Annotated in this window: 110 protein-coding genes, 3 tRNA genes and 1 other RNA gene (2 of these 114 running past the window's edge); 66 read left to right on the plus strand and 48 right to left on the minus strand. The window is 65.3% G+C overall.

Features of this window, described 5'->3' with window-relative positions; translation table 11 throughout:
• The 15 genes from ftsA to rnpB form a co-directional block, all read right to left on the minus strand.
• On the minus strand, positions 1–686 hold the 5' portion of the coding sequence (gene ftsA / locus NMQ16_RS05270; RefSeq protein WP_257079467.1) for a cell division protein FtsA. 544 nt of this gene lie to the left of the window's left edge; 686 of the gene's 1,230 nt are visible here — the first part of the coding sequence; it begins with the start codon at positions 684–686; the stop codon falls past the left edge of the window.
• Entirely contained in the window at positions 683–1,483 is an 801-nt protein-coding gene (locus NMQ16_RS05275; protein ID WP_257079468.1) for a cell division protein FtsQ/DivIB, read from the minus strand. The genes ftsA and NMQ16_RS05275 overlap by 4 nt, the downstream gene beginning before the upstream one ends.
• Complete coding sequence (locus NMQ16_RS05280) at positions 1,476–2,402, minus strand: D-alanine--D-alanine ligase (protein WP_257079469.1); 927 nt, start codon at positions 2,400–2,402, stop codon at positions 1,476–1,478. Before NMQ16_RS05280 ends, NMQ16_RS05275 begins: the two co-directional genes overlap by 8 nt.
• On the minus strand, positions 2,399–3,799 hold the full coding sequence (murC, locus tag NMQ16_RS05285; RefSeq protein WP_257079470.1) for a UDP-N-acetylmuramate--L-alanine ligase: 1,401 nt from the start codon (positions 3,797–3,799) through the stop codon (positions 2,399–2,401). The genes NMQ16_RS05280 and murC overlap by 4 nt, the downstream gene beginning before the upstream one ends.
• Entirely contained in the window at positions 3,796–4,869 is a 1,074-nt protein-coding gene (gene murG, locus NMQ16_RS05290) for an undecaprenyldiphospho-muramoylpentapeptide beta-N-acetylglucosaminyltransferase (protein WP_257079471.1), read from the minus strand. The genes murC and murG overlap by 4 nt, the downstream gene beginning before the upstream one ends.
• A complete protein-coding gene (ftsW, locus tag NMQ16_RS05295; RefSeq protein ID WP_257079472.1) occupies positions 4,866–6,029 on the minus strand; it encodes a putative lipid II flippase FtsW in 1,164 nt (387 codons plus the stop codon). The genes murG and ftsW overlap by 4 nt, the downstream gene beginning before the upstream one ends.
• Positions 6,026–7,420 carry a UDP-N-acetylmuramoyl-L-alanine--D-glutamate ligase gene (gene murD, locus NMQ16_RS05300; protein WP_257079473.1) on the minus strand — a complete coding sequence of 465 codons (1,395 nt, stop codon included), beginning with the start codon at positions 7,418–7,420 and terminating at the stop codon, positions 6,026–6,028. Before murD ends, ftsW begins: the two co-directional genes overlap by 4 nt.
• Positions 7,420–8,508 (minus strand): phospho-N-acetylmuramoyl-pentapeptide-transferase, encoded by a 1,089-nt coding sequence (mraY, locus tag NMQ16_RS05305; RefSeq protein ID WP_257079474.1) that lies wholly within the window; start codon positions 8,506–8,508, stop codon positions 7,420–7,422. The genes murD and mraY overlap by 1 nt, the downstream gene beginning before the upstream one ends.
• A complete protein-coding gene (murF, locus tag NMQ16_RS05310; protein ID WP_257079475.1) occupies positions 8,498–9,892 on the minus strand; it encodes a UDP-N-acetylmuramoyl-tripeptide--D-alanyl-D-alanine ligase in 1,395 nt (464 codons plus the stop codon). The genes mraY and murF overlap by 11 nt, the downstream gene beginning before the upstream one ends.
• Positions 9,889–11,385: a UDP-N-acetylmuramoyl-L-alanyl-D-glutamate--2,6-diaminopimelate ligase gene (locus tag NMQ16_RS05315; RefSeq protein ID WP_373566759.1), complete on the minus strand. Its 1,497-nt coding sequence runs from the start codon at positions 11,383–11,385 to the stop codon at positions 9,889–9,891. Before NMQ16_RS05315 ends, murF begins: the two co-directional genes overlap by 4 nt.
• Positions 11,382–13,154, minus strand: a complete 1,773-nt coding sequence (locus NMQ16_RS05320; RefSeq protein WP_257079477.1) for a penicillin-binding protein 2 — start codon at positions 13,152–13,154, stop codon at positions 11,382–11,384. The genes NMQ16_RS05315 and NMQ16_RS05320 overlap by 4 nt, the downstream gene beginning before the upstream one ends.
• Positions 13,151–13,426 (minus strand): cell division protein FtsL, encoded by a 276-nt coding sequence (gene ftsL, locus NMQ16_RS05325; protein WP_257079478.1) that lies wholly within the window; start codon positions 13,424–13,426, stop codon positions 13,151–13,153. Before ftsL ends, NMQ16_RS05320 begins: the two co-directional genes overlap by 4 nt.
• A 1-nt stretch (position 13,427) precedes the next feature.
• A complete protein-coding gene (rsmH, locus tag NMQ16_RS05330) occupies positions 13,428–14,342 on the minus strand; it encodes a 16S rRNA (cytosine(1402)-N(4))-methyltransferase RsmH (protein WP_257079479.1) in 915 nt (304 codons plus the stop codon).
• 1 nt (position 14,343) lies between these two features.
• Positions 14,344–14,796 carry a division/cell wall cluster transcriptional repressor MraZ gene (gene mraZ, locus NMQ16_RS05335; protein WP_257079480.1) on the minus strand — a complete coding sequence of 151 codons (453 nt, stop codon included), beginning with the start codon at positions 14,794–14,796 and terminating at the stop codon, positions 14,344–14,346.
• 455 nt (positions 14,797–15,251) lie between these two features.
• Positions 15,252–15,654, minus strand: an RNA gene (gene rnpB / locus NMQ16_RS05340) — RNase P RNA component class A.
• A 102-nt stretch (positions 15,655–15,756) separates the two neighbouring features.
• On the opposite strand from rnpB, the gene NMQ16_RS05345 reads away from it, so the two are divergent.
• From NMQ16_RS05345 to NMQ16_RS05355, 3 genes are all read left to right on the plus strand, one after another.
• A complete protein-coding gene (locus NMQ16_RS05345) occupies positions 15,757–18,096 on the plus strand; it encodes an ATP-binding protein (RefSeq protein WP_257079481.1) in 2,340 nt (779 codons plus the stop codon).
• Between the two features lie 90 nt (positions 18,097–18,186).
• Positions 18,187–19,206, plus strand: a complete 1,020-nt coding sequence (locus NMQ16_RS05350) for an SPFH domain-containing protein (RefSeq protein WP_257079482.1) — start codon at positions 18,187–18,189, stop codon at positions 19,204–19,206.
• Positions 19,207–19,349: 143 nt separating this feature from the next.
• Positions 19,350–20,996 carry an NAD(P)/FAD-dependent oxidoreductase gene (locus NMQ16_RS05355; RefSeq protein ID WP_257079483.1) on the plus strand — a complete coding sequence of 549 codons (1,647 nt, stop codon included), beginning with the start codon at positions 19,350–19,352 and terminating at the stop codon, positions 20,994–20,996.
• Between the two features lie 34 nt (positions 20,997–21,030).
• Here the strand turns inward: NMQ16_RS05355 and NMQ16_RS05360 are convergent, their stop codons facing one another.
• The 4 genes from NMQ16_RS05360 to NMQ16_RS05375 are packed head-to-tail and all read right to left on the minus strand — an operon-like array spanning position 21,031 to position 23,635.
• Complete coding sequence (locus NMQ16_RS05360; RefSeq protein ID WP_257079484.1) at positions 21,031–21,990, minus strand: hydrolase; 960 nt, start codon at positions 21,988–21,990, stop codon at positions 21,031–21,033.
• 50 nt (positions 21,991–22,040) lie between these two features.
• A complete protein-coding gene (locus NMQ16_RS05365) occupies positions 22,041–22,472 on the minus strand; it encodes a nuclear transport factor 2 family protein (protein ID WP_257079485.1) in 432 nt (143 codons plus the stop codon).
• Positions 22,473–22,483: 11 nt separating this feature from the next.
• Positions 22,484–22,696 (minus strand): zinc-finger domain-containing protein, encoded by a 213-nt coding sequence (locus NMQ16_RS05370; protein ID WP_257079486.1) that lies wholly within the window; start codon positions 22,694–22,696, stop codon positions 22,484–22,486.
• A gap of 18 nt (positions 22,697–22,714) precedes the next feature.
• Entirely contained in the window at positions 22,715–23,635 is a 921-nt protein-coding gene (locus NMQ16_RS05375; RefSeq protein ID WP_257079487.1) for a branched-chain amino acid transaminase, read from the minus strand.
• Positions 23,636–23,731: 96 nt separating this feature from the next.
• Between NMQ16_RS05375 and NMQ16_RS05380 the strand changes: the two genes are divergently transcribed.
• Genes NMQ16_RS05380 through mnmA form a run of 3 tightly spaced genes read left to right on the plus strand, consistent with a single transcriptional unit; the run spans position 23,732 to position 25,888 of the window.
• Positions 23,732–24,187 (plus strand): NUDIX hydrolase, encoded by a 456-nt coding sequence (locus NMQ16_RS05380; RefSeq protein WP_257079488.1) that lies wholly within the window; start codon positions 23,732–23,734, stop codon positions 24,185–24,187.
• A complete protein-coding gene (locus NMQ16_RS05385; RefSeq protein WP_257079489.1) occupies positions 24,187–24,765 on the plus strand; it encodes a hypothetical protein in 579 nt (192 codons plus the stop codon). The genes NMQ16_RS05380 and NMQ16_RS05385 overlap by 1 nt, the downstream gene beginning before the upstream one ends.
• Complete coding sequence (mnmA, locus tag NMQ16_RS05390) at positions 24,752–25,888, plus strand: tRNA 2-thiouridine(34) synthase MnmA (protein ID WP_257079490.1); 1,137 nt, start codon at positions 24,752–24,754, stop codon at positions 25,886–25,888. Before NMQ16_RS05385 ends, mnmA begins: the two co-directional genes overlap by 14 nt.
• A gap of 43 nt (positions 25,889–25,931) precedes the next feature.
• Here the strand turns inward: mnmA and NMQ16_RS05395 are convergent, their stop codons facing one another.
• On the minus strand, positions 25,932–26,540 hold the full coding sequence (locus NMQ16_RS05395) for a glutathione S-transferase (protein WP_257079491.1): 609 nt from the start codon (positions 26,538–26,540) through the stop codon (positions 25,932–25,934).
• Positions 26,541–26,691: 151 nt separating this feature from the next.
• Here NMQ16_RS05395 and purB point away from each other — a divergent pair, with 151 nt between their 5' ends.
• Both purB and NMQ16_RS05405 read left to right on the plus strand, forming a co-directional pair.
• On the plus strand, positions 26,692–28,059 hold the full coding sequence (gene purB, locus NMQ16_RS05400) for an adenylosuccinate lyase (protein WP_257079492.1): 1,368 nt from the start codon (positions 26,692–26,694) through the stop codon (positions 28,057–28,059).
• 9 nt (positions 28,060–28,068) lie between these two features.
• A complete protein-coding gene (locus tag NMQ16_RS05405; RefSeq protein ID WP_257079493.1) occupies positions 28,069–28,389 on the plus strand; it encodes a DUF2322 family protein in 321 nt (106 codons plus the stop codon).
• Between the two features lie 339 nt (positions 28,390–28,728).
• Here NMQ16_RS05405 and secF read toward each other — a convergent pair whose 3' ends face one another.
• From secF to queA, 5 genes are all read right to left on the minus strand, one after another.
• Complete coding sequence (gene secF / locus NMQ16_RS05410; RefSeq protein ID WP_257079494.1) at positions 28,729–29,667, minus strand: protein translocase subunit SecF; 939 nt, start codon at positions 29,665–29,667, stop codon at positions 28,729–28,731.
• Positions 29,668–29,694: 27 nt separating this feature from the next.
• Positions 29,695–31,545: a protein translocase subunit SecD gene (gene secD / locus NMQ16_RS05415; protein ID WP_257079495.1), complete on the minus strand. Its 1,851-nt coding sequence runs from the start codon at positions 31,543–31,545 to the stop codon at positions 29,695–29,697.
• 72 nt (positions 31,546–31,617) lie between these two features.
• Entirely contained in the window at positions 31,618–31,944 is a 327-nt protein-coding gene (yajC, locus tag NMQ16_RS05420; RefSeq protein ID WP_257079496.1) for a preprotein translocase subunit YajC, read from the minus strand.
• 79 nt (positions 31,945–32,023) lie between these two features.
• Positions 32,024–33,133 carry a tRNA guanosine(34) transglycosylase Tgt gene (gene tgt / locus NMQ16_RS05425; protein WP_257079497.1) on the minus strand — a complete coding sequence of 370 codons (1,110 nt, stop codon included), beginning with the start codon at positions 33,131–33,133 and terminating at the stop codon, positions 32,024–32,026.
• The gene (gene queA / locus NMQ16_RS05430) at positions 33,123–34,175 is read right to left on the minus strand and encodes a tRNA preQ1(34) S-adenosylmethionine ribosyltransferase-isomerase QueA (protein ID WP_257079498.1); all 1,053 of its coding nucleotides are present in this window, start codon (positions 34,173–34,175) and stop codon (positions 33,123–33,125) included. The genes tgt and queA overlap by 11 nt, the downstream gene beginning before the upstream one ends.
• A 104-nt stretch (positions 34,176–34,279) precedes the next feature.
• Between queA and NMQ16_RS05435 the strand changes: the two genes are divergently transcribed.
• The 8 genes from NMQ16_RS05435 (at position 34,280) to NMQ16_RS05470 (ending at position 40,708) form a co-directional block, all read left to right on the plus strand.
• Positions 34,280–34,364 (plus strand) — tRNA-Leu (locus tag NMQ16_RS05435).
• 48 nt (positions 34,365–34,412) lie between these two features.
• Complete coding sequence (locus NMQ16_RS05440) at positions 34,413–35,345, plus strand: bifunctional riboflavin kinase/FAD synthetase (RefSeq protein WP_257079499.1); 933 nt, start codon at positions 34,413–34,415, stop codon at positions 35,343–35,345.
• 9 nt (positions 35,346–35,354) lie between these two features.
• Positions 35,355–38,192, plus strand: coding sequence for an isoleucine--tRNA ligase (gene ileS / locus NMQ16_RS05445; protein WP_257079500.1), 2,838 nt, complete (start codon positions 35,355–35,357; stop codon positions 38,190–38,192).
• A 5-nt stretch (positions 38,193–38,197) separates the two neighbouring features.
• Positions 38,198–38,692 carry a signal peptidase II gene (gene lspA, locus NMQ16_RS05450; RefSeq protein WP_257079501.1) on the plus strand — a complete coding sequence of 165 codons (495 nt, stop codon included), beginning with the start codon at positions 38,198–38,200 and terminating at the stop codon, positions 38,690–38,692.
• Positions 38,689–39,129 (plus strand): peptidylprolyl isomerase, encoded by a 441-nt coding sequence (locus NMQ16_RS05455; protein WP_257079502.1) that lies wholly within the window; start codon positions 38,689–38,691, stop codon positions 39,127–39,129. Before lspA ends, NMQ16_RS05455 begins: the two co-directional genes overlap by 4 nt.
• Before the next feature lie 11 nt (positions 39,130–39,140).
• Positions 39,141–40,067 carry a 4-hydroxy-3-methylbut-2-enyl diphosphate reductase gene (gene ispH / locus NMQ16_RS05460; RefSeq protein WP_257079503.1) on the plus strand — a complete coding sequence of 309 codons (927 nt, stop codon included), beginning with the start codon at positions 39,141–39,143 and terminating at the stop codon, positions 40,065–40,067.
• 49 nt (positions 40,068–40,116) lie between these two features.
• A complete protein-coding gene (locus NMQ16_RS05465; RefSeq protein WP_069038081.1) occupies positions 40,117–40,542 on the plus strand; it encodes a Fur family transcriptional regulator in 426 nt (141 codons plus the stop codon).
• Positions 40,543–40,632: 90 nt separating this feature from the next.
• A tRNA-Thr gene (locus NMQ16_RS05470) sits at positions 40,633–40,708 on the plus strand.
• Between the two features lie 207 nt (positions 40,709–40,915).
• On the opposite strand, the gene NMQ16_RS05475 is transcribed toward NMQ16_RS05470, so the two are convergent.
• Positions 40,916–41,302, minus strand: coding sequence for a hypothetical protein (locus tag NMQ16_RS05475; protein WP_257079504.1), 387 nt, complete (start codon positions 41,300–41,302; stop codon positions 40,916–40,918).
• A gap of 456 nt (positions 41,303–41,758) precedes the next feature.
• On the opposite strand from NMQ16_RS05475, the gene pepN reads away from it, so the two are divergent.
• Positions 41,759–44,407: an aminopeptidase N gene (pepN, locus tag NMQ16_RS05480; protein WP_257079505.1), complete on the plus strand. Its 2,649-nt coding sequence runs from the start codon at positions 41,759–41,761 to the stop codon at positions 44,405–44,407.
• A 94-nt stretch (positions 44,408–44,501) separates the two neighbouring features.
• Here the strand turns inward: pepN and NMQ16_RS05485 are convergent, their stop codons facing one another.
• From NMQ16_RS05485 to pcnB, 7 genes are all read right to left on the minus strand, one after another.
• A complete protein-coding gene (locus NMQ16_RS05485; RefSeq protein WP_257079506.1) occupies positions 44,502–45,380 on the minus strand; it encodes a LysR family transcriptional regulator in 879 nt (292 codons plus the stop codon).
• A 102-nt stretch (positions 45,381–45,482) separates the two neighbouring features.
• Positions 45,483–45,866 carry an aspartate 1-decarboxylase gene (gene panD, locus NMQ16_RS05490; protein ID WP_257079507.1) on the minus strand — a complete coding sequence of 128 codons (384 nt, stop codon included), beginning with the start codon at positions 45,864–45,866 and terminating at the stop codon, positions 45,483–45,485.
• A 103-nt stretch (positions 45,867–45,969) separates the two neighbouring features.
• The gene (panC, locus tag NMQ16_RS05495; RefSeq protein WP_257079508.1) at positions 45,970–46,809 is read right to left on the minus strand and encodes a pantoate--beta-alanine ligase; all 840 of its coding nucleotides are present in this window, start codon (positions 46,807–46,809) and stop codon (positions 45,970–45,972) included.
• A gap of 66 nt (positions 46,810–46,875) precedes the next feature.
• A complete protein-coding gene (gene panB, locus NMQ16_RS05500) occupies positions 46,876–47,712 on the minus strand; it encodes a 3-methyl-2-oxobutanoate hydroxymethyltransferase (protein ID WP_257079509.1) in 837 nt (278 codons plus the stop codon).
• Positions 47,709–48,347 (minus strand): deoxynucleoside kinase, encoded by a 639-nt coding sequence (locus NMQ16_RS05505; RefSeq protein WP_257079510.1) that lies wholly within the window; start codon positions 48,345–48,347, stop codon positions 47,709–47,711. Before NMQ16_RS05505 ends, panB begins: the two co-directional genes overlap by 4 nt.
• Before the next feature lie 29 nt (positions 48,348–48,376).
• Positions 48,377–48,730: a DMT family protein gene (locus NMQ16_RS05510; RefSeq protein WP_257079511.1), complete on the minus strand. Its 354-nt coding sequence runs from the start codon at positions 48,728–48,730 to the stop codon at positions 48,377–48,379.
• The gene (gene pcnB, locus NMQ16_RS05515) at positions 48,727–50,070 is read right to left on the minus strand and encodes a polynucleotide adenylyltransferase PcnB (RefSeq protein WP_257079512.1); all 1,344 of its coding nucleotides are present in this window, start codon (positions 50,068–50,070) and stop codon (positions 48,727–48,729) included. The genes NMQ16_RS05510 and pcnB overlap by 4 nt, the downstream gene beginning before the upstream one ends.
• Before the next feature lie 131 nt (positions 50,071–50,201).
• Between pcnB and NMQ16_RS05520 the strand changes: the two genes are divergently transcribed.
• From NMQ16_RS05520 to NMQ16_RS05575, 12 genes are all read left to right on the plus strand, one after another.
• Positions 50,202–50,564 (plus strand): DUF2946 family protein, encoded by a 363-nt coding sequence (locus NMQ16_RS05520; protein ID WP_257079513.1) that lies wholly within the window; start codon positions 50,202–50,204, stop codon positions 50,562–50,564.
• A 101-nt stretch (positions 50,565–50,665) separates the two neighbouring features.
• Positions 50,666–52,765 (plus strand): TonB-dependent receptor, encoded by a 2,100-nt coding sequence (locus NMQ16_RS05525; protein WP_257079514.1) that lies wholly within the window; start codon positions 50,666–50,668, stop codon positions 52,763–52,765.
• 1 nt (position 52,766) lies between these two features.
• The gene (locus tag NMQ16_RS05530) at positions 52,767–53,291 is read left to right on the plus strand and encodes a YcnI family protein (protein WP_257079515.1); all 525 of its coding nucleotides are present in this window, start codon (positions 52,767–52,769) and stop codon (positions 53,289–53,291) included.
• 4 nt (positions 53,292–53,295) lie between these two features.
• Entirely contained in the window at positions 53,296–53,670 is a 375-nt protein-coding gene (locus tag NMQ16_RS05535) for a DUF2946 family protein (protein WP_257079516.1), read from the plus strand.
• Between the two features lie 123 nt (positions 53,671–53,793).
• The gene (locus NMQ16_RS05540) at positions 53,794–54,651 is read left to right on the plus strand and encodes an FxDxF family PEP-CTERM protein (protein ID WP_257079517.1); all 858 of its coding nucleotides are present in this window, start codon (positions 53,794–53,796) and stop codon (positions 54,649–54,651) included.
• Between the two features lie 81 nt (positions 54,652–54,732).
• Positions 54,733–55,401: a PEP-CTERM sorting domain-containing protein gene (locus NMQ16_RS05545; RefSeq protein WP_257079518.1), complete on the plus strand. Its 669-nt coding sequence runs from the start codon at positions 54,733–54,735 to the stop codon at positions 55,399–55,401.
• A gap of 55 nt (positions 55,402–55,456) precedes the next feature.
• Positions 55,457–57,472, plus strand: coding sequence for a TonB-dependent receptor domain-containing protein (locus tag NMQ16_RS05550; RefSeq protein ID WP_257079519.1), 2,016 nt, complete (start codon positions 55,457–55,459; stop codon positions 57,470–57,472).
• 475 nt (positions 57,473–57,947) lie between these two features.
• The gene (locus tag NMQ16_RS05555; RefSeq protein ID WP_257079520.1) at positions 57,948–58,667 is read left to right on the plus strand and encodes a Crp/Fnr family transcriptional regulator; all 720 of its coding nucleotides are present in this window, start codon (positions 57,948–57,950) and stop codon (positions 58,665–58,667) included.
• A 185-nt stretch (positions 58,668–58,852) separates the two neighbouring features.
• Positions 58,853–59,017: a hypothetical protein gene (locus NMQ16_RS05560; protein ID WP_306441692.1), complete on the plus strand. Its 165-nt coding sequence runs from the start codon at positions 58,853–58,855 to the stop codon at positions 59,015–59,017.
• Between the two features lie 333 nt (positions 59,018–59,350).
• Positions 59,351–59,497, plus strand: coding sequence for a hypothetical protein (locus NMQ16_RS05565; protein ID WP_257079521.1), 147 nt, complete (start codon positions 59,351–59,353; stop codon positions 59,495–59,497).
• An 88-nt stretch (positions 59,498–59,585) separates the two neighbouring features.
• On the plus strand, positions 59,586–60,803 hold the full coding sequence (locus NMQ16_RS05570) for a phosphatidylserine/phosphatidylglycerophosphate/cardiolipin synthase family protein (protein ID WP_257079522.1): 1,218 nt from the start codon (positions 59,586–59,588) through the stop codon (positions 60,801–60,803).
• Positions 60,804–61,064: 261 nt separating this feature from the next.
• Entirely contained in the window at positions 61,065–61,304 is a 240-nt protein-coding gene (locus NMQ16_RS05575; RefSeq protein ID WP_257079523.1) for a hypothetical protein, read from the plus strand.
• 383 nt (positions 61,305–61,687) lie between these two features.
• Here the strand turns inward: NMQ16_RS05575 and NMQ16_RS05580 are convergent, their stop codons facing one another.
• The 3 genes from NMQ16_RS05580 to NMQ16_RS05590 form a co-directional block, all read right to left on the minus strand.
• Complete coding sequence (locus NMQ16_RS05580) at positions 61,688–62,089, minus strand: response regulator (RefSeq protein ID WP_257079524.1); 402 nt, start codon at positions 62,087–62,089, stop codon at positions 61,688–61,690.
• A 91-nt stretch (positions 62,090–62,180) separates the two neighbouring features.
• A complete protein-coding gene (locus NMQ16_RS05585) occupies positions 62,181–62,819 on the minus strand; it encodes a response regulator transcription factor (protein WP_257079525.1) in 639 nt (212 codons plus the stop codon).
• Positions 62,820–62,858: 39 nt separating this feature from the next.
• Positions 62,859–63,020, minus strand: a complete 162-nt coding sequence (locus tag NMQ16_RS05590; RefSeq protein ID WP_083223920.1) for a DUF1328 domain-containing protein — start codon at positions 63,018–63,020, stop codon at positions 62,859–62,861.
• A gap of 122 nt (positions 63,021–63,142) precedes the next feature.
• On the opposite strand from NMQ16_RS05590, the gene NMQ16_RS05595 reads away from it, so the two are divergent.
• Positions 63,143–64,612, plus strand: a complete 1,470-nt coding sequence (locus NMQ16_RS05595) for a sensor histidine kinase (protein ID WP_257079526.1) — start codon at positions 63,143–63,145, stop codon at positions 64,610–64,612.
• 21 nt (positions 64,613–64,633) lie between these two features.
• Here NMQ16_RS05595 and proB read toward each other — a convergent pair whose 3' ends face one another.
• The 4 genes from proB to rplU form a co-directional block, all read right to left on the minus strand.
• Positions 64,634–65,749, minus strand: a complete 1,116-nt coding sequence (proB, locus tag NMQ16_RS05600) for a glutamate 5-kinase (protein ID WP_257079527.1) — start codon at positions 65,747–65,749, stop codon at positions 64,634–64,636.
• Positions 65,733–66,824 (minus strand): Obg family GTPase CgtA, encoded by a 1,092-nt coding sequence (gene cgtA, locus NMQ16_RS05605; protein WP_257079528.1) that lies wholly within the window; start codon positions 66,822–66,824, stop codon positions 65,733–65,735. The genes proB and cgtA overlap by 17 nt, the downstream gene beginning before the upstream one ends.
• Before the next feature lie 132 nt (positions 66,825–66,956).
• Positions 66,957–67,220 carry a 50S ribosomal protein L27 gene (gene rpmA, locus NMQ16_RS05610; RefSeq protein WP_257079529.1) on the minus strand — a complete coding sequence of 88 codons (264 nt, stop codon included), beginning with the start codon at positions 67,218–67,220 and terminating at the stop codon, positions 66,957–66,959.
• A 50-nt stretch (positions 67,221–67,270) separates the two neighbouring features.
• Entirely contained in the window at positions 67,271–67,582 is a 312-nt protein-coding gene (rplU, locus tag NMQ16_RS05615; RefSeq protein WP_069038061.1) for a 50S ribosomal protein L21, read from the minus strand.
• A gap of 181 nt (positions 67,583–67,763) precedes the next feature.
• Here rplU and NMQ16_RS05620 point away from each other — a divergent pair, with 181 nt between their 5' ends.
• The 8 genes from NMQ16_RS05620 (at position 67,764) to NMQ16_RS05655 (ending at position 77,526) form a co-directional block, all read left to right on the plus strand.
• A complete protein-coding gene (locus tag NMQ16_RS05620; protein WP_257079632.1) occupies positions 67,764–68,693 on the plus strand; it encodes a polyprenyl synthetase family protein in 930 nt (309 codons plus the stop codon).
• A gap of 69 nt (positions 68,694–68,762) precedes the next feature.
• Positions 68,763–68,839 (plus strand) — tRNA-Pro (locus tag NMQ16_RS05625).
• A gap of 240 nt (positions 68,840–69,079) precedes the next feature.
• Positions 69,080–69,322 carry a PP0621 family protein gene (locus NMQ16_RS05630; protein ID WP_257079530.1) on the plus strand — a complete coding sequence of 81 codons (243 nt, stop codon included), beginning with the start codon at positions 69,080–69,082 and terminating at the stop codon, positions 69,320–69,322.
• A complete protein-coding gene (locus NMQ16_RS05635; RefSeq protein ID WP_257079531.1) occupies positions 69,300–70,931 on the plus strand; it encodes a PAS domain-containing sensor histidine kinase in 1,632 nt (543 codons plus the stop codon). Before NMQ16_RS05630 ends, NMQ16_RS05635 begins: the two co-directional genes overlap by 23 nt.
• Positions 70,901–72,250: a sigma-54 dependent transcriptional regulator gene (locus NMQ16_RS05640; protein ID WP_257079532.1), complete on the plus strand. Its 1,350-nt coding sequence runs from the start codon at positions 70,901–70,903 to the stop codon at positions 72,248–72,250. Before NMQ16_RS05635 ends, NMQ16_RS05640 begins: the two co-directional genes overlap by 31 nt.
• Positions 72,251–72,553: 303 nt before the next feature.
• Positions 72,554–73,099, plus strand: a complete 546-nt coding sequence (ampD, locus tag NMQ16_RS05645) for a 1,6-anhydro-N-acetylmuramyl-L-alanine amidase AmpD (RefSeq protein ID WP_257079533.1) — start codon at positions 72,554–72,556, stop codon at positions 73,097–73,099.
• A gap of 179 nt (positions 73,100–73,278) precedes the next feature.
• Positions 73,279–76,131 carry a ribonucleoside-diphosphate reductase subunit alpha gene (locus NMQ16_RS05650; RefSeq protein ID WP_257079534.1) on the plus strand — a complete coding sequence of 951 codons (2,853 nt, stop codon included), beginning with the start codon at positions 73,279–73,281 and terminating at the stop codon, positions 76,129–76,131.
• Positions 76,132–76,275: 144 nt separating this feature from the next.
• Positions 76,276–77,526 (plus strand): ribonucleotide-diphosphate reductase subunit beta, encoded by a 1,251-nt coding sequence (locus NMQ16_RS05655; protein WP_373566760.1) that lies wholly within the window; start codon positions 76,276–76,278, stop codon positions 77,524–77,526.
• A 79-nt stretch (positions 77,527–77,605) separates the two neighbouring features.
• Here the strand turns inward: NMQ16_RS05655 and NMQ16_RS05660 are convergent, their stop codons facing one another.
• Together NMQ16_RS05660 and NMQ16_RS05665 are read right to left on the minus strand one after the other, a co-directional pair.
• Positions 77,606–78,004 (minus strand): type II toxin-antitoxin system VapC family toxin, encoded by a 399-nt coding sequence (locus tag NMQ16_RS05660; RefSeq protein ID WP_257079535.1) that lies wholly within the window; start codon positions 78,002–78,004, stop codon positions 77,606–77,608.
• Positions 78,001–78,234 (minus strand): type II toxin-antitoxin system Phd/YefM family antitoxin, encoded by a 234-nt coding sequence (locus NMQ16_RS05665; RefSeq protein ID WP_257079536.1) that lies wholly within the window; start codon positions 78,232–78,234, stop codon positions 78,001–78,003. The genes NMQ16_RS05660 and NMQ16_RS05665 overlap by 4 nt, the downstream gene beginning before the upstream one ends.
• Before the next feature lie 171 nt (positions 78,235–78,405).
• Here NMQ16_RS05665 and NMQ16_RS05670 point away from each other — a divergent pair, with 171 nt between their 5' ends.
• From NMQ16_RS05670 to NMQ16_RS05680, 3 genes are all read left to right on the plus strand, one after another.
• Positions 78,406–78,687 carry a CopG family ribbon-helix-helix protein gene (locus NMQ16_RS05670; protein ID WP_257079537.1) on the plus strand — a complete coding sequence of 94 codons (282 nt, stop codon included), beginning with the start codon at positions 78,406–78,408 and terminating at the stop codon, positions 78,685–78,687.
• Between the two features lie 13 nt (positions 78,688–78,700).
• Positions 78,701–79,000, plus strand: a complete 300-nt coding sequence (locus NMQ16_RS05675) for a type II toxin-antitoxin system RelE/ParE family toxin (RefSeq protein ID WP_257079538.1) — start codon at positions 78,701–78,703, stop codon at positions 78,998–79,000.
• A 328-nt stretch (positions 79,001–79,328) separates the two neighbouring features.
• On the plus strand, positions 79,329–79,904 hold the full coding sequence (locus NMQ16_RS05680; protein ID WP_257079539.1) for a hypothetical protein: 576 nt from the start codon (positions 79,329–79,331) through the stop codon (positions 79,902–79,904).
• A gap of 19 nt (positions 79,905–79,923) precedes the next feature.
• Here the strand turns inward: NMQ16_RS05680 and NMQ16_RS05685 are convergent, their stop codons facing one another.
• Complete coding sequence (locus tag NMQ16_RS05685) at positions 79,924–80,169, minus strand: hypothetical protein (protein ID WP_257079540.1); 246 nt, start codon at positions 80,167–80,169, stop codon at positions 79,924–79,926.
• Between the two features lie 166 nt (positions 80,170–80,335).
• Here NMQ16_RS05685 and NMQ16_RS05690 point away from each other — a divergent pair, with 166 nt between their 5' ends.
• The 3 genes from NMQ16_RS05690 to NMQ16_RS05700 all read left to right on the plus strand — a co-directional run bounded on the left by NMQ16_RS05690 (position 80,336) and on the right by NMQ16_RS05700 (position 82,799).
• The gene (locus NMQ16_RS05690; protein ID WP_257079541.1) at positions 80,336–81,367 is read left to right on the plus strand and encodes an alpha/beta hydrolase; all 1,032 of its coding nucleotides are present in this window, start codon (positions 80,336–80,338) and stop codon (positions 81,365–81,367) included.
• A gap of 74 nt (positions 81,368–81,441) precedes the next feature.
• Positions 81,442–82,005 (plus strand): L,D-transpeptidase family protein, encoded by a 564-nt coding sequence (locus NMQ16_RS05695; protein ID WP_257079542.1) that lies wholly within the window; start codon positions 81,442–81,444, stop codon positions 82,003–82,005.
• 179 nt (positions 82,006–82,184) lie between these two features.
• Entirely contained in the window at positions 82,185–82,799 is a 615-nt protein-coding gene (locus tag NMQ16_RS05700) for a glutathione S-transferase family protein (protein WP_257079543.1), read from the plus strand.
• 139 nt (positions 82,800–82,938) lie between these two features.
• On the opposite strand, the gene NMQ16_RS05705 is transcribed toward NMQ16_RS05700, so the two are convergent.
• Both NMQ16_RS05705 and NMQ16_RS05710 read right to left on the minus strand, forming a co-directional pair.
• A complete protein-coding gene (locus NMQ16_RS05705) occupies positions 82,939–83,844 on the minus strand; it encodes a PEP-CTERM sorting domain-containing protein (RefSeq protein WP_257079544.1) in 906 nt (301 codons plus the stop codon).
• Positions 83,845–84,036: 192 nt separating this feature from the next.
• Positions 84,037–84,804 carry a nuclear transport factor 2 family protein gene (locus NMQ16_RS05710; protein ID WP_257079545.1) on the minus strand — a complete coding sequence of 256 codons (768 nt, stop codon included), beginning with the start codon at positions 84,802–84,804 and terminating at the stop codon, positions 84,037–84,039.
• Between NMQ16_RS05710 and NMQ16_RS05715 the strand changes: the two genes are divergently transcribed.
• Positions 84,803–85,027: a hypothetical protein gene (locus tag NMQ16_RS05715; protein ID WP_257079546.1), complete on the plus strand. Its 225-nt coding sequence runs from the start codon at positions 84,803–84,805 to the stop codon at positions 85,025–85,027. The two genes, NMQ16_RS05710 and NMQ16_RS05715, sit on opposite strands and share 2 nt — an antisense overlap.
• Positions 85,024–85,908: an AraC family transcriptional regulator gene (locus NMQ16_RS05720; protein ID WP_257079547.1), complete on the plus strand. Its 885-nt coding sequence runs from the start codon at positions 85,024–85,026 to the stop codon at positions 85,906–85,908. The genes NMQ16_RS05715 and NMQ16_RS05720 overlap by 4 nt, the downstream gene beginning before the upstream one ends.
• 15 nt (positions 85,909–85,923) lie before the next feature.
• On the opposite strand, the gene NMQ16_RS05725 is transcribed toward NMQ16_RS05720, so the two are convergent.
• Entirely contained in the window at positions 85,924–87,000 is a 1,077-nt protein-coding gene (locus NMQ16_RS05725; protein WP_257079548.1) for a GlxA family transcriptional regulator, read from the minus strand.
• Positions 87,001–87,242: 242 nt separating this feature from the next.
• On the opposite strand from NMQ16_RS05725, the gene NMQ16_RS05730 reads away from it, so the two are divergent.
• The 6 genes from NMQ16_RS05730 (at position 87,243) to NMQ16_RS05755 (ending at position 90,817) form a co-directional block, all read left to right on the plus strand.
• A complete protein-coding gene (locus NMQ16_RS05730; RefSeq protein ID WP_257079549.1) occupies positions 87,243–88,100 on the plus strand; it encodes a CmcJ/NvfI family oxidoreductase in 858 nt (285 codons plus the stop codon).
• A 10-nt stretch (positions 88,101–88,110) separates the two neighbouring features.
• Positions 88,111–88,713 carry a 2-hydroxychromene-2-carboxylate isomerase gene (locus NMQ16_RS05735; protein WP_257079550.1) on the plus strand — a complete coding sequence of 201 codons (603 nt, stop codon included), beginning with the start codon at positions 88,111–88,113 and terminating at the stop codon, positions 88,711–88,713.
• The gene (locus tag NMQ16_RS05740; RefSeq protein WP_257079551.1) at positions 88,691–89,152 is read left to right on the plus strand and encodes a PaaI family thioesterase; all 462 of its coding nucleotides are present in this window, start codon (positions 88,691–88,693) and stop codon (positions 89,150–89,152) included. Before NMQ16_RS05735 ends, NMQ16_RS05740 begins: the two co-directional genes overlap by 23 nt.
• A 34-nt stretch (positions 89,153–89,186) precedes the next feature.
• Positions 89,187–89,666 carry a cupin domain-containing protein gene (locus NMQ16_RS05745; RefSeq protein ID WP_257079552.1) on the plus strand — a complete coding sequence of 160 codons (480 nt, stop codon included), beginning with the start codon at positions 89,187–89,189 and terminating at the stop codon, positions 89,664–89,666.
• A 344-nt stretch (positions 89,667–90,010) separates the two neighbouring features.
• Positions 90,011–90,202 carry a YjfB family protein gene (locus NMQ16_RS05750; RefSeq protein ID WP_257079553.1) on the plus strand — a complete coding sequence of 64 codons (192 nt, stop codon included), beginning with the start codon at positions 90,011–90,013 and terminating at the stop codon, positions 90,200–90,202.
• A gap of 153 nt (positions 90,203–90,355) precedes the next feature.
• Positions 90,356–90,817: a hypothetical protein gene (locus NMQ16_RS05755; RefSeq protein ID WP_257079554.1), complete on the plus strand. Its 462-nt coding sequence runs from the start codon at positions 90,356–90,358 to the stop codon at positions 90,815–90,817.
• 144 nt (positions 90,818–90,961) lie between these two features.
• Here the strand turns inward: NMQ16_RS05755 and trxC are convergent, their stop codons facing one another.
• Positions 90,962–91,381 (minus strand): thioredoxin TrxC, encoded by a 420-nt coding sequence (gene trxC / locus NMQ16_RS05760; RefSeq protein ID WP_257079555.1) that lies wholly within the window; start codon positions 91,379–91,381, stop codon positions 90,962–90,964.
• Between the two features lie 379 nt (positions 91,382–91,760).
• Between trxC and NMQ16_RS05765 the strand changes: the two genes are divergently transcribed.
• The 5 genes from NMQ16_RS05765 to NMQ16_RS05785 all read left to right on the plus strand — a co-directional run bounded on the left by NMQ16_RS05765 (position 91,761) and on the right by NMQ16_RS05785 (position 97,589).
• A complete protein-coding gene (locus tag NMQ16_RS05765; protein WP_257079556.1) occupies positions 91,761–92,819 on the plus strand; it encodes a PHB depolymerase family esterase in 1,059 nt (352 codons plus the stop codon).
• 149 nt (positions 92,820–92,968) lie between these two features.
• The gene (locus NMQ16_RS05770) at positions 92,969–94,138 is read left to right on the plus strand and encodes a glycosyl hydrolase (protein WP_257079557.1); all 1,170 of its coding nucleotides are present in this window, start codon (positions 92,969–92,971) and stop codon (positions 94,136–94,138) included.
• A gap of 22 nt (positions 94,139–94,160) precedes the next feature.
• Complete coding sequence (locus NMQ16_RS05775) at positions 94,161–94,418, plus strand: MoaD/ThiS family protein (RefSeq protein WP_257079558.1); 258 nt, start codon at positions 94,161–94,163, stop codon at positions 94,416–94,418.
• A gap of 294 nt (positions 94,419–94,712) precedes the next feature.
• Entirely contained in the window at positions 94,713–95,588 is an 876-nt protein-coding gene (gene asd / locus NMQ16_RS05780) for an archaetidylserine decarboxylase (protein WP_257079559.1), read from the plus strand.
• Between the two features lie 303 nt (positions 95,589–95,891).
• Entirely contained in the window at positions 95,892–97,589 is a 1,698-nt protein-coding gene (locus NMQ16_RS05785; RefSeq protein WP_257079560.1) for a mechanosensitive ion channel family protein, read from the plus strand.
• Between the two features lie 844 nt (positions 97,590–98,433).
• On the opposite strand, the gene NMQ16_RS05790 is transcribed toward NMQ16_RS05785, so the two are convergent.
• Complete coding sequence (locus NMQ16_RS05790) at positions 98,434–99,348, minus strand: hypothetical protein (protein WP_257079561.1); 915 nt, start codon at positions 99,346–99,348, stop codon at positions 98,434–98,436.
• A gap of 853 nt (positions 99,349–100,201) precedes the next feature.
• Here NMQ16_RS05790 and NMQ16_RS05795 point away from each other — a divergent pair.
• The 9 genes from NMQ16_RS05795 to NMQ16_RS05835 form a co-directional block, all read left to right on the plus strand.
• Complete coding sequence (locus tag NMQ16_RS05795; protein WP_257079562.1) at positions 100,202–100,930, plus strand: transglycosylase SLT domain-containing protein; 729 nt, start codon at positions 100,202–100,204, stop codon at positions 100,928–100,930.
• A 180-nt stretch (positions 100,931–101,110) separates the two neighbouring features.
• Positions 101,111–103,384: an NADP-dependent malic enzyme gene (locus tag NMQ16_RS05800; protein WP_257079563.1), complete on the plus strand. Its 2,274-nt coding sequence runs from the start codon at positions 101,111–101,113 to the stop codon at positions 103,382–103,384.
• A gap of 97 nt (positions 103,385–103,481) precedes the next feature.
• Positions 103,482–104,609, plus strand: a complete 1,128-nt coding sequence (locus NMQ16_RS05805; protein ID WP_257079634.1) for a patatin-like phospholipase family protein — start codon at positions 103,482–103,484, stop codon at positions 104,607–104,609.
• Between the two features lie 123 nt (positions 104,610–104,732).
• Positions 104,733–105,725 carry a D-alanyl-D-alanine endopeptidase gene (gene pbpG / locus NMQ16_RS05810; RefSeq protein ID WP_257079564.1) on the plus strand — a complete coding sequence of 331 codons (993 nt, stop codon included), beginning with the start codon at positions 104,733–104,735 and terminating at the stop codon, positions 105,723–105,725.
• Between the two features lie 5 nt (positions 105,726–105,730).
• Entirely contained in the window at positions 105,731–106,492 is a 762-nt protein-coding gene (locus NMQ16_RS05815) for a (Fe-S)-binding protein (protein WP_257079565.1), read from the plus strand.
• A 7-nt stretch (positions 106,493–106,499) separates the two neighbouring features.
• Positions 106,500–107,918, plus strand: a complete 1,419-nt coding sequence (locus NMQ16_RS05820; protein WP_257079566.1) for a LutB/LldF family L-lactate oxidation iron-sulfur protein — start codon at positions 106,500–106,502, stop codon at positions 107,916–107,918.
• The gene (locus NMQ16_RS05825; protein WP_257079567.1) at positions 107,915–108,565 is read left to right on the plus strand and encodes a lactate utilization protein C; all 651 of its coding nucleotides are present in this window, start codon (positions 107,915–107,917) and stop codon (positions 108,563–108,565) included. The genes NMQ16_RS05820 and NMQ16_RS05825 overlap by 4 nt, the downstream gene beginning before the upstream one ends.
• 137 nt (positions 108,566–108,702) lie before the next feature.
• Positions 108,703–110,835, plus strand: a complete 2,133-nt coding sequence (locus NMQ16_RS05830; RefSeq protein WP_257079568.1) for a TonB-dependent siderophore receptor — start codon at positions 108,703–108,705, stop codon at positions 110,833–110,835.
• A 76-nt stretch (positions 110,836–110,911) separates the two neighbouring features.
• On the plus strand, positions 110,912–112,173 hold the 5' portion of the coding sequence (locus NMQ16_RS05835; RefSeq protein ID WP_257079569.1) for an ATP-binding protein. It continues 685 nt past the right edge of the window; only the first 1,262 of its 1,947 coding nucleotides appear in the window; it begins with the start codon at positions 110,912–110,914; the stop codon falls past the right edge of the window.

Here is a 112,173-nt window from a genome sequence, read left to right on the forward strand (position 1 = left end):
GCCGTGTGGCGGATCGCACCCTGCGTGAAGATGGCGATATCCGTGGTGCCGCCGCCGATGTCGACCAGACAGACACCCAGATCCTTTTCGTCCTCGGACAGCGTGGCCTGGCTCGAAGCGAGTGGCTGCAGCACCAGATCGACGACTTCGAGGCCGCAGCGGCGCACGCACTTGATGATGTTCTGCGCCGCCGACACCGCACCGGTCACGATGTGCACGCGCACTTCGAGTCGCTTGCCGCTCATGCCTATCGGCTCGCGTACGCCGTCCTGACCGTCGATGATGAATTCCTGGGTCAGCGTATGCAGGATTTCCTGATCGGCCGGTATCGGCATGGCGCGCGCGGTTTCGACCACCCGCTCCAGGTCCAGCCGGGTCACTTCCTTGTCCTTGATCGCGACGACGCCGTTCGAATTGAAGCTGCGGATGTGGCTGCCGGCGATGCCCGTGAACACTTCGCGCACCTTGCATTCGGCCATCAGTTCGACTTCCTGGATGACGCGCGAAATCGAATCCACGGTGGCTTCGATATTGACCACTACACCCTTTTTCAGGCCCTGCGATTCCTGCGAGGCAAGGCCGAGTATGTCGAGTCGGCCATCGGCGCCCAGCTGGGCGATGACGGCCGTGATCTTCGACGTGCCGATGTCGAGTCCGACGATGAGGTCCTTGCTGTCTCGTGTCATGGTCTTTCCTGGGTGGCTGTGCTGCCGGTACGTATTGCGTAGCCGTTGGGGTAACGCAGGTCGGCGTATAGGATCTTCTGGGCGCCTTCGCGCGACACGGCTGGCTGGGTCGTGACGTAGCGCGTGAGGCGTGTGGCGATCGGCGTCTTGTCGTCATCGCGACCCAGTTCGATGCGCGAGCCGTCATCGAGCAACAACTGCCAGGCTTCGCGGCGGGTCAGGGCCATCTTGTCGATCCGGCGCTGCAGCGGTGACAGCGTTGCGCTCCATTCGAGGTGCCGTTGCAACATCGTCGATGCCTGTTCGTCCGGGCCGATGAACAGTGGCAGCGTGCGGTCGTGATCAGCCGCGAACAGTTCGCCCTGCGTATTCACCATGCGCGCTGGCGTGTTGTCCGGCACCCACCAGCGTGCGACCGCCCGGTGCTCTTCGAGCTCGACCTCGATGAAGCCGGGCCAGACGCGTCGCACCGCTGCGTTGCGCACCCAGGGCAGCTGTTCGAACACCTCGCGCGCGCGCTCGATGTCGGTGGTCAGGAAATTGCCGTTCACCGCGCGCCGTGCTGCATCCTCGATCTGGGCAGTGGTCAGGTGAGCGGGCGCACGGTCCAGCGTGACGGCCTGCAGCGGCAGCAGCGGCAGTCGGGTGACACCGAGCACCAGCGCGTAGATCAGCGCCGCTCCGGCCAGCAGGAGTATGCAGTCGGCAATCATCGTGAGCGCGCGCGGACTGTCCCACAGCCCGCCCTCGTCGGCCGGAGCGCCGGGTTTGCGTCGCGCGGGGGCTCCTCTAGCCAAGACGTGCCGACTCCAGGATGCGCAGGCACAGTTCACCGAACTCGATGCCGACGGCCCGCGCAGCCATCGGCACCAGCGAATGCGATGTCATGCCGGGCGAGGTGTTGATTTCGAGCAGCCAGGGCTTGCCGTCCTGTCCCAGCATCAGATCCGCACGGCCCCAGCCGCGGCAGTCGATGAGGCGCGCTGCGCGCATCACCAGCGCCTGTATGTCCTGTTCGAGCTCCTCGCCCAGTCCGCTCGGGCAGTGGTACTTCACTTCATCGGTGAAGTACTTGTTCTGGTAGTCGTAGTTGCCGCGCGGCGCTTCGATGCGGATCAGCGGCAGCGCCAGTTCGCCGAGAAAGGGTGCGGTCAGCTCCTGGCCGGAGATGAACTGCTCGGCCAGCACCAGCGGGTCGCAGCGGGCGGCGGTTTCATAGGCGGCGGGCAGTTCCGCCAGCGTGTTCACGCGGGTCGCTCCGACACTCGATCCTTCGCGCGCCGGCTTGACGAACAGCGGCAGCCCGAGCTCGGCCGCGACGGCTGCAAAGTCGCTGCCGGCGTGCAGCAGCTTGTAGCGCGGTGTCGGCAAACCGGCCGACAGCCACACCATCTTGGTGCGCCACTTGTCCATGCCGATGGCGGACGCCATCACGCCGCTGCCGGTGTATGGAATGCCGAGGCATTCGAGCGCGCCCTGGATCGTGCCGTCCTCGCCGCCGCGGCCGTGCAGCGCGATGAATGCGCGTTGGAAGCCATCGCGCTTCAGTTCCCACAGATCGCGTTCGGCCGGGTCGAAGGCGTGCGCATCCACGCCCTGCTCGCACAGCGCCGCGAGCACTGCACTGCCGGACATGATGGAAATGTCGCGTTCGGCGGAACGTCCGCCGAACAGCACGGCGACCTTGCCGAGCGACTGTGGAGTGGGGGTACTCATGTGCGGTTCTGATCCTGTGCAAATTTGGAGGGCAATTGCCCGATTGAGCCGGCGCCCATGCCGACCACGACATCGCCGTCGCGCACCGTGTCGAGCAGCGTCTGCGGCAGTTCGGCGATGTCCTCGACGAACACCGGCTCGACCTTGCCGGCGACGCGCAGCGCGCGCGCCAGCGCACGGCCGTCGGCAGCGACGATGGGAGATTCACCTGCGGCGTACACCTCCGTCAGCACCACCGCGTCGGCACCCGACAGCACGCGCACGAAGTCCTCGAAGCAGTCGCGGGTGCGTGTATAGCGGTGCGGCTGGAAGGCCAGCACGATGCGCCGGCCGGGATAGGCGCCGCGCGCGGCGTCCAGTGTTGCGGCCATCTCGACCGGGTGATGGCCGTAGTCGTCCACCAGCGTGAAGTGACCACCGGCAGGCAATGCGATTTCGCCATGACGCGTGAAGCGACGGCCAACGCCCTTGAATTCCGACAGTGCGCGTGCGATGTCTTCATCCGGCACGCCGACTTCGTTTGCCACGGCGATTGCCGCGAGGGCGTTGCGCACGTTGTGCAGGCCGGGCAGGTTCAGTTCGACCGGAATGCGCGTCGTCGTGCCATTGATGCGCACCGCGTCGAACAGCATCCGCGTGCCGTCGGCGCGCACGTTTTCGGCGCGCACCTGGGCGGCCGGATCGAGGCCGTAGCGGATGATCTGCTTGGGCACCTGCGGCATGATTTCGCGCACATTCGCGTCGTCCACGCAGAGCACGGCCACGCCGTAGAAGGGCAGCCGGTTGAGAAAATCGACGAAGGCCTGCTTCAGTTTCGAGAAGTCGTGGCCATAGGTGTCCATGTGATCGGCATCGATATTGGTGACCACCGACACCACCGGCGAAAGGAACAGGAAGGACGCATCCGATTCGTCGGCTTCGGCGACCAGGAATTCGCCGGTGCCGAGCCGGGCGTTGGCACCGGCCGAATTCAGGCGGCCGCCGATGACGAAGGTCGGGTCCAGTCCGCCTTCTGCCAGACAGCTTGCGATCAGCGATGTGGTGGTGGTCTTGCCGTGCGTGCCGGCCACCGCAACGCCCTGCTTGATGCGCATCAGCTCGGCCAGCATCTGCGCGCGCGGCACCACCGGAATGCGCCGTTCGCGCGCGCTGACCACCTCAGGGTTGTCGGCGCTGACAGCGGTCGAGGTGACTACCGCGTCAGCGCCGGTGATGTTGTGCGCCGCATGGCCCTGCACCACCCGGGCACCCAGGCTGGCCAGCCGGCGCGTCACCGCGTTGTCGGCCAGGTCCGAGCCGCTGACGACATAGCCCTGATTGAGCAGCACTTCGGCGATGCCGCTCATCCCGGAGCCACCGATGCCGATGAAATGGATGTGACTGATCTTGTGTTTCATGTCGGGTCCTTGCGCGCGATGGCGGCGCAGATGTCGGCCACTTCGGCTGCCGCGCCGGGGCGCGCCAGCGCGCGCGCGCGCTGCGCCATGTCGAGCAGTCGCGTGCGATCGAGCGAGCCGAGCAGGGCGGCCAGCGATGTCGCGTCGAGTTCGGTCTGCGGCAGCAGCAGCGCTGCGCCCGCGTCGGCGAGGAATCGGGCGTTGCCGGTCTGGTGATCGTCGACGGCGTGCGGGAAGGGCACCAGCACCGACGCAACACCGGCAGCGGCGAGTTCGGCCACGGTCAATGCGCCGGCACGACAGATGACCAGATCGGCGCCGGCGTAGGCAGCGGCCATGTCCTGGATGAAAGGCGCGAGCGTGCCGGTCACGCCCGCCTTTTCGTACGCGGCTTCGAGTGCCGGCATGTTCTTCTCGCCCGCCTGATGCACGACCTGCGGTCGCGCGACTTCGGACAGCAGCGCCAACGCCTGCGGCACGGCGTCGTTCAGCGCCTGCGCCCCCAGACTGCCGCCGACGACCAGCAGCTTCAGCGGGCCGCGGCGAGTGGCGAATCGCACGGCCGGATCGGGCAGGGCGGCGATGTCCGCACGCACCGGATTGCCGGTCCAGTCGGCGCCCGACAGCGCCTTCGGAAAACCTGCGAGCACGCGGTCGGCCACTTTCGCGAGCACGCGATTGGCCAGTCCGGCGACTGAATTCTGTTCGTGCAGCACGAGGGGCGTGCCGCGCAGCGCGGCCATCATGCCGCCGGGAAAGCTGACGTACCCGCCGAGGCCCAGCACGACCTGCGGCCTGACGCGACCGAGCACGCCGAGCGCCTGCCAGAAGCCGCGCAGCAGATTGAGCGGCAGCAACAGCTTGCGCAGCACGCCCTTGCCGCGCAGTGCGCCGAAGCGGATCGACTGCAGTTCGTAGCCGCGCGGCGGCACGATGCGGCCCTCCATGCCGTCGGCGTTGCCCAGCCACACGACACGCCAGCCGCGGCTGCGCAATTCGTCCGCCACCGCCAGACCGGGGTAGATGTGGCCGCCGGTGCCGCCCGCCATGATGAGTGCCGTGCTGCTCATCGCCGGTTCTCCCAGTCGATGCGCAGCAGGATGGCCAGCGCGATGCAATTGACCAGGATGCCCGAGCCGCCGTAGCTCATCAGCGGCAGCGTCAGGCCCTTGGTCGGCAGGATGCCGACGTTCACGCCCATGTTGATGAAGGCCTGCACGCCGAACCAGATGCCCACACCCTGCGCGACCAGGCCGGCGTAGGCGCGCTCGAGCAGCAGTGCGCGCCGGCCGATCGCGAAGGCGCGATGCACCACGAGGGCGAACAATGCGATCACCGTCGCCACGCCGACGAGCCCGAGTTCTTCGCCGATCACCGCCAGCAGGAAGTCGGTATGCGCCTCCGGCAGGTAGAACAGTTTTTCGACGCTGCCGCCCAGCCCGACGCCGAACCACTCGCCGCGGCCGAAGGCTATCAACGAATGCGTGAGCTGATAGCCCTTGCCCAGCGGGTCGTTGTTGAACGGATCGAGGAAGGCGATGAAGCGCCCCCAGCGAAGCTCGTTGAAGCGGATCAGCGTCGCGAAGCCGATGATCGCCACCAGTCCGAGCGAAAAGAACAGCTTGCCATTGATGCCGCCGAGGAAAAGCATGCCGAAGGCGATCAGCACGATGACCACGAAGGCGCCGTAATCCGGCTCGGCGACCAGCAGCGCGCCGACCAGCAGGATGACCAGCGCCATCGGCACGAAGGCGCGCCGGAACGAGCCCATCTCGGGCAGCCGGCGCACGATGTAGCTGGCGGCATACAGCACGGTGAACAGCTTCACCAGCTCGGAAGGCTGGATGTTCACCGGGCCGAGATTGATCCAGCGACGCGAATTGTTCACCACACTGCCGATGCCGGGGATCAGCACCAGCACCAGCAGCACGATGCCGCCGAGAAACAGCCACATCGACCATGCCTGCCAGGTGCGCACCGGTACCTGAAAGGCCATCAGCGCCGCCACGCCACCGATGGCGAGGAATACCGCCTGGCGGATCAGGAAGAAGTCAGACCGGTTGCCGGTGAAGCGGCTGCTGTCGGCGACCGCGATCGACGCCGAATACACCATGACGAGACCGATCAGCAGCAGCGCGACCGCCGGCCACAGCAGCCACGGGTCGAGTTCGGCCGGGCGCGGTCCGCTGCCCGGCAGGCGGTGCCCGTCGAGTCGCATGCTGCTGCTCATGAATGCACTCCCTGCCGCGTGGCGAGGCGGCGTGCTTCAGCGATGAATACCTCGGCGCGATGCGCGTAATTGCGGAACATGTCGAGGCTGGCGCAGGCCGGCGACAGCAGCACGGCGTCGCCCGGTTGTGCAGCGTCGAAGGCGGCGCGGGTAGCTTCCTCCAGCGTGGCGAAAGCGTGGTGCGCCACCGCATGTGCCGCCAGCACCGATGCGATGGCGGGCGCGTCGCGGCCGATCAGCGCGCAGAACCTTGCGTGGCGCGCGCATACCGGCCCAAGCGGCGCGAAGTCCTGCCCTTTGCCGTCGCCGCCGAGAATGATGTTCAGCGGACGGCCCAGTCCTTCGATCGCAGCGACCGTGGCGCCGACATTGGTGCCCTTGGAATCGTCGATGAAGCGGATGCCGTCGATGTCCAGTACCGTTTCAACGCGGTGCGGCAGGCCGGCGAAATCCTTCAGCGCTGCGATGCAGCGGTCGGTCGGCAGGCCGATCGCTTCGCACAGCGCAAGCGCGGCCAGCGCGTTGTGTGCGTTGTGGCGACCGGAAAGTTTCATCTCGTCGAGGGCCAGCAGTGGCCGGGTGCCGCGCATCAGACGCACGCTGCCGTCGAGGGCGCTCAACCCGTAGTCTTCGCCCGCGGGGGCGCCGTCGCCGAAGTGGATCGAACGCGCGTCGTCGCGTTGCATCGCGCCGACATGACTGTCGTCGCGGTTCAGCACCTGCACTGTGTGCGTACCGAAGATGCGTGCCTTGGCCGCAGCGTAGGCGGCCATGCCCTCGGGGTGACGATCGAGGTGGTCCTGCGTCACGTTGAGCACGGTGGCCGCGTCGGCATCCAGCGTGTCGGTGGTTTCGAGCTGGAAGCTCGACAGCTCGAGCACCCACACGTCGGGCACGATGCCCTCGTCGAGCACACGCATCAGCGCGTCGAGCGCCGCCGGGGAAATGTTGCCGGCCACCTCGGTGCGCAGGCCGCAGGCGCGGCACAGCGCGCCGGTCAGCGCGGTGGTGGTCGTCTTGCCATTGGTGCCGGTGATCGCGATCACCTTCGTGCGTTCGCGCCAGCCCAGCGCGCGCAGCGCGCGCGCGAACAGCTCGATTTCGCCGACCACCTCGATGCCGCGGCGGGTCGCCTCCAGCACCAGCGGTTCGTGCGGCGCCAGCCCGGGCGACAGGGCGAGCAGCGCGATGTCGTCGAGCAGGCTGTCATCGAACGGGCCGCAATGCAGTTCGGCACCCGGGATGTCGCGTGCCAGCGCATCCATGCCGGGCGGCGCGGCGCGGCTGTCGGCCACGCGCAGCACGGCGCCCTGGCGCCCGCACCAGCGCGCCATGGCCAGCCCGGATTCACCGAGGCCGAGGACGAGGATGTGGGTTCCGAGAAGGCTCATCAGCGCAGCTTCAGGGTCGAGAGGCCGAACAGCACGAGCATCAATGTGATGATCCAGAAGCGCACGACCACCTGCGTTTCCTTCCATCCGCCCAGTTCGTAATGGTGGTGCAGCGGTGCCATGCGGAAGATGCGCTTGCCGCCGGACCACTTGAAGTACAGCACCTGGATCATCACCGACAGCGTTTCGGCGACGAACAGGCCGCCCATGATGAACAGCACGATTTCCTGCCGCACGACCACGGCCACGGTGCCGAGCGCGGCACCCAGCGCCAGTGCGCCGACGTCGCCCATGAACACTTCCGCCGGATAGGCGTTGAACCACAGGAAGCCCAGGCCGGCGCCGCACAGCGCGCCGCAGAAGATGGCCAGTTCGCCGGCGCCAGGGATGAAGGGCACCCCGAGGTAGCGCGAAAACACTGCGTTGCCGGCGACGTAGGCGAAGATGGCCAGCGCGCCGCTGACCATGACGGCCGGCATCGTGGCCAGTCCGTCGAGGCCGTCGGTCAGGTTCACCGCATGGCTGGTACCGACGATGACCAGATAGGTCAGCACCATGAACCCGAAGGCGCCCAGAGGGTAGGCGACCGATTTGAAGAACGGCACGATGAGGTCGAGCTGGGCCGGAACCTGCGGCGTCAGCCCGAGGTAGACCGCGGCACCGGCGGCGAAGATGGACGACCAGAAGAACTTGGCGCGCGCCGACAGGCCCTTGGGATTGCGATGCACCACCTTGCGCCAGTCATCCACCCAGCCGACGGCGCCGAAGCCCAGCGTGACGATGAGCACCACCCAGATGTAGCGGTTAGACAGGTCGGCCCACAGCAACGTGGTCAGGCCGAGCGAAATCAGGATCAGTGCGCCGCCCATGGTGGGCGTGCCGGCCTTGGTCAGGTGCGACTTCGGTCCGTCGTCGCGCACCGACTGGCCGATCTTGTATTCGGTCAGCTTGCGGATGAGCAGCGGACCGAAAGTCCAGCAGATCGCCAGCGAGGTCATCATGGCCAGCACCGCGCGCAACGTGATGTAGTTAAACACGTTGAAGGCGCGGATGTCCTGGGCCAGCCAGCGGGTCAGTTCAAGCAGCATGGGGATCCTGTCCGGAAGGGGCGACGAGCGCTTCGGCGATGCGCTCCATGCGCATGAAGCGCGAGCCTTTCACCAGCACCGTCGTGGTGGCATCGAGTTGCGGATGCAGCGCGGCGGCGATGGCGGCGTGATCGGTGTAGTGCAGGGCGCCCGGACCGAAGGCGGCGACCGCGTCGATACTGGCTTCACCCAGCGCATGCAGCGCATGGATGCCGTGCTCGCGCGCGTAGGCACCGGCTTCGCGATGGAAAGCCGGACCCTGATTGCCGACTTCGCCCATGTCGCCAAGTACGAGGACGCGCCGGCCGGTTGCCGTGGCGAGCACGTCGATGGCGGCGCGCACCGAATCCGGATTCGCGTTGTAACTGTCGTCGATGACCGTGCTGCCGGCCGCGCCGCGCCTGACCTGCTGGCGTCCCTTGACGCCTTCGAAGTGGTTAAGCGCCCATACCACGGCCGCCATGTCGGCACCCGCGGCGAGGCTGGCGGTGGCGGCGCAGAGCGCGTTGCGCGCGTTGTGCAGGCCGGGCACGCGCAGCATGATCTGCGCCGTGCCGAATACGCCGTGCAGGTCGAGCCGGTAACCGAGTCCCGTCGGCGTCGCGGTGGCGCCGACGTCGGCGTCCGGCGAAAAGCCGAAACGCAGCGTGTGGCGTCCGCTGTTCCGGCCGGCCCAGTAATCGGCGAATTCGTCATCGGCGTTGATGACCGCGACCCCATCGGCGCCGAGCGCATCGAACACGTCGCCGTTCTCGCTTGCCACTTCGGCGACGCTGTTCATGAATTCGAGGTGTTCGCGCTGGGCATTGTTCACCAGTGCGACGGTCGGCTTCGCGATGCCGGCCAGCCAGGCGATTTCGCCCGGGTGGTTCATGCCCATTTCGATCACTGCCAGCCGGTGCGTGTCGCGCAGGCCGAACAGCATCAGCGGTACGCCGATGTCGTTGTTCAGGTTGCCGCGCGTTGCCAGCACCGATCCGGTCGGCCAGCCGACGCTCAGCGCATGCGCGCGCAGGATGGCGGCAATCATTTCCTTCACGGTCGTCTTGCCGTTGCTGCCGGTGACGCCGATCAACGGCAGCGTGAAGCGGCTGCGCCAGGCGCGCGCGATGTCGCCCAGCGCGAGGCGCGTGTCGCTCACGCGGATCAGCGAGCCGCCCTCATGCGGGCAGTCGTTCGCGATCACGACTGCGGCAGCGCCTGCCGTCTGCACGTCGGCGATGAAGTCATGGGCGTCGAAGCGATCGCCGCGCAGCGCGACGAACAGGTCTCCCGTCTTCACGGTGCGGCTGTCGGTCGAAAAGCCGCCCAGTGCGACGTCCGGCCCGATCAGTGTGCCGGCACAGGCTCGAGCCACATCCGACGCGGTCCATAGCGAAATCATGCGGACACTCCCCAGGCAGCCAGCGCGGCATGTGCCTGTTCGATGTCCGACCACGGCGTGCGCCGTCCGTTGCGTTCCTGATAGCTCTCGTGACCCTTTCCGGCCAGCAGCACGACATCGGCCGCGACCGCTTCGGCGACCGCCTGCCGGATCGCTTGCGCGCGGTCGGCGATGCGATGGACGCGTCGGCCTTCGACTGTGCCGCGGGCGATGTCATCGAGGATGGCGTCCGGGTCTTCTCCGCGCGGATTGTCCGAGGTCAGCCAGACCTGATGCGCCTGTTCGCACGCCACGGTGCCCATCAGCGGTCGCTTGCCGGCATCGCGCTCACCGCCGCAACCGAAGATGCACACCAGCCTTCCGCCGCGGGCTGCGGCGACCGGCTGCAGCGCGATCAAGGCCTGTTCGAGTGCGTCCGGCGTGTGCGCGTAGTCGACCACGACCAGCGGCGCGCCCTGACCGCCAATGCCCTGCATGCGTCCGGGGGGGGGCTTCAGGCCGGCGAGTGCGTGCGCCGCGTCATTCAGCGACACGCCGGCATGCAGCAGGCTGCCGGCCACTGCCATCAGGTTCTGCACGTTGAAACGCCCGATCAGCGCGGTGCTGATGTGCGCCGAGTGCTGGTCCAGGCCATGCACGAGGTCGAACGACACGCCGTGCGACAGCTCCGCACCACGCGCGCGCAGCCCGGTCGTACCCGCCGGAGGCGCGTGGTCGAAGGCGCAAGTCGTCACGTCGAGCTGCCCGGCGCACTGCTGCGCCAGCGTGCGGCCGAAGGCGTCATCGGTATTGATCACCGCGGCCTGCAGCCCGGGCTGGGCAAAAAGCGCAGCCTTGGCGTCGGCGTAGTGCTGCATGTCGTGGTGATAGTCGAGATGGTCGCGCGTCAGATTGGTGAATACTGCGGTATGCAGTCGTACGCCATCGATGCGATGCTGGTGCAGGCCGATCGACGACACCTCCATCGCGCAGGCGGTGGCGCCGGCGCGCCGCAGGTCGGCCAGGGTCTGATGTACGCTCACCACGTCGGGCGTGGTGTTGGCGGACTCGGTCAGCCGGCCCGGCAGGCCGTTGCCCAGGGTGCCGATGACGCCGCATTCGCGACCGAGTGCATGCAGCGCCTGGGCGATCCACTGGCTGACCGAAGTCTTGCCATTGGTGCCGGTGATGCCGATCACGTGCAGATGCGCCGACGGCTGATCAAGCAGCGCATCGGCAAGCGCGCCGGCATGGCGGTGCAGGTCGTCGATGCCGATCACGGGCACCAACGGGTTCGTGGTGGTTATGGGGGTGCTGCCGGCCTCGCACAGCACGGCGGCCGCGCCGCGATCGATCGCGGCGTCGATGAAGCGGCGGCCATCGGTGCGCTCGCCCGGCAGCGCGAAAAAGATGTCGCCGGGCGAAATATGGCGCGAGTCGGCGCGCAGTGTGCGCGGCTCGACCCCGTGCCTGGACAACTCGGCGCGAACCTGTGCGATCACGGCCGCGCTCACGGGGCACCCTTCAACGGAACGCTGACACGCGCCATCTGCAGCGGCGGCATGGCTGCGTCGGGCGCCACGCCGGTTGCGCGCAAAGTGGCGTTCATGATGTCGGAGAACACCGGCGCAGCCACCTGGCCACCGTAGTGCATGCCGTTGGACGGCTCGTCGATCATCACCGCGACGATGTAGCGCGGGTCGGACACCGGCGCGAAGCCGACGAACGATGCGATGTACTTGTTCGCGTAGGTGCCGCCTTCTAGCTTGTGCGCAGTGCCGGTCTTGCCCGCGACACGGTAGCCCGGAATCTGCGCCTTCGGTGCCGTGCCGCCCGGGCCGGCGGCCAGTTCGAGCATGCGACGCACTTCGCGCGCGGTCTGTGCCGAAAAAACCTGCAGGCCGTTGATCGGCGGCGTGTCGACGCGGGTCAGCGACAGCGGGATCAGGTCGCCGTCGCGGGCGAACACCAGATAGGCGCGCGCCATCTGCATCAGCGTTACCGACATGCCGTGACCGTAGGACATGGTGGCCTGCTCGACCGGCTTCCAGCCCGCCGGGTTGCGCAGTCGGCCGGCGGCCTCGCCCGGAAAGCCCAGCTTGAGCGGACTGCCGAAGCCGACCTGGTCATAGACGCGCCACATTTCATCCGGCGTGAACTGCGCGGCAATCTTGGCCACGCCCACGTTCGACGATTTCTGGATCACCTCGGCGACGCTCAGCACACCGTGCGGATGTGCGTCGCCGATCGCGTAGCGGCCGAAGTGCAGCTTGCCGGTGCAATCGATCGGCGTTTCGAAACTGTAGCGTCCGGCGTCCAGCGCCATGGCGGCGACGAAGGGCTTGATCGTCGAGCCCGGTTCGTAGGTGTCGGTGAAGGCGCGGTTGCGCAGCGGCGGGCCGGACAGCTGGGTGCGGTTGTTCGGGTTGTAGGTCGGCCAGTTGGCCAGCGCCAGCACCTCGCCGGTACGCGAGTCGAGTACCACGGCGCTGCCGGCCCGTGCCTTGTGTTCGGCCACCGCCTGCTTCAGGCGGCTGTGGGCGAGAAACTGCAACCGGGTGTCGATGGACAGGCGCACGTCGCCCCCGTCGCGCGGCGGCTTGAGCGTTTCGACGTCCTCGACGACGTTGCGGCGCGCGTCGGTGATGACTCGGCGCGAGCCCTCCTGCCCGGTCAGCGGACGGTTCATTGCCAGTTCGATGCCTTCGAGACCCTTGTCGTCCATGCCGGTGAAGCCGACGACGTGCGCGCTGACCTCGCCATGCGGGTAGTAGCGGCGGTACTCCGGCTCGGCACGGATACCCGGCAGCTTCAGGGCGAGGATGCGCTCGGCGACGTCGGGCGCGACCTGACGCTTCAGGTAGCCGCGACCGCGCTGCTCGGGAATCTTGCGCGCGACCTCGCGATGGTCCATGTCGAGCAGGTCGGCCAACTGGCGGATCTGTGCGGCCGACAGCTTTTCCGCACCGATGTCGCGCGGATTCGCCCTGGCCTTTGCTTCGGTGCGGCTCGGACGCGCCTCGGCGACGATCGCCGACACCTGGGTGCTCATCGCCAGCACCTGTTCATTGCGGTCGAGCACACGGCCGCGCGACGCCGGCGTCGGCAGTACCTTCGAGAAGCGTTCCTCGCCCTTGCGCTGGTAGAAGTCATTGTCGATCGCCTGCAGCCAGAAGGCGCGCACGAACAGACCGCCGAACAGCACCATCATGACGATGAGCATGGCGCGCGCACGCCAGGCCGGCAGCAGTTCGGCCAGCAGCGGGTTGTGTGCGAGCTTCATTGCACGGCCTCCGGGCTGTCGAGCACGATGACCTGATTGCGGGCGGGTGCATGCATCTTCAGCTTTGTTTCGGCGAGATCGGAAATCCGCGCATGAGCAGCCAGCGTGCCCTGTTCGATCTGCAGTTGCCCCCACTCGGTTTCCAGCATGCGCATGCGCTGGTGTTCGCGTTCGAGCTGCGTGTGCAGGCTGCGCGAGCGATGTTGCGCGGACACCAGTGAAATGGCGCTGGCAAGCAGCAGCAGGATCAGAACGACATGAAGGCGCAGCATGTCAGGCCACCTTCTCGGCCACGCGCAGCGTGGCACTGCGCGCGCGCGGGTTGGCCGCCACTTCTTCGCTGCCGGCGCGGATGCGTGCGATCAGGGTCATCGTCGGCCGGGGCAGCTGGTCGGCGCGCAGCGGCAGGCCGCGCGGGGGCTGCGGCGGATTGGCCTGATCGGCCATGAAGCGCTTGACGATGCGGTCTTCCAGCGAATGGAAGCAGATCACCGCCAGCCGACCGGCGGGCTTCAGCACAGCCAGCGCCTGCGGCAGCACTAGCGAAAGCTCTTCAAGCTCCTTATTGATGAAAATCCGTAGAGCTTGAAAGCTCCGCGTCGCCGGATGCTGGCCCGCCTCCCGCGTACGGACAGCGGACGCCACGATCTGGGCAAGCTGGTTTGTGGTGTCGACAGGCCGCTCGCTCCGAGCAGCAACAATCGCCTTTGCAATCGCTGAAGCAAACCGTTCTTCGCCATAGTCCCTGATGACCTCCCTGATGTCTGCTTCGTCTGCCCGCGCCAACCACTGCGCCACTGTTTCGCCCCGGCTGGTGTCCATACGCATGTCCAGCGGTGCGTCCTGCCTGAAACTCATGCCCCGTTCCGCGTCGTCGAGCTGCGGTGACGACACGCCGATGTCCAGCAGCACGCCGTCGACCGCAGTCACGTCGAGCTCGTCCAGCACGTCGGCCAGTTCGGCGAAGCGCGCATGCACCAGCGTGAAGCGTTCATCGGTAATGGCTTGCCCGGCTGCGATGGCGCTCGGGTCGCGATCAAGCGCGATCAGCCGGCCGTTCGCGCCCAGCCGGGCGAGCAGCCCGCGGCTGTGGCCGCCACGACCGAAGGTGCCGTCGACGTAGACGCCGTCGGGGCGCACCGCCAGCGCATCGAGTGCTTCGGTGAGCAGTACCGGGATGTGCGCCATGTCAGAACCTGAAGTTGCCGACGACGTCGGGTGGCAGTTCCGCCGCCTGTTCGCGCTCGTCGCGTGCCCGGGACTCTTCGTTCCAGCGCGCCTCATCCCAGATTTCGAAGCGGTTGCCGCGGCCCACCAGCATCACGCTCTTGTTCAGGCCGACACGTTCGCGCAGGTCGCTGCACAGCAGAAGCCGGCCGGCGCGATCGATGGTTTCGTTGCGCGCATTGGCGGTGAAGCTGCGTTTGAAATCGTCACTGGCCTGGTCGAGATCGGGCATGACTTCGAGCCGGCTCATCAGCGCCAGGAATTCAGGCTCGGGATAGAGCAGTACGAAGTCCCGGGTACGCGCCGTCATCACGACCTCGCCGCCGCACAGATCCAACAGCTTCTTGCGCGGACGAGCGGGGACAACAAGCCGGTGCTTGTCGTCCATCGTGAGCCGGGTTGTCCCGTAGAACATTCGTATGCCCGAGAAAGTGAATCGAATACTGTGGATATATACAGCTGATTGCAGGATGGTTCGGAAATGCAGCCTGGCCGGCGATTCACCGTATTCCCACTTTCAATCCACTATATATCCAATATTGCTCCACTTTAGCTTTCGACTGCGCCAGGGTCAATAGACGGATGTAAGCAAAACTGTTGTCGCAACAATGACTTAGCGTGAATTTTTCACGCTGTTTCAGGTAAAAACCTTTTGTTTTTAATGGGATAGAAAATGAATTGAATGTGCTTGGTGAGAAGCTGCGTGCAGGCCAGACTGCGGTGGGGCGAAGTGGGGCGGAAGTGGAGCGGAATGCCGCGCCAGCCGATGCAAACCGGTGTGGGGAACAGCAGGGGCCGGGCAGGGAATCGAGCGGATGGAGGCGAGTGGAATGCGGGGGGGGGGCAAAAAGGGGAATTGCGCCGGGAGGGAGTGGAAGTCCGCCTGTAAGCCGGGTTCTGTTGTGCGCGAACGCACTGGCAACCATTCATCTGGGCGACGTGTTGCCACGTCGCTCGAGCAGCCTACCCGGAAGCGACGCGAGCCGCGTCATCGCTTCCCTATTTGGCCTTGCCCCGGATGGGGTTTTGCGTGCCGTGCACGTTGCCGCGCACGCGGTGGGCTCTTACCCGGCGTTGCCGCCCGCCCGCAGGCGCACCATTTCAACCTTGCCTGATCCTTGCGGCCATCGGCGGTATGTTTTCTGTTCCACTTTCCGTCGCCTTGGGCCGCGCTTTCGCGCGGCTTGCTGCGCCCGGCCGTTAGCCGGCATCCTGCTCTGCGGGGCCCGGACTTTCCTCCGCGCTTGCGCGCCGCGGTTGCCCGGCGGACTTCCGGCATGGATTCTACCCGTTCGTCGGTGTGCCGCCCGAAACATCGTCTGCGGCACTCAAGAACCCGCGTCGCCGGCCGTTCAGAGGGGTCAGAACGTCTGCCTTGAAGGCCTTTTTCCCGCTCATGAACCTGTCGCTGCAGTCTGCCCGACATCTTGCCCGTCACTGGCTGGCGTACTTGCTGGCCGCGCTGGTGATCGGTCTGCTGGTGGCCGAACTGGCCGGTGCGACCGGACTGGCGGGCGCGGGTCGCCTGTCCCGCCTCGGTCTGGCGCCGCTGCTGGTACCTGTGCTGATCGTCTGTCTGGTGCTCTGGGCGGTCGGTGTGCGGCTTGATGCCGCGCGACAGGAACTTGAACAGCTGCACGTCGAACTGGAGCGGGCGCACACGCTCGGCCGCACCGGCAACTGGTCATACGCGCACGGTGTGTTCGAATGGTCGGGCCGCGCGCGGCGGATACTTGGCATCGACGGCGCTGCGCTGGCGTCCTTCGAACAGCTTCTCGCCCATGTCGCGGCAGACGATCGTCTGCCGCTCGAACGTGCCTGGCGTGCTGCGCAGGCCGGAGCGCATTACCGCACCGAGTTCTGCGTCAGCCACCCGGACGGCGAACGGCGCGTGCTGTTCGAAGGTCGTGTCGAGTCCGCCGGCGCGGCGTCAGCAGGGGGTTACGGCACCGATGCGCCGGTGCTGGCCGGCATCGTGCAGGACATGACCGACCGCTGGCGCATGGAGCGCGAGCTGCACCGCGCGATGCGCTATCAGCGCGCGCTGCTCGACAATTTTCCGTTCATGGTGTGGCTGAAGGATCGCGACCTGCGTTTTCTGGCGGTCAACAAGCCGCTCGCACTCGCCGGCGGGTTGAACGATCCCGACGAAGCCTGTGGCCTGCAGGATCATGACCTGTGGCCGACTGACTGCGCCGACGCCTACCGGGCCGACGATATCGAAGTACTGAACAGTCGCCTGCCGCGCTGCTCGGAGTCCTTCGTCGCATCCGGTACGGGATCGATCTGCCTTGAAGTGTGGAAGGCACCGGTGCTCGACGAGAACGGAGAACTGCTGGGCACGGTGGGCTTTGCGCGCGACATCAGCGAGCGCAAGCGCAGCGAACAGGCGCTTGAGCGCAGTCGCGAGCAACTGGCCATGCTGGGGCGCCTGCAGGCGCGCTTCATCCGCGGTGAGTCGGGTGAAGCGCTGTTTGCCGCCATGCTGGACATCCTGCTCGACCTGGCCGGCGCAAGCGACGGCTTCATCGCCGAAGTCATGCACGATCCACGGCACGAACCGCAGGTGAATCTGCTGGCCAGCCGCGACAACGACTGGCTTGGCGCGTACCCCGAACTGATCGATGAAGCCCTGACCGCCGATCGCAGCGATCAGGAATCCGGTGCCATTGTCGCCTTGGCTGCGTTCGATGACCCGCCGAAGCAACGGGTGTGCTTCGCGGTCATGAGTGACCGGCGTCTGGTCGGGCTGGTCGGTCTCGAGCGCCCCCATGCTTTACCCGAAGCGTGCCGGACCGGCGTGCAGGCAGCGATCAGCACGTTCGGCCTGATTCTGCAGGCGGGCATTCGCGACCGCGACCGGCAGCGCGCCGAGACCGAACTGAAGCGGCATCGCGACCGTCTGAGCGAATTGATCGAAGAGCAGCTGTCCGACAGCATGTCGGCGCGGCGCATGGCTGAAACCGCCAATCGCGCCAAGAGCCGCTTCATGGCCAGCATGTCGCACGAACTGCGCACGCCCATTCACGCCATCCTCGCCTTTTCCCGTCTGGCGTTGCGCGACCGGCCGCCGCTGGCCGATGTCACGCGCCGGCGCTTCGAGGTGATCCGCGAACACGGTGACCGCCTGCTTGCGCTGGTCGACGATCTGCTCGACTTGTCGCGCCTGGAAGGCGGCGCGATCAAGCTGAACGCGTCAAGCTGCGATCTGGAATCGCTGGTGGCTGAGGCGATTGCGCAGATGCAGGCTGTTGCGGTCGAACGTGGTGTGCATATGCGGATGACCGGATTGTTCCCGCCGGTTCCGCTGCAGGCCGACGCGCAGCGAATGGCACAGGTGCTGCGCACGCTGCTCGACAATGCGATCCGCTTTTCGCCACCGTCTGCCGAGGTGCTGCTTTCGCTCGAGCGGCATGAACATGAAGGTATGGCGGGTGTGCTGCTGCGCGTGTCCGATCACGGACCGGGCATCGCCGAAGAAGATCGCGAGCGCATCTTCGATCAGTTCGAGCAGGCGGCGCGCCTGCGCGGCGCCGAAGGCGGTACCGGGCTCGGACTCGCCATCTGTCGCGAGATCGTCAATCTGCACGGCGGTTGGATACGGGCGGCCAGGCGTGACGACTGCGGGGCCTGCATCGAAATCTGGCTGGCGGCGCGCGAGCCGGACGACATTTCGACGGAATCAACGCAAATGGAAATGGAAACAGCAACTTGATACGACGACCCGGGACGCGCTACGGTACCGGGGGAGCGGCGCCAGAGTACGCGGTGGCTGCACGGCAGGTCTTTCCTGAGAGGATGTGAAATGGGTATCGGCGACTTCATCAAGAAACAGTTCATCGACGTACTGCAGTGGCAGGAGGACGGCGATGGCACGCTGGCCTGGCGGCATCCGATGCAGGATGCGGAAATTCAGTACGGTGCGCAGCTGACGGTGCGCGAGTCGCAGGCGGCACTGTTCGTCAACGAGGGGCGCATCGCCGACGTGCTCGGTCCCGGTCGCCACGTGTTGAAGACCAGTACGCTGCCGGTGCTGACCTATCTGCAGAACTGGGACAAGCTGTTCGAATCGCCCTTCAAGAGTGATGTCTATTTCTTCAGCACCCGCCTGCAACTGGGCCGCAAGTGGGGCACGGCTCAACCGGTGACGGTGCGCGACAAGGATTTCGGCATGGTCAGGCTGCGCGCGTTCGGCGTGTACTCCTACCGGCTGGCCGACCCGAAGCAGTTCTTCGCGGAAATCAGCGGCACGCGCGACATCTATACGGTCGATGATCTCGAGATGCAGCTGCGCAACCTGATCGTGTCGGCGATGAGCAATACGCTCGGTGCGTCGGAACTGCCATTCCTCGACATGGCGACCAATTTCGGCCTGCTGGGTGAACGCATGAAGGGCGCGATGGCGCCAGTGTTCGAACGCTATGGCGTTGCGCTGGACAATTTCGCGGTTGAAAGCGTGTCGCTGCCGGAAGAGCTGCAGAAGGCCTTCGATACCCGGGTATCGATGGGCATGGCCGGCAATCTGGCCGCCTTCACCCAGTATCAGACCGCCACGGCCATTCCGATGGCGGCGCAGAACGAAGGCGGGCTGGCCGGCATCGGCGCCAGCCTGGGCGCCGGTCTGAGCATGGGGCAGGTGATGACCGAAGCGATGCGGGGTTCGGTATTGCCGGCAACGGCAACCTCGGTGGCTTCGGCGCCGGCAGCGGCCGATACGCCGGAAGCAAAGCTGGGCAAGCTGAAATCGCTGCTCGATGGCGGTTTGATCACCGAAGCCGACTACACCGCCGCCAAGACGGCGTTGCTGAAGCAGATCACCGGTTGAACGCCGCGGGGGCACGGTGCGGCGCGTCCCGGCGGACGCGCCGGTGTTGCCGGTCTGCCACCGATGCTGCGTATTGCCGTCGCCCTGACGGTAGACTCGCGGGTTGAACGATAGACAACCCGGCGGCACCGCCCCAGTCCTGCATGTTGCGATTAACCGAAGTCAAGTTGCCCCTCGATCACCCGGACGAGGCGTTGCGTTCCGCCGTACTCGAACGGCTGCGCATCGCCCCCGGCGAACTGCTGTCCTGTACGGTATTCAAGCGCAGCTACGACGCGCGCAAGCGCTCGAACATCTTCCTGATCTATTCGCTCGACGTCGAGCTGGCGGATGAAACCGCCGTACTGGCGCGCCTGAAGGGCGTTCCTCACGTACATCCCACACCCGACATGGACTACCGTTTCGTTGCCCGCGCACCCGCCGGCCTGGCGCAGCGCCCGGTCATCATCGGCATGGGGCCGTGTGGCATCCTGGCGGCGCTTGTGCTTGCGCAGATGGGATTTCGCCCCATCGTGCTGGAGCGTGGCAAGGCCGTGCGCGAGCGCACGAAGGACACCTGGGGCCTGTGGCGCAAGCACGTCCTGGATCCTGAGTCGAACGTGCAGTTCGGCGAGGGCGGGGCCGGTACCTTTTCCGACGGCAAGCTGTACAGCCAGGTCAAGGATCCGAAGCACTACGGGCGCAAGGTGCTGAAGGAATTCGTCAAGGCCGGTGCGCCGGAAGAAATCCTGTATGTCAGCAAGCCGCACATCGGCACCTTCCGGCTGGTCGGCATGGTCGAGAAGATGCGTGCGGAAATCGAGGCGCTGGGGGGCGAGATCCGCTTCAGGTCGCGCGTCGAGGATCTGATCATCGAAGACCGCAAGGTACGCGGCGTGATGCTGGCAGGCGGTGAAGTCATTGCTGCCGATCATGTCGTGCTGGCGGTGGGCCACAGCGCACGCGACACCTTCGAAATGCTCTACGAGCGCGGTGTCTATATGGAAGCGAAGCCGTTCTCGGTCGGCTTCCGCATCGAACATCCGCAGGCGCTGATCGACCGCTGCCGCTTCGGCGACTACGCCGGTCACGCACTGCTGGGCGCGGCCGACTACAAGCTGGTGCACCACGCATCCAACGGCCGTTCGGTGTACAGCTTCTGCATGTGTCCGGGCGGCACCGTGGTCGCGGCCACCTCGGAGCCGGGCCGTGTCGTGACCAACGGCATGAGCCAGTATTCCCGCAACGAGCGCAATGCCAATGCCGGCATCGTGGTCGGCATTTCGCCGGAGGACTATCCAGGTCACCCGCTGGCCGGCATTGCGTTCCAGCGCCGGTGGGAATCGCGCGCCTTCGAACTGGGAGGCGGCGACTACAGTGCGCCGGGTCAGCTTGTCGGCGATTTCATCGCCGCGCGGCCGTCCACGCAGCTCGGTGTGGTCACGCCGTCCTATACGCCGGGTGTCCGGCTGGGCGAACTCGATACGGCGTTGCCTGCCTACGCGATCACGGCCATCCGCGAGGCACTGCCGGCGTTCGACCGGCAGATCAAGGGTTTCGCGATGCATGACGCGGTGCTGACCGGCGTGGAGACGCGCACGTCCTCGCCGATCCGCATCAAGCGTGATCCGGTGAGCTACCAGAGTCTGAACACAGTCGGGCTGTATCCGGCCGGCGAAGGCGCAAGCTACGCCGGCGGCATCCTGTCGGCAGCGATCGACGGCATCGAGGTGGCGGAGGCCGTGGCGCTGAGCATGGCAGGCGGGTCGCGCGTCAGCGGGGAAAGGCGCGGAGCGGTCGAGCTTTCGTAGGCGCCTTCCACGGCGGGCGCCGCAACGGATCCGGTCAGCGCCCGTGCTCGAAGAAGTGCAGCAGCCGTTGCGGCAGCCAGTCGAGATGACCTGTCGGCGCACCGCTCACATAGCCGACGTGGCCACCCTGCGCGGTGTATTCGGGCAGTACGTCGGACGACAGCATCTGCGGCGTGGCCAGCGACCAGTCGGGCACCATCGGGTCGTTCAGCGCCTGCAGCAGCAGAAGCGGCACGCGCACCTCGCGCAGCAGCGGGCGCGCCGAGCAGCGTGTCCAGTAGTCGTCGGCATCCCTGAATCCATGAAGTTGCGAGGTGACGGCGTCGTCAAACGCCTTGATTGACGCGCTGGCGGCGATCGCCGCGGCATCCAGCACGCCCGGAAACAAGGCCGCCTTGTGCAGGGCACGCGGCTTCATCGTGCGCAGGAAATACTGCGTGTAGACGCGATTGAAACCCTGGTCGAGCGCCCGTCCGGCAGCACCCAGATCGACCGGTGCACAGACCGACGCCGCGCTGCGCAGCCAGCGCGATGCGGCGTGGCCCTGCTCGCCCAGCCACTTGCACAGCACATTGCCGCCGAGCGAAACGCCGACCGCATGCACCGGCTGACCGTTCATGCGCGGCACGACACGCGGCAGCAGCCAGTCCAGCTCCGCGCTGTCACCCGAGTGATAGGCGCGCACCAGCCGGTTCGGTTCGCCGGAACAGCCGCGCGCATGCACCACCACCCCGTTCCAGCCGCGCGCGTCGACAGCACCCAACAGCGCCCGCGCGTAATGGCTTTCCGAGCTGCCTTCCAGCCCGTGCAGCAGCATCACCAGAGGCTGCTGCGCGCGCAGCGGCAACCAGTCCAGATCGATGAAGTCGCCGTCGGGCGTATCGACGCGCTCGCGTGCCAGTGCTGGCAGCGGCGGCAGGATGAAGCGCGGCCAGATGGTCTGCGCGTGGCCGCCGGGCAGCCAGCGTGCAGGGTGAAAGCGGGGCGGCGACATGCCCGGTGAAGAACTCGGCGCGGGGCCTGGCGAAGTGCTCAGTAAGGGACTCAGTGAAGTATCTTCGGCGGGCCCGCCGTCTCCTGTGCAGCCGGGGCGGCGGAAGCGTGATGCAACACCATGTGCCAGCCCAGCGGACCGCGCAGATAGACGTTGGTCACGATGAGCAGCGGACGCGACGCGCGGTCACCAGCGGCGCTGCACTGTTCGTTCAGGCTGTGGATGGACTGCAGCACACCCTGCATGATCTGTGCGTTGATCACCCGTACATCGACCCGGGTACCGGCGAACACGCGCCGCCAGGCATCGCGGACTTCTTCGTAGCCGCTGGCACGCGGGCAGCCGGCCAGCGCGCAGATGATGTCGTCCTCGTCACCCCACACCGACATCATGGCTTCGATATCGCCCCGCGCGCGTGCTTCGTAAAAGGCCGCTTCGGCTTCCTGAGGCGTCGCGAAAAAGGCCTTGCGGGGCATTTCCATGGACAGTGGGCTCAGTGGCCGGCAGGCGCCGGGCCGTTGTAGCGGTAGCGCGTACCGCAGTACGGGCAGGTGGCCTCGCCGGTCTTGGTCACGTCGAGGAACACACGCGGATGACGCGCCCACAGCGGCGCGCCGGGCAGCGGACAGTGCAGCGGCAGGTCGGTCGCGCCGACTTCGACGTCGCGTGCGCGGTCTCGGCTGGAATCACTCACGGCTTGGTTCATGGCAGATGGGCTCCGGGTTCAGATCTTGGTCAGCCAGCGGTGGTACTCGGGGGCGCGGCCATTGACGATGTCGAAGAAGCGCGCCTGCAGCTTTTCGGTGACCGGGCCGCGCGTGCCGCTGCCGATGACGCGATTGTCGAGCTCGCGGATCGGCGTCACTTCGGCCGCGGTGCCGGTGAAGAAGGCCTCGTCGGCAGTGTAGATGTCGTCGCGCGTCAGCCGCTTCGACACCACCTGATAGCCGAATTCGGCGGCGATCTCGATCACCGATGCGCGCGTGATGCCGACCAGCGCCGAGGCGATTTCCGGTTCGTAGATCTTGTTGTCCTTCACAACGAACAGGTTTTCGCCCGCACCTTCGGCGACGAAGCCATCGACGTCGAGAAGCAGCGCCTCGTCGTAGCCCAGGTCGGTCGCTTCCATGTTGGCGAGGATGGAATTGGCGTAGGTGCCCGAGTACTTGGCGCGGCACATCGACACATTGACGTGGTGGCGCGAGAAGGACGAGGTCTTGACCCGGATGCCCTTCTTCAGGCCGTCCTCGCCCAGGTAGGCGCCCCAGGGCCAGGCGGCGATCGACACATGCACCGAGGCGCCGCGCGTCGAAATCCCCATCTTTTCCGAGCCGAAGAAGGCGATCGGCCGGATGTAGCAGGATTCCAGTTTGTTGGCGCGCACCACTTCAAGCTGCGCTTCCATGATTTCCTCGCGGCTGTACGGCATCTTCATCATGTAGATGTGCGCCGAGTTGAACAGCCGGTCAGTGTGTTCCTTCAGGCGGTAGATCGCGGTACCGATTTCGGTGTGGTAGGCGCGTACACCCTCGAAGACGGCCAGACCGTAGTGCAGCGAGTGGGTCAGTACGTGCGTGGTGGCCTCGCGCCAGGGCACCAGCTTGCCGTCGTACCAGATAAAACCGTCGCGGTCGGCCATCGACATGAGAAACACTCCAGTGGATTGCGATAAGCGCGCGATTTTAGCTGATGCGCGCAGTGCGGCGACGGTCATCGCAGCCGCACGCGTTAAAATCAGCGGATGAGTGAACGCATATGGAAGCCCAACGTCACGGTGGCCGCCCTGATGGAGTACCGGGGCCGCTTCCTGATGGTGGAAGAGGAAACGTCGAAGGGGCTGATGCTGAACCAGCCGGCCGGCCATCTGGAAGAGGGCGAGTCGCTGGTCGAGGCGTGCGCCCGCGAGGCGATGGAGGAAACAGCCCATCCTTTCGTGCCGCAGGCGCTGGTCGGCGTCTATCAGTGGCGCCGGCCTGACGGCGAAGTCACCTACCTGCGCTTTGCGTTTTCCGGCGAAAGCGGCGAGCAGATCGCCGGCCGCGCGCTGGACGACGGCATCGTGCGTGCCTTCTGGATGACGCCCGAAGAGATCGAAGCCAGTCGCGAGCGCCATCGCAGCCCGCTGGTGTGGGCGTGCGTGCAGGACTGGCTGGCTGACGTGCGCCTGCCGCTGGCGGTCGTGCGGCACTTTTCCTGATGCGGCGATTGCTGGCGGGGGTGGTGCTGTGCAGTGCGCTGCAGGTTCATGCGACGCCGGCCATGGCGCAGGACCTCGAACTCGACATCTGTTTCAACTACGGGTGCCTCGTCGTGCAGACGGTCAGCCTCGTGCCCGAGCAGCGCGCCGTGCTGGTGGGTGAGATGCTCAAGGCAAGCGATGCCGCCAGCGAACGCGAGCAACTCGAGTGGGTGATCGCGCGCATGTACCGCTGGGCCGGTGAGCAGTCGCCGATCGGCGCCGACCGCGCCGGCGACTACCTTGATCTGGGCGCCGACGGGCGCATGGACTGCATCGACCACGCGCACACCACCACCGTCATGCTCGAACAGCTGCAGGAAGCGGGCGCCCTGCGTCACCATCGGGTGCTGGAGATCGAGCAGCGCACCAGCTGGGTCATCATGCAGCACTTCACCGCGGTGATCGAAGACACCGAAAGCGGCCGTCGTTACGCGGTCGATACCTGGTTTCGCGACCACGGCGAACCGCCGGTCGTGATGGACATGGAACACTGGAAGAATGGGGGGTATCCGGATGACTGGAATGCACGGCGCTGAAACAGCGGCCGAACCGGGTGAAACCGTGGTCGTGGGCATGTCGGGCGGCGTCGATTCGTCGGTGTCGGCACTGCTGCTCAAGCGCGCCGGCTACAAGGTGGTCGGCCTGTTCATGAAGAACTGGGAGGACGACGACACCGACGAATACTGCTCGACCCGGCAGGATCTGATCGACGCCGTGTCGGCGGCGGACGTGATCGGCATGGACCTCGAAGTGGTCAATTTTTCGGCCGAGTACAAGGACCGCGTTTTTTCGAGCTTCCTGCGCGAATACGAGGCCGGCCGCACCCCCAACCCCGACGTGCTGTGCAACGCCGAAATCAAGTTCAGCGCCTTTCTCGATCACGCGATGCAGCTCGGGGCAAAGCGCATCGCCACCGGCCACTATGCGCAGGTGCGCGAGTTCCAGGGCCGCTTCCAGCTGCTCAAGGGCGAGGACGGCAACAAGGACCAGAGCTATTTCCTGCACCGGCTGAATCAGGCGCAGCTATCGCATACGCTGTTTCCTGTGGGTCACCTGCCCAAGCGCGAGGTCCGCCGCATCGCGGCCGATGCCGGGCTGGCCAATGCCGGCAAGAAGGATTCGACCGGCATCTGTTTCGTCGGCGAGCGACCGTTCCGCGAATTCCTGCAGCGTTACCTGCCGGTCACGCCGGGCGACATCCGCGATCTTGATACCGACCGCGTGCTCGGCCGCCATGAAGGCCTGATGTATCACACCATCGGTCAGCGCAAGGGGCTGGGTATCGGCGGGCTCAAGGGCATGGCGGACGACGCCGGCGAACACGACGCGTGGTACGCGGTGCGCAAGGACATGGCGAGCAACGTGCTGTACGTGGTGCGCGGCCACGACCATCCAGCATTGCTGTCGGAGCGGCTGGTGGCGGGCGACCTGTCATGGGTGTCGGGCGAGCTGCCGCACACGCACTGGGTGTATGCGGCAAAGACCCGTTACCGGCAGGCAGATGCGCCATGCAGCATCGATGCGGTCGATGATTCGCGCTGCGAAATCGCGTTCGCCGAAGCGCAGTGGGCGGTGACGCCCGGCCAGAGTGTGGTGGTCTACGAAAGCCGGGTCTGTCTGGGCGGTGGCGTCATCACCGCGGCCGGCAAAGCGGCCTGAGCGGTTCGTACCGGCCTGCTTGGCGCTTGCCTTTGCCTCTGCCTTATTCGACCGGAACGGTTTCGGCGAGTGACGGGCGCTGCATCAGCTTGTCCTGCAGCTTGGCGAGGTTGGCGTGCCGCTCGCGCCAGTCCAGCTCCGGAAATCGGAAGTCCAGATAGCCGAGCGCCGAACCCACCGCGATGTCGGCCAGCGAAATGCTGTTGCCGTGGCACCACGCGCCATCGCCCAGATCTGCCGCCAGCGTGTTCAGCGCACGATCGATCTTGCTGCGCTGGCGCGAAATCCAGCTTGCGTTCTGTTCGCTGACCATGCGGCGCACTTCCAGCACGATCGCCACCGCCGCATCGGTCATGCCGTCGGCCAGTGCTTCCCAGCGCTTGACCAGCGCACGTTCGCGCGCGGTGGACGGCAGCAGCTTGTTGTTCGGCGCCACGCCGTCGAGGTACTCGACGATCACGCGCGAATCGAACAGGCAGGTGTCGTCATCGAGCACCAGCACCGGAATCTTGCCCAGCGGGTTCACATCCGGGACGCCCGTGCCTTCGAGCCAGGGCGAATCGAGCACGAATTCGCAGTCGATCTTCTTTTCTGCAAGCACCACGCGCGCCTTGCGTACGTAAGGGCTGGTGTAGGAACCGACGAGTTTCATGGACAGCACCGATGGAAGAGCACCCGAGTATAGCGTCCGGGCCGTTCCCGCAAGGCGGGGCCATCATGCGGTGCATGATAAAATTCGCGCCGCGCTGCCCGGGGCTGAACCGCTTCGTGGCCTTCCATCCCTTCCTTCCTGCAGGTCCTTCATGAGTGCCCACACCCTCACCGCGCTGTCGCCGCTGGACGGTCGTTACGCCGCCAAACTCGATCCCTTGCGAGGTCATTTCAGCGAGTTCGGCCTGATCCGCAACCGCGTACGCGTCGAGATCGCATGGTTGCGCGCATTGGCCGCGGATGTGCAGATCGGCGAGGTGGCCGCCTTCTCGCAGGCGACGCTTGACGAGCTTGATGCCGTCGTCCGCGAGTTCAGCGTCGAGGATGCCGCCGCGATCAAGGCGATCGAGGCGCGTACCAATCACGACGTGAAGGCGATGGAGTACTGGCTGAAGGACCGGCTGGCGAACAACGCCGAAGTGACCGGTGTATCCGAGTTCATCCACTTCGCCTGCACATCGGAAGACATCAACAACGTTTCGCACGCGCTGATGCTCAACGAGGCGCGCACCGACACGCTGCTGCCGGCGCTCGATGGCGTGATCGCATTGCTGCGTGCCATGGCGCATGAGTTCGCCGCATTGCCGATGCTGTCGCGCACGCACGGCCAGCCGGCCAGCCCGACCACGCTGGGCAAGGAAATGGCGAACATCGCCGCGCGCCTGATGCGCGCCCGTGCGCGCGTCGCCGCGGTCAGCCTGACCGCCAAGTTCAATGGCGCAGTCGGCAATTACAACGCCCACCTGTCGGCCTATCCGGACGTCGACTGGTCGCAGTTCAACCGCGTGTTCATCGAATCGTTCGGGCTGGAATTCAACCCCTACACGATCCAGATCGAACCGCATGACGCGATGGCCGAACTGTTCGACGCCATGTCGCGCGCCAATACCATCCTGCTCGATGCGGCGCGCGACTTCTGGATGTACATCTCGCTCGGCTACTTCCGCCAGAAACTGAAGGCCGGTGAAATCGGCAGTTCGACCATGCCGCACAAGGTTAATCCGATCGACTTCGAGAACGCCGAAGGCAATCTGGGGCTGGCCAATGCGCTATTGCGTCACCTGTCGGACAAACTGCCGGTGTCGCGCATGCAGCGTGATCTGACCGATTCGACCGTGCTGCGCAATATGGGCGTGGCCTTCGGCTACACCGTGCTGGCGCTGGATTCGCTGTCGCGCGGGCTGGGCAAGCTGGTGGCCGAACCGGATACGCTGGCGGCCGATCTCGACGCCTGCTGGGAGGTGCTGGCCGAGCCGGTGCAGACCGTGATGCGCCGTTACGGTGTGCCCAATCCGTACGAACAGCTGAAGGAACTGACGCGCGGCCGCGGCATCACGCGCGAGGCGCTGCAGGCCTTCATCAGTGGTCTCGACATTCCGGCGGCGGAGCGCGAACGCTTGCTGGCGATGACGCCCGCCAGCTACATCGGCGACGCGGCCCGTCTGGCTGCCGCCATCTGAGGACGCATCATGAGTTTTGCCGAAACGCTTAAAACCCTGCCCGGCGTGTCGCATCTGGCGGCGCTGCAATTGATCGATGCTGCCGGGGAAGTGATCGCGACCATCGAGAACAAGCCCGGCCAGGCCGGGTCGCTGGCGGTGTACAACCACCTCGCCCAGCTGCATGGTGCCATCACGCCGGATGCATCGAAGCAGGGTCTGGATCTGTATGGCGAACACACCGTCGACGCGCGTGCCAATCCGGGAAAGCACCCGAACATCGATCGGCTGATCGCACTGGTCGACAGCGCTCAGACCTTGCGCGTGAAGCAGGTGTTCGCACAGCCCTGAGCGGTCGATCCGGCGGGGTAAGTCGGAGCCCGACCGACGCGGTGCTGCTGCCAGACAAGACCTGCCGCGGCAGGGCCTGGGGCAATCGCCCGGGTTCGGGTCGGTCGTTGGGCATCGCTGCGCTCACCCCAACCTACCTGCCGGACGCCCGCAGCCTGGCTCAGTGCAGTGATGCCCGACGCGAACACCCCCCGAAGCGCCGCTGCCCTGCGTGGCCCCTCCGTAGGTTGGGGTGAGCGCAGCGATGCCCAACATGCTCGGGTCGAATCAGAGCAGCAGTATTCGAACGCAGACCGGGTCGTGCCCCCGACCGCGTTGGTCACGCGGCCGCCAGGCGATTCAGACGACCGCTTCTTCCTTGCGCTTCGGCGGCTTGATCAGTTGTTCGCGCTTGACACCCAGCCACATGGCCAGCGGGCAGGCGACCAGCACCGACGAATAGATACCGAAACAGATGCCGATGGTCAGCGCCACCGCGAAGTAGTGCAGCGCCTCGCCGCCGAACAGCAGCATCGACAGCACCATCATCTGGGTTGAACCGTGCGTGATGATGGTGCGCGAGATCGTGCTGGTGATCGCGTTGTCCATCACTTCGGGCACGGTCAGCGTGCGTTTGCGCGCATTGCGGAACACTTCGCGTACGCGGTCGAACACCACGACCGATTCGTTCACCGAGTAACCCAGCACCGCCAGCACCGCCGCCAGCACCGGAAGCGAGAATTCCCACTGGAAGGCAGCGAAGAAGCCGAGGATGATCACCACGTCGTGCAGGTTGGCGATGATGGCCGACACCGCATAGCGCCATTCGAAGCGCATGGCCAAGTAGGCCATGATGCCGCAGATGACGAACATCAGTGCCAGCGCGCCGTCTTCAGCCAGTTCCTTGCCGATCTGCGGGCCGACGTATTCGACGCGCCGCAGTTCGGGCTTCGGACCGTCGCCTGCGCTGAGCGTGGCGATCACCTGCTGGCTCACCTTGGCGGAATCGACGTCCTTGACCAGCGGCAGCCGGATCAGCACATCACGTGCGGTGCCGAAGTTCTGTACCTGCGGTTCGCTGAAGCCACTGTCGGTCAGCGCCTTGCGCACGCCCTGCAGGTCGGCCGCCTCGCTGTATGAAATTTCCATCAGCGTCCCGCCGGTGAATTCCACCGACAGATGCAGACCGCGCGTGGTCAGGAAGAACACGGCCAGCAGGAAGGTGACGAACGAAATGACGTTGAACACCAGCGCCTTGCGCATAAAGGGGATGTCGCGCCGGATGCGGAAGAATTCCATGACTGTTCAGATTTCCTTGGTGGCGGCTCAGAGGTTGGCGCCCGGTTTCCACACGGTGCCGATCGACACTTTTTCGAGCTTGCGGGCGCGTCCGTACACCATGTTGACGATAGCGCGTGACACCACCACGGCGCTGAACATCGAAGTCAGGATGCCCAGGCAGTGCACGACGGCAAAGCCGCGCACCGGTCCTGACCCGAACACGAGCAGCGCGATGCCGGCGATAAGCGTCGTGATGTTCGAATCAAGAATGGTTGCCCACGCGCGTTCGTAGCCGGCGGAAATCGCCGCCTGCGGCGTGACACCGTTGCGCAGCTCTTCGCGGATGCGCTCGTTGATCAGCACGTTGGCGTCGATCGCCATGCCGAGCGTCAGCGCGATGGCGGCGATGCCCGGCAGCGTCAGCGTGGCCTGCAGCAGCGACAGCAGCGCAATCAGGAACAGCAGGTTGGCCGCCAGCGCCGTGGTCGAGATGAAGCCGAACACCGCGTAATAGAAGATCATGAAAACGGCGATCGCCACGAAGCCCCACAGCGTCGAATCGAAACCCTTTTCGATGTTCTCGGCGCCGAGCGAGGGGCCGATGACCCGTTCTTCGATGATTTCCATCGGTGCCGCCAGCGCGCCCGAGCGGATCAGGATGGCCAGCGTGTTCGTTTCCTGCGGCGAGAACTGGCCGGTGATCTGGAAGCGGTCGCCGAATTCGCCCTGGATGGTGGCGACCGAAATCGCCTCGCCGCGGCCTTTTTCGAACAGCAGGATGACCATCAGCTTCTTCAGGTTTTCGCGCGTGACCGTGCGCATGATGCGGCCGCCGGTGGCGTCGAGCTTCACCGCTACGGCTGGGCGGTTCGAATCGTCGAACGAGGCCTGGGCGGTTTCGAAGCGCTCGCCGGTAAGGATGACCTGCTTCTTCACCGGCACATTCGAAACACCGCCGCTGCGCGAGTTCTCCGGATAGACCTCGAGCCCTTCCATATTGCCGCTGGTCATCGCTTCCTGATCGACCAGGCGAACCTCCAGCGTGGCGGTGCGGCCGATCAGGTCTTTCGCCTTGGCCACGTCCTGCACGCCGGGCAACTGCACGACGATGCGGTCGGCACCCTGCTGCTGGATGATGGGTTCGGCTACCCCCAGTTCGTTTACGCGCTTCTGCAGGGTCAGGATGTTCTGCTTGATGGCCGATTCGCGCAGATCTGTCTCGGCCAGTTCGCTCATGCGCCCTGTGTACAGGTAGTCGGCACCTGATTGCCCCTGCGTCCATACCATTTCGGGCAGCGCCTTCTCGGCTGCGCTGCGCGCGGCATCGCGACCGGCCGCGTCACGGAAACGCAGAACGATGGTGCTGCCTTCGCGCGAAATGCCGCCGTGGCGGATGTTCATTTCCCGCAGCTGGGTGCGCAGGTCGGATGCCATCGAATCGAGCCGCTTGATGGTTGCGCCCTGCATGTCGACCTGCAGCAGGAAGTGCACGCCACCGCGCAGGTCGAGGCCGAGATACATCGGCAGTGCGCCGAACGAACGCAACCAGTCCGGTGACTTCGACAGCAGGTTGAGCGCCACCACGTACTTGCCATCAACCGGATCCGGGTTGAGTGCCTTTTCAAGCACGTCGCGCGTCTTGAGCTGTGTATCGGTATCGGCGAGGCGCACGCGCACGCCGGTGGTGTCGAGCGTCAGGCCCGTGTGTGCGATGGCGGCGTCCTTCAGCGTCGATTCGACCTGCGTCATCAGGGCAGCGTCGATCTGCACGCCGGTGCGTGCGGTCGATACCTGCACGGCCGGCGCCTCGCCGAAGAAGTTCGGCAGGGTGTAGATCAGGCCAAGTATCAGCGCCACGATCACCAGCGCGTTTTTCCAGATCGGATAGCGGTTCATTGCGGAGTCTGAATGAGGAGTGGAAGGCCGGCGGTACTGCCGCCGGCCGCAGCCGGACGGATCAGCGCGGAATCAGAGTGCCTTCAGCGTGCCCTTGGGCAGCACCGTGGCGATCGCCTGCCGCTGCACGGCGACTTCGACGTTCGGCGCCAGCTCGACGCTGATGAAGTTGTCACCGACCTTGGTGATGCGGCCGGCCATGCCGCCCTGGGTCACCACTTCGTCGCCCTTGGTCAGCGCTTCGATCAGCGCCTTGTGTTCCTTCGCGCGCTTCATTTGCGGGCGGATCATCAGGAACCACAGGAGGACGAACATCAGCAGGATGGGCAGCAGTCCCATCAGGCCACCGGTGGGATCGGCAGCGCCTGCGGCCTGAGCGTAAGCGGGGGAAATGAACACGTTGAACTCCGTTTGCGCGATTGGTAAAGCGCGCGAGTATATCAGCCGGGCCCGGGCCGTCCCCGGCCGACAGATTTGCTCACACTCCGCGCTGCCGGTCGGCGAGGAAGGCGGCCGACCAGGGCGCGTAACGGCCGGTTTCGATTGCCTCGCGCGCCTCGCGCGTGAATTGCTGGTAGAAGTGCAGGTTGTGCAGTGTATTCAGCCGTGCGCCCAGCATTTCGTTGCAGCGGTGCAGGTGGTGCAGGTAGGCACGTGTGTAGTGCGCGCACGTGTGGCACTCGCAGGACGGGTCGACCGGGCCGGTATCGTCCTTGTAGCGCGCGTTCTTAAGCTTGATGTCGCCGTAGCGGGTAAACAGCCAGCCGTTGCGGGCATTGCGGGTGGGCATGACGCAGTCGAACATGTCGATGCCGTGCGCAATCGCATTGATCAGGTCTTCTGGCGTGCCCACGCCCATCAGGTAGTGCGGTGCATGCTCGGGCAGTTTCGGCGCCGTGTGCGCGAGGATGCGCTGCATGTCGTCCTTGGGTTCGCCGACCGACAGGCCGCCGATGGCGTAGCCGTCGAAGCCGATGCCGGTCAGCGCGGCAAGCGACTCGTCGCGCAGTGATTCATGCATGCCGCCCTGGACGATGCCGAACAGTGCGTTGTCGTTGCCCAGCGCGTCGTGCGCGTCGCGCGATCGCTGCGCCCAGCGCAGGCTGAGCCGCATCGACGTCGCCGCCTGCTCCAGGTCGGCCGGGTAGGGCGTGCATTCGTCGAAGATCATCACCACGTCGGAATTCAGGTCGTGCTGGATGCGCATCGATTCTTCCGGCGTCAGCAGCAGCTTGTCGCCGTTGATCGGACTGGAGAAGCGAACGCCGTCTTCGCTGATCTTGCGCAGTGCGTCGAGCGAAAACACCTGGAAGCCGCCCGAATCGGTCAGTATCGGCCGGTCCCAGCCCATGAAGCGGTGCAGCCCGCCATGTTTGCGGATGACCTCGGTGCCCGGTCGCAGCCACAGGTGGAAGGTGTTGCCGAGCACGATTTTCGCGCCCATGTCCTTCAGTTCCGCCGGGTCCATGCCCTTGACCGTGCCGTAGGTGCCGACCGGCATGAACACGGGTGTGTCGACCGTGCCGTGGGCAAGGGTCAGGCGGCCACGCCGGGCGAGGCCGTCGCGCGCGAGCAGATCAAACTTCATCGTGGTCCTTCATGCGCGCCGGAATGAACATCGCGTCACCGTAGCTGAAGAAGCGGTAGCGCTGCGCCACCGCATGCGCATACGCGGCGCGGATGCGCTGCCGCCCGGCCAGCGCCGACACCAGCATCAGCAAGGTCGACTTCGGCAGGTGGAAATTGGTCAGCAGTCCATCGATCACCCGGAAATCGTAACCCGGCGTGATGAACAGCCGGGTATCCCCTCGGCAGGCGGCGAGCGGGCCGGGCGCGCAGACGGCGGCTGCCGATTCGAGGCAGCGCAGGCTGGTGGTGCCAACCGCGATCACGCGTCCGCCTGACGATTTCGTGTCGGCGATGGCCTGCGCCGTGTCGGCCGACAACTGGAACTGTTCGCTGTGCATGCGGTGTTCCGCCAGATTGTTGGTGCGCACCGGCTGGAAGGTCCCGGCGCCGACGTGCAGCGTGACATGGGCACGCCGCACTCCGCGTGCGGCGACCGCACCGAGCAGTTCATCGTCGAAATGCAGGCCGGCAGTGGGTGCGGCGACTGAACCGGTTTCCCGTGCATAGACTGTCTGATAGCGCTGTTCGTCCGCATCGGCGGCCGCGCGATCGATGTAGGGCGGCAACGGCAGTCGACCATGGCGTTCCAGCAGTGCGGTCAGCGGTGTCTCTCCCAGGCTGCGCAGGCGGAAGAATTCGCCGTCGCGTCCGAGCACCTCGAAATCGAAGGCGTCTTCCATGCGCAGGCGGCTGCCGGCACGCGGCGTCTTGCTGGCGCGGACCTGCGCCAGCGCCTCGTGCTCGCCGGTCAGTCGTTCGATCAGCACTTCGATGCGGCCGCCGCTGCCCTTTGTTCCGTACAGCCGGGCATGCATCACGCGGGTGTCGTTGAATACCAGCAGGTCACCCGGCTCCAGACACTGGGGTAGCGCGCGGATGCTGCTGTCGGTCAGCGACGCCGGCCCGACGACCAGCAGGCGACCGGCGCTGCGCTCGGGCAGCGGAGCCTGGGCGATCAGCTCGTCGGGCAGGTCGTAATCGAAGTCGGACAGGGTAAGCACGGAACGCGGCACAAGGTCGGCCTGAAAGGCAAAGCCCGCAATTGTAGCGTCCGTCAGGCTTGCGCAGCGACCGGCCCGACACGCATAATCCGCCGCTCTTCCCTGCCGGGATGGCGGAATCGGTAGACGCAGCGGATTCAAAATCCGCCGCCGCAAGGTGTGGGGGTTCGAGTCCCCCTCCCGGCACCAACAAGCGCCAAGTTATAATCGCGCGATTTTTCGGGCGCTTTTCAATCCGTGCAGGTCTTTCGCGCAATCCCTTCTGCGGCCGATGCGCCGGTCGTCCTGACCATCGGTAATTTCGATGGCGTGCATCGGGGCCATCAGGCCCTGCTCGCACAACTCGTCACGCGTGCTCGCGAAGACTGCCTGCCGGCAGCCGTGATGACCTTCGAGCCGCATCCGCGCGAGTTCTTCACGCACGAGCGACGGCCGACCCGGCTCACCAGCCTGCGCGAGAAGCTCGAGCTGTTTGCCGACGCAGGGGTGGACAGGGTGTACGTGTGCCGCTTCAATGCGCGTTTTGCGGCGCTGAGCGCGCAGGCTTTCATCGACGACCTGCTGGTGCGCGGTCTTGGCGTGCGTCACCTGATCATCGGCGACGATTTCCGCTTCGGGCGGGGTCGGGAAGGTGACTTCGAGCGCTTGCGCTCGGCCGGCGAGCAGCACGGTTTTTCACTTGCGACCATGGCCACGATATCGGTCGATGGCGAGCGGGCGTCCAGTTCCGCCGTGCGCGGGGCGCTGGAACAAGGTGATCTGGCGCGTGCCGAAGCACTGCTCGGACGCCCTTATGAAATCAGCGGGCGCGTCGAGCACGGGCAGAAGATCGGTCGCCAACTCGGGTTTCCGACCGCGAATGTGCAGATCAGGCAGCGTTCGCTGCCGCTGTCCGGGATATTCGCGGTCACCGTCACCGGCGGCGGTCTGCTGGGTGCGCAGGGTGCGGCCAGCGTGGGCGTGCGGCCGACCATTGCCGACGGCTTGCGGCCGACCTGCGAGGTCCACCTGCTGGACCGCACGGTCGACCTGTACGACCGTCGCGTGTCGGTGCGATTCCGGCACAAGATGCGTGACGAGATGCGCTACGAAGGACTGGATGCACTGCGCGAGGCAATCGCGAAGGACGTGGCCGATATCCGCCACTGGTTTGCTTTACATACTCTCTGAAGGCTGAACATGGCTGACTACCGCTCGACGCTGAACCTCCCCGACACGCCGTTCCCGATGCGCGGCGACCTGCCGAAACGCGAGCCTGGCTGGGTGAAGCAGTGGCAGGACAGCAAGCTGTATCAGCGCATCCGCAAGCAGTCGGCCGGCCGGCCACAGTTCGTGCTGCACGACGGCCCGCCGTACGCAAACGGCGACATCCACCTCGGCCATGCGGTCAACAAGATCCTGAAGGACATCATCGTCCGCTCGATGACGCTGCACGGCTTCGACGCGTCCTACATTCCGGGCTGGGACTGCCACGGTTTGCCGATCGAACACCAGATCGAAAAGAAGCACGGCAAGTCGTTGCCGCCGGCCGAGGTGCGCAAGCTGGCGCGTGCCTATGCCGCCGAGCAGGTCGAACTGCAGAAGAAGGGCTTTATCCGGCTTGGCGTGCTCGCCGACTGGGATCGGCCCTACCGTACGATGGATTTCCAGAACGAGGCGGGCGAAATCCGCGCGCTGAAGGAAATGGTCAAGAAGGGCTGGGTGTACCGTGGCCTGAAGCCGGTGAACTGGTGTTTCGACTGCGGCTCGGCACTGGCCGAAGCCGAAGTCGAATACCAGGACAAGGGCAGCCCTGCGGTCGATGTGGGGTTCCAGATCGCTGATGCCTGCCGTCAGATGCTGGCGGATGCGTTCGGACTCGATGCCCTGCCGGCGGGCAAGGTGCAGGCCGTGATCTGGACCACCACGCCGTGGACGATTCCGGCCAATCAGGCGCTGAACGTGAATGGCGAGCACACCTATGCACTGGTGCGGACGCCGAACGGCCACGTGATCGTCGCCCGCGATCTGGTCGACAGCTGTCTGGCGCGCTTCAAGCTCGAAGGCGAGGTGGTCGCCATCGCGCCGGGCACTGCACTGGCGGATCTGCTGTTCCAGCATCCGTTCTACGTGCGCGACGTGCCGGTGCTGACTGCCAGCTACGTCGGGCTCGACGCGGGTACCGGCATCGTGCATTGCGCGCCGGCCTACGGTGTCGAAGACTTCCAGACCTGGACGGCGCACGGTCTGGCGACCAACGAGGTGTTCGGCCCGGTGCAGGCCAACGGCGTCTATATCGATGCCCTGCCGCTGTTCGGCGGCATGCACATCTGGAAAGCCAATCCGGTCATCATCGACACGATCTCCAAGGCGGGTGCGCTGCTGTCGCACGAACAGATCACGCACAGCTACATGCACTGCTGGCGCCACAAGACGCCCGTCATCTACCGCGCCACGGCGCAGTTCTTCGTCGGCATGGACATCCGCCAGCCGGAGTCCTACACGCTGCGTGAATGCGCGGCGGCGGCGGTCGAAGCGACCGCTTTCTACCCCGACTGGGGCAAGGAACGTCTGGCGGCGATGATCGCCAAACGCCCGGACTGGTGCATTTCGCGCCAGCGCAACTGGGGGGTCCCGATTCCGTTCTTCCTGCACAAGGAAACCGGCCAGCTGCACCCCGACACGCCGGACCTGATGGAGCAGGTGGCGCTGCGCGTCGAGCGCGAAGGGGTCGACGCCTGGTTCAACCTCGATCCGGCCGAACTGCTGGGCGACGATGCGGCGCATTACGACAAGCTGACCGACACGCTCGACGTGTGGTTCGATTCCGGCACGACGCACTGGCACGTGCTGCGCGGTTCGCACCAGGACGGGCGGCGCGGCGATGGCGGGCCGGTCGCCGACCTGTACCTCGAAGGCTCCGACCAGCATCGCGGCTGGTTCCAGTCGTCGCTGCTCACCGGATGTGCGCTGGATGGCCACGCGCCGTATCGTGCGCTGCTGACGCATGGCTTCACGGTCGATGCCAGCGGCCACAAGATGAGCAAGTCGGCCGGCAACGGCATCGAGCCGCAGGAAGTCGGCGACAAGCTGGGCGTGGAAATCCTGCGGCTGTGGCTCGCATCGGCCGATTATTCGGGCGAGTTGTCGATCTCGAAGGAAATCCTCGACCGCGTGGTGGAAACCTATCGCCGGTTGCGCAATACCGTCCGTTTCCTGCTTGCCAACATCGCCGACTACGATCCGGTTGCGCACAAGCTGCCGGTGACCAAATGGCTGACCATCGATCGCTACGCACTTGCGCTGACGCGCGACCTGCAGGAGAGGGTCGGCAACGACTACCTCACGTTCGAGTTCCACAAGATCGTGCAGGCGCTGCAGCACTTCGCGTCGGAAGATCTGGGCGGCTTCTACCTCGACATCCTGAAGGACCGGCTCTACACGACGGCGCCCGGCTCGCATGCCCGCCGCTCGGCCCAGGGCGCGCTGTGGCACATCACGCAGACCCTGGTACGTCTGATGGCACCGATCATGCCTTTCACGGCGGAGGAAATCTGGACCGTGCTGGCCGAAGCGGGCAAGAACGGCCCGTATGCCGCGAATCTCGACAGCGTCATGCTGACCACGTGGAACGCGCTGCCGATGCAGGCCGACGAAGCCGCTCTGATTGAAAGCTGGGGTCGCATCCGCGCACTGCGCGCCGAATCGGCGCGCGTGCTCGAAACGCTGCGTGCCGAAGGCGGCATCGGTTCGTCGCTGCAGGCCGAAGTCGAAGTGCGCGCGGCCGGTACGACCTACGACGATCTCGCGGCACTGGGCGACGATCTGCGCTTCGTGCTCATTACCTCGGGAGCGGCGTTGATCAAGGTCGAATCGGACGCGGAGCAGGGCGTCAGCGCGGTTGCGAGCGCGCAGGTCAAGTGCGCGCGCTGCTGGCACTATCGTGCCGACGTGGGCAGCAACCCCGAGCACCCCGAACTGTGCAGCCGTTGTGACAGCAATCTGCACGGCGAGGGTGAAACGCGCAGCCACGCCTGACCACCATGACTGCGCGCTTCGCCGGCTGGCTGGCCGTCGCCCTGTTGGTCGTGGGGGCTGACCAGTTGACCAAGTACCTGATCACCGGATGGTTGTCCTATGGCCAGAGTTGGTCCGTGACGCCCTACTTCGATCTGGTGCTGGTCTACAACCCGGGCGCCGCATTCAGTTTTCTGGCAGACCATTCGGGCTGGCAGCGCTGGTTTTTCATCGTGCTCACGTCAGCGGTGTCTACCTGGCTCATCGTGCTGATGCGCCGCCATGTCGCCGAAGTCGTTCTTCCGCTGGGGCTGGCGCTGATCCTCGGTGGCGCCATCGGCAACCTGATCGACCGCGTGGTGCTCGGCGCGGTCGTCGATTTTCTGTATTTTCATGCCGGGAGCCACGGCTTTCCGGCGTTCAACGTGGCCGATTCGGCCATCACTGCGGGTGTCGTGCTGATGCTGATCGATCAGTTCTGGCTGGTGTCGCGTGCCGCCCGTGCGGAGAAGCAAGCATGAATGACAAGATCAAGCCGGATAGCCTGGTGACCCTGCATTACCGCATGGCCGTGCCGGAAACCGAAAGGGCCGTGGTGCGGGTCAGCACCTTCGATTCGCGGCCTGCGACGCTGCAGCTGGGGCGGGGCGAGCTGGCGCCCGCGCTCGAAATCTGTCTCGTCGGCCTGGCTGTCGGTGATCATGAAGTGTTCGAGCTTGAAGCCGGCGAAGTGTTTGGTGACCACCGGGAAGACCTGGTCGAGCGCTTTGCCCGCGTCGACCTGCCTGACGATGTCGAACTGGCGGTGAATTCCATCGTCGAATTCCTGGGTGAAGACGGCAACAAGTTTCCCGGCCTGGTGAAGGAAGTGGATGACAAGTCGGCGCTGATCGATTTCAATCATCCGCTGGCAGGACGGGCAGTAAGCTTTGAGGTGCAGATCATCGGCATCCTCTGACGGAGGAAACAATGGAAATACTGCTGGCCAATCCGCGCGGTTTCTGTGCAGGCGTCGAGCGGGCGATCGCCATCGTCGAGCGCGCACTTGAGCAGTACGGTGCGCCGATCTATGTGCGGCACGAGGTGGTGCACAACAAGTTCGTCGTCGACAGCCTGCGCGCCAAGGGTGCGATTTTCATCGACGACCTTGAACTGGTGCCCGAGGGCGCCACGCTGATCTTCAGCGCGCACGGTGTGCCGCAGGCTGTGCGCCACGACGCGTCGTCGCGTGGCCTGCGCGTGTTCGACGCAACTTGCCCGCTGGTGACCAAGGTGCACGTCGAAGTGGCCAAGATGCGCGATGCCGGGCGCGAAATCGTCATGATCGGGCACAAGGGACATCCGGAAGTCGAAGGAACGATGGGGCAGACAGACGGCGGCATGTATCTGGTCGAAACCGTTGCAGACGTCGCCTTGCTGAAGGTCAGGGATGCCGGCAAGCTTGCCTATGTCACGCAGACCACATTGTCGGTGGACGACGCGCAGGTCATCGTGGAGGCGCTGCGGGCCCGTTTCCCGGACATCGTCGGTCCGAAACGCGACGACATCTGCTACGCGACGCAGAACCGGCAGGATGCGGTCAAATTCATGGCGCCGCGCAGTGATCTGGTGCTGGTGGTGGGCTCACCGAACAGCTCAAATTCGAACCGCTTGCGCGAGGTGGCGCAACAGTTCGGCGTGCCGGCCTATCTGATCGACAACGCGACGCAGATCGATCCGGCCTGGCTGTCCGGTCGCAAACGCGTTGGCGTGACCGCTGGGGCGTCGGCGCCGGAAGTGCTGGTCGATGAAGTGGTGGCACGGCTACGCGAACTCGGCGCCGGCGCGGTACGCATGCTCGAAGGCGCGCCGGAAAACGTCAACTTCCCGCTGCCAAAGGAACTGGTGCAGGGGTGACAGTCCCGTTGATTGGCGCGGACGGGCCCGCTTACATATACTGGGAATCATGAAAACCACGTTGAATCGCGAACAAACCATAGATCTGCTGCGCAAGCACGGCGTCAATCTGACGCAGCCCCGTGTGGATATCGCCTGCGTACTGTTCTCCCGCATGGAGCATCTGTCGGCTGACCAGATTCTGGGCATGGTGAATGAAACTTCACCGTCGGCCTCCAAGGCCACGGTTTACAACACACTCAAGCTTCTGCGTGATTCCGGACTGATCCGCGAGGTCATCGTAGACCCGACCAAGGTGTTCTTCGATCCGAACACCGAGCCGCATCATCACCTGTACGACGTCGTGACCGGCTGCCTGACCGACATTCCGCAGCATGTGCTGCGCGTCGATGGCATGCCGTCGCTGCCGCCGGGCATGGTCGCCGATGGGATGGACATCGTCGTCCGCATGCGTCCGTCAGCTGCTGCGGTGTGACCGCACCATCGATTCGTGCATTCTTCCGCGCTGCGTGCAGGTTCTCATTGATTTGAGCCGTGCCAACGGCTAACATGCGCGCTCTTTTTCGCCGCTGTAGCTCAGTTGGTAGAGCAGCGCATTCGTAATGCGAAGGTCGCCAGTTCGATTCCGGCCAGCGGCACCAGTAGAAGCAAGCAGAAAGGCCAGTTCCGCGGAACTGGCCTTTTTGGTTTGGGTTGCGGGAACGCGCTGCAGACGCGTCGGCCCGCAGCATCGCGTGCTACGCTTCCGTCGAATCCAAAAAAGAGGTGGTCGCGGCTTTTGGCTACGACCACCTCTTTTTTGATGTGCATGGGGTGCGACCGGAAAGTGGCTGAATGCCACTCCGGCGTCAGGCGCTGACGCTGAACTCTTCTCGGATCGGGGTGGTGCCGGAGATGGGCTGGTTGTTGCTGCGTACGGATGCCGTCACGTAGTGCATCGGTGCAATCTCATGGCGGAACAGATAGGAGAGCACGCGACCGGAATTCCAGCTGTCGGGCAGCGCGATCAGCACCGAATGCGCGGTATCGACATCAAGCGCGTTGTGCACCAGCCAGGCGCCGATCTGTTCGCGCAGCAGGAAGCGGGTTTTCAGCGGGCTGGCCGCCAGCGTCATGCCCGGCGTCTCGGCCAGGCGGATGGCGAGCGAGCGTGCGAGCGGAATCCAGTCGGCTTCGACGCGTTGCCCGTGACAGGCCGCCAGCGCTGCATGTTCGCGCTTGAGAACTTCGCACAACAGGGCAGCAAGCTCGCCGGCTGTCCAGTTGCGAAGACCCGCTGCCGCCACGGGCTGACCGTTGGCTCCGATTTCGGCGTGGCGCGATGCATTCGCCGAAAATCTCGGCCATGCCGCATGTTCCCGCGTGGAGCGTGGGGTCGGCTCGTTATGCTGTTGGCGCGATTCCGACGCCGCTTCATTCAAAATTGCACCCATGGCATACCTTTTGAGTTGTTGGTTCGATGGTAATGCTGCGATGTGTCATTCTTCAGAACTTAGGTCACCCGGACTAAGGGTTAACCCGGCCTGCAGATAAAGCGCCAAATACCCTATCTGCTCCCTGTGCCCGTACGCAGGATCTTCGGCGCAGCCGCATGCAGACTGACTTTGCCGCAATGTGCGATCGTTGCGAACCCTTGTTCAAGGCAGCGTTCGAACGGCTGCCCCTGCTGTTATCGACACGGAAGTTAACAAATGAAGAACTCTTTTTCGCGCGCCATCCATCTGCGGGACTACAGTGCGCCCGCCTGGTGGGTGGATACCATCGACCTTGATGTGTCGATCGCCGACAACGGCGACACGATGGTTGGTGCAGCCATGCTTGTGCGGCGCAACGAAAATGCACCCCGGGCCGATCTGGAACTCGACGGCGAAGCACTTGAGCTGATCGACGTCCGTGTTGACGACGTCACGCTGGACAACCCGGTCAGTCTGCTGAAAGACGGCCGGCTCGTGCTGACCGAGCTACCCGAAAAGTGCCGGCTGACCACCCGGGTGCGCATCCGGCCCGACGTCAACACGACGCTGTCCGGGTTGTTTCGTTCGAAGGATGGCTATTTCACGCAGTGCGAGGCCGAAGGTTTCCGCCGCATCACGTTTTTCCCGGATCGGCCCGACGTGATGTCGCGATACACGGTGACCCTGCACGCCAGCCGAGAACGTTTCCCCGATCTGCTGGCCAATGGCAACCTGGAAGCCAGCGGTGACGAATCGGGCGGCCGTCACTGGGCGCGCTGGGTCGATCCGTTTCCCAAGCCGTGCTACCTGTTCGCCATGGTCGTCGCGAAGCTCGACCGGCAGGACGACCGCTACACGACCGCCTCCGGGCGCGAAGTCGATCTGGCGATCTACGTCGAACCGGGCAAGCTCGACCAGTGCGATTTCGCGATGCACGCGCTGAAGAAGTCGATGCGCTGGGACGAGGAGCGTTTCGGCCTCGAACTGGATCTGGACCGCTACATGATCGTCGCCGTCGGCGACTTCAACATGGGCGCGATGGAAAACAAGGGCTTGAACATCTTCAACACGAAGTACGTGCTGGCGCGCCCCGACATCGCCACCGATCTCGACTACATGAACATCGACCGCGTGGTCGCGCACGAGTACTTCCACAACTGGACCGGCAACCGCGTCACCTGCCGCGACTGGTTCCAACTGTCGCTGAAGGAAGGCCTGACCGTGTTCCGCGACCAGGAGTACGGCTCGGACATGTATTCGCGTGCCGTGCAGCGCATCCAGGAGGTCCGCGGACTGCGCGCAGCGCAGTTTCCTGAGGATGCCGGCCCGATGGCCCACCCGGTGCGTCCGGCCAGCTACGAGGAAATCAACAACTTCTACACCGCCACGGTCTACGAGAAGGGGGCCGAGGTGGTGCGCATGATCCATACGCTGCTCGGCGAAGACGGTTTCCAGCGCGGCATGAAGCTGTACTTCGAGCGCCATGACGGGCAGGCGGTCACCTGCGATGCCTTCGTATCGGCCATGCAGGACGCGAGCGGCGTCGATCTGTCCCGATTCCGTCGCTGGTACGAGCAGGCCGGCACGCCGACGCTGAAGGCCGACGCCGACTTCGATGTTGCATCCGGCCGCTATCGCCTCACTCTGGCACAGGACAACCCGCCCACAGCGTACGAGAAGCGTCTCGCGCAGGAAGGCATTTCGCTTGAACGCGGCCCGTTGCACATTCCGGTCGCCGTCGGCCTGCTTACGCCGGATGGCCGGGAAATCCTGCCAACCACGGTGCTGTCGCTGACCGAAACGGCGCAGACCTTCGACTTCGACCTGTCGGCGCATCGCCTGACTCAAGCGCCGCTGCCATCGCTGCTGCGCAATTTCTCGGCGCCGGTGACGCTGCTGTTCGACTGCCCGGACAGCACGCTGGCAACGCTGATGGCGCATGACAGCGATGAGTTCAACCGCTGGGAAGCCGGCCAGCGACTGGCCACGAGGCTCATGCTCGCCGGCGTGGCAATCGTGCAGTCAGGCGGCGTGGCGGAGGTGCCAGCAGTGTTCGTCGACGCCTTCACCGAGACCCTTGGCAAGGCAGCGCAAGATCCGGCCTTCGCCGCCGAGGCGCTGGCGCTGCCGTCGGAAATCTGGCTCGGCGACCAGATGACGGTGATCGATCCGGATGCCGCTCACCGGGTACGCCGGCTGTTCCGCCGCACGCTGGCGCAGGCCTTGCGCCCGCAGTTCGAGGCGCTGCTCGATTCCCTTGCCGTGATCGACCCCTATGTACCCGACGCCGCGGCGATGGGCCGGCGTGCATTGCGCAATCTGGCGCTGGGCTATCTGATGGAACTGGACGACCCGGCACTGCAACTGCGCGCGCTGGCGCAGTTCCGCGATGCCGACAACATGACCGACCAGTCGGCTGCGCTTACCCTGCTGGCGCACAGCGAAACGCCACTGCGCGAGGTCGCGCTCGCCGAATTCTACGCGCGCTGGAAGCACGAAGCCCTGGTGGTGGACAAATGGTTGACGGTGCAGGCGACCTCGCCGGCGGTCGGCACGACAGCACGCGTGCGCGAATTGATGGCGCACGAAGCCTTCGATCTCAAGAATCCGAACAAGGTGTACGCGCTGGTGCGCACCTTCTGCGCCGCCAACCCGCTGCACTTCCATGCGGCGGATGGCTCGGGTTACAGCTATGCGGCCGGCGTCATCCGGGAGCTCGATCCGGTGAATCCGCAGGTGGCCTCACGCGTGGCACGCGCCTTCGACCGCTGGCGTCGCTTCGACGACGGCCGCCAGGCGCATGCCCGCACCGCGCTTGAAAGCATCGCCGCACAATCCGGGCTGTCGCCGGATGTCGCCGAGGTCGTCAGCCGGGCTTTGGCTTGACGGCAGGTGAAAGATGCAAGTTGCAAGATGCAAGATGCAAGGAACGCGGCGCCAGTCTCTCCTTGCATCTTGAATCTTGAAACTTGCATCTGCCTCAATCCGTCGCGATCATCGCCTCGAAAGCCAGCGCAGCCGGGCTGAGCGGACGGCGTGGCAGGCGCAGGCGATAGAGCTGGCGGCTCAACTGCACGCCGGGCAGCGTCAAGGTGGCGACCTTGCCGAGCGCGATCTGGTCCGCCGAACTGACCCGCGGCACCATTGAAACACCGCCGCCGGCGGCCACGGTCTGGATGACGGCTTCCGTGCTGCCGGCTTCGATCAGCCGGGCGGGGCGGATACCCAGCTTGTCCAGCCAGCGATTCACGACTTCGCGCGTACCCGAGCCGGGTTCGCGCACCACCCATGTGGCCTGCGACAGCGCCTCGACCGTGATTTCGCCGGCTTTGGCCAGCGCGCCGTCGGGCGGTGCGACGATCAGCAGCGCTTCCTCGCGCCAGGGGCGTGACTCGATGCGCTCATCCTCGACCGGGCCTTCGACCAGCGCGATGTCGACCTCGCAGGCGAGCAGGCTTTCGGCGATGGTTTGCGTATTGGCGCTGGTCAGGCTCAGCGACACCCCTGGATGCGCCTGGGCGAAGTCCGCCACATAACCGGGCAACCAGTAGGCCGCCACAGTCATGCTGGCGCCAATGCGCAGGCGGCCGCGCTCCAGATCCGAATAGGCCTGGAGCGCTTCCAGCGCCTCGCGCTCCATCGCGAAGATGCCGACTGCGTACTCGAACAGCACCTGACCCGCTTCGGTCAGCGACACGGCGCGCGCGCCACGTTCGATCAGCACCACGTCGAGCTGGTCTTCGAGCTCACGCAGTGCCTTCGATACCGCCGGCTGGCTGACGCCCAAGTGTTCGGCCGCGCGCGAAAAGCTGGTGTGCTCGCCGACAGCGTGGAAGATGCGCAGAAGGTGCAGGTTCATTGCGAAAAAGTCGATGGACAGACTCGCATTGTTTCACATCGCTGCATGCGGAAAGGCCCGCATGACGCGGGCCTTGGCGGGTTGATGCAGAGAGGCCGCGGTTCAGCCGGCCATCTGCACCGGAATGTGGCCGCGCTGGTTCACGATGCGGTTCTTGCCATCGACGTACACCAGCTTCGGTTCGAAGCGGGCCAGCTCGACCTCGGTGTATTGCGCGAAACAGGCAATGATCAGCAGGTCGCCGGCGGCCGCCTTGCGGGCCGCAGCACCATTGACCGAAATGATGCCGCTACCGCGTTCCGCGCTGATCGCATAGGTCGAAAAGCGCTCGCCGTTGGTCACGTTGTAGATGTCGATCGCCTGATATTCGCGGATGTCCGCCGCGTCCAGCAGATTCTGGTCGATCGCACATGAACCTTCATAGTGCAGTTCGGAATGGGTGGTTGTGACACGGTGAAGCTTGGACTGAAGCATGGTGCGTTGCATGGGCGCTCCTTCGATATCGCGCTGTTTCGACCACTGCACGTGCCGCAGCACGCACAACAGAGCGCTGCTGGAACACCACCGGCCTTGAGCGCGTCGTGGCGACCTACACTTCCAGATTGTCGATGAGGCGCGTCGTCCCGAGCAGAGCGGCGGCCACGATCACCAGACTGGATTCGTGAGCGGATGGCGATTGTAGGTCGGCTTGTCGTCGCACTGCAACATATTGTGGAGACCAGCCACGGGCTTCAAGAAACGACAAGGCGTCATGTTCTATCCTGGCGAATTCCCGGTCTCCGGTCCGCAGTGCATCACGCGCCGCCGACAGCGCCTGGTAAAGCTGCACCGATTGCGCGCGCTCGGCCGCGGACAGGTAGCCGTTGCGCGACGACAACGCGAGACCGTCGTCGGCGCGCAGCGTTTCGCCGCCCACGATCTCGATCGGCAGCGCCATCTGGCGCACCAGTTGGCGGATCACCATCAGCTGCTGGTAGTCCTTCTTGCCGAACACCGCCACCTGCGGCTGCACGATATTGAACAGCTTGGCGACCACGGTGGCGACGCCGGTGAAGAAGCCCGGCCGGAATGCGCCTTCGAGCAGGTCGGCCAGCATCGGGTCGGGCACGACGCGCAGGGTCTGCGGCTGCGGATACAGCTCGCCTTCGGATGGCGCGAATACGTGCGACACGCCTGCTGCCTGCATGCGGGCACAGTCGGCATCCAGGGTACGCGGGTAGCGATCGAAATCCTCGTGCGGGGCAAACTGCAGGCGATTGACGAACACGCTGGCGACGACGACATCAGCCAGCGTGCCGGCCTGTCGCATCAGCGAGGCGTGACCTTCGTGCAGATTGCCCATCGTGGGCACAAGGGCGATGCGCGCGCCCTGTGCGCGCAGCGGGTCAAGCGCGGCGCGCAGGCCGTCGATCGTCGGATGTATCTGCATGGCGGATGCGGGGAGGCGGCGGCGAAAAGAGCGGCTGAAAGAGCGGAAAAGACGCGCCGAGGCGTCTCAGTAGGCGTGCTCGGGGCCGGGGAAGCTGCGCTCCTTGACCGCGGCGATGTAGCGGCCGAGCGCGTCCTGCACGTCGTCGGCGCCCGGCATGAAATTGCGCACGAAGCGCGGACGCCGGCCGGGGAACAGGCCGAGCACGTCATGCAGCACGAGCACCTGGCCGTGGCAGTCCAGCCCGGCGCCGATGCCGATCGTGATGAAGCGACGCGCCGCCGTGACGTCCGTCGCCAGTCGGGCCGGCACCATTTCCATCACCAGCATCGAGGCGCCGGCGTCGTCGAGCAGCGCGGCATCGGTCTTCAGTCGTTCGGCCGATTCGGTGGTCACACCCTGCGCGCGGTAGCCGCCGAGCTGGTGCACCGATTGCGGCGTCAGACCCAGGTGTGCGCACACCGGTACGCCGCGCTCGACGAGGAAGCGCACGGTGTCGACCATGTGCGCGCCGCCTTCCAGCTTCACCATCTGGGCGCCGGCGGTCAGCAGCTTCACGGCGTTGCGCATCGCCTGTTCGCGGCTTTCCTGATAGCTGCCGAACGGCATGTCGCCGATCAGGAAGGCGCGGCCCTCGACGTTGCGCAATCCGCGTGCCACGCAGCCCGTGTGGTAGGCCATCTCGTCGATGGTGACCGGCAGCGTCGTGTCGTGGCCCTGCAGCACATTGCCGAGCGAGTCGCCGACCAGCAGCACGTCGGCTCCGACGGCGTCGCACACTGCCGCGAAGGTCGAGTCGTAGCAGGTCAGCATGGCGATCGGTTCGCCTGCTGTGCGCATGCGGGTGAGCGTATTCAGCGTGACCGGGCGGCGGGCCGGGTCAGTATCGCGGACATAGGTCATGTGGCGTATCCGAAAAATTCGCGGAAGGAGCGCATCTGGGTCAGCCGCTCGACCAGCAGCGCAAAATCGTCGTCGCTGTCGACCGGGTTGAGCTCTTCCGCATTGACGATGAACAGCGGACTCGCATCGTACTGGTAGAAGAAGCGCGCGTAACGCTCCACCACGCGAGCCAGATAGCTTTCGCTGATGCGCCGCTCGGCATCAATGCCGCGCCGGCGTACCCGGTCGGCCAGCGTATCGGCGTCGGCCTGCAGGTAGATCACCAGATCCGGCGCCGGCGCCTGCAGCTTCAGCGCGGTGAAGATCTGCCGGTACAGCGCGTATTCGTCATCGGTCAGGTTCATCGACGCGAACAGCGGGTCCTTGTCGATCAGGAAGTCGGCCACCAGGCGGCCGGAGAACAGGTCATCCTGCGCGACCTCCCGCAGCTGTTCCATGCGCTGGAAAAGAAAGAACAGCTGGGTCTGCAGCGCGTAGCGCTCCATGTTCTGGTAGAAGCGGCCGAGGAAGGGATTTTCTTCCGGCTTTTCGAACAGCGTCGGCGCCTGCAGGTGTTCGGCGAGGCGCCGGGCGAGCGAGGTCTTGCCGACGCCGATGGGCCCTTCGACGACGATGTAGCGTGCTTTGTCCAGCATCGGTGCGGTATTCCGGTCGGAAGTTCGGGTCAGCGGAAGATGAAATACACCGCGCCCAGCATACACAGCGCAGCCCACAGGTAGTCAAGCTTGAACGGCTCGCGCATGTAGAAGAGCGCGAACGGCACGAACACCGACAGCGTGATCACTTCCTGCATGATCTTCAGCTGGCCGAGCGTCAGCTGGGTATGACCGATGCGGTTGGCCGGCACCTGCAGCAGGTACTCGAACAGCGCGATGCCCCATGAAAGCAGTGCCGCAAGCCACCACGGCCGATGATTCAGATCGCGCAGGTGGGCATACCAGGCGAAAGTCATGAACATGTTCGACAGGACGAGCAGACCGCCGGTCTGCAACCAGACAGGCAGTTGCGGCATCGTCATTCAGGCGCGACCTGGGCGCTGCCGGTCGGCTTGCGCCGTACCCGGCGACGCTTCTTCGCGACCTCTTCCGGCCGCAGCATGGCTTCGCGCGTCGGGCCGTCAGCGTCGGCAAATTCGGTCCACCAGTCGGCCAGTTCCTGCGGCACCTCGCCGGAGCCGGCGCGCAGCAGCAGGAAGTCGTAGGCGGCGCGGTAGCGCGGCAGCTCGAGCAGGCGGAAGGGCCGCTTGCCGGCCCGGGCGTCGAAACGCGGCTGCAGCGCCCAGATGTCCTTGATGTCGGTGGCGATGCGCCGCGTGATGGCGAGCTTTTCGGCCTGCTGGTCGAGCACCACCGTCATCGCCTCGAACATCGCGGGAATCGACGATTCACCGGCTGCCTTGCGCTTTTCCCAGTCAGCCAGCACCTCGTGCCACAACAGGGTGGCGAACAGGAAGCCGGGCGAGATCGACTTGCCTTCGCGCACCCGCTCGTCGGTGCGCTCCAGCGCCAGCATGACGAAGCGCTCGCCCATCGGCTGCTCGAGGATGACGTCGAGCAGCGGCAGCAGGCCGTGATGCAGGCCATCCTCGCGCAGCTGGCGCACACAGCGGACGGCGTGACCGCTGGTGAGCAGCTTGAGCATTTCGTCGAACAGGCGTGCCGGCGGCACGTTCTCGAGCAGGCTGGCCATCGAGCGTATCGGTTCGCGCGCGTCCGGGTCGATCACCAGCCCGAGTTTGGCCGCGAGGCGCACCGCGCGCAGCATGCGTATCGGGTCTTCGCGGTAGCGGCGCGGTGCTTCGCCGATCATGCGCAGCGTCTTCTGCTTGAGGTCGGCCACACCGTGGTGGAAGTCGATGACGGTTTCGGTCGCCGGATCGTAGTACAGCGCGTTCACCGTGAAATCGCGTCGCGCGGCGTCTTCTTCGATGGTGCCGAACACGTTGTCGTGCAGGATGCGGCCGTGCTCGTCGGTCACCGCTTCGGAATCGCCCCGGAAAGTGGTCACCTCGATCGTGTCGCGGCCGAACATGACATGCACGATCTTGAATCGGCGCCCGATCATGCGTGCCCGGCGGAACACCGCCGTCACCTGTTCCGGCGTTGCGCTGGTGGCGACGTCGAAGTCCTTCGGCACGATGCCGGCAATGAGGTCGCGTACCGCCCCGCCCACCACATAGGCCTGATAGCCCTCCGCCTGCAGCCCGTCGCACACCCGGCGTGCGGCCGGCAGCAGCGCGTCGCGCGAAATTCCGTGCTGGGCAATCGGGATGCTGACCGGGCCGCTCGGGCGTTTGGCATGCGGGCCGGTGTGGTCTTCGGGGCGACGGAATATCCGGCGCAGCAACTTTCGGATCATCAGTAGTGGGACTTTCTGGCGCGGCCCGGCGCCGGGCGCTTGGATAATCGACGCGCCATGTTAACGCAAGCAGGCACGCGTCAGTCCGTCGTGTTGCATGTCGATCGACAGGCGCGCTACCATCCGCGCCGATGAATGCCTTCCGCACCCATTTCCGCCTGACCCTGCTGGTCGCGATCTTCGCGGTCTGCGCGCAGGCATTGCTGCCGACGCTGATGCGCTGGCAGCAGTCGGTCGACCCGACCGCGATGACGGAAATCTGCACCGTGTTCGGCGTTCAGGCGCTGTCCGCGGAGGGCACACCGCAACCGGTCAAGCCGGGCCACTGTCCTTGGTGCATGGCGCAAACCGCCTTTGCGCTGCCGGTGCATGCCTCTGATGCGGTGTTTGCACGTCACGCCGAATCCGAGCCGCCACCGGCGCAGCTCGCGCCCGAGTTTCCGACCTTCACGCCGCTTGCGGCGTCTCCGCGCGCGCCACCCCGGCACGCCTGACCCCCGCCTGATCTGCCGGTGACGCGCGGCCCTGCCGTCGTGCGCACCGCCTCCGACCTCGTCGCGCCCCTGTCGCGCGGCCGCATCACGGAACATCCTTCATGCAATCGACCTTCGTGGCCGCTGCGCGCCTGTTCGCGTTGTCGCCCCTCGCCCTTGCCCTCAGCAGTCTTGCGATGGCGTCCGACACCACGGTTCAGCTGCCGGAGCTGCACATCGAGGCCCGGCGCATCCTGTCCACGACGCTGGTCGACCTCGAATCCGCCCGTGCCGCGATGGCGCTGACGCCGGGCGGCGCCTCGGTGATCGACGCCGAATCCTTCCGCGACGCGCGTGTGTCGACCTTGCAGGATGCGCTCGGCTACAGCGCGGGCGTGTTCGTGCAGCCGCGTTTCGGTTCGGAAGAGTCGCGCCTGTCGATCCGCGGCTCCGGCCTGCAGCGCACTTTCCACCTGCGCGGCATCAAGCTGATGCAGGACGGCGTGCCGATCAACCAGGCCGATGGCGGCGGCGACTTCCAGGTGCTGGAGCCGCTCGCCACGCGCTACATCGAGGTGTGGCGCGGCGGCAATGCGCTGCAGTACGGCGCCAGCAGCCTGGGCGGGGCCATCAATTACGTGTCGCCCACCGGTCACGACGCACCCCGCCTGACCGTGCGCGCGGAAACCGGCGCCTTCGGCTATCTGCGCAGCCAGGTCGCCACCGGCTTCGTCGCCGGCGACATTGATGGCTATCTCAGCCTGTCGAGCTTCACTCAGGACGGCTTTCGCGACCATGCGCGGCAGGACACCCAGCGCGTCGTCGGCAACATCGGGCTGCGCATCGCGCCTTCGCTGGAAACCCGCTTCTTCATGCAGGCCGCGAAAAGCGACTCCGAACTGCCGGGCAATCTGACGCGTGCGCAGCTGCAGGCCAATCCGCGCCAGGCCGCGCTGGCCAACATCACCGGCGACCAGAAGCGCGACATAGACCTGTGGCGCGTGTCGAACCGCACCGTGTGGCTGGCCGGTGACGGCCTGCGGGTCGAACTGTCGGCCTACTACGTCGACAAGGACCTGTTCCACCCGATCTTCCACGTGCTCGACCAGCGCAGCAAGGACTTCGGCGCCGAACTGCGCATAGTGTCCGAAGCCATGCTGGCCGGCTTGCCGCATCGTCTGGTTGCCGGCGTCGGCGCCGCCCGCGGCGACACCGACGATGATCGCTTCGTGAATGTCGCGGGCCGTCGCGGCGGGCGTACCAACAAGCTCGACACGAGCGCACGCAACCTCGAAAGCTACGTCGAGAGCCAGCTCACCTTCGCGCCGTCCTGGACCGCGGTCGTCGGCACGCAATACACGCATGCGCGCCGCAAGAGCCGCGACCTGTGCTTCGCCGGCGGACCGCTGGCCTGCGCCGGCAGCGACGATAGCTTTGCGCGCAGCTTCGACGGCTGGAGCCCGAAGCTCGGCGTGCGCCACGACGTATCGCCGTCGATGCAGGTGTTCGCCAACGTGTCGCGCAGCTTCGAGCCGCCGTCATTCGGCGAGCTGACCGGTGGCGCAACGGTGATCGACTCGCTGCGTACGCAGCGTGCGACCACCTGGGAAGCAGGCAGCCGCGGCGACTTCGCATGGGGGCGCTACGACTTCGCGCTCTACCACGCCCGGGTGACCGACGAGTTGCTGGCCTACACGCTCAATCTGGGCGGCGCACCGGTCAGCACCACGCTGAACGTGCCGAAGACGATCCATCGCGGCATCGAATTTGCGGCCGACGGTCGCTTCGGTGCCGGCTTCGAATGGCGCCAGGCACTGCTGTACAACGACTTCCGCTTCGACAACGACCCGCTGTTCGGCGACAACCGGCTGCCCGGTGTGCCGCGCACGCTGTTCCGCGGCGAGCTGGGCTACCGCTTCCACGCCGCGCCCGGCGGTCCGCTGAAGATCGCAGCCAGCACCGAATGGTCGCCGCAGCGCTACGCGGTCGACATGGCCAATACCGAATTCGCCGACGACTACGCCCTCTTCGGCCTGCGCGTCCAGCAGCAGGTCGGCAAGCAGTTTTCGTGGTTCATCGAAGGGCGCAACCTGTCCGACCGCCGCTATGCCGCGAGCACCAATGTCGTGCGCGACTTCAGCGCACTGGCAGCCGGGGCCCGCAATGTCTATCTACCGGGCGACGGCCGCGCCGTCTATGCCGGCATCGAATGGAAAATGTGACATGAATCGATATCTGAACTGCCTCGCATTCGCGCTGCTCGGTCTGCCGGTCGTGACCGCGGCGCATGTCGTGCTCGAGCAGCAGACGGCGCCGGCCGGCAGCTACTACAAGGGCACCTTCCGCGTCGGCCACGGCTGCGAAGGCTCGCCGACCACCGCCATCACGGTACGTCTGCCCGAGCCGATGGCCAGCGTGAAACCCATGGTGAAGCCGGGCTGGACCGTCACCGTGCGCACCCAAAAGCTGGCGCAGCCGCTGATGCATCACGGCAAGCCGGTCGGCGAGGGGGTCGTCGAAGTCACGTGGACCGGTGGTCTGCTGGCTGATGCGCACTACGACGAGTTCGCGCTGATGATGAAGCTGCCGGATGCGCCCGGACGTCGCTGGTTCAAGGTGGTGCAGCACTGCGAGCATGGCGCGAACGACTGGTCGCAGATTCCCGCCGAAGGCCAGAGCATGCGCGATGTGAAGATGCCGGCGGCCGTTCTTGATGTACTGCCGGCGGAATCCCGGCCGCATCACTGAATCCGTGAGCCGATACGCGCGCCCTCCCTGCACCGCACGCCGGCTCAAGCTGGCGTGGGGACTGCTGTGCGTGTTCGTCCTGCAGTTTTTCATGGCGTCGCTGGGTGGCGCCGTTCGCGTCGCCACGCCATTCGACGAAATCTGCAGCGTGTCGGCAGCGGGCGCCGGCGACATCCGGGGCGGCTCGGGCAACACGGTGTCGCACGGACAGCATTGCGCGCTGTGCGTCTCGGCTGTCGCGCTGTCGCCTCCACTGCTTCCATTTCCGCTCACCCGATCAGGCCGGTCCGACGCGCCGATCACGCGCGCCATCGATACCGGGCACCGGATCGAAACCGGTGCGCACTGGCAGCCGCGCGCGCCCCCACCGCTCTCCTGATTCACCTGCCAAATCGTCCGGCACCGACCTCCGGCTACTGCCTGAGGATGGATGTCGTGCGCTTCCGTGCGCTGAAGCCAGCACTGCGCAGCGCACCTGGAATCATCAAGGAGAGTACTTTTCATGAAGAACAGAATCATCGTGGCCGCGCTCGCCGGTCTGTTTTCCGGTTCGGCCTTCGCCCATGTCAGCTACAGCACGCGCGACTTCCTCGCCAATGGCGTGCAGGCGGGCAAGACCTGGACGCTGTCGAACCAGCGCGTCACGTCTGATTTCGGCTGGGCCGATGGCGCCGATGCCGACTGGGGTGACAGCCACCGCCTGCGCTGGGCGAAGTTCACGCTCACCGAAGCATCGGTCGTCACGCTGACGGTCAGCGCCGCGAGCTTCGACTACCTCAGCGGCGGCAATACGCTGACCGCCCTGGGTGACCTGATCCCGGGCTTTTCGCTGTACAGCGGACTGGCACCGGCAGCGGCCTTCGAAGGCGGCGACCATCCGGACTACCTCGCCAATCATCCGGGCTTCCTGCCCACGCTGAATCCGAACTACCTCGGCGCCGGCATCACCGGGACGCGTGAAGGCGCTTTCAACGCCAGCGGCGATTTCTGGCTCGGCAACAAACTGGCCGAAGTGGGTGCGTCAGGCTGGGCGTCGGCCCGGCTGGGCTATATCGGTCAGGCCGTGGATGGCGCCGGCGTCGACGTCAACGGTGACAAGGTGATCGACATCACCGGCGACGGCAGCGCCGACGGCACCGTCTCGGCCAGTTTCACGCTGGCCGCCGGCAGCTACAGCCTGATCGTGGGCGGCGCGCGCTATGCCAGCCCGTACATCGACTTCGACGCCGGTACGGCGCAGCGTGGCTTTTCCGCAGCGCTGTCGGTCACCGCCGTGCCCGAGCCCGAAGGCTGGGCGCTGATGCTCGCCGGCCTCGGCCTGATCGGGCTGATCGCGCGCCGCCGCGCCGCGCTTATCTGAGTGGATGCGCACTGTCGGTTCAAGCATGCGGATCGGGCTGACCGATCCGCCTCATACATTCGAACGAAAGGAATACCCATCATGAGAAATGCACTTTCACGCAGTTTCGTCGCAGTCGTCCTCACCGCCGCTGCATTCGCGCCCTCGGCCGCGCGTGCGCACGCCAGTTTCGAAGACCATGCCGTCACCGTCCAGTACGGTCTCGATCTCGGTCTCGGCGCGGGCTTCCAGGCGCTGCAGACCTTCGTGGTCAGCGTCAGCAATTCCGTCGAAATACCGAAGATCAGCCTCAATTCAGCCGGTACGTCTTCGTGGAGCGTTGACATCTTCGACAGCGGTCTGGCTTTCACTTACACCGGCAGCATCGATTTCATGAATTTCGGTTCGCCCGAATTCATCGGCTTTCGCGTGTTCGACGCCGCCAACGTGCTCGAACCGATCGAATCCGCCACGATCAGCAACACCAGCTACTTCAGTGGCCAGAGCGGCAACCTGATCGAGGGGTTCGAGCCGTCGCTGCATTTTTCGCATGACGAAAACAGCCTCTGGCTGAATCTGAACGGGTCGATGTATCACCACGTCGCAATGCCCGGCATGGGTGACCCGTTGCGCAACCAGATCCGCGTCGCCGTGGCTTTCGAACATGAAGTGAGCCCCCCGCCGGTCCCGGAACCCCAGACCTGGGCGCTGCTGCTGGGCGGTCTCGGCCTGACGGCTTTCGCGGCGCGCCGCGCGGCCCGACGCTGCTGATGAAGATGCCGCCCGCCGCTGCGCCCGTCGGTGTGCCGGCGGGCGGCCCCTATCGATGACATCCAAGCTTTCCATCCGGACGCGCGGCCTGTTCCTTTTGCTGTGGTCGACCGCTGCCGCCGCAGAGCCGGTTGTGCCGACTGTCAGCATTACTGCCGCGCGCAGCAATGGCGCGCCCGACACCGTGGTCGACCTGCGTGAAGTGCCGCGTTCGCACAGCGATGCGTCGGAGCTGCTGCGCGACATCACCGGCTTCAACATCAGCCGGGTCGGCGGCACGGCCGGCAGCGCCTTCCTGCGCGGACTGGGCGGCGCGCGTCTGCCCATCGTCGTGAACGATGCCGTTGCGGATGCCGCCTGCAATCACGGCATGGACCCGGCGACCTCCTATCTGCAGCCCGACAGCTATGACGTGCTGACCGTGGTCAAGGGACCGAATACCGTGCAGTTCGGCCCGGCGCTGTCCGGCCAGATACGCGTGCAGCGCCTGCCGCCCGAGCCCGCGCAGGGCAGCCGGCTGCGGGCGGCTGTCGGTCGCAGCGGTTTCGACCGGCTTGACCTGTCTGCCGAATACAGCTGGTCGGGCGAGCAGTTCTGGTTGCGGGCCGGTGCCGTACGCAACGATTCCGATGATTACCGCGATGGCGCGGGACGCCGCTTCCAGTCCTTTTACTCGAGGCATTCGACAACGCTTGCCGCCGGTGCGCGGCTTGGCCCGGACACCGACGTCGAAGTCGACATCGAGAATGGTGACGCAATCGCCGGCTTTCCGGCGTTTCACATGGATGGCACGCGCTTCAAGCGCTCGGTCTGGGGCGCGAAACTTACGCATCGCAGACCCGGCCGGACGCTGTCGGCGCTGGAATTTTCGGTGCGCTGGCAGCACGTGAATCATCTGATGGACGATTACACCTATCGCCCGATCAAGCCGGTCGAACTGGTGCCCGGCTTTCTCGATCAGTTTCCGACGCTGCTGATGCGCCAGGATTACACCGGCCGCACGGCCCGCCTGAGTGCGCGCTTCGACCTTGATCCGGTCACCGATGTGCTGGCGGGCGCCGATCTGCGCGACGACGAGCATGAAGGTGACAACTTCCGCACCACCCGCATCTGTTTCACCGGCACCGACAACTGTCCGCTGTCGACCGCTTCGCTGACCTCGTTCTACAGCCTCGACGCGCGCTCGCAGGGTGCGTTCGCCGAAGCGACCCATCGTCGCGACACCGTCACGCTGCGTGCCGGCCTGCGCGTCGATCGTCTGCACACGCAGGCGGGTGAGCTGCGCAACTTCCTCGGCACCCAGCTGTTGCCGGGCAGTGGCGAGGAACGCACCGAAACGCTGCGTTCCGGCTTCATGCGGCTGCAGTGGCAGATCGATCCGTCGCTCGACGGCTTCATCGCCTTCGGTGTCGCACAGCGCGCCGCCTCCAATCTCGAGCGGGCAAGCTTCGCCGCCTTCCGCATCGACGCCGAAACCAACCGCGAAATCAACGCCGGGATGAACTGGCGCGCCGGCGACACACATGTCGCCTTGAACGCCTTCCACAGCCGGATCGGCGATTTCATCCTGGCAGAGCAGGGCATCACCGCGCGCAATGTGGAAGCGCGTCGCGTCGGTGCCGAGCTGGACGCGCGACTGCGGGTTGTCGGTGATCTGCATGCGGTGGGTTCCGTGGCATGGACGCGGGCCGACAACCTCACGCAGGACGTTCCGCTCGCCCAGACCTCGCCGGCGGAGATGCGACTCGGACTCGAATACCTGCGCCCCACGTTCAGCGTGAGCGGCGGTGTCCGGCTGGTGCAGCGGCAGGACCGCGTCCATGTGGGCTTCGGCAATGCGCTCGGTACCGACCTCGGAGAGACGCCGGGCTTTGCCACGGTGCGCGTGATGCTGAGCTGGCAGGCGATGCAGGGAATCGTGCTGAGCGCCGGTGTCGACAACCTGTTCGACCGCGCCTACGCCGAACACATCAGCCGCACCGGTGGCTTTCAGCCGGCCGGGCTGGTGCTGACCGAAAGGGTTAACGAGCCGGGGCGGCTGGCGTGGCTGCGTGCGCGCGTCGACTTCTGAGCGGTGAGCGGTGGGTGGTTTGGTGCAGTTCGGCAGGTCGACGAAAGACGAGCGACGCGCGTGCGACGCGTTGCCCGACGCTCAGGTCCGAGCCGCATGCAGAGACCGGAAGGGCGTAAGCGCACAGCGGGAAAAAAATGGGACATACCCGGTGCTCTTCACAAGTTCTGCGCCGGGTCCATCGTGCCTGAATGCCGTGTGGAAGGTGCTGCCGCCGGGGCTTCCTTCAGCAACGGCGCGCGTTGAGTGGTTGAACAAGTGGCTGATCCGGTTTCTCGAACCCTTGAACACGCCGCTTTGGTTGTGTAATCGGCAGCGGTACTGACACATGGAAATCGGGCGGAGCACCGGTCAGGTCGGCAATTACCTATGTTCGGTATCGAACAGTCATAACTGCAGCGTTTCGGGATAGTTCGCGGGGTAAGTCCGACGAGTAAGTCATGTCTTGCAGGACGCCACTCTGGAGGATCGAGAAATGTTCGCACTTGACTACGTGCATGAGAACCAATTGCTGGCCTCTCTGCCCGATGAAGAATTACAGCTGTTGTCGCCGCATCTCGATTGGGTGGACTTGCCATTGGGCAAGGTCATCCACGAGTCTGGAATGCAGCGGAAATTCGTCTATTTCCCGACCAGCGCCATCGTCTCTTTGCTCTACACGACGGAAGGCGGCGCGTCGTCGGAGATCGCGGTCGTGGGCCGTGAAGGCGCGGTGGGGATCTGCGTCTTCCTGGGGGGCGCATCCATGCCCATCCGCGACGAGGTCTGCAGCGCAGGCAGCGGCTACCGGCTTCGCGCAGATGCCGTCAATGCCGCATTCGAACGCTCCGGCCGCGTCCAGTACCTGATGCTTTGCTACACGCAGGCCCTGCTCACCCAGATAAGCCACACGGCAATGTGCAACCGCTACCATTCGGTGGACCAGCTCCTTTGTCGCTGGCTGCTGCAAAGCCTGGACCGCCAGCACGGCAACGAGTTATTGATGACTCAGGAATTGATTGCCAACATGCTGGGCGTGCGCCGGGAGGGTGTGACCGAAGCGGCGCTCAGGCTGCAGGCCGCCGGCATCATCCACTACGCACGCGGCCATATCTGGGTGCTGGACCGCGCCGGTCTTGAAGCCCACGCATGCGACTGCTATCGCGTGGTGAAGCGCGAATACGATCGCCTTCTGCCCGCCGTCCAGGCGGCCTGATTGTTTCAGGGTTTCTTCGCTGGCATGCGTTGGCAGTTCCCAGTGCGCATCAGTGTTATGACGAAAAAATATATGGGTATGGTGTTTTTGCATCTTTGCGCACCGGGTGTTGTGATCGAAACAATGCATGCAGCTCGACCGGCGCGGGATTGCCGGCTGCAGCTTGAGCCACAGCACCCCGATCGATGACGGAAGAAACGTACTTGCTGCAGGCTGGCGGCATCATTCAATACGCGCGCGGCCACATCCGGGTGCTGGACCGTCCGGCGCTCGAGCACCGCGCCTGCGAGCGCTATCGCGTGGTGAAGCAGGAATACGATCGCCTGCTGTCCGCCGTCGAAGCGATTTGATCTTTTCGAGGTTTGGTTCGCTGGCAGACGGTGGCAGCTCGCCCTGTGCATCAGAGTGATGCCGGGATCCCCGGGCGTGTTTGTTTGACCCGCATGCGTACGCACCGGGCAGCGCCTCCTGTCGTCAGACATCGTGACGAACACCGACAGCCGCTTCGTCGAATACCCGTCAGACGGGGTTCTGCTACGCGTTCCACAGCGCCCGGACCCGGGTTGCGCGTTCCGCGGTTCGACTTCCCGGGGCGTTCCCGATACGGACAACATCAGTCCGGCGCTTGCCGCGACAGCCGAAGGACCCAGATGGCGAACCCCTGGCTGAAAAAGAAACCTGTCATGAGCCTGTGGCTGAGCACGGTGAATCGCGTCGCAGGCACCTTGCGCGGACACGCGACTGCACAGGCCCGGCGACGGGTGAAGGCGGCGACTGCCGACGCGCTTGCGCCGACCGCGCCGAAAGCCAAACCCGGGCGCAAGCGCTGACCCGCCGGTCAGCCGCAGACAGATGCGTCACATGCCCCGCCGGATTTTCACCGCTGTTGTCTTGGCCGGCCTGTGCGGGATCGCCGGCTTGCTGATCGCAAACTTCGTCGGTGGCGAAACGAAGATAGAGCGCCGCATCGAACGTCTGTACGCGCTCGACGATCCCCGATTCGTGCACGAACTCGGCGTGTTGCTCGGACCGCCCTTTGTGCAGGGAACAAAGGTGCGCGCGCTACTCAATGGCGACGAAATCTTTCCGCCAATGCTGGCCGCGATCCGCGGCGCACGCGTATCCATCACCTTCGAGACTTACATCTACTGGTCGGGCGCGATCGGCCGCGAGTTTGCCGAAGCGCTGGCCGAGCGCGCGCGCAGTGGTGTGAAGGTTCATGTGCTGCTTGACTGGGTCGGCAGCGCGAAGATGGACGACAGCCTGATGGCCGTGATGGAGCAGGCCGGAGTTCAGGTCAGGCGGTTTCATCCACTGCACTGGTCGCATCTCGGGCGCATGAACAACCGGACGCACCGCAAGTTGCTGGTCGTCGACGGCCGCATCGGCTTCACGGGCGGCGTGGGCATCGCGCCACAATGGACCGGCCGTGCGCAGGATCCCGGGCACTGGCGCGACACGCATTTTGAAGTCGAAGGTCCCGTGGTGGCGCAGATGCAGTCGATCTTCATCGACAACTGGATCAAGGTCACCGGCGACGTCCTGCACGGATCCGACTACTTCCCGGCGCTGACACCCGCGGGCGCCGTATCGGCGCAGATGTTCAGCAGTTCGCCCAGCGGTGGCAGCGAAAGCATGCAGCTGATGTACCTGCTCGCCATCACCGCGGCATCGCGTTCCATCGATCTGTCTGCTGCGTACTTCGTGCCGGACGCGCTGACGCTGCAAGCGCTCGTCGAGGCATTGAAGCGTGGCGTCAGGCTACGCATCGTGGTGCCCGGCAAGCACATCGACAGCGACACCGTGCGCAGCGCGTCGCGGGCCACCTGGGGGCCGCTGCTCAAAGCCGGCGCAACCATCGCCGAGTACGCGCCGACGATGTATCACTGCAAGCTGATGATCGTCGACAGTCTGCTCACCTCGGTCGGTTCGACCAATTTCGACAACCGGTCGTTTCGCCTCAATGACGAAGCGACGCTCAACATCGTAGACAGCGCATTCGCCCGCGCCCAGACCGCTGCTTTCGAAACCGATCTCGCGCTGGCCCGACCCGTGACCTTCGCGCAGTGGGAAGCGCGGCCTGTACGCGAGAGGGCGGGCGAGTGGCTGGCGTCGGTCATCGGCACCCAGCTCTGACCATGTGGGCGGTCGCACAGACCTTTTCGAGCAGCGGGCCGAACATGATCCATCCGGCCACGGATTTACCGGGAACTGCCCGTGCAGGCTGTGTGCGTCGCGCAGCCTGCGCACGCCGCCGCTCGGAGAAGTCCAGGTGCATTCACGCAGCACCACCCCGGCAGTCAGCCGCACGCGGTTTCCCCTGTCCGATCATTGACCACCAGAACAAGGTTGCATATGCCGAGAAGCTCAAACACGAGACGTCCTGTCGGACGGCAGGTGGCCACGCCGCCGCGCACCACCCGAACCCATGCACCCGCGAGCGGCCTGGCGTTGCCGCACGAACGGGATGAGTCGCCCGACCCCATCGCCGTGGAGCCTGACCCTGTGATGGTCCAGGCCAAGCGCGACCTGGATGCCGGCATGGTCGACACCGACATGCATGCGTCGTCCGGCCTGGACGCGGAACGCCGTGCGCGCCTTGTGCCGGCATCGAAGACACGGGTCGGGAGGAAATGATTGACGTGTGAATTCTTGCCGGTGCAGCAGAGATACCCGGGCCCGATGCGGCTGCATTGCATGCGTCGTGCCTGCGCATGCGACCCACGACCGCTAATCGTCCACGACCACGCCGCGTCTGTATCCAGCTGCGCGCGTAAGCAGGCCTCCGCATGTGGCGCGCGAAGACAGGGTTTGCAGTCGAGCTTCGAGCATCCACCGCTGACGACTGAATGGGCCGAATGCGATGTCTTGATCCTTCAACTCAACCGGGCCGGGGCGCCCTGTGTCGGAGGCCCGATCCGTCCGGGAATTTCAGCCGGCCGGATGGGTGCGGACCGAAGAGTGAGTCAGCCCGGGGCCATCAGGATGATTGTGCGCCCGCCGCAACGCCCGTCCGACCGTCAGCGCAGGGCTTCGAGCAGTTCGGCCACGCGGTCGAATTCGCTCGATTTGTCCAGGAAGTGATGGGCGCCGAGCGCCAGGCTGCGTGCGCGCATGGCGGGCGTGTTGCTGTTGGTGAGTACGACCGCGAGCAAGTCGGGGTAGTGGTGCTTCAGATGCTGCAGCACACCGAATCCGCTGCCTTCCCGCAGTTGCAGATCAACCACGGCGGCATCGAAGCTGTTGCTGTCGAGCGCGGCGATTGCCGCCCCCTCGGTGTCCACTTCGTCGCTCACGCTGATTCCCTCGCTGTCTTCAAGCAGAGCAACCAGATGCTTGCGGATAAGCGGAGAATCTTCGACCAGCAGCACCCGGATCGGGCGCTGCCGTGCGGCTTCGGAGGGAGAGCGGGGCCATTCCACGGCGGTGTCGTACGTCAGGGGGCAAGGCCCGGGAGCGCGAGTTTCGCATGAACGCTCCCGGTGAACTGTAGGTCGGGGCCGACAGACGCCCTCACTCTATCAATCCATTCTTGAGTGCGTAGTACGTCAGTTCGGCATTGCTCTTCAGATTCAGTTTGGTCAGCAGGCGGCTGCGATAGGTGCTGACGCTCTTGACGCTGATGAACAGTTCTTCGGCGATTTCGGTGACCGACTTGCCGGTGGCCAGTTTGTGCAGAACCTGGAACTCGCGCTCCGACAGCTGCTGATGCGCTGGCGCATCGTTGTCGCCATTGAGCCGCTGCGTCAGAAGGTCGGCCACGACATCGCTGACGTAGCGACGGCCGCGCAGCACCGTGCGGATGGCGGTCAGGATGTCGTCCACGTCGGCATCCTTGCGGATGTAGCCATTGGCGCCGGCCCGCAGCATGTTCAGCGCGTATTGTTCTTCTGCGTAGGCACTGATGATGAGTACCGGCAGGTCGGCACGATGGGTACGCAGCAGGCGCAGCGTATCCATGCCGTCACGATCGGGCATCGAAATGTCGAGCAGCAGCACATCGAAGTCCTGCTGGCGCAGCAGGGTCAGCGTTTCCGCGCTGGTTGCCGCTTCCGCGCAGACCTCGAGATCGGCTTCGCCATTGATGAGCTGGCGCAGGCCGTTGCGGACGATCTGGTGATCGTCCGCGAGCAGGATGCGTCGTTTGTTCATGGTCGGTTTCCTTCAGTGGGTGCTGCAGGCTGCAGACGCTCAGCGTCTGAACAGCCCGAGTACGAAGGATGCCAGCGTCAGCGCCAGAAAGACGAAAAACAGTATTTTTGCTATACCCGCTGCACTGGCGGCAATCCCGCCGAAACCGAACAGGGCGGCAATGAGGGCAACGATGAAGAATATAAGGGCATAGTGCAGCATGGCAGCCTCCTCGGTGAATGGACCACTTTTCTTGCCCGACGCCTGCGTCGGAGCTCATGGGTTGACGATAGGGCCTCGCCTTGCCGTCAGCTGTCGTCCGCGTTATCGGCAGGGCGTCGGATATGTCTGACGTCGAGCGCCGTACGACAACCGGCTCGGAGCGTCGCCGCGTCATCACCGAAGGCCTGTCGCGGGCGGCGCGCAAGGCGGAGTCGGCGACCGGCGGTGCCGAGCGGCTGACCGACAGCGTACTGATGCGGCTGGCGCGCTTCCGCTGGGGCGCCCTGCTGGTCGTCGCGGTGGGCATCGCCTTCACGGTGATCTCCGAAACCACCTTCCAGTCGATGCAGCGTGCGCGTGAGGAAATCGATGCCTCGCGCCTGTCGCTCGCGGCACTGAACGATCTGGTGTTCGACAACGCGCAGGTCATGCTGACCGAAGCCCGCTATATAGAAGAGCCCTCCGTCGACCATCTTCAGCAGCACCTGATCGCGGCGCAGCGTCTGGCCAGTGCGGCGGACGAGGTGGTCGGCTGGGCGATGCGTCGCCAGATCGATCCGGAGCGGATCGCCCTCGTGCGCAGCGTCGGTGTTGCCGAAACAGAAGAACTCAAGCGATTGCGGGCGCTGCCGGCCAGTGCAAGTCCGGTCGAGGTGATGGATGTGTTCCTGCCGCCGGTGGTTGCGCAGGAGCCGCTGCGCGATGCGCTCGAACCATTGGTGAAGACCGAGCGCGCCTATCTGGAAGAGCAGATGGCGCTCCTGGGCGAGGAGATCGAACGTCAGCGCAGTGTGGCCATCGCAGTCGTCGCGATCGGCGTGCTGCTGCTCATCCTGCTGCTGCGCGCCTACTCGATGCGCAGTCAGGTCGAACTGGCCACGGCGAACAGGCTGCGCGAGGCGCGCGATGAGCTTGATGCACTGGTGCGCGTGCGTACCGAGGAGCTGTCGGAACTGGCGAGTCATCTGCAGACCGAAGCCGAGCGGCAGAAGTCGTCGCTGGCGCGCGAGCTGCATGACGAGCTCGGCTCCATTCTGACGGCCAGCCGGATGGAAGCGTCAATGCTGCTGCGCCGCGCGCGCAAGCAGGGCAGTCCGGACGTCGATTCTCTGGCCCGCGTGTGCGACATCCTGGAGCAGGGCGTGCAGATCAAGCGGCGCGTCATCGAAGGCCTGGTGCCGACGGTGCTGACGCATCTGGGCCTGCTGCCTGCACTCGAAGCGCTGGCCGATGAAAACCGCGCGTCGGCCCCCTTCGAGCTGGTGCTGCAGCTGCCCGACGAGCTTGAACTTGACCGCGACCGCGGGATCGCGATCTACCGCGTCGTGCAGGAGGCGCTGACCAATATCCGCAAGCACGCGCAGGCCAGCCGTGTGACGATCACGTTGTCGGTTGCGGAAGGGAAGATCGCGCTGGAAATCGTCGACGACGGCATCGGCATCGCCGTGGGATCACGCGGCAAGACCGGGTCGCACGGTCTGCTCGGCATGAAGTACCGCGCCGATGCGCTGGGAGGGAGTTTCCGCATAGGTCCCGCGCCGGGACATGGCACCCAGCTGTCGCTCAGTCTGCCGCTGCCACCCGGTGAGTGAGAGCACAGCGCACCAAAGCGTTCAGGCGAGCACCATGTTGTCGCGGTGGATCAGTTCTTCGGTGTCGATGTAGCCAAGCAGCGCCTCGATCTCCGACGAGGCGCGGCGTGCAATGCGGCGCGTCTCCGACGCCGAATAATTGATCAGCCCGCGCGCCAGTTCATTGCCCTGGGCATCGCGGCACGCCACGACGGCGCCGCGCTCGAACTGGCCCTGCACGTCGATCACACCCACCGGCAGCAGACTTCTGCCTTGACGCAGTGCGCGTGCGGCGCCTTCGTCGAGCGTGACCGTGCCGACCATCTGCAGATGATCGGCCAGCCACTGCTTGCGTGCAGCAAGCGGCGAACTGCCGGCCTTCAGATACGACCCCAGTGCTTCGCCGCGCACCAGCCTGAGCAGCACATCGGGTTCGCGGCCGCTGGCGATCACCGTATCGGCGCCGCTGCGCGCGGCGCGCCGTGCAGCGCGTACCTTGGTGATCATGCCGCCGCGCGAAATGCCGCTGCCGGCGCCACCGGCCATGGCTTCGAAGCGCGCGTCGTCGGCATCGCCCTCGCTGATCAGCGTGGCGGCCGGATCCTTGCGCGGGTCGGCGGTATAAAGTCCATTCTGGTCGGTCAGGATGATCAGGCAGTCGGCCTCGGTCAGATTGGCGACCAGCGCGCCCAGCGTATCGTTGTCGCCAAACTTGATTTCTTCGTAGACGACGGTGTCGTTCTCGTTGATGACCGGCACCACGCCCAGTTCCATCAGCGTGGACAGAGTCGAGCGGGCGTTCAGGTAGCGCGTGCGGTCGGCCAGGTCTTCGTGCGTCAGCAGTACCTGCGCGCACACCAGACCGTAGCCGGAGAAGGCTCCTTCGTAGGCCTGTGCCAGACCCATCTGGCCGACCGCGGCGGCAGCCTGCAATTCGTGCATCGCATGTGGCCGTGCGACCCAGCCCAGGCGTTGCATGCCGGCTGCGATGGCACCGGACGACACCAGCAGCACTTCGCGCCCCTCGGTACGCAATGCGGCAATCTGGCGCGCCCATTCCTGCAGTGCGCCGAGGTCCAGCCCGGCGCCGTTGTTGGTGACCAGCGCGCTGCCGACCTTGACGATCAGCCGTTTCGCTCGCTCAATTCGCGCTCTCATCGTCGCTCTCGTCGGCGGGTTCAGTGATGTCGCGATCGCGCACGTCAGGCTCCGGTTCGGGCGGCGGGCGCGTGGCTTCAACGTGGTCCATAACGGCGTAGCACAGGCCGTCGCAGCCGATGCGCGTAAGCGCCGAAATGGTGAAGACCCGCTCGGCGCCGAATGCGTCGACGAAAGCTTTCACGCGCGCTGCACGTTCGTCTTCGGGGATCAGGTCGAGCTTGTTCAGCACCAGCCAGCGCGGTTTCTGGTAAAGCGCATCGTCGTAACGGCGCAGTTCCTCGACGATGGCGCGCGCGTCATGCAGCGGGTCAGCCGCCTCGTCGAACGGTGCGATGTCGACCAGATGCAGAAGCAGGCGCGTGCGCTGCAGGTGACGAAGAAACTGGTGACCCAGGCCGGCGCCTTCCGCGGCACCTTCGATCAGGCCGGGAATGTCGGCCAGCACGAAACTGCGCGACTCATCGACCCGGACCACGCCGAGGTTCGGAGCCAGCGTGGTGAAGGGATAATCGGCCACCTTGGGTCGCGCCGCGGAAACAGCGCGGATGAAGGTCGACTTGCCGGCGTTCGGCATGCCGAGCAGACCGACATCGGCGAGCACCTTCAGCTCCAGCTTCAGTTCGCGCCGCTCGCCTTCCTCACCCGGCGTGGTCTGCTTGGGCGAGCGATTGGTGCTCGACTTGAAATGCAGATTGCCCAGACCGCCACGACCGCCCCTGGCGATCAGCGCACGCGCGCCGTCTCGGTCGAGGTCGGCGATGACCTGGCCGGTCGCCAGATCGGTGATCGTCGTGCCGACCGGCATGCGCAACTCGCGGTCTTCGCCGCCGCGGCCGTAACAGTCGGCACCTCGGCCGTTGGCACCGCTGTCGGCCTTGAACATGCGCGTGTAGCGGAAATCGATCAGCGTGTTCAGGTTGCGATCGGCGATGGCCCAGATACTGCCGCCGCGACCACCATCACCACCGTCGGGCCCGCCGAACGGAATGAATTTTTCGCGCCGGAACGAGGCAGAGCCATTTCCACCGTCACCGGCGATGACTTCTATCTTCGCTTCGTCAAAGAACTTCATTTCGCTTCACACCTGACTGGATCAATGCTGGATACAACGAGAACGCCGTCTCAGTGCACTACCGTGTTGTGCCAGCGGCACAAACAAAAAGCCCTGCCTCGGGGGCAGGGCCTCGGTTCCGTCAAGCCTGAATCAGGCTGCAGCCGGAACGATGGTCACTACGCGACGGCGGGTTGCGCCCTTGACGGAGAACTGTACAACGCCCTCGATCTTCGCGAACAGCGTGTGGTCCTTGCCCATGCCGACGTTGTCGCCCGGGTGGAATTCGGTGCCACGCTGACGAACGATGATGCTGCCTGCCGAAATCAGCTGACCGCCGTAGCTCTTGACGCCAAGACGCTTCGACTCTGAATCGCGACCGTTACGCGTACTGCCGCCGCCTTTTTTGTGTGCCATTTCATGCTCTCCTGAATACGCTCAGTGCGGCCAGCGCACTGTCAACACTCTCAGCCGTTGATGGCTTCGATGCGCAGCTCGGTGTAATTCTGACGATGCCCCTGATGCTTCTGGAAATGCTTGCGGCGGCGCATCTTGAAAATCGTCACCTTCTTGTGGCGCCCTTGTGTGAGCACCGTTGCACGAACGCTGGCACCGGCAACCAGGGGCGCACCGATCTTGACCGATTCGCCCTCGCCGACCATCAGAACCTGGTCGATCACGATTTCCGAGCCCACATCCGCAGGTATCTGTTCTACCTTGATTTTTTCGCCGCTGGCAACGCGATACTGCTTGCCACCGGTTTTTATGACCGCGTACATGTGTAACCCCAATAAGGTTTAAGGGAATCAATAAGTATATCCGAGCCCCAGCGTCAAAGTCAAAGGGGGGTGCATGCACCAACTTGACGGGCGGGCGTGCGCTGCTACCATCCGCGTTTTTCCGCGTCGGCCAGCTGCCTTGTCTTCCCTGAACCGTTTTTACAGCCTGATCGCCGACGACATGAGCCAGCTCGACGTGGTCATCCGCGAGCGGCTGCATTCCGAGGTCGTGCTCGTGCGTCAGGTGGCCGAGTACATCATCGGTGCAGGCGGCAAGCGGATGCGTCCGGCGCTGGTGCTGCTGACATCAGGCGCCTGCGGCTACACCGGTGCGCATCGCACCGAACTGGCGGCGGTCGTCGAATTCATCCACACGGCGACACTGCTGCACGACGACGTGGTCGACGAATCTGAATTGCGCCGCGGTGCCAAAACCGCCAATGCGCTGTTCGGTAATGCCGCGTCGGTGCTGGTTGGCGATTTCCTTTACTCGCGCGCCTTCCAGATGATGGTGGGCGTGGGGAGCATGCGGGTGCAGGCGGTGCTGGCCGAGGCCACCAATGTGATCGCTGAAGGCGAAGTGCTGCAATTGCTCAACTGCCACGACGCCGACGTCGACGAGCAGCGCTACCTGCAGGTCATTCGCTACAAGACGGCGAAGCTGTTCGAGGCGGCCAGCCGGCTGGGCGCGTTGCTGGCAGGTTCGACGCCCGAAGTCGAAGCGCGTTTTGCGCGCTTCGGCATGCACCTGGGCACCGCTTTCCAGCTGATCGACGACGTGCTCGATTATTCCGGCGACGAACAATCCATCGGCAAGAATCTCGGCGACGATCTGGCGGAAGGCAAACCTACGCTGCCATTGATCCACGTCATGAAGAACGGCACGCCGCCGCAGGTGGCCGCCGTGCGGCATGCGATCGAAGAGGGCGGGCGCGACGACTGGGCCGCCGTGCTCGAAGCGGTCGTTGCCAGCGGTGCGATCGATGCAGCACGCAGTCACGCACGTGCCGAAGCGGCGCTGGCAAGCGCTGCGCTGCAGGGTTTGCCGTCCAACGAATACATGCAGAGTCTGTTTGAGCTCGCAGCGTTTGCAGTTGAGCGCGAGTTCTAGCATAATGCGCGCCTCGTTGCCGCAGGGCGACGGAATAGCAGTGCTGCACGGGTTACCGGCCGTGCAGATCGGGGAATAGCTCAGCCTGGTAGAGCACTGCGTTCGGGACGCAGGGGCCGGAGGTTCGAATCCTCTTTCCCCGACCAAGAATCCCGCGAAAAAGCCACCTTCCGAGGTGGCTTTTTTGTTTCTCCCACAGCGACTTCGATATCAGCGCCCTGAAGTCGCAGGCCTCTGGCGGATTGCCGTGTCGATCACACGTTGCCCGGCGACCCGCTGGGGCTCGCGCAAATCGCGGCTGCGCCGTAAGCTTGGCGGGCGGTTCAGGCGACGCGGTTGTTGCGCGTTGCCGCGGCATCCGCCGAACCCGACCTTTTCGCGCAACGATGACCCGAATCCTCTTTTTTGCACTGCTGGCGCTGGTCGCCTGGCTGTGGTTCTTCAAGAAGACACGTAAACCCGATCCGGTCGAACGCAAGCCCGAGACGAAGGCGATCGAGCAGATCGTCCAGTGCGCGCACTGTGGCCTGCGCCTGCCGGAAGGCGAGGCGCTGTCTGCGGGCGAGCGACATTACTGTTCCATCGAGCACCGGGACGCGCATGCGGATGCGCACGACGACGGTCGCTGACCCAGCGGCGGCGGCCGACGACGACAGCGTCAGCCTGTCGTCCCTGACGCCGCTGCGTTACTTCAGCCTGTACCGGCTGCTGATGACGTCGGTGCTGCTGGCCATCGTGCTCGGCTTCGCCGGCGACATCAGCTTCGGCCGCTACAACGAAGTGTTGTTCTCGCGCACTGCGCTCGCGTACTGGGCTTTCGCGCTGGTGACCATGCTCGGCGCCGACCGCGTGCTGCCGACATCCGGCGGTCGGCTTACGCTGGGTGTGTTGGCCGACATCCTTTTTCTGACCCTGCTCACCTACGCAAGCGGCGGTGCGAGCAGCGGTCTGCCCTTCATGCACGTGGTTGTGCTCGCCTTTGCGGCGCTGGTCGGGCAGGGCCGGCTGGCGGTGTTCTACGCTGCGGTGGCCAGTATCGCCATGCTGTTCGAACAGTCGATACAGGCGATCACCACGGCCGATGACGCGACCACCTTCGTGCAGGTCGGCACCATCAGCATCGGCTTCTTCGCCACGGCCATCGCGGTGCGCCTGCTGGCCCGCCGCGTCATCGCCAACGAGTTGCTGGCGCGCGAGCGCGGGCGCGACCTGGCCGAGCAGATGCGGGTGAACGAGCGTGTCATCCGCGACATGGAAGATGGCGTGCTGGTGGTCGATCCCGATGGCCGCGTAAGGCAGGCCAATCCGCAGGCACGTCGACTGCTCGACCCCGCCATGCCGCGGCCGGTCACGCTGGCCGACTTCTCTCCCGCGCTCGACGACCTGCTGTCCGGAATCGCGTCGGCCGACCGCGAACGGGTCATGGTGCTCGACCTGCCGGCGCGCCCGGCGGCGGTGCGCGTGCGCTGCGTTCCGGCGGGCGAGCAGGGCGGTCACCTGGTGTTCATCGAGGATCTGGCGCGGCTGCGCGAACAGGCGCGCCAGATCAAGCTCGCCGCGCTCGGCCGGCTGACGGCCAGCATGGCGCATGAAATCCGCAATCCGCTCTCGGCCATCACGCAGGCGGCCGAATTGCTGCAGGAAGAGCGCCGCGCCGAAACGCAGGCGCGACTCACCCGCATCATCTGCGACAACAGCCTGCGGCTTGATCGCCTGGTCAGCGACGTGCTCGAACTCGGCCGTCGCGACCGGGCCGAACCCGAACTGCTCGATGTCGCCAGCTATGCACGCAGCTTCGTCGAAGAACTGGCGATGCGCGATGCATCGGTACGCAGCCGCGTGCGCATCGACGCACCGGCATCGGGCGCGATCTGGTTCGATCGCGGCCATCTGCATCAGGTGTTGTGGAATCTGGTGGTCAATGCGTTGCGCTACGCCAGCCAGGGTCTGGAATCCGTGCGCATCATCGTGCGCGGCGAAGACGACGCAACGCTGATCGAAGTGCTCGACGACGGCCCGGGCATCGACATCGCGGTGCGTACGCACCTGTTCGAGCCCTTCTTCACCACGCACAGCAAGGGCACCGGCCTCGGCCTCTACATCGCGCGCGAACTGTGCGAAGCCAACGGGGCGCGGCTGGACTTCGTGGATAATTCGCCGGGGGCGCACTTCCGCGTACGCGGCATGAACAGAAGCTGGGACGGTGCATGGAACGTCGGCGATCACAACGTGAGCTGAAAGTGCTGGTGGTCGACGACGAAGACGATCTGCGCGAGCTGATCGACATGTCGCTCGCCCGCATGGGCCTGCACGCCTCGCTCGCCGGCACCGTCGAACAGGCGCGCGACTTCCTCGCGCGCGAACAGTTTGCGCTGTGCCTGACCGACATGCGCCTGCCCGACGGCGAAGGCATGGATCTGGTGCGCCACATCGCGGAACACCATCGCGACCTGCCGGTGGCCGTCATCACCGCCTACGGCAGCATGGACAACGCCGTGGCCGCGCTGAAGGCGGGCGCCTTCGATTACCTCGCCAAGCCGGTGTCGATCGAACAGCTGCGCGCGCTGGTGCGCTCGGCGCTCGACCTGCCGGGCCGCAATGCCGCCTCGCCGGCACAGGGCGCCGACGCGCTGGTCGGCGACGCGCCGGCGCTGGTGCATGTGCGCGACATGATCACCAAACTGGCGCGCAGCAGTGCGCCGGTCAACATCCAGGGCGAATCGGGCAGCGGCAAGGAGCGCGCCGCCCGGCTCATCCACGAACTGGGTGCACGCCGTGCCGGGCAGTTCATCGCCGTCAATTGCGGCGCCATTCCCGAAACCCTGGTCGAGTCGGAATTCTTCGGCTACACCAAGGGTGCCTTCACGGGTGCGGATGCCGACCGCGAAGGCTATTTCCAGGCTGCGAAGGGCGGCACGCTGTTTCTCGACGAAGTCGGCGATCTGCCGCTTTCGATGCAGGTGAAGCTGCTGCGCGCAATCCAGGAAAAGTCGGTGCGCCGGGTCGGCGCGCGCAGCGAAGAGCCGACCGACATCCGGCTGATCAGCGCCACCCACCGCAATCTGAAGCAGATGGTCGATGACGGCCGCTTCCGGCAGGACCTGTTCTATCGCCTCAATGTGCTCGAACTGCGCATGCCCAGCCTGCGCGAATGCCGCGAATCCATTCCGCAGCTTGCGCAGACCCTGCTCGTGCGCATCGCCGCACCCGACAATGCGCACCCGGTCCTCACGCGCGCCGCGATCGACGCGCTGTGCGCCTACCCTTTCCCCGGCAATGTGCGCGAGCTCGAAAACGTGCTCGAGCGCGCCTATGCGCTGAGCGCCGACGCACAGATCGACGCCGCCGACCTCGGCCTGATGCCGGCCGCCGACGACGCTCCCGCCGACCTGGCCGGCGAATTGCCGCTGCAGGACTATCTCGACCGCATGGAACGCGCCGCCATCGAAGACGCCCTGCGCAAGACCCGCTACAACCGGACGGCCGCCGCCCGCCTGCTCGGCGTCACCTTCCGCTCGCTGCGCTACCGCCTGCAGCGGCTGGGCATCAATGAGTGACGGACGGGCAGCGGATGTGGAAGCGGCACCACCTGTGGGCGCTGTGATCGGCACCAGCTCCCTGTGGGAGCGGCCTGTGGGAGCGGCCTGTGGGAGCGGCGGCCCCGCCGCGATCGGTGCCGCGATAATCGTTGTGCAAAGTGCGTATCGCGGCGGGGCCGCCGCTCCCACAAGGCCCGTGCGGGCGGGATCGCAGCTCCCACAGGAACAGCACCCACCGGGGCAAGCCACCCAGGGAAATCTCCCGAAGCCGCGCTTGCGCGGCTTCGCGCCCGCGTCGGATGCACCAGAGGGCGCTGCGGCATGACTGACCACTTCATCGACGCCGACGGCTGGTGCGCAGCGGCGCGGCGGGTCGATTCTCCGAATCGCGATGCGCGGCCGGAAGATGCGCCGGTGTCGCTTGTCGTGCTGCACAGCATCAGCCTGCCGCCGGGCGATTTCGGCGGGCCGTGGATCGAACACCTGTTCACCAACCGGCTCGACCCATCGGCGCATCCCTACTTCGTTGATATCTCGGCGCTTCGGGTGTCATCGCACTTTGTGGTGCGGCGCAACGGCGAACTGCTGCAGTTCGTGTCCACCCTCGAGCGCGCCTGGCATGCGGGCGTATCGAGCTGGCAGGGGCGCAGCCGCTGCAACGATTTTTCGGTCGGCATCGAGTTCGAAGGCTGCAACGTGCTGCCCTTCGAAGCGGCCCAGTACGCGCGCGCCCGCGCGCTGATCGCAGCGCTGCGCCAGCGCCATCCGATTGCCGATGTCGTAGGTCATTCGGATGTGGCACCCGGTCGAAAGACCGACCCGGGCGCCTGTTTCGACTGGTCGGCGGTCGGTATCCCGCGCCCCTGAAGCGTTTCCGGCGGATTCGCCGCGGACGGAAAAAAGCGCTTGCGGTGTCCGGGTCGCATCACTACACTTAGTAGCTCAAACCGCTTGAACCACTATAGGTAGTGGTCGAAGAGCACACTTCCCCACCTCCAGATTCATTCCGCCGCAGCGTGGCTGCGGTTCTCCAGGGAGATGTACGCATGCAAATCACCGCCGAACACGGCAGCAACCGTTCACTGTCCGGCACGCCGGACCAGATCAGCCTCGAGTCGTCGGCCGCCGCGCACAGTGCGCACACCGATTACAAGATCATCCGCAGGAACGGTGCCGTGGTGGCGTTCGAGCCGGCCAAGATTTCCATCGCCATGACCAAGGCCTTCCTGGCCGTGAATGGCGGGCAGGGCGCGGCATCGGCGCGTGTGCGCGAACAGGTTGCCGCACTGACCGACGCGGTCGTCGGCGCGCTTCTGCGCCGCCTGCCGCACGGCGGCACCTTCCATATCGAAGACATCCAGGACCAGGTCGAACTGGCGCTGATGCGCTCGGCCGAGCACGACGTGGCCCGCGCCTATGTGCTCTATCGTGAAAAGCGTTCCGCCGAACGCGCGCAGAAGCAGCAGGCCGTTGAAGCATCGATCGAGCAGCCGGTGCTGCACGTGGTCGATGGCGACCGCCGCATGCCGCTCGACCGCGAAGCGCTGCGCACGCTGATCCAGGACAGTTGCGAAAACCTGGGTGACGTCGTGTCGGTCGCCACCATTTTCGACGCCACGCTGACCAACCTGTACGACGGCGTGCCGGTCGATGAAGTGCGCAAGTCGGCCATCCTGGCCGCGCGCTCGCTGATCGAGAACGACCCGGCCTACGGCTACGTCACCGCCCGCCTGCTGCTGCACACGATCCGCGCCGAAGTGCTCGGCGAAGAAACGTCGCAGGGCGCGATGGCCACCGCCTACGCGGACTACTTCCCGCGCTACATCAAGCTGGGCATCGAAGCCGAACTGCTCGACCCGAAGCTGGCGCAGTTCGACCTCGCCAAGCTGGGCGCCGCGCTCGACCACCGCAACGACCTGCGCTTCAACTACCTCGGCCTGCAGACGCTTTACGACCGCTACTTCCTGCACATCCGCGACCGCCGCATCGAACTGCCGCAGGTGTTCTTCATGCGCGTCGCCATGGGCCTCGCGATGAACGAAATCAACCGCGAAGCGCGTGCGATCGAGTTCTATCAGCTGCTGGCCAGCTTCGACTTCATGAGCTCGACGCCGACGCTGTTCAACAGCGCCACGCTGCGCCCGCAACTGTCGTCGTGCTACCTCACGACGGTGGCGGATGACCTCGACGGCATCTTCGAGGCGATCAAGGAGAACGCGCTGCTGGCCAAGTTCGCCGGCGGTCTGGGCAACGACTGGACGCCGGTGCGCGCGCTGGGCTCGCACATCAAGGGCACCAACGGCAAGAGCCAGGGCGTCGTGCCCTTCCTGAAGGTGGTCAATGACACCGCCGTCGCAGTGAATCAGGGCGGCAAGCGCAAGGGCGCGGTGTGCGCCTATCTGGAAAGCTGGCACCTCGACATCGAGGAATTCCTCGAACTGCGCAAGAACACCGGCGATGACCGCCGTCGCACGCACGACATGAACACCGCGAACTGGATTCCCGATCTGTTCATGCGCCGCGTGATGGAAAACGCCGAATGGACGCTGTTCTCGCCGTCCGACTGCCCCGATCTGCACGACCTGTTCGGCCGCGCCTTCGAAGCCGCCTACACCCGCTACGAAGAGAAGGCCGCGCGCGGCGAAATCCGTGTGTTCAAGAAGATGCCGGCGGTCGCGCTATGGCGCAAGATGCTGTCGATGCTGTTCGAAACCGGCCACCCGTGGATCACTTTCAAGGATCCGTGCAACCTGCGCTCGCCGCAGCAGCATGTCGGCGTGGTGCACAGCTCGAATCTCTGCACCGAAATCACGCTGAACACCTCCGACACCGAAATCGCCGTGTGCAATCTCGGTTCGGTCAATCTGGTCGCCCACCTGAAGGACGACGGCCAGGGCAACAAGGTGCTCGACCACGACAAGCTGCGCAAGACCATCCGCACCGCGATGCGCATGCTCGACAACGTCATCGACATCAATTACTACTCGGTCGGCAAGGCGCGCAATTCGAACCTGAAGCACCGCCCGGTCGGCATGGGGCTGATGGGCTTCCAGGAAGCGCTGCACGAACTGCGCACGCCGTACGCCTCCGACGACGCGGTCGAATTCGCCGACCGTTCGATGGAAGCCGTCGCCTACTACGCCTACTGGGCCTCGACCGAACTGGCCGAAGAGCGCGGCCGCTACGCCAGCTACAAGGGCAGCCTGTGGGACCGCGGCATCCTGCCGCACGACTCGCTCGACATCCTGGCCGAAGAGCGCGGCGGCTACCTCGAAGTCGACCGTTCGGTCACGATGGACTGGAGCGCGCTGCGCAGCCGCATCGCCAACTACGGCATGCGCAATTCCAACTGCCTCGCCATCGCGCCGACCGCCACCATTTCGAACATCATCGGCGTCGACGCCAGCATCGAGCCGACCTACCAGAACCTGTTCGTCAAATCGAACCTGTCGGGCGAATTCACCGTGGTGAATGAGCACCTGGTGCGCGACCTGAAGAAGATGGGCCTGTGGGACGAAGTGATGGTCGCCGACCTGAAGTATTTCGACGGCTCGCTGTCGCGCATCGACCGCATTCCGGCCGATTTGCGCAGCCTGTACGCCACCGCCTTCGAAGTCGAGCCGAAATGGCTGGTCGAAGCCGCGTCGCGCCGCCAGAAGTGGATCGACCAGGCGCAGAGCCTGAACATCTACATGGCCGGCGCCTCGGGCAAGAAGCTCGACGAAACCTACAAGCTGGCCTGGCTGCGCGGCCTGAAAACCACGTATTACCTGCGCGCCATGGGCGCCACGCACGCCGAGAAGTCGACCGGCCGCGGCGGCGAGCTCAATGCCGTGCCGAGCGAAGCCGAACCCAAGTTCTGCGCCATCGACGACCCGACCTGCGAAGCCTGCCAGTAAGCCGGCTGCGCCGCCGCCCTGAACCCTGCACGCGCAGGGCAGGGCGGCGTCAGGTCCGACCGCACGCTGACTGAACGCAAACCGAATACAACCGAATCAACCAGAACCCGGTCGCTCCACGCACCGCCCACGGAGAGAACACCCATGCTGAGTTTTGAAGACGACCTGCCCGTGAACACCCCGCAACCCGGCCTCGGCCTGCGCACCGCCACCGCCGAGCCGGCTGCCGGCTTCGCCACGCGCGCCGGCGCAGCCCCTGTGGGAGCGGCGGCCCGCCGCGATATGTATGCGGACCCCCTTCCGATCACGGCCCCGATCGCCGAACTGCCGATCGCGCCGCGCGCCCCCGCGCCGGCCTCGACCGAATCCACCCGGATGCGCCGCATCCGCGCCGAAGACAAGCGCGTCATCAACGGCGGCACCGACGTGAACCAGCTCGTGCCGTTCAAGTACAAGTGGGCGTGGGACAAATACCTGTCCGGCTGCGCCAACCACTGGATGCCGCAGGAAGTGAACATGCAGCGCGACATCGAGCTGTGGAAGACGCCCAACGGCCTGACCGACGACGAGCGCCGCCTCATCAAGCGCAACCTCGGCTTCTTCGTCACCGCCGATTCGCTGGCCGCCAACAACATCGTGCTCGGCACCTACCGCCACATCACGGCGCCCGAGTGCCGCCAGTACCTGCTGCGCCAGGCCTTCGAAGAGGCCATCCACACGCACGCCTACCAGTACATCGTCGAGTCGCTCGGCCTGGACGAAGGCGAAGTGTTCAACGCCTATCACGAAGTGCAGTCGATCCGCGACAAGGACGAGTTCCTGATCCCGTTCATCGACGTGCTGACCAACCCGATGTTCAAGACCGGCACGCCCGAAACCGACCAACAGCTGCTGAAAAGCCTGATCGTGTTCGCCTGTCTGATGGAAGGCCTGTTCTTCTACGTCGGCTTCGTGCAGATCCTCGCCCTGGGCCGTCAGAACAAGATGACCGGTGCTGCCGAGCAGTACCAGTACATCCTGCGCGACGAGTCCATGCACTGCAATTTCGGCATCGACCTGATCAACCAGATCAAGCTCGAAAACCCGCACCTCTGGACCGTCGAATTCCGCGAAGAGCTCAAGACCCTGTTCCGCAAGGCCGTCGAGCTCGAATACCGCTACGCCGAAGACACCATGCCGCGTGGCGTGCTCGGCCTGAATTCAGCCATGTTCAAGGAATACCTCCGCTTCATCGCCAACCGCCGGGCGCAGCAGATCGGGCTCGACGTGCTGTATCCGGGGGCGGAAAACCCGTTCCCTTGGATGAGTGAAATGATTGATCTGAAGAAGGAAAGGAATTTCTTCGAGACCCGGGTGATTGAGTATCAGACGGGTGGGGCGTTGAGTTGGGATTGATGGGGTTCAGATCGCCAGCTTCATCACAGCCCCTTGGTTTGCCGCTCAAGGTCAGGCGCCCGCTACCCCTCACCCCGTGTCACCAGATCGCCCGCACATGCGGGTAGGCCCTGATCTTTTCGTCGGCGCTGACCAGTGGTGCGGCGAACTTGCGCGCGGTGGCGACGATGATGCGGTCGGCCGGGTCCTTGTGGAAGTCCCCCGGCAGTTGCACGCTCTTGACCGCGATTTCGCTGTCCACTGGCACGATCTGTACCGCGTCGATCCGGCTGAGGGTGTCGAGCCAGGATTCGATGTCCATCGACAGCGCGACACGCCCGCGCTCGACCAGCATGGCCAGTTCCCAGGCCGAGATGCTTGAAACGAGGATCTGGCCGCCGTCCATTTCGGCGTCGATGGCTGATGCCGCGGCGGCGGACAATTGTGCGCGTTCGCCGTTGGCCCACCACAGTAGCGCGTGGGTATCGAGCACGATCATCGCGCGGCGTCCCAGTCGTCCTCGCCCACCGGTTCGGTCGGCCGGTCGTAACGCAGTACCGAGCCGCGCAGGATGTCCAGCGGCGAGCGCTCCTGCGGTGTGAAGCGGCGCACTTCCAGCCGCGGTTCGCCGCGGTCGGTCACGATGAGGGGTTCGCCGCTGCGTTCCACGTCGCGGAAGTATTCGAGTGCGCGCGCCTTGAACTGCGATTTGGACACTTCGGTACTCATATCAGGCCTCTTCTGAGCATAGTCACGAAACCATGGTCATCTTAGGCGCTGAATCCGTTGCAAACAAGGGCGACCATCAGGAAGCGTGGATGTAGCGACATGTCCGTCGGCTCGCGCTGTCGCTGGTGCGTTAGTGCTACCATGGTGTCACCTCTTTCGGGAGTACCGACAATGGCGAGCACCACAACGCTCAAGCTGTCCGACGAACTCAAGGTGCGCATCGCCTCGGCGGCGCAGCAGTCAGGCAAGACCGCGCATGCCTTCATGGTCGAGGCGCTGGAACTGCAGACTGAGTTGGCCGAACGTCGTAGTGCTTTCGTAGCCGATGCGCTGCTGGCGCGGGAAGAGGTCGCGCGTTACGGTCTGGTGGTGGATGCCGACGAAGTGTTCGATTACCTGAAGGCGCGCGCCGACAGAAAGGCCGCCCGAAAGCCAGACCCGTCGGCGATCTGAGCACCGACCTGCATTGAGCAGACGTCTGGTTCTGGCGCCGCGCGCGCTGGCCGATCTGGAACGGCTGACCGAATTTCTCATGCAAGCGGACGCTCCCGCGACGGCTGCAGAAACGCTGCCCCTGCTGCAGTCAGGTCTCGCGCTGTTGCGCCAGCATCCGTTGATCGGCCGCAAGGTCGAACATGGTCTGCGCGAGTTGGTGATTTCGCACGGCCGGACGGGTTACGTGGCCCTGTATGACTATGACGCGGGCCGCGACATGGCGATCGTGCTGGCGGTCAGACACCAGCGCGAGGGCGGTTACGCGGATTGAGCGCTGTGGCTTCGTCGCTGCGCGCGGGTTGCGCTTTCAGACAGCCTTGCCGGGCTCCTGAATCCAGGCGGGGATGTCGCGCTGACCCTGCAACACGCGCCAGACGTCGATAGGGTCAGGGCGCTCGATGTAGAACATGAAATGTGGTCAGTTCGTCAGTGGCCAGGTACGCAGACCCGGCAGATCGAGCCCGTGGGAAACCTCAAGGTCAGACCTCATTTTCCAGTGCGGGACGATTGCTTGAGATGCCTGACGTAACGCCGAAATAAGGTTATTTGTCATAATTCGCCGGCAAAATGCTGATCTCATTTCGACGCGGATCTTTCCCATGCATCGTTTTTTCGCCGCCTTCCTCTCCTTCCTTGCTCTATATGGAACAGGCGAAGCGTCGAATGCCATTGTGATCGATGCACCGATCCCTGACGTCCGACTTCGGCTCTCCGACTTCGCTGAGGTGGTTGACGGAGCCGATGTGGCCTTCCTGGATGCCTACGAGCAATCCCGCCTGCTTGTCACTGATGGCAAGGTCAGCTTCCTCACACTTCATGACAATGCTTCGGCTGTGATCAATGGTGGCGAGATCAGTTGGATTCACTTGCACGACCGTAGTGTCGTTCGGCTTACCAATGCTGACAGCTTGGGTTGGCTCGTCTTTCACGGTGCCGACTCCAGGGCTGACATTGTTGGGAACAATGTCAGCTACGAAGATGGCGTGCTGAAGGGCTCCTGGGCGAACGGCACCACTTTCTCGATCTGGGCAATCCACGAAGGGATGCAGATTCCGATTTCAATCCCGCCCAACATATTTGTAACGCCAATTCCCGAGCCCAGTCCCTGGATGCTCTTTGCGCTTTCCGTACCTTTCCTGCTCACGGGCCACCGCTCCAGATCGGGCACTCGGTAACCCCCTGCCCCTTTTCACCCTATCGCCCGCCCATGCGGATAGGTCCTGATTGGCTCACCTGTTCGTCCACGAAGGATTTCAGCGTGTCCGGCAGAGAAATGTTCATCGTGCTGATAACCCCAAAACTAGAAGGCTTGGCAACATCCGTCAAGACTGCTTGCGGATCCAGCCCGTAGGTTGGGGTGAGCGCAGCGATGCCCAACATGAGCCCGAACAGAAGCGTGCAGGACGCGTAGCTTGGGTTGAGCGCAGCGATGCCCAACATCAGGCGCGTGGCGCGAGATATCGCGGGTGACGAGCGAAGCTGTTCCCTTCGAGCGCACCGGTACGATACGAGCGCGGCCCCGTGGCGCGAAACATGTACCCTGCCTCGGAATCGCGTCGGCGCTCCCGCGTCGACCGTGTGTCTGCCTGCCCATCCGGAGAGTGCCGTGTCCCTGCTACGTCTGAGTGTCCTGCTGTGTGCGGTGCTGCTGCCGCTCTGTCTTCCTGCGCGTGCGGCGGAAGACTCTGCGGTTAAAGACCTCTCGAAGCTGTCCTACGATGCCCGGCTGACCGGTTACGCATACGCGTACGACGTGAAGTTCTTCCCGATCGTGTCGCAGGGCCAGTCGCTGGAAATGGCGTACATCTTTCTTCCGGGCGAGGGCGGCAAGCCGGTGGTCACGCTGTTGCACGGCAAGAATTTCAACGCCGATTACTGGGCGTCCACCGCCCGCCATCTGCAGAAGCAGGGCTATGGCGTGCTGATGCCCGACCAGATCGGGTTCGGCAAATCGTCCAAGCCGATGCAGTACCAGTATTCGTTCCCCGTGTTGGCGAGCCACACGCGCGCGCTGATGAAGTCGCTCGGCATCGAAAGATCGGTCGTCATCGGGCATTCGATGGGCGGCATGCTGGCCAGTCGCTTCGCGTTGATGTTTCCGCAGGCGGTGCAGCAACTGGTGCTGGTGAACCCGATCGGTCTGGAAAACTACCTGAAGTATGCCGAGTACAAGGACACCGACTTCTTCTACAAGGCGGAGCAGGCACAGACGGCCGCGGGCATCGCCAAGTATCAGCGCGACAATTACTACGCCGGCCAGTGGAATGAACGCTACGAGGCGCTGACCCGCTTTCTCGTCGGCCAGCTGCAGGGGCCGGACAAGGCGCAGGTGGCGTGGGTCAATGCGCTGACCTACGACATGATCTTCACCCAGCCGGTCGTGACCGAATTCGGTGACCTGTCGGTGCCGGTCAGCCTGATCATCGGAACGCGGGATCGTACCGGCCCCGGTCGAGGCTGGATGAGAGCCGGCGTCGATTACGAACCCGGGCGCTATGACCGGCTCGGCAAGACGGCCGCCGCGCTGATTCCCGGCGCCGTCCTGTACGAGCTGCCGGATCTGGGTCACATGCCGCAGATCGAGAATTTCGACGTTTTCACCGGGGTGCTGGACAAGGCGCTGGCCGGCCGCAGGTAGTTCGCAGCGCGCTGCAGCAGCACACTCAGAACCGCTGCTCGGATCCCCGGCCCGGCCAGGACCCTATCCCGAAGGTGAAGGCAATTCACTCCACCATCCCATCGCTCAAGTCCGCACTGGACGCAGTCAAGATTGCGCAAAGCCACCGCTACCGATTCACGATGCGACGCCTGTTCTGCCTGCTGCTTGCACTTTCGACCCCGTGCGCGTTCGCGCAGGCCGACAGGGTTCGCGTACTGAAGAGCGAAAGAAAGCTCCAGATTCTCGCCGGTGACACCGTGCTGCACGAGTTCGGCATCGCGCTGGGCGGCCGCCCGCTCGGGCACAAGCAGCAGGAAGGCGATCAGCGGACACCGGAAGGTCGTTACACACTCGATTACCGCAAGCCGGACAGCGCCTATTACAAGGCGCTGCACATTTCCTATCCCGAGGCGCGTGATGTCGCGCGGGCGAAGGCGGCAGGCGTTTCGCCCGGCGGCCTGATCATGATCCACGGGCAGCGCAATGGCTTTGGCTGGTTGGCGCCGCTGACCCAGCGTTTCGACTGGACCGATGGCTGCATCGGCTTGCGCAACGAGGACATGGACGTCGTCTGGCAGATCGTCGGGAACGGAACGCCGATTGACCTGCTCCCGTAGAAGGGAGAGCCGGGTCAGACCCGCCCGATGCATCGACGGCGTCCTGCCCGACTGACGGGCCACCGCGCGAGCAGAACCTCTGGTGCCACCCGCCACCCGCCACCCGCCACCCGCAATGCGCCTCGCGTTGCGCGCTTCTTGCTTCCATGCCGCTATCCGTCATTCCTCGGCATCGCCCCATGAAGTTCTACATGACCCCCGGCTCGTGCACGACCGGCATCCACATCCTGCTCGAGACGCTGGAACTGCCTTTCGAGGCCTGGATCGTCAGTATTCCGGCGGGCGACCATCTCGCGCCGGGTTATGTCGCAATCAATCCGAAGTCCACGATCCCGACACTGGTGCGCGACGATGGCAGCGCGCTGACCGAGTTCCAGTCCATCGCCTGGTGGCTGGCGCGCACCCACCCGAGGGCGAATTTGCTGCCCACCGACGCGGAAGGCGAAACCCGTGTGCTCGAAGTGATGGACTATGTCGTCGGCACACTGCACGGCCAGGGCTTTGCGCGCATCTTCGCCCCCGACAAGTTCGCCACCGACCGCGCGCAGCACGAGGCGGTGCAGGCGCGCGGGCGGGAGATCGTCGAACAGGGCTTCGCCATCGTCGACACTCAACTGCCGCGCCTGCGCGAGTTGGCGGGTGACTTCTGCATCGCCGATGCCGCCTTGTTCTACGTCGAGTTCTGGGCCGGCCATTGCGGCATCGATCTGCCGCCGAACTGCCGGGCGCACTACGAACGCATGCGTGCCCGGCCGGTCGTAGCCAGCGTGCTGCGCGAAGAAGGGTATCGCTGAGACCACCGCAGGAAACATCAGACGCAACGCGTGCGGTTAGACGCCCTCGCAACAGCGTGGTGCTTCAAGAAATGAGCAAGATATCGTGATTCGCAAGACACCTCAGCGCTTGCGCACCCCGCTGCGAGGTGTCGCTCCGTCAGGCAGTGCCGCGCGGGCGCCTGCACATCACTACCGCCAGGCCGGCCAGCATCAGCGACAGCGTTGTCGGCTCGGGCACTGCCGCGGCCACCCAGGTCAGCGGCACCGGGCTGATCACGGTCACGCCCGCCGGAAGATCCAGAAAGAGCTGCAGGCCCCGGCTGCCGAAATAGCCGTCGGTTTCGGCGAACCAGCTCATGGTGTCGCTGGTCCCGGCGCTGGACCACTGCTGCAGCAGTGCCTGTACCTGGAATGACTGGCCCACGCCCACGGTGAAGGCCGGTGCGCTCAACGTGGCGCTCAGGGCCAGACCGAAGGGATCGATCGCAGGCACCACGACATAACCTCCGGTCTCGGTCTCGTTCGCGTTGATGATGGGCGGCAGCCCGCCGTCGCGATCGAAATGCTGATAGTCCAGCCGCGCGGCGCCGCCGCCGACGCCCGGCAACTGACCACCCAGCACGCCAATGACGGTGTTCCCGGCGTTGCCCGCGGGCCCGACACCCGCAACGCGCAACATGCTGACATCGAGATTTGCGCGCAAGTCGCCGGCCGCGAGCACCAGCGGCGCGGTACCGGTGTTTTCGAAGCTGACGGTGATGCCGGCGTACGACGCGACCGTGCCGTCGGGGTAGTTGAACGAGCTGGAGTAGGCCTGCATGCGGCCATCGGCCAGCGCGCTGCGCCCGCGCGTCGTGGCATCCGTGGCGATGCCGTGGTCCCGCTCGACAAACAGTGGGTCAGGGTCCGTTCCGCTGGGCGCAGATCCCTGCCACTGCACGAATACACTGCTGAGGGTGACGGTCAGCTGCGCCTGGGCCATGGCAGCGGGCACCGCGACGGTCAGCAGCAAAGCGGCCAAGATTCTGGAAATCCATCGTGTCGACATGATTGCCCCCGTCATGTGATTGTCGGTGCCGAACTGTTAATTTGTGTCAAGCATCAGGCGTGCCTTTCGATCGAAGATTTTTATTTTCAAGAGCTTGCGAAAAGACAGTCGCGCGAAGCTGTCTGCATGTAAAAAATTTCGACCACGGTGAATGATGGCGCGCCGTTTCCGACCGGCCGCGCCATCCTGAAAGCCGACGCCCGCGCGTCAGAACTTGCCGTTGCCGTTCTTCCACTCGGTGCGCGGCGGAATGGTTTCCAGCGTGTCCCAGTGTTCGGCGATCCGGCCGTTCTCCACCCGGAACAGGTCGTAGTACGCGGTCGGCTTGCCGGCAAACTCGCCTTCGCTGACGGTCAGCACGAAGTTGCCCTCGCCCAGCACCTTGTGAACCGTGTGGTACTTCAAGGTGATGCCCGCCCTGGCCAGGCCTTCGAGCGCCGTGCCCAGTCCGCTCAGGCCGTCGGCGATCTGCGGATTGTGCTGGCGGTAGTGGTCACCGTCGAAGTAGGCGGTCAGGCGATCAAGGCGGCCGTTGACCAGCACGTCGTCGACGAAGGCCGCCACCAGCTTCTTGTTGGCGTCGGTCCTGTCCAGGTCGGTGATCGCGGTCGGGCCGTCGATCATCGTGCGCCCGCTCGGGTTGGGCGCGGCTGGCGTCGGCTGCAGGTTGTCCCAGTGCTCGACGATGCGGCCGTTTTCGAAGCGGAAGATGTCGAAACCGATCTTCGGGCCGAAGAAGTCGTATTCGGTGTGGGTGAATACGTGGTCGCCGTCCTGGAACACCCGCACCGGGTTGACCCGCGCCGATCCCTCGGGCAGCGCGGCGAGTGCGGCGCCGAATCCGGCGAGGCCGTCGGCCACGGCGAGGTTGTGCTGCACGTAGCGGTCCGGATTGATGACGGCTACCGGCGCTGATTCACCGGTTTCGATCGCCTTGAGAAGGGCGACAACTTGAGTCTTGCGGTCTGGGGTCATGGTGATTTTCTCCTTCGAAGTGGTATGTCCGGCGCAGCCGGTCAGGACGATCGCCGCGACGACCGCGGCGGTGGCATGGGCAAGGCGGGGGCTTTTCATCGGCGTAGATGCTGGGTTGTCATCGAACACGCAGTCTGTCCGGATGCGCGCGAAACGCCGAGGTTGCGATCCGGCAAGTTATGGTCAAAATCGCGTATCGGAAAAATTCTGGGTGCACGCATGAACACGACGGCGCAGGTCCGCGATACCCATTTCGATAACGCCCGCCTGTCGGAAATCGGCGTCGAGGTGCTCAGCCTCGATGACCTGCGCAGCCGGGTGACGGCAGATCGGCTGGCCGAAGCGGAGCGCGTCGACTTCCTGATCGTTCTGCTGATCAGCGAGGGGACCTGCGAACACCTGATCGACTTCCAGCCGGTGCGCCTGGCGCCGGGCGCCGTGGTGGTCGTGCGCCCCGGTCAGGTGCAGCAGTGGCGCCTGCATCCGGATGTGCACGGCCTGCTGCTGCTGGTGGACACCCGGCTGGCGCAACTGGCCGCCAGCGCGCTGGCCGACCCGGCCTTCCAGTTGCTGCAGATCGACGAGTGGCCGGCTGCGTTCGTGTTGTCCGCCGAGGATCAGCGCGACGGCGAAGCGCTCACGCGCGTGCTCGAACGCCAGCTCGACCGGGATCGCGTCGATGACGTCAGTGCGCGGCTGGCGCGCGAATTGTTCCTGAGCCTGATGGTGTTGCTGAGCCGTGCCGCACGCATCGCCGCGCCTGCGCGCACCGCGCAGGAACGCCTGTTCCAGCGCTTGCAGCGTGACCTGGATGCTTCGGTCAGCACCCGGCCGACGGTGGAAGCGATCGCCCGGCGACTGCGGGTGTCGCCCAGCACGCTGTCGCGCGTCTGCCTCGAGCGCGTCGGCGTGTCGGCGAAGGCATTCATCGATCGCCGCACGGTGCTCGAGGCGCAACGCCTGCTGGTGCATACCGGTGCGACGACGACGGCCATCGGTGAGGCGCTGGGCTTTTCCGAGCCCACCAATTTCCTCAAGTTCTTCAAGCGCGTCGTGGGCATGACGCCGGATGCGTTTCGAAGGCTCTACCGTCCGGCCGCCTGAACACGGTCGCGCCGGTCAGCGCGATGTCCCGGGCTCGCAGGGCGCATCCGGTGTCGCGTGTGCATGGGCATGTCCATCATCACGACGGCGGTCAGGATCGGCGGCGCTGGCGGCCGACGCCCGGCGCGACCGGGGCCGGATTCCATGCGGCGTCATGCCGCGTTCGCGGCGCAGCAGCTTGCGCAGCATCGACGCATCCGCATAGCCCACTTGTGCCGCCACCGACTCGATCGACGCGCGGCCGGTTTCGAGCAGTTGCGTCGCGCGCTCGACGCGCAGTTTCTGCACGTACTGGATCGGCGACATGCCGACCGCGGATGCGAAGTGCCGGCTCAGCGTGCGCGGCGTCATGTGCAGCGCCTCGGCCAGCAGGGCGAGCGTGACCGGTTCGCCGAGGTGGGTCTGCAGCCAGCGGTCGGCGCGCTGCAGCGTAGGCGTCTGGCAGACCAGATGCGAGGCGATCGCGTACTGGCTCTGCGACACGCGGTGATCGAGCATCAGGAAGCGCGCGCAACGGCGCGCCAGTTCGTCGGAACCGTGACGGGCCACCATTGCCAGCATCAGATCAGCCTGGGCCAGCGCGGCGCCGGCCGTGCTGATCGCGCCGTCACGGACCACCATGCGCGCCATGTCGAGATCGACGCGCGGAAAGCGCTCGCGGAACCACGGCGCCAGCCACCAGCTCGTCGTGGCGACGCGGCCGTCGAGCAGGCCGGCCTGCGCCAGCGCAAAGGTGCTGACGCAGGACGCCGCCACTTCGCTGCCAGCGCCGAGCCAGCCGCCCGCCCGATCCATCGCCTTCACGACTTCGCGGGTCGCCAGCCAGCCTTCGAGCTCGCTGCGCGAGGGGCGATTGGCACCCGGCAGCAGCAGCAGCTCCGGCGGCGGCAGATCGGCCATGCGCGCGAGCGGCCCGACTTCGAGCCCGGAACCGCTGCGCTCCCGCCGCCGTCCGCTGCCGGCCAGCGTGATGTCGAACAGGGGTGGCCGGTCCGCGAGCACGCACAGGCGATTGGCGGTGTTCATCACGTCGAGCGTGATGCCCAGACTGATGTCCAGCACGCCGGGCAGGATCAGTACGGCTGTTTTCATGATGTCCATATTAGCCCGATCGATGTCGATATGGACACTCGAAGGCGAAGCCGCGCGGCCTCAGCATGGAGGCCTGATCCAACGCCCGTCCATGTCCTCAAGGAGCCCGCATCCATGTCGCCCTCACTGCTGGCCGCGCTGCTGTACGCCGCCCTGACCCTGCTGGTCCAGATCGCGCTGCTGACGACCTGGGCCGTGCGCCTGCTGTGGGGGGCCGTGCAATGAAGACCGGAGCCAATCAAATGACCACGCATGACGAACTTGATCCGCGCCTTGACGCGCGGCGGACCACCGGTGGGCTGGACTACCTGCACGACAGCGCCGGCGCGCCGTTCAATTACATGTACCCGCCGCCCGACGGCGAGCCGTGGGAGAACTGCAGCTATCGCACACATCGGGTCGACATCGCCGACGCCCGCCCGGCCGGGCAGGGCTTCCTGCTCGACCGTCAGGGTTTCGAACTGCGCGACGCCCCGACCGGCCACGCGGGCTTCGACGACGACGAACGCATCCGCGCGCGCTACTACCCGGAAGTCGAAGCCATCGCCCGGGACGCCACCGGCGCGACGCGCGCATTGTGCTTCGACCATCAGGTGCGCCGGCGCAGCCTTGGCGAACAGCACCTCACCTTCGGCCGGCAGAACGCGCAGGCTTCGGCCGTCGGACGCGTGCACAACGACTACTCGGAGGCGAGCGGTCTGGCGCGGCTCGGCCTCGTGCTGCGCGAGGACGCGGCGCGATCGCGCATCCGTCGCTACGCGGTGGTGAATGTATGGCGGCCGCTGATCGAGCCGGTCGTCGATGCCCCGCTGGCCATGTGCGATGCGCGGTCGGTGATGGTGCAGGATCTGGTGGCGGCGGAAATCCGCTATCCCGATCGCAGCGGTGAAATCTATCTGCTGAAGCATGCGCCGCAGCATCGCTGGTACTACTTTTCGAACATGGCGAAGCATGAAGTGCTGGTGTTCAAGCAATACGACTCGCAGGCGAGCGGCGTGTCACGATTCACCCCGCACGCCGCCTTCCTCGATCCGGCGGCACCTGTTGATGCGCCGCTGCGCGCCAGCATCGAGGCGCGCTGCCTCGTGCTTTTCGACTGAAAGGTCCGTCATGAACGATCCGTTTGTCGAATACTGGTTCGACTTTGCGAGCCCCTACAGCTACCTCAGTACGCTGCGCATCGAAGCACTGGCCCGCGAGCGCGGCGTGCGTGTCGCGTGGCGCCCGCTGCTGCTCGGCCCGATCTTCCGCTCCGCCGGCTGGGACAGTTCGCCCTTCCTGCAGCAGCCGGTCAAGTTCGCCTGGATGTGGACGGATCTCGAGCGCCAGTGCGCGCGCCATGGGCTGCCCTGGCGCAAGCCGTCGCAATTCCCGCGCAACAGCCTCTTGCCGGCGCGCATTGCGCTCGCCCACGGCGACGCGCCGTGGATCGCGACCTTCTGCACCCGCGTGTTCGAACTGAATTTCGTGCATGACACGGAAATGAATGATGTCGCAACGATGCAGCGCGTGCTGGACGCGCTCGGTCTTCCTGCCGACGAGCTGATCGCGCGGGCGCAGTCGCCCGACGCGAAGCAGGCACTGCGCGAACAGACCGAACGCGCGGCGCAGCGCGGCCTGTTCGGCGCGCCGAGCTTTTTCGTCGGCGACGCCCTGTACTGGGGCAACGATCAGCTGGAGGACGCACTCGATGCCGCCGCCTGCCGCATCTGACGACAACAGCGCGCCGGCCGGTTTCTCGCCGCGGGTGCTGCGCGGGCCGTTCTTCGGCGGCCGCACGGTATTCACCGCCGACGCGGCGAGCGCGGATCACTTCATGGCCCGTATCACCGCCGACGACTGCAACCGGATGGGCATCACGCACGGCGGCGTCATCGCCACGCTGGCCGACATTTTCATCGTCGGCTTCATCGCCGCGCAGATGCCGGCGGATACCCGGATGGTGACGGCCGGCCTTTCCATCGACTACCTCGGCCCGAGCACGGCAGACGACTGGCTGATCGGCCGCATTCATGCGCACCGCATCGGCCGTCGGCAGTGCGTCGCCTCCGGCGAGTTCCGCGTCGGCAACCGGACGGTTGCACTGATCAGGGCGAGTTGCGCCATCCTTCAGGATCCCGGACGTCGGGACCCGTTGCCTTCGGACTCCTGAATCACCCCTCGTCACCCCACAACGAGACTCGACCATGCCGGAACCCACCCGCCCGATTGCCCTTCTTGCCGCAGACGCAGCGCCCCGAACCCGGCCATCGTTTTATCCGGAACCGTTCGCGTCGCGCATGCGCGGTCGCACGAAACGTGCGCTGGGCGACCCGTTCGGCCTGCGCAACTTCGGCGTGAATCTGACGCGGCTCGAGCCGGGTGCGGTGTCGGCGCTGCGCCATGCGCACAGCCGGCAGGACGAATTCATCTACGTGCTCGAAGGGCAGCCGGCGCTGCACACCGACGAAGGACTCACGCGCCTGGCACCCGGCATGTGCGCCGGTTTCCCGGCCGGCAGCGGCAACGCCCACTGCCTGATCAACGACACGGCCGCAGCGGTCGTCTATCTGGAAATCGGCGACCGCAGCAGCGGTGACAGGGCAAGCTACCCGGACGATGACCTGCGGGCCGACCTGATCGAAGGTCAGTGGGCATTCAGCCGCAAGGATGGCAGCGCGTACTGAGGCGGCGGTCAGCCCGAACGGAGCTGTCTCGAGTACGGCGCGTGGCGCGCGAACTTCCGCCACGCGGCCTGCGCCTCGGCCTGTGTTGGGCATCGCTGCGCTCACCCCAACCTACGAATGAAGCGAGGTGGCAAACCCGGCCCGGCACGTAGGTTGGGGTGAGCTCAGCGATGCCCAACATCCCACCCGAGAATCATCGCTTCGTCGCATCAAACACGTAGGTTGGGGTGAGCGCAGCGATGCCCAACATTTCCCCCAACCATCGGCAAGCGATCCTCAAGATCATGAGCCCGGCGGTCGTTAGCCCTGACTTCACGCCGTGTTCCGGCGCAAGGAGTTCTCCGATGGACGTATCCGCCATTGCCAGTACCGCCACGGCGCTCTCGCAGGCAAGGGTGGCCGACGCCGCCGGGACGCTGGTGCTGAAGAAGGCGCTGGACATCCAGGCCGCCAGTGCGCTGCAACTGCTGCAGGCCCTCCCCACACCTTTGCCGGCCGGATCGTCCGGCACGCATCTGATCGACACCTACGCCTGAGCGCTTCGCTCGCGTCGTGCGCCGACCCGGCGGGTGCGGTCGAACGAAGCGGACGGCGGCACTTGTTGGTACGCTTCCGCTTCGAGTCGGAGTGGGCTCGGGCGTCCTGCATGCGCCTGCTTCCGCACTGCGATGGCACGGCGAGGTGAGCCCATGAAGTCATGCTGGATGTCTGTTGCCGCCATCGGCCTGCTGGCCGGTGCGCCGGCGCATGCGATCGACGCGAAGTACGCGCGGCAGCTCGAACGCTCCGGCTGCACCCAGATGTCGGAACTGCAAGGCTGCGACATCACGAAAACGCGCGCTGAAAACGCCGCGGCCGGTTTTGTCACCGCGGCGCCCGCGGGCGCCGGCCCGGCCACGCCAGCCACGCCCTACGCCGGACAATGGGTCGCCCGGGCCGCGGATGGCTCGACCTTCGCCACGCTGCGCATCGACCGTCGCGAACGGGTGTGGGTGAACGGCAAGCGGGTGAAGGCGAAGCGCAGCGACGGTGCGCTCGTGTTCCGCGACGGCCCGGTCCTGTTCACCATCCAGGGCGATCGCCGCCTCACCGGCGAAGACACGTGGGCCGACTTCGACGCCGGCACGAAGGGCGTGATCGTCGCTGAATGAAGGGCGACGCGTTGCGCGGTCATTTCGTGCGGTCTTTTCCGGAGCTCACCCGGCTGCCGGAAAGCTCGATTTGGACTGGGTAAGGAACCGCGATCCGGGCTGCCAAGGCACGAATGACATGCTTCGATGCTCGGCGCGGTTGCGTCAGGTCACTGATCGAATCCATCGCACGAGATCTGCGGCGCTCATCGCACCGGATCTGCGCGCGACCTCCTGGCCGCCACGCAAAAGCACCAACGTGGGAATGCTGCGGATCTGGAACTGCGCGGCCGTGTTTCGCGCCACTTCGGTGTCGACCTTGGCAAAGCGCACGCGGGGCATCTGTGCCGCAGCCGCCGCGTACTGCGGCGCCATGACCTTGCACGGACCGCACCAGTCCGCCCAGAAATCCACCACGACCGGCAACTCCGTCGTCTGCACGTAGCGAGTGAAGGTCTGGTCGTTCAGCGCGTACGGTTCGGCCGCCAGCAGCGGCTGCTTGCAGCGCGCGCACACCGGTTGGTCGTCGAGGCGCTCGTCCGCGACGCGGTTGGTCGTGCTGCAGTGCGGACACACGATGAGCATGGTTCGATTCCTTCAAGGACAGCGGGCGCACGGGCCGAAGGGCATATCCGTTCCAGCCCGCCCCATGCTGCGATAGATGAGGCGGAATCGAGCGAAAACAACCGCTGCCTGCGCGCCGGAGGCAGCGCGTGCGTCGGAAGCGGACGATCACGTCCGGATTGACATGGCCGCGCGTCGCACCACGATATCGGCGGAGACACCGGCCTGCTCGAAGGTCGACCCGATGGCGCGTTGCGCGGCAAAGGTGTGAGCCGCTGAAATGCTCCAGTGCGGCTGCGCGTACATGCTGTACAAGCAGATGGATGGCCGTGCCTCCATAGTTATATATATGCGGAATGCGGGGCCACCCCATGGTAAGCAGGTACACGGACCCGAACGGATGGCCAAACGCAGCTGGACCTCGATCTTCACCCGAAGCATGACGCGCAGTCTGGCGACCTTGCAGCGCTCGGCGCTGCGCTCCGCATTGCCGGCCACGCGGCGTGCGCTCAAGGCGGTCACGCCGACGGTCGCGCGCGTCAAGCCGGTCGCACGCGGACGCACCGGGGTCAAGGCGCCGGGCAAGGGCGCCACGGCAGCCGGGCTGTGGCTGCCGGGCGTGGCGATCGGCCCGGCCGGTGCGCGTCGCTACCGGTTGTACCGTCCGGCCGGCATCCGATCCGGCGAACGGGTGCCGCTGCTTGTCATGCTGCACGGCTGCGGACAGGACGCAAAGGGGTTCGCTGCCAGTACGCGCATGAACCGCATCGCGGCGCGCGAGGGCTTTCTGGTGCTGTATCCGGAGCAGGAACGGCTGGCCAATGCGCAGGGCTGCTGGAACTGGTTCGACACCCAATCCGGCCGCGCATGGGGAGAAGTGGCGCTGATCATGGCCGCCATCGATCAGGTCTGCACGCTCTATCCGGCCGATCGCGAACGGGTCGCCGTGGCCGGTCTGTCGGCCGGCGCCAGCATGGCGGCGCTGCTGGTCACGCGGCACCCGGCACGATTCCGCGCGCTGGTGATGCATTCGGGCGTGCCGCCGGGCAGCGCGCATTCGACGCTGAGCGCGCTCGGCGCCATGCGCGGGCGGCGCCAAGCAGGGGCATTGCCGGCTGCGCCGATGACATCGGCGGTCGATCTGCCACCGCTGCTGGTGATCCACGGCGGGCGCGACGCGGTGGTCGCGCCCGGCAATGGCGACACCGCCGCGCGCCTGTGGGCCGAAGCCGCCGGCGCGTCTGCGGTGGCGGCGCGCACCGTGCAGCGCGGCAAGCGGCACCCGATGACAGTGACCGATCACAGGCTGCGTGGCCGCACCGTGGTCACGCAGATCGGCATCGCCGGGCTCGCGCATGCGTGGAGCGGTGGCGCTGCAAGCGAACCGTATGGCGATGCGAAGGGCCCCGATGCGTCGCGCATGGTGTGGGCGTTTGTCGCCCGGCAGTTCAAGTCCTGAGGCGGGTCGCAGCGCAATCCGGTGCCGTGCGTGCTTCCCGAACGCGCCCCGTCGGGCGGATGATCCGGTCAGGCTGGGAACGCTGTCGAAATCGGCAGCCGTCGTTCGTCGACCCGGCATCGGCGTCACGCCTGTACGAGGAGCACATCATGTCATCCGAAAACACCCAGCTTCGGCCGTCCGGTCCGACACGTCAGGTCACCCTGCTGGTCGCGACCCGCAAGGGCGCGTGGTTCTATCACGGCGACCCGGCGCGCGGCAGCTGGCGCACCGACGGGCCGCACTTCCTCGGTCACGTCATCAGTCATGTGGTGCTCGATCCGCGCGACGGCCGCACGCTGCTGGCTGCCGCGAAAACCGGCCACCTGGGACCGACGATTTTCCGATCGACCGATTTCGGCGCCAACTGGACCGAAGCGGCACGGCCGCCCGCCTTCGCCCGCGCCAAGGGCGGCGCCGGCCGGAGCGTCGACCACACCTTCTGGCTCGCGCCCGGCGCGGCGGTCGAACCGGACGTGTGGTACGCGGGCACCTCCCCCCAGGGCCTGTTCAGATCGGACGACGGCGGCATCAGCTGGACACCGTTCTCCTGCATCAACGACCATCCGGACTACCTGAATTGGATGGGCACGGTGCAGGACGGCACGCCCGACGGGCCCAAGCTGCATTCCATCATCGTCGACCCGCGCGACCCGGCGCACCTGTATTTCGCAATGTCGGGCGGCGGCGTGCATGAATCGCTCGACGGTGGCCGCAGTTTCGCGCCGCTGATCGACGGCCTCGACGTGGTCGAAGGTTTCGATGCCTCGCAACCCAGCTTCCACGACCCGCACTGCGTGCGGCTGTGCCCGACCAACCCGGACCGTCTGTACCAGCAGAATCACTGCGGCATCTACCGGCTCGACCGGCCGGATACGCGCTGGCGCAAGATCGGCGACACGATGCCGCCCGAGGTCGGCGAGATCGGCTTTCCGATGGTGGTGCATGCACGCGATGCCGACACCGCCTGGGTGTTTCCGATGGACGGTACCTCGGTGTGGCCGCGCACCAGCCCGGACGGACAGCCCGCCGTGTATGTCACGCGCGATGCCGGTGCGAGCTGGCAACGACTCGATGCAGGCCTGCCGAAGGCTCAGGCGTGGTGGACGGTGAAGCGCCAGGCCATGACGGCCGACAGCCAGGACACGATCGGCCTGTATTTCGGCACCACCAGCGGCGAACTGTGGGCCAGTCCCGACGAGGGCGCGCACTGGACCTGCATTGCGCAGCACCTGCCCGACATCTATGCGGTCGAGGTGGCGGAACGGCCCGCACCGTGACCGCTTCACGGAATATCGTCCGATGAAGGTGCTGATCCCGAGCGCTCTGCGCGCCTACACTGAAAGCGCTCATGCCGAGGCGTCCGGTGCCACGGTGGCCGACGTGCTCGACGCGCTCGAGTGCCAGTACCCAGGTATCCGCTTCCGCATGATTGACGAGCAGGGCCGCATCCGTCGTCACATCCGCATCTTCTTCGACGGCGAACAGGTACGCGACCTCGCTCAGCCGCTGCGCGCCGACGGCGAATTGATCATCGTGCAGGCGCTGAGCGGCGGCTGAACTCGAACCGACCATTGCACACGGCATGCATATCGCGGCGCCACGGCGTCGCGAGTTGCTCCTTACGCCGGGACGACGCACCTGCCGGCCTCGTCAATGCCGTGCCCTCGCCGGACGCTTCCATTAATATGCGGGACCGAAAATCCGGGGCGCTCGCCGTTGGCGAGCCATCCACTCCGCGCCACTACCCGGTCATACGTCGCAGAACGCGCGGCGGCGGGCCGCCAGACGCTGTTGCGCATCGCATGGCGCAAGGCGCCCGGGCGCGCGAAGGCCCCTTCACGAGACTGTCCGATGCCGTCTTCTGATCTTTACGATCGTCTGTTTGTCCAGCTGCAGCATGTGTTGCCCAAGCAGGCGCTGACCCGGTTCGCCGAGTTCGTCGCCAACTCGCGCGCGCCATGGACGCGCGGCATCATCCCGTGGTTCATCCGCAAGTACGGCGTGGACATGAGCGAGGCCGCCGATCCGGACCCGACGCATTACGCCTGCTTCAACGATTTTTTCACCCGCGCGCTGCGCGACGGCGTACGTCCGCTGGCCGACGCGCCCTTCGTGAGCCCGGTCGACGGCGCGGTGATCGACTGCGTGACGCTGCGTGACGCCACCATCCTGCAGGTGAAGGGGCACGCCTATTGCGCGCAGGCGCTGGTGGGCGGCGACGCGGCGCTGGCTGCGCCCTTCGAGGGCGGTGATGCGATTTCGATCTACCTGAGCCCGAAGGACTATCACCGCATCCACATGCCGTGCGACGGAGGGCTGCGGCGCATGATCCATGTGCCGGGCACGCTGTATTCGGTCAATCCGGCGACGGTGGCCGGTGTGCCCGGACTGTTCGCGCGCAACGAACGCGTCGTGTGCCTGTTCGATTCGGCGTTCGGCCCCTTCGTGCTGACGCTGGTCGGCGCCATGGCGGTTGGCAGCATGCAGACCGTGTGGCACGGCCTGATCAACCCGCCGCGCCCGGGCACGCTGCGTGACTGGCGCTACGACGAACAGGACATCCGGCTCGCGCGCGGTGAGGAAATGGGCCGCTTCCTGCTCGGCTCGACGGTGGTGATGCTGTTCCCGAAGAACGTGTTGCGCGCGCGTGCCGACTGGACGCCCGGGCGCAGCGTGCGCATGGGCGAGGAGATGGCGGAAGCGATCGCGACAGCGCCGGGGCGCTGACCGGAGCCGTCAAAGCCGTCCGCGTCGGGTGAGGGTCGTGGCGACATCCTCGGAATCAACGATTTGCAGGTCTTTCGTGGTCTCAGCCGCAGTGTGTCGGTGGGGCTGTACAGCACGATTCGAACGCTTCATGGGCGAAGCACCCCTACCTACCCGACGACGTGTCCGTGACGACGGAATGCACGCCGGTGCCCCGGCCGGAGCGGCTGCCGCCGCAGCAGGCATGACATGACGCCCCAGGCATTGGACGCCTCGCCTGGAATGCAGCATTCTGGCGACCATCGACATGATCCGGAGACGTGCGTGATCGCCTTCCGTTTCGCATTGCGCTGCCTGCGCCTGTTCTTTCTGATCTGTGCCGCGACCGGGTCTGCCGGCGCGTTTTCCCAGGTGCCGGATGCGCCGCCTGCCCCGCCCATCGCGCCTGACCGTCCGCTGTTCGAGGTGTCGCGCGGCGGCAGCGTCGACGTCGAGGAGGGCACGCTGTTCGTGAATCGACGCCGCATCGTGACCTTTCGCGCCACTTTGCTCGACGATGTGCCGGCGGTGCGCGCGCAGCAGGCCGAGGCGACGCTGGAGCGCATGCTGGCGGGCGGAGGTCCGGCGGCCATCACGCTGATCCGCGAAGGCACGACCGCCAGCCTGAAGTTCGATGGCGAACGGGTGTTCCATCTGGTGGCCGATGATGTAGGGCCGTCTTCCAGCCTGTCGTTCGATGCGGCGGGCGAAGAAGTGCAGCGTCGCCTGCAGGCCGCCGTACTCGAAGTGCGTGAAAAGGGCGATGCGCGACGCATCGGTGAAGGGCTTGCCTGGTCGGCTGGTGCCACGCTGCTCGCCCTGGTGCTGCTGAGGGGGGTGTTCTGGCTGCGTCGCAAACTGGCGGAGCGGCTCGATCGACGTCTCGCGGCATGGCAGCAGGACCGATCGGCCGGCGACCTGCTTGCGACTTATGCCGAGCACGCCCGCCGCGTGCTGAACGCCGTGTCGCGCGGACTGAGCTGGGTGGCAGCCGTGGTCCTGATCGACGCGTGGCTCAGTTTCGTGCTGCACCAGTTCCCCTGGTCCCGTCCGTGGGGCGAGCGCTCGACCGCCTGGCTGCTCGACGTGCTCGCGCAATTCGCATGGGCCATCGCCGGAGCAATCCCCGGACTGGTGATCGCAGTGCTCATTTTCCTGCTGGCGCGCATCAGCTCCAGGGCGCTCGGCGCACTGCTCGAACGGGTCGAGCGCGGCGAAGCGCGCGTAGCGGGGCTGGACGTCGATACCGCGGGGCCGACGCGTCGCCTCGGCAATCTGGTGATCTGGCTGTTCGCCCTGGCGATGGCGTATCCGTATCTGCCGGGTTCGCACAGCGAAGCATTCAAGGGCGTGTCGGTGCTGGCCGGCCTGATGCTTTCGCTCGGTGCTTCCAGCATCGTCGGTCAGGTGCTGTCGGGATTCAGCCTGATGTACTCCCGCTCGCTGCGTCCGGGCGAATATGTAAAGGCTGGCGACGCCGAAGGCACGGTGATGCACATCGGTCTGTTCGCGACCCGGATACACACCGGCATGGGCGAGGAGGTGAGCATTCCGAATGCGGTCATGTTCAGCCAGCCGGTGCGCAACTTTTCCCGCCTCGTGACCGATGGCCATTTCGTCGTGCACACGACGGTCACCATCGGCTACGCCACACCCTGGCGACAGGTGCATGCCATGCTGCTCGAGGCCTCGCGGCGCACGCCGGGTGTCGCGCAGACGCCGCAGCCCTATGTGCTGCAGACGGCGCTGTCCGACTTCTATGTCGAATACAGGATGTGCGCGCAGATCGACAAGAGCGCGCCGGCGCGGCGTGCCGAAGCGCTGAACCAGCTGCACGGCAACATCCAGGACGTGTTCAACGAGTACGGCGTACAGATCATGTCGCCGCACTACATGGCCGATACGCCGACGCCGCAGGTCGTGCCGCAGTCCGGCTGGTGGCCCAGTCCGGCACAGCCGCCGCACGAGGCGGAACGCGTCTGATCGCTTGTCCCCTGCGTTCTGCCCCTCGCGACCGGCAATAGGGAGGCGGATTTCTTCCTCTGCGGCCCGTTCGCTGCAATCGACCATCTCCAACGCGTGACTGCATCCGACAGCTTCGTGTCCCTCGTCATCTCACTGCTGTCGACGGGTGGCGTGCCGGACTGCTGCGTCGGCGCAGCGCACGCAATGCTGCATGCGGCGGGCGCTCGCTTCTGCAGGGACCCTGTGCGCCGGCGCCGGCTGATCCGCGGAGCACATTGACGGCGTGGTCACTGTCGGAAAATCGAGGAGTGCAAGACGCTGTATCTAGTCATCCGGACGCCGCAGCACACTACGGGTACCGTTCAGCGGCGCATATCGATGGCAGCTTAGCAACACTTTCAGGTCAGCCTGAAATCGCTCGCCAGCGCTTCTGCGAAAAATTGCCGATGTGCTGTAACCCTTTACCGGCAAAGGTTTCCGGATGCCGGTCCGGAGTGTTTTCGGTAATGCCAAAGAAATAAGCACCTGAAACGGGGGTCAAAAGTCGGAAAAAAATCTGGACTTTTGTGTGGATTGTTGCTTTAAAACCTGATGGTTATGTAATACTTTCGGCCCATGAATCAGTCCCTTGTGACGAAATCTTCAAGCCTCTTGTCAGTTATCGCGCTGACCGGCGATTCGGGTCGCCTGTCCCCGACGAAGTCGTTTGCATCTTCCCCGTTCCGAACTCCGAATAGTCGACCGCGATCGGCTCTTTCATCTGCCCTCCCATCCTGTCGTCACCCTGTGCGTGTGTCCGTTCCGCACGAGGTCGGTCAATGCAGGTCTGCATGCGCCGTGCGCGCGAAGGCGGCGCACTGCATCACCGTTGCTGCGCGTTCCCGGGCGATTGCCAGGGTCGATACGCGCGAAGGAATTCACGGTATGGGGCGATCCAGCCTTCATTAGTACTTTTGAATGTCGTAAGCAGCGTCGGGCTGCATACGAAGATGAACCGGGCATCCGGACGACATGTGTTGTCCGGGTGTTCTGCGGATCGGTGATCCGCAGGCCGATGCGGAGCGATCTGCATGGGCCGAAAAGTGTTCCTGGCGATGCGCAGGGTGCGCACCGTCGTGAACGGACCTTCCGCCACCGGAGGGGCTGAGGTGCTGTCAATTCCTGTTATCCAGAGGAGAGTAGTCATGGCTGAAGCTGACGCAAAGAAGGGGGCGAAGAAGGCGAGTGCCCCGAGTAAAGCTGCTGCGAAATCTGCAGCGAAGAAGGCCGCACCGGTGAAGGCTGCAGCCAAGCCGGCGGCAAAGCCCGCGGCGAAGAAGGCTGCACCGGCGAAGGCTGCGGCCAAGCCGGCGGCAAAGCCCGCGGCGAAGAAGGCTGCACCGGCAAAGGCTGCGGCCAAGCCGGCGGCAAAGCCCGCGGCGAAGAAGGCTGCACCGGCGAAGGCTGCGGCCAAGCCGGCGGCAAAGCCCGCAGCGAAGAAGGCTGCACCGGCAAAGGCTGCGGCCAAGCCGGCGGCAAAGCCCGCGGCGAAGAAGGCTGCACCGGCGAAGGCTGCGGCCAAGCCGGCGGCAAAGCCCGCAGCGAAGAAGGCTGCACCGGCAAAGGCTGCGGCCAAGCCGGCGGCAAAGCCCGCAGCGAAGAAGGCTGCACCGGCCAAGGCTGCGGCCAAGCCGGCGGCAAAGCCCGCGGCGAAGAAGGCTGCACCGGCGAAGGCTGCGGCCAAGCCGGCGGCAAAGCCCGCAGCGAAGAAGGCTGCACCGGCAAAGGCTGCGGCCAAGCCGGCGGCAAAGCCCGCGGCGAAGAAGGCTGCACCGGCGAAGGCTGCGGCCAAGCCGGCGGCAAAGCCCGCAGCGAAGAAGGCTGCACCGGCAAAGGCTGCGGCCAAGCCGGCGGCAAAGCCCGCGGCGAAGAAGGCTGCACCGGCGAAGGCTGCGGCCAAGCCGGCGGCAAAGCCCGCAGTGAAGAAGGCTGCACCGGCGAAGGCTGCGGCCAAGCCGGCAGCGAAGCCCGCAGCGAAGAAAGTGGCTGCACCGGCTGCGACCAAGGTGGTTTCGAAGTCGTCCGACCCGGCGCCTGCGCCGGCTGCTCCCGCGCCTGCCACGCCGTCGACTGCTGCCACACCGGGCATCAAGTCATCGTTGAATCCGGCTGCTGCATGGCCGTTCCCGACGGGCTCACGTCCGTCCTGAGTGTGTTCTGCTCGCGTGGAGGCCCTCGTGCCTCCACGGTTTTTTCTGCCTTCTCCCCGTCCCTTCAGTTGCCCGTTTCGCGGCCGTCCTTCCCTGATTGAACGTCATGCGCCGGCGCCCGCCGACATTTCGCTTTACGAAGCTTTACTTGACGAAACTCCGCTGAATCAGCACTATCGCGGCCGGGTTGCTTGGTCGCCCCTCCGGATGAGTGTCCATCACGACAACGTCATCCGCTGTTTCAACGTGGTCCGACAGCGCATTGCGCTGATCAGACTGTCCAGATGTTCCGGCATATCCCCATGCCGCGAATCATGCGATCGAAAAGCCCCTGTACGCGTGTCCGACGCGCGTCACGGCAACGATCCCTGACAAGGATCCCTCAGACATCCGTCGTACCTCCTTTTGAGGCGACGCGCGGACGTTCGAAAGGAGTGCTGCATGAACAAGCTGTATCCGGTTTTCAAGGGCGTTTTCGCCATCGTCGTTCACTTCGCCCATGGCGGTCTGCTGGCAGTCGGTGTGATGGTCAGCGTATTCATCGGACTGCGCGTATCGGAAGCAGGGCTGACACCGCAGATCATGCCGTCGCTGCCCGAGTTCTCGTTGATCAACGCCATCGAGCCGGCCAGCGGAAACGCGCCGTCATCGCTCGACTTCATCATGACGCGTGACGAAGCACCGGCGTCGGGGCAAAAGCTGTCCGTGCAGCAGAAGGCGCTGATCGACCAGGTTTCGCGCCGCCATCGCGTGGCGCGTGCCGCGGTCGAGCAGTACATCCCGCACATCTATTCTGCCGCCACGCAATACCGGATCGATCCGCTGCTGCTGGTGGCGCTGATCTCCGTCGAGTCGGCATTCAATCCCACTGCCGAGAGCGTGTGGGGTGCGCAGGGACTGACCCAGGTCATCCCGCGCTTCCACCCCGAGAAGCTTGCGCTGCATGGCCCCGATGCAACACTGCTCGAACCGCGCATCAGCATCCACGTCGGCGCGCAGGTGCTGCGCGAGTACATCCGCTCGGCGGGATCGGTCGAAGGCGGTCTGCAGCGCTATGTCGGATCGATCGAGGATCCGGATCTGGTGTATTCGAACAAGGTGCTCAACGAGTACCGCCGCCTGCAGGGTCTTTTCGCGCCGCCGATGCAGACGGCACAGGCCGCCATCTGAGGCGTCCGCCTGCCCGGGCGCGAGCCCGGTGTCCGATAAGCGACAGACAACGGTAAACCACAGCCCGCGGCGCGCGCCGAACAGCTAAAATCCGGAGTTTTCGCACTGCACCATGCTCACTCACCAGGTGGGTCGTGGCCGCCGTGTCGTATCACTCGATCGGAGGATTTGCTGTTCATCATGGACGAACATATTCGCGCTGCCGCGCTGGATTACCACCGCAAGCCCGGTCCGGGCAAGATTTCCGTCGTACCGACCAAGGCGCTGACCAACCAGCAGGACCTTTCGCTCGCCTACTCGCCTGGCGTTGCCGCGGCGTGCGAGGAAATCGTCGCCAACCCGCTTGAAGTGAGTTCGCTCACGGCGCGCGGCAACCTCATCGGCGTCATCACCAACGGCACGGCGGTTCTGGGTCTCGGCCCGATCGGTCCACTCGCCGCCAAGCCGGTGATGGAAGGCAAGGCGGTGCTGTTCAAGAAATTTGCCAACATCGATGTGTTCGACATCGAACTCGACGAGCGCGATCCGGACAAGCTGGTCGACATCATCGCCAGCATGGAACCGACCTTCGGCGGCATCAACCTTGAAGACATCAAGGCGCCGGAGTGCTTCTACATCGAGCGCAAGCTGCGCGAGCGGATGAAGATTCCGGTCTTCCACGACGACCAGCACGGCACCGCCATCGTGGTTGGTGCAGCAATACTCAACGGCCTCAAGGCGGTCGGCAAGGACATCCGCGAAGTCAAACTGGTGACGTCCGGTGCCGGCGCTGCCGCACTGGCCTGCCTCGACCTGCTGGTGCTGCTCGGCATGCCGGTCGAGAACATCTGGGTGACCGACATCAAGGGCGTGGTGTACGAAGGCCGCAAGGAAGACATGGAGCCGCTGAAGGCGCGTTATGCCAAGGTGACCGACGCGCGCACGCTGGGCGACGTGATCGGCGATGCCGACGTGTTTCTGGGCCTGTCCGCCGGTGGTGTGCTCAAGGCCGACATGGTGATGCGCATGGGACCGCGCCCGCTGATTTTCGCGCTGGCCAACCCGACGCCGGAAATCCTTCCGGAAGAGGTGAAGTCGGTGCGCAGCGATGCAGTGATCGCGACCGGACGTTCGGACTATCCGAACCAGGTCAACAACGTGCTGTGCTTCCCCTTCATCTTCCGCGGTGCGCTTGATGTCGGCGCGACCACGATCACGGAGGAAATGAAGCTGGCCGCGGTGCTGGCCATCGCCGAACTGGCGCAGGTCGAGCAGAGCGAAATCGTGCGTGCCGCCTACGGCGAGCAACCCCTGTCATTCGGGCCGGAGTACCTCATTCCGAAGCCGTTCGACCCGCGCCTCATCGTGAAGATCGCGCCGGCCGTGGCGCAAGCCGCGATGGATTCCGGCGTGGCGACGCGTCCGATCGAGGATTTCGAAGCCTATCGCCAGCAGTTGAACAACCTGGTGTGGATATCCGGTCTCGTCATGAAGCCGGTGTTTGCCGAAGCCAAGCGCAACCCGAAGCGCATCATCTACGCCGAAGGCGAGGACGAACGCGTGCTGAGCGCGGTACGCAACGTGGTGGACGAAGGCATGGCGCGACCGATCCTGATCGGCCGCCGTGACGTCGTGCTGTCACGCATCCAGAAGCTGGGGCTGCGGCTGCGGCCCGAGGTCGATTTCGAACTGGTCACGCCGGACAACGACCCACGTTACAAGGAGTTGTGGACGCTGTATCACAGCCTGACCGAGCGCAAGGGCATCTCGGTCGACTACGCCAAGCTCGAAGCGCGCCGCCGCACCACGCTGATCGGCGCGCTGCTGACCCGGCTGGGTTACGCCGACGGTCTGATCTGCGGCACTTTCGGCCACTTCACGCGCCACCTTCAGTTCGTGCGCAATGTGCTGGGCCTCAAGGACGGCCTGAGCAGCTTCTATGCAATGAATCTGCTGAACCTGCCGGGTCGCACCGTCATGCTGTGCGATACCTATGTCAATTACGACCCGACGGCTGCGCAGGTGGTCGAGATGACCGTGCTGGCTGCAGAGGAAGCGCGCCGTTTCGGCATCGAGCCGAGGATTGCGCTGTTGTCGCATTCCAACTTCGGGTCCGACAACACGCCGACAGCCGACAAGATGCGCCGTGCGCTGGAAATGCTGCACGCCGATCACCCGCACCTGGAAGTCGAAGGCGAAATGCACGGCGACGCGGCGCTCGACATCGACATCCGTACCCGCATCTTCCCCAATTCCAGATTGCGGGACGAAGCGAATCTGCTTATCTTCCCGACGCTGGATGCGGCGAACATTTCGTACAACCTGCTGAAGACCGCCGCCGGCGAGGGCATGACGATCGGCCCGATACTGCTCGGTGCCAAGCGTCCGGTGCACATCCTCACGCCGACCGCCACCGTGCGGCGCATCGTGAACATGACAGCACTGACCGTGGTCGAGGCGGGGCAGATACGCTGAAGACCCGCGCAGGGCACTGACGCACGCATGCCGGCTGGCACCGGCATGCGCGGCCAGAAGGGGAGGCTTGGTGCAGCAAGCGAGGACGGCGCTGGTGTTGTCCGGGGGTGGCGCGCGCGCCGCCTATCAGGTCGGCGTCCTGTCGGCGGTGCGCGACCTGCTGCCCGACACGCGCATCAACCCCTTTCCCATCCTGTGCGGTACGTCGGCCGGCGCCATCAATGCCGTGTCGCTGGGCGTCTACAGCGAGGACTTCGGCGACGCGGTCGATAACCTGCTGTACATCTGGCGCAACTTCCACGCCGGACAGGTCTATCGCGCCGACAATTTCGGTCTGGCGCGCACCGGGATGCGCTGGCTGATGGCCCTGATGTTCGGCTGGGCGGTCGATCGTTACCCCAAGTCGCTGCTCGACAACACGCCTCTGCGCGAACTGCTGACCGACAGACTCGATTTCAGCCGCATCCAGCGGGCCATCGACCGGGGTGCGCTGTACGCCCTGTCGGTCACCGCTTCGGGCTACACCTCGGGCGACAGCGTGGCCTTTTTCGAAGGCGGCGAGCACATCGAACCGTGGAAGCGGATGCAGCGCGCCGCCTCGCGTACGCCGCTGAAGGTCGAACACCTGCTGGCGTCCAGCGCTTTGCCGTTCATCTTTCCCGCCACCAAGATCAATCGCGAATATTTCGGTGACGGTTCGATGCGCCAGCTCGCACCGATCAGTCCGGCAGTGCATCTGGGCGCCGAACGCATCTTCATCATCGGCGTCAGCCGCATGAACGAGAAGGACCAGCGCCGCCGGGGCGACATCTACCCCTCGCTGGCCCAGGTGGCGGGCCATGCGCTGGCCAGCATCTTCCTCGATCAGCTGATGATCGATATCGAACAGCTGCAGCGCGTGAATGACATTCTCGGCCGCGTACCGGATCATTTGATGGCCGAGATGGGCTTGCCGCTGCGACCGATCGAAACCCTGGTGATCGCGCCCTCGGAGCGGCTGGACGATATCGCAGCGCGCCATGTCGATGCCCTGCCGTTCGGCATCCGTACGTTGTTGGGCGGCATCGGTGGCACCAAGCGAGCCGGTGGCGGTCTGGCCAGCTATCTGCTGTTCGAAAAGCCCTATACCCGGGCACTGATCGATCTCGGCTATCGCGACACGATGGCGCGCGCGGACGATGTGGTGAACTTCCTCGGCCTCAAGCCGGCCGTGATTGCGCCGTGAATACTTTCGTCACAATCGCGAAACTGCCATAAGAATGCTTTCCATGGCCTTATTTTCGTTTGAAAAATTGACTTCGACGGGTAGACTCTTCACTCAATCGAATCGCCACCAGGGGTCCCACGCATGCTTCTGAAATACCTGATGGTCAGCTGTACCGCAGTCGCGCTGGGTCTGGGCGTCGCACCCCCCTCCGAAGCCGCTGGCAAAACCTCCGCCGCACAGTCCTCCTCGAAGAAAAAAGTCGCAAAGGCGGCGCAGTCGAAGCGAATCAAGCAGGCCAGCATCAAGAAATCCTCCCGCAAGTCGGTCGCTGCCGCGCCGCGCGCGCCGCATGAGCCGGATTTCGACGCGCTCGGCCTGCCGAACGTCAAATCCGCATCCGTGCTGGTGCAGGACCAGATTTCAGGTGAAGTGCTGTTCGAACGCAATTCGGACGCCGTGGTGCCGATCGCCTCGATCACCAAGTTGATGACGGCCATGGTCGCGCTGGACGCGCGACCGGCGCTCGACGAAGTGCTGGTCGTGTCGGAAGAGGACATTGACCAGCTCAAGGGCACGCGCTCGCGTCTGGCGATCGGCACGCGCCTGACGCGCGAGGAAATGCTCCACCTGGCGCTGATGTCGTCGGAAAATCGCGCGGCGTCAGCGTTGTCGCGCCACTACCCGGGCGGTGAGCGTGCTTTCATTGCCGCCATGAACGAGAAAGCGATCGAGCTGGGTCTGGCCGATACGCGCTTCTTCGACAGTACCGGCCTCGACCCGCACAATGTGTCGTCGGCGCGCGATCTGGCGAAGATGGTCGCTGCCTCGTCCACCTATCCGCTGATTCGCGAGTTCTCGACCACTCGCGACGGTTCGTTCGCGGTCAAGGGCAAGACGCTGCATTTCAACAACACCAATGCGCTGGTATCGAGTTCCGATTGGGAAATCGCGCTCCAGAAGACCGGTTTCACCAACGAAGCGGGCAAGTGCCTGGTCATGCAGGCCTGGTTGAACCAGAAGCCTGTGGTCATCGTGCTGCTCGACTCGTGGGGTCGTCTGACCCGTATCGGTGACGCCAACCGCATCCGCCGCTGGGTCGAACATCTGGCGCTACAGGGTGCCGGCGCGGGCTGAAACCCATGAGTAAGCCACCTCACGGCAGCTGTGGCGAAGTCGGCCTGTTCGTCACCTGCCTGGTGGATCTGATGCGCCCGTCGATCGCGTTCGCGGCACTGAAGTTGATCGAGGCGGCCGGTTACACGCCGGTCGTGCCCGACACCCAGACCTGCTGCGGACAGCCCGGACACAACGCGGGCGACGCGCGCAGCGCGCGCGCGCTGGCGCAGAGGCTGATCGCCGAATTCGAACGTTTCCCCTGCATCGTCGCGCCGTCCGGTTCCTGTGCCGGCATGATCCGCACGCACTATCCCCACCTGTTCGATGACGACGATGCCTGGCGCATCCGTGCCGAGGCGCTGGCCGCAAAGACCTTCGAACTGACGCAGTTCCTGGCCGACGTGGCGGGTGTGACCGAGGTGCCGGGCGACTTCGCCGGTACCGTTGCCTATCACGACAGCTGCGCCGGCCTGCGCGAGCTGGGCGTCAAGCGTCAGCCGCGCGCGCTGCTCGACCGAATGCCCGGCGTCGAGCAGCGCCCGTTGAGCGAATGCGAGGAGTGCTGCGGCTTCGGTGGCCTGTTTTCGGTCAAGTACCCGGATATTTCCGGTGCCATCGCGCAGCGCAAGTGCGACAACATCCGCGCCTCCGGCGCCGGCACCGTGGCGCTCGGCGATCTGGGCTGCATGATGAATATCGAAGGTCGGCTGCGCCGCATCGGTGATGAGGGCACGCAGGTGATCCACATCGCCGAGCTGCTGGCCGGCCGGCTCGACCCGGACTGAGGCGGCGATGGAAATCCGCTCCATGCATTTCGTGTCGCGCGTGCGCCAGCGGCTCGACGATACCGAACTGCAGCGCAACCTGCAGCGCACGCGCGGCCGCAACGCCGCGGCGCGGCTGGCCTCGCTGTCGAGTCTGGACGACTTCGATGCGGTGCGCGCCCGAGCCACCGACATCCGGGCGTCGGTGCTGCGCGATCTCGACGTCTGGCTGGAACGCTTCGAGGCGGAAGCCACGCGCCGCGGCGCCACCGTGCTGTGGGCGCGCGACGGCGACGAGGCCTGCCGGCTGGTGATCGACATTGCGCGCCGGCACGACGTGAAAACCGTCGTCAAGGCCAAATCCATGGTGTCGGAAGAAGCCGGACTGAACGCCGCACTCGAAGCCGCCGGCATCCGTCCGGTGGAGACCGACCTTGGCGAATACATCCTGCAGATCAACGACAACGAACCACCGTCGCACATCATCATGCCGGTGATCCACAAGTCGAAGGAGCAGGTGTCCGAACTGTTCGCGCGCGTGCACGGCACGGCGGCGAAGACCGACATCGTCGAACTGACGCGCGAGGCGCGCGAAAAGCTGCGGCCCGAGTTTCTGGGCGCCGAAATGGGGATCTCCGGCGGCAACTTCCTGATTGCGGAAACGGGATCGGTCGCCATCGTCACCAACGAAGGCAACGGCCGGATGTGCACCACGATGCCGCGCGTGCACGTCGCGCTGACCGGCATCGAAAAGGTTATTCCGACGCTGGACGACCTGGCGACGCTGCTGCGCATCCTGCCGCGCTCGGCCACCGGACAGGCGATCTCGAACTATGTGTCGCTGCTGACCGGTCCGAAGCACGAGGGCGATGCCGACGGGCCGGAGCACATGTATTTCGTGCTCGTTGACGGCGGTCGCGCCGATCTGATCGGCGGCGACTTCGAAGCCATGCTGCGCTGCATACGCTGCGGCGCCTGCATGAATCACTGTCCGGTTTATCAGACCATCGGCGGTCATTCCTACGGCTGGGTCTATCCCGGACCGATGGGGTCGGTGCTGACGCCGCTCTATCAGGGGCTCGAGAAGGCGAAGGATCTGCCGCAGGCGGCCACGCTGTGCAACCAGTGCGGCGTGGTGTGTCCGGTGTCGATTCCGCTGCCCGACCTGATGCGCAAGCTGCGCCAAAAGCAGGTCGAGGCCGGCCTGCGACCGTGGAGCGAGCGGCTGTCGATGCGTCTGTGGGCCTGGGTGGCACAGCGTCCGGCACTGTATGCGCGGGGCGTGCGTCTTGCCGTGCGCTATCTGCGCTGGCTGGCCGATGGGCGTGACCGCATCCAGGCCATGGGCGTCGCCCCGGGCTGGACCGCCGAGCGCGACTTTCCGGCACCGGCCGTGCAGAGCTTCCGCGACCAGTATGCGGCGCGCCAGCGCAGGGCAGGGCGATGAGCAGCGCGCGCGACGACATCCTCGGCCGTCTGCGCCAGCGCATCGGGCGCGAGCCGGTCGGCACCCCGGCGGCGCGCGAGCGTGTCGAGCAGGTGATCTCCGCGTCGCAGGCCGGGCCGCGACCGTCGTACGACGGCGACCTGGCTGCGCGCTTCATCGAGCGGGCGAAAGCGCTGATTTCCACCGTGGACGATTGTGCCGCGCCGGCCGATGTGCCTGCGCGCTGTGCCAGCTGGCTGGCATCGCAGGGGCTCGGGCGTCAGGTGGTCGTGTCCCCGGCGCTGGCCGGGCTGGACTGGGCGGCAAGCGGTCTGGACGTGCGCATCGGTGCGGCAGCCGGTGACGACCCGGTCGGCATCACCGGCTGCTTTCGTGCCATCGCCGAGACCGGCACGCTGATGCTGTGCTCCGGTGCGCAGTCACCGGCGGTCAACAGCCTGCTGCCCGAGACGCACATCGCGGTGGTGCCGCGCGAACACATCGTGGCCGACATGGAAGCCGCATTTGCCGTCGCGCGCGATACGCTCGACCCCTGGCCGCGTGCCGTCAACTTCGTGTCCGGACCGTCGCGCACGGCCGACATCGAACAGACCATCGTGCTTGGCGCCCACGGACCGTACCGGGTGCATCTGCTGATCGTGGGGTAAGCGGCGGAGCAGGGCATGCGCCAAAGGGGCGCTTTGACAGATAATCACCGCTTTCTGCCACCTCGCGAGCCCGTGGTGGTCATTTGGAGTCATTCTGAATTGAGTCATTCGAATCGCCTCCGATGCGCATTGATGTCATGTCCGTTACCGCGGAGCGCCTGCAATTGAGGCGGTTCTGCACGCGCTGGCAGGTTGTGCCGCTGGTCTGCGGCGTAGTCCTGACTGCGCAGCCTGCGGCGGCGGCCGACGAGCCCGAGGCGCCGCACCTCGATGATCTGCCGGTCGTGCTGTCGATGACCCGCATGCCGCAGCGCATCGACGATGCGCCGGGTGCGGTCACGCTGATCACGCGCGAGGACATCGAACGTCTCGGCTATCGCCGTCTGACCCAGGTGCTGCGCCTGGTGCCCGGCATGAACGTAATGAGCGACACCGGGCACTCGCCGGCGGTGTTCTATCACGGCCTGGGTTCGCTGAATCCGAACCGCATGCAGGTGCTGATCGACGGTCGTTCGGTCTATTCGCCCTATCTTTTCGGTTACGTCGACTGGGACGCTCTGCCGCTGACGATGGAGGAGATCGAGCGGATCGAAGTCGTCCGTGGCTCGAATGCCACCACCTATGGGTCGAATGCCGTGGCGGGCGTGGTCAATATCGTCACGCGCAGCAGCCAGGACGGACCGCGCTCGAGCATTTCGGTCAGCCGCGGCAATCGAGATGTGGCCGATGCGTCGATGCGTCTGCGGCACAGTTTCGGACCGCTGAGCATGGCGCTCAACGCCCGCACCATGGGCGACGCCGGTTTCGATGATCGCCATGACGACGCGCGGCTGAATTCGATGACCTTCCGCGCCGACCTGACGCTGAACAGCTCGGACGAAATCAGCCTGACGGCCGGGCAGAACAAGGGGCGCCGCGAGCTGGGTTATCCATACGGCGTGACCGGCAACGGCGCGAACGAGAACGGATTCCGCGAATCGCTCACCGACAACCGCTTCATGCACCTGCGCTTCCGGCGGCTGGTGTCGACCGACAACGAATGGTCGGTCAGTTACTACCGCAACGAGGACCGTGGGCGCGAGGAGTGGTTCGGCGAAGCGGCCGACGTGGTCAATCAGGGGCTGATCGATGCCGGCTTCCCTTTTTTCTCCATCGGTCCGCTGCCCTTGCCCATCGACTACAACCGGTCGGCCACCCGGCAGAACATCGATTTCCAGCACAGCTTCGTTCCGGCGCCGGACTGGCGGGTGGCCTGGGGCGCCGAACTGCGCCACGAGGAGTTGAAGTCGAAGCGCATGTTCTTCCTGACCGGCCGTGAATCCGACGGTTTCGTGCGCGTGTCGGCGAATGTCGAATGGCGGCCGAACGAACGCTGGACCCTGAATGCCGGCAACATGATCGAGCGTTTCCGCGATCGCAGCCCGCAGGCTTCACCACGCCTGTTCGCGACCTGGCATGCGACGCCCAGCCATGCCCTGAAGGCGGGGGTCAGTCGTGCCTACCGCCATCCGGCTCTGATCGAAACCCGGGGTGATTCCCGCTTCATCTTCCCGGAAGTGGCGGCAGCGCTGACCGCGCTCGACCCGGTGGCAGGGCCGCTGCTGGCGGACGGATTCAAACAGGGACGTTCGCGGCGCACCTTCGTCGGCACCCCTTCGCTGCAGCCGGAACGCCTGGATTCGGTCGAATTCGGTTATGTAGGACAGTTCGGCGCGTCCACACTTGACGTGCGGATTTTCCACGAGCGCTTCAACCACTTGATCACCGAAACGCGATACAGCGACAGTGACTATCTCGAGACCGGCGTGACTTTCATCGACGGCGACGCCGTCACCATACAGGGAATGGAATATCAATATCGATATCGCGGCAACGGGCGCGAAATCTGGTTTTCCCAGGCGATTCCGCGCATCCGCTCTGATGCCAACTGCGATCCGCGGCGCGTCTGCTACGGCGACACCGTGCCGTCGTCGACCTGGTCGCTGACCTGGTTCGAGGCGCTGCCGCGCGACTGGTCGATCTCGGCCACGCTGCATGGCGTCAATTCCGCCCGCTGGTTCAGCGGCAGCGAACGGGTCGACAGCTATCAGACGCTGGATGCGCGCATCGCGAAGAAATTCCGCAGCGGCGGCACCTTGTGGGAAGCCGCGTTTGCGGTGACCGACATCGGACCCCGCTACGAAACCTTCAACGATGATCAGGGCAGTCGCACCCCGTTCAATGCGGTCGGCCGGCAGGCGCGGCTGACGCTGCGTACCAGCTGGTACTGAACGCGGGCCCGCAACAGGGCTTCGCGTATCATGAACGCGGTAAATTTCCGCGCTCGGCGCGTGTGGGGGACACAGGGTGCGGAGTCGTTTCGGACTCGATCGCCTCGGCTTTCGCAGCCGGGTACTGGTCGCCGCGCTGCTGCCCTCGGTGGCCATTGCGCTCGCACTGGCGGTGCACTTCACCAGCACGCGCATCGACGACATCGAGCAGTCGCTGATCGACCGCGCCGCGCTGCTGACCGGTAGCCTCGCGCCCGCGTCCGAATACGGGCTTTTCGTCGGCAATCTCGACATCCTGCAGTCGCTGGCCGATTCGATGATGCGCGAACGCGGCGTGGATGGCGTACTCATCGTCGATCGCGACCAGCTCGTGCTGGCGCGCGCAGGGCAGGTCAGTGCCCCGCCCGTGGATGCCACTCGCGGTCTCGCCCGCACCGAGCGCCTGCAGAGCAGCGACCGCTTCCACCAGTTTGCCGCGCCGGTGTTTTCGGCGCAGGGACCTTCGGATCTGCTGCTCGACGATCAACTGGAGCCATCCGGGCCCTTGCGTCTCGGGACCGTGGTGGTTCAGGTGTCACGTTTCGGCAGTGCGCAGGCGCGGCGCGAACTGATCACCAGCGCCGTCCTGATCACCGCCGGTGGCCTGCTGCTGGCCGGCCTGTTCGCCCGCTTCCTGTCCGATGGCGTCACCGCACCGGTGCGTGCCCTGGCCGAAACCGTGCAGCGCATCGAGAAGGGCGATTTTTCGGTTCGTGCCCGCACCGGCGCGCGCGGCATCCTGCAGGTGCTCGAAGACGGCATCAACCGCATGGCGGTTTCCTTGCAGACAGCGCGCGCAGGGCTGGAGGAGCGGGTACATGACGCCACCGCCAAGCTGCAGCAGCAGAAAGAGGTGGCCGAGCAGGCCAGTCGCGCCAAGACGCAGTTCGTCGATGCGTTGCTGCATGACCTCAGCCAGCCGCTGATGGCCATGGGTCTGGACATCCGCACGCTGAAGCTGCGGCTGCGCGACGACGAAAGTGCAGGGTTGCTGTCGCGGCTCGAACGTTCCTCGCTGAAGCTGGAAAACATGCGCGACGTGCTGCTCGATGTTGCGCGGCTGGAATCGGGTGCCACCCAACCGCGGCTGACGGACTTTCCGCTCATCCGGGTGTTCGACAGCCTTCGCGTCACCTTCGAAGCGCAGGCCGCTGAGAAGGGTCTGCGCTTCGAACTGCATCCGACGCGGGCGTGGTGCCGCTCCGATCCGCTGCTGCTTGAACGGGTGCTGGCCAATCTGGTATCGAATGCGCTGCGCTACACGGCGCGCGGCACGGTGTTCGCCGGCGTGCGCATGCT

This window comes from Methyloversatilis sp. XJ19-49, from assembly GCF_024580145.1.
Taxonomy (GTDB): Bacteria; Pseudomonadota; Gammaproteobacteria; order Burkholderiales; family Rhodocyclaceae; genus Methyloversatilis.

Coding starts and splice junctions, on each gene's coding strand:
- NMQ16_RS05280 (WP_257079469.1), bottom strand. CDS start 2,402: ATGAGTACCCCCACTCCACAGTCGCTCGGCAAGGTCGCCGTGCTGTTC.
- murC (WP_257079470.1), bottom strand. CDS start 3,799: ATGAAACACAAGATCAGTCACATCCATTTCATCGGCATCGGTGGCTCC.
- murG (WP_257079471.1), bottom strand. CDS start 4,869: ATGAGCAGCACGGCACTCATCATGGCGGGCGGCACCGGCGGCCACATC.
- ftsW (WP_257079472.1), bottom strand. CDS start 6,029: ATGAGCAGCAGCATGCGACTCGACGGGCACCGCCTGCCGGGCAGCGGA.
- murD (WP_257079473.1), bottom strand. CDS start 7,420: ATGAGCCTTCTCGGAACCCACATCCTCGTCCTCGGCCTCGGTGAATCC.
- mraY (WP_257079474.1), bottom strand. CDS start 8,508: ATGCTGCTTGAACTGACCCGCTGGCTGGCCCAGGACATCCGCGCCTTC.
- murF (WP_257079475.1), bottom strand. CDS start 9,892: ATGATTTCGCTATGGACCGCGTCGGATGTGGCTCGAGCCTGTGCCGGC.
- NMQ16_RS05320 (WP_257079477.1), bottom strand. CDS start 13,154: ATGAAGCTCGCACACAACCCGCTGCTGGCCGAACTGCTGCCGGCCTGG.
- ftsL (WP_257079478.1), bottom strand. CDS start 13,426: ATGCTGCGCCTTCATGTCGTTCTGATCCTGCTGCTGCTTGCCAGCGCC.
- rsmH (WP_257079479.1), bottom strand. CDS start 14,342: ATGGCGCACATCCCGGTACTGCTCACCGAAGCACTCGATGCGCTGGCG.
- mraZ (WP_257079480.1), bottom strand. CDS start 14,796: ATGTTCTACGGGACAACCCGGCTCACGATGGACGACAAGCACCGGCTT.
- NMQ16_RS05350 (WP_257079482.1), top strand. CDS start 18,187: ATGGGTATCGGCGACTTCATCAAGAAACAGTTCATCGACGTACTGCAG.
- NMQ16_RS05355 (WP_257079483.1), top strand. CDS start 19,350: ATGTTGCGATTAACCGAAGTCAAGTTGCCCCTCGATCACCCGGACGAG.
- NMQ16_RS05360 (WP_257079484.1), bottom strand. CDS start 21,990: ATGTCGCCGCCCCGCTTTCACCCTGCACGCTGGCTGCCCGGCGGCCAC.
- NMQ16_RS05365 (WP_257079485.1), bottom strand. CDS start 22,472: ATGGAAATGCCCCGCAAGGCCTTTTTCGCGACGCCTCAGGAAGCCGAA.
- NMQ16_RS05370 (WP_257079486.1), bottom strand. CDS start 22,696: ATGAACCAAGCCGTGAGTGATTCCAGCCGAGACCGCGCACGCGACGTC.
- NMQ16_RS05375 (WP_257079487.1), bottom strand. CDS start 23,635: ATGTCGATGGCCGACCGCGACGGTTTTATCTGGTACGACGGCAAGCTG.
- NMQ16_RS05380 (WP_257079488.1), top strand. CDS start 23,732: ATGAGTGAACGCATATGGAAGCCCAACGTCACGGTGGCCGCCCTGATG.
- NMQ16_RS05385 (WP_257079489.1), top strand. CDS start 24,187: ATGCGGCGATTGCTGGCGGGGGTGGTGCTGTGCAGTGCGCTGCAGGTT.
- mnmA (WP_257079490.1), top strand. CDS start 24,752: ATGCACGGCGCTGAAACAGCGGCCGAACCGGGTGAAACCGTGGTCGTG.
- NMQ16_RS05395 (WP_257079491.1), bottom strand. CDS start 26,540: ATGAAACTCGTCGGTTCCTACACCAGCCCTTACGTACGCAAGGCGCGC.
- purB (WP_257079492.1), top strand. CDS start 26,692: ATGAGTGCCCACACCCTCACCGCGCTGTCGCCGCTGGACGGTCGTTAC.
- NMQ16_RS05405 (WP_257079493.1), top strand. CDS start 28,069: ATGAGTTTTGCCGAAACGCTTAAAACCCTGCCCGGCGTGTCGCATCTG.
- secF (WP_257079494.1), bottom strand. CDS start 29,667: ATGGAATTCTTCCGCATCCGGCGCGACATCCCCTTTATGCGCAAGGCG.
- secD (WP_257079495.1), bottom strand. CDS start 31,545: ATGAACCGCTATCCGATCTGGAAAAACGCGCTGGTGATCGTGGCGCTG.
- tgt (WP_257079497.1), bottom strand. CDS start 33,133: ATGAAGTTTGATCTGCTCGCGCGCGACGGCCTCGCCCGGCGTGGCCGC.
- ileS (WP_257079500.1), top strand. CDS start 35,355: ATGGCTGACTACCGCTCGACGCTGAACCTCCCCGACACGCCGTTCCCG.
- lspA (WP_257079501.1), top strand. CDS start 38,198: ATGACTGCGCGCTTCGCCGGCTGGCTGGCCGTCGCCCTGTTGGTCGTG.
- NMQ16_RS05455 (WP_257079502.1), top strand. CDS start 38,689: ATGAATGACAAGATCAAGCCGGATAGCCTGGTGACCCTGCATTACCGC.
- ispH (WP_257079503.1), top strand. CDS start 39,141: ATGGAAATACTGCTGGCCAATCCGCGCGGTTTCTGTGCAGGCGTCGAG.
- NMQ16_RS05465 (WP_069038081.1), top strand. CDS start 40,117: ATGAAAACCACGTTGAATCGCGAACAAACCATAGATCTGCTGCGCAAG.
- pepN (WP_257079505.1), top strand. CDS start 41,759: ATGAAGAACTCTTTTTCGCGCGCCATCCATCTGCGGGACTACAGTGCG.
- NMQ16_RS05485 (WP_257079506.1), bottom strand. CDS start 45,380: ATGAACCTGCACCTTCTGCGCATCTTCCACGCTGTCGGCGAGCACACC.
- panD (WP_257079507.1), bottom strand. CDS start 45,866: ATGCAACGCACCATGCTTCAGTCCAAGCTTCACCGTGTCACAACCACC.
- panC (WP_257079508.1), bottom strand. CDS start 46,809: ATGCAGATACATCCGACGATCGACGGCCTGCGCGCCGCGCTTGACCCG.
- panB (WP_257079509.1), bottom strand. CDS start 47,712: ATGACCTATGTCCGCGATACTGACCCGGCCCGCCGCCCGGTCACGCTG.
- NMQ16_RS05505 (WP_257079510.1), bottom strand. CDS start 48,347: ATGCTGGACAAAGCACGCTACATCGTCGTCGAAGGGCCCATCGGCGTC.
- NMQ16_RS05510 (WP_257079511.1), bottom strand. CDS start 48,730: ATGACGATGCCGCAACTGCCTGTCTGGTTGCAGACCGGCGGTCTGCTC.
- pcnB (WP_257079512.1), bottom strand. CDS start 50,070: ATGATCCGAAAGTTGCTGCGCCGGATATTCCGTCGCCCCGAAGACCAC.
- NMQ16_RS05520 (WP_257079513.1), top strand. CDS start 50,202: ATGAATGCCTTCCGCACCCATTTCCGCCTGACCCTGCTGGTCGCGATC.
- NMQ16_RS05525 (WP_257079514.1), top strand. CDS start 50,666: ATGCAATCGACCTTCGTGGCCGCTGCGCGCCTGTTCGCGTTGTCGCCC.
- NMQ16_RS05530 (WP_257079515.1), top strand. CDS start 52,767: ATGAATCGATATCTGAACTGCCTCGCATTCGCGCTGCTCGGTCTGCCG.
- NMQ16_RS05540 (WP_257079517.1), top strand. CDS start 53,794: ATGAAGAACAGAATCATCGTGGCCGCGCTCGCCGGTCTGTTTTCCGGT.
- NMQ16_RS05545 (WP_257079518.1), top strand. CDS start 54,733: ATGAGAAATGCACTTTCACGCAGTTTCGTCGCAGTCGTCCTCACCGCC.
- NMQ16_RS05550 (WP_257079519.1), top strand. CDS start 55,457: ATGACATCCAAGCTTTCCATCCGGACGCGCGGCCTGTTCCTTTTGCTG.
- NMQ16_RS05555 (WP_257079520.1), top strand. CDS start 57,948: ATGTTCGCACTTGACTACGTGCATGAGAACCAATTGCTGGCCTCTCTG.
- NMQ16_RS05560 (WP_306441692.1), top strand. CDS start 58,853: ATGACGGAAGAAACGTACTTGCTGCAGGCTGGCGGCATCATTCAATAC.
- NMQ16_RS05565 (WP_257079521.1), top strand. CDS start 59,351: ATGAGCCTGTGGCTGAGCACGGTGAATCGCGTCGCAGGCACCTTGCGC.
- NMQ16_RS05585 (WP_257079525.1), bottom strand. CDS start 62,819: ATGAACAAACGACGCATCCTGCTCGCGGACGATCACCAGATCGTCCGC.
- NMQ16_RS05590 (WP_083223920.1), bottom strand. CDS start 63,020: ATGCTGCACTATGCCCTTATATTCTTCATCGTTGCCCTCATTGCCGCC.
- NMQ16_RS05595 (WP_257079526.1), top strand. CDS start 63,143: ATGTCTGACGTCGAGCGCCGTACGACAACCGGCTCGGAGCGTCGCCGC.
- proB (WP_257079527.1), bottom strand. CDS start 65,749: ATGAGAGCGCGAATTGAGCGAGCGAAACGGCTGATCGTCAAGGTCGGC.
- cgtA (WP_257079528.1), bottom strand. CDS start 66,824: ATGAAGTTCTTTGACGAAGCGAAGATAGAAGTCATCGCCGGTGACGGT.
- rpmA (WP_257079529.1), bottom strand. CDS start 67,220: ATGGCACACAAAAAAGGCGGCGGCAGTACGCGTAACGGTCGCGATTCA.
- rplU (WP_069038061.1), bottom strand. CDS start 67,582: ATGTACGCGGTCATAAAAACCGGTGGCAAGCAGTATCGCGTTGCCAGC.
- NMQ16_RS05620 (WP_257079632.1), top strand. CDS start 67,764: ATGAGCCAGCTCGACGTGGTCATCCGCGAGCGGCTGCATTCCGAGGTC.
- NMQ16_RS05630 (WP_257079530.1), top strand. CDS start 69,080: ATGACCCGAATCCTCTTTTTTGCACTGCTGGCGCTGGTCGCCTGGCTG.
- NMQ16_RS05635 (WP_257079531.1), top strand. CDS start 69,300: ATGCGCACGACGACGGTCGCTGACCCAGCGGCGGCGGCCGACGACGAC.
- NMQ16_RS05640 (WP_257079532.1), top strand. CDS start 70,901: ATGGAACGTCGGCGATCACAACGTGAGCTGAAAGTGCTGGTGGTCGAC.
- ampD (WP_257079533.1), top strand. CDS start 72,554: ATGACTGACCACTTCATCGACGCCGACGGCTGGTGCGCAGCGGCGCGG.
- NMQ16_RS05650 (WP_257079534.1), top strand. CDS start 73,279: ATGCAAATCACCGCCGAACACGGCAGCAACCGTTCACTGTCCGGCACG.
- NMQ16_RS05655 (WP_373566760.1), top strand. CDS start 76,276: ATGCTGAGTTTTGAAGACGACCTGCCCGTGAACACCCCGCAACCCGGC.
- NMQ16_RS05660 (WP_257079535.1), bottom strand. CDS start 78,004: ATGATCGTGCTCGATACCCACGCGCTACTGTGGTGGGCCAACGGCGAA.
- NMQ16_RS05665 (WP_257079536.1), bottom strand. CDS start 78,234: ATGAGTACCGAAGTGTCCAAATCGCAGTTCAAGGCGCGCGCACTCGAA.
- NMQ16_RS05670 (WP_257079537.1), top strand. CDS start 78,406: ATGGCGAGCACCACAACGCTCAAGCTGTCCGACGAACTCAAGGTGCGC.
- NMQ16_RS05680 (WP_257079539.1), top strand. CDS start 79,329: ATGCATCGTTTTTTCGCCGCCTTCCTCTCCTTCCTTGCTCTATATGGA.
- NMQ16_RS05685 (WP_257079540.1), bottom strand. CDS start 80,169: ATGTTGGGCATCGCTGCGCTCAACCCAAGCTACGCGTCCTGCACGCTT.
- NMQ16_RS05700 (WP_257079543.1), top strand. CDS start 82,185: ATGAAGTTCTACATGACCCCCGGCTCGTGCACGACCGGCATCCACATC.
- NMQ16_RS05705 (WP_257079544.1), bottom strand. CDS start 83,844: ATGACGGGGGCAATCATGTCGACACGATGGATTTCCAGAATCTTGGCC.
- NMQ16_RS05715 (WP_257079546.1), top strand. CDS start 84,803: ATGGTGATTTTCTCCTTCGAAGTGGTATGTCCGGCGCAGCCGGTCAGG.
- NMQ16_RS05710 (WP_257079545.1), bottom strand. CDS start 84,804: ATGACCCCAGACCGCAAGACTCAAGTTGTCGCCCTTCTCAAGGCGATC.
- NMQ16_RS05720 (WP_257079547.1), top strand. CDS start 85,024: ATGAACACGACGGCGCAGGTCCGCGATACCCATTTCGATAACGCCCGC.
- NMQ16_RS05725 (WP_257079548.1), bottom strand. CDS start 87,000: ATGAAAACAGCCGTACTGATCCTGCCCGGCGTGCTGGACATCAGTCTG.
- NMQ16_RS05730 (WP_257079549.1), top strand. CDS start 87,243: ATGACCACGCATGACGAACTTGATCCGCGCCTTGACGCGCGGCGGACC.
- NMQ16_RS05735 (WP_257079550.1), top strand. CDS start 88,111: ATGAACGATCCGTTTGTCGAATACTGGTTCGACTTTGCGAGCCCCTAC.
- NMQ16_RS05740 (WP_257079551.1), top strand. CDS start 88,691: ATGCCGCCGCCTGCCGCATCTGACGACAACAGCGCGCCGGCCGGTTTC.
- NMQ16_RS05745 (WP_257079552.1), top strand. CDS start 89,187: ATGCCGGAACCCACCCGCCCGATTGCCCTTCTTGCCGCAGACGCAGCG.
- NMQ16_RS05750 (WP_257079553.1), top strand. CDS start 90,011: ATGGACGTATCCGCCATTGCCAGTACCGCCACGGCGCTCTCGCAGGCA.
- NMQ16_RS05755 (WP_257079554.1), top strand. CDS start 90,356: ATGAAGTCATGCTGGATGTCTGTTGCCGCCATCGGCCTGCTGGCCGGT.
- trxC (WP_257079555.1), bottom strand. CDS start 91,381: ATGCTCATCGTGTGTCCGCACTGCAGCACGACCAACCGCGTCGCGGAC.
- NMQ16_RS05765 (WP_257079556.1), top strand. CDS start 91,761: ATGGCCAAACGCAGCTGGACCTCGATCTTCACCCGAAGCATGACGCGC.
- NMQ16_RS05770 (WP_257079557.1), top strand. CDS start 92,969: ATGTCATCCGAAAACACCCAGCTTCGGCCGTCCGGTCCGACACGTCAG.
- NMQ16_RS05775 (WP_257079558.1), top strand. CDS start 94,161: ATGAAGGTGCTGATCCCGAGCGCTCTGCGCGCCTACACTGAAAGCGCT.
- asd (WP_257079559.1), top strand. CDS start 94,713: ATGCCGTCTTCTGATCTTTACGATCGTCTGTTTGTCCAGCTGCAGCAT.
- NMQ16_RS05795 (WP_257079562.1), top strand. CDS start 100,202: ATGAACAAGCTGTATCCGGTTTTCAAGGGCGTTTTCGCCATCGTCGTT.
- NMQ16_RS05800 (WP_257079563.1), top strand. CDS start 101,111: ATGGACGAACATATTCGCGCTGCCGCGCTGGATTACCACCGCAAGCCC.
- pbpG (WP_257079564.1), top strand. CDS start 104,733: ATGCTTCTGAAATACCTGATGGTCAGCTGTACCGCAGTCGCGCTGGGT.
- NMQ16_RS05815 (WP_257079565.1), top strand. CDS start 105,731: ATGAGTAAGCCACCTCACGGCAGCTGTGGCGAAGTCGGCCTGTTCGTC.
- NMQ16_RS05820 (WP_257079566.1), top strand. CDS start 106,500: ATGGAAATCCGCTCCATGCATTTCGTGTCGCGCGTGCGCCAGCGGCTC.
- NMQ16_RS05825 (WP_257079567.1), top strand. CDS start 107,915: ATGAGCAGCGCGCGCGACGACATCCTCGGCCGTCTGCGCCAGCGCATC.
- NMQ16_RS05830 (WP_257079568.1), top strand. CDS start 108,703: ATGTCCGTTACCGCGGAGCGCCTGCAATTGAGGCGGTTCTGCACGCGC.